Consider the following 90218-nt stretch of genomic DNA (forward strand, 5'->3'; position numbering starts at 1 on the left):
ATTTTCTGTCAGGAACAGGCAAGATGCCTGTTGCACAATCACAATTATTTCATGTGGGGTGGGCGTCTCGCCCGCCCGCAAGATGCCTGTTCCACAATAAAATTATTTTCTGTCAGGAACAGGCAAGATGCCTGTTGCACAATCACAATTATTTCATGTGGGGTGGGCGTCTCGCCCGCCCAAAAATACAATTTAGTTGCGGGACAACTTATTTTTTGCCTGACAATCGCGCAACCACAAACGAATAGCCTCAGCAATTTCGCTTTCACTATCTTGACCTAATAAAGGACGAATCTCCGCCGCAGTACCAAACCGAGAAACAATTTTTGCCAACTCCCACCCGTTCTCCGTTTTAGTGAAAAATAGCCAGTGATACTGCTGAATCTCTACTCGTTTCTCCCCGCGATACTGCCGTTCCAAAGTAGTAATGAAAACTTGACTGGCATTTTCAGGAAGCGCATCTTCAAAATTTAAAGGTAGCGGTTCAAACTCCGGGCGGCCGGCTAAAATTATTTGAGGCAGCGCGTAATCGGACGGTGTTTTTTTGTTAGGAGAAAAGTGCGATCGCACAATTACGCGATTAGCATAACTCGGCAAATCTTGCAACAGGCGATCGACCAAAGTTTCTAAATCAGCCGGACAGAGCGATCGCACTAACAAACCATACCGACTTGCATTGATACTATTAGTATGATTTGTCATAAAATTAACTGCAAAAGTCGGAGTTGCAACCGCAGATATCAGCAGATAAACACAGATGAACGCAGATATAATTTTATTGGCGTTCATCGGCTTTTATCGGCGGTAAAAAACAACATTTCTATTCTTACTCCAACTCTTCACAAATACGGGTAAAAGCCGCCACCGGATCGTCCGCAGCAGTAATCGGCCGCCCAATCACCAGATAATTCGCACCAGCTTTCAAAGCCGCCTTTGGAGTCATCGATCGTTTTTGATCGCCCCCATCGGCCCATTTCGGACGCACACCGGGACAAACTAACAGAAAATCATCCCCGCAACTCATTCTTAACTGTTCCACTTCTTGGGGAGAACAAACAGCACCAGCTAAACCCGTTTCCTTAGCCAACAATGCCATGTGCAAAGCAAATTCCGGCAACTCCAAAGGTATTTTCAACTCAAAAGCCAACTGTCGCGAATTCAAACTCGTTAACAGGGTAATTGCAATCAACTTAGGAGTCGGTCGATCGACAGCCGCCGCCCCTTCCGTCAAAGCCAACTGTGCCGCTTTCAAAGCATCTTTACCACAAGTAGAATGGATAGTCAATAAATCCACATTATACTTAGCAGCAGCCCGACAAGCACCAGCCACAGTATTCGGGATATCGTGAAACTTCAAATCGAGAAAAATCCGCTTTTCCCGCTGTTTTAAAATTTCCAAAATCCCCGGCCCGGAACTCACAAACAGTTCCAAACCAACTTTCCAGAAAGATACTTGCGGCAGTTTGTCCAGAAGTGCGATCGCCTCTTCTTGACTCGAAACATCCAAAGCAACAATAATTCGATTATCAGCGTTCATCTTCAGTATTCATCTGCGGTTAAAAAAGAGATTCAAGACACCAATCGCACAAACTTATTCTTCCCAACCTGCAAAACCTTACCGCATAAATCAGCCGGTGATTCAAAAGTAAGATTAACATCAGAAACCCGATCGCCCTCCAACTTCACCCCACCGCCCTGCATCAACTTCCGCGCATCACCGCTGCTTTTACAAAGCCCGCTAGCACTCAGAATATAAAACAACTTAGCCGGAAACTGCACACTTGCCAAAGAAAACTCGGGCACTGCATCAGCTTGTCCCGCAGCACCTTTAACCAGCGCCATTGCATCTTGTTGTGCGCGTTCCGCCGCTTCCGAACCGCGATACTGGCGCACCACATCCACAGCCAAAAGTTTCTGTTTTTCTCGCGGATTTTCGGGCAATTCATCAAGTGGCCAATCTGTCAATAGTTCAAAATATTGGGCGATCGAACTATCAGCAATTTTCTCCAACTTAGAATACATCGTCAGCGGGTCTTCCGACAAACCGACATAATTATTCAAAGACTTCGACATTTTCTGCACCCCGTCAGTCCCGATTAAAATCGGCATCAGCAAACCAAACTGCGGTTTCATCCCAAAATGTCGCTGCAAATCTCGTCCCACCGCAATATTAAACTTTTGGTCGGTTCCGCCCAACTCCACATCCGCTTCCAAAGCCACCGAATCGTAACCCTGCATTAGCGGATACAGAAACTCATGCAGATAAATCGCATTCTCCTGCTGCATCCGATTATCAAATCCCTCTTTAGCGAGCATCTGCTGCACCGTCATCGTCCCCAGCAGTTCCAAAATCTTCGCCAAGTCCAATTTCGACAACCACTCGGAGTTGTAGCGAATTTCCAAACGTCCGGGTGTGTCAAAATCTAAAATCGGACGCACTTGGTCTAAATAAGTCTTGGCATTTTCCGCCACTTGTTCGGCCGTCAACTGGCTGCGCATCTCGGATTTCCCTGTCGGATCGCCAATTCTTGCGGTAAAATCTCCGATGAGCAATACGGCTGTGTGACCGGCATCTTGAAATGCTCGCAGCTTGCGGACGCAAATGCTGTGTCCCAAGTGAATGTCACTCCCAGTCGGGTCAATTCCCAGTTTGACGCGCAAAGGTCGATCGACTTTTGCCAGGAGTTGGGCTAAATTTTCGTCAGGGTTGCTAGAATCAGGTCGATCCGGAAAAATCTCGCTGACGCCGCGGTAAAGCGCTGAAAGGTTAGGAGTTATCATCGGGGAGCGATCGTCCATCATAATTTTGCCAAAGTGCAGCAGAATTAGTTACACTCACTGGTTGACGCATAAAAACATAACTATAGCGCGAAGCCGTGAGAACCCCGGTCTTTCCAGCCGGGATGAAACGCAGCAGCAGCTTTTAAGCTCCCAGTCACCGCTTTTAAAATAATCCTACAAGATCATGTACAATTTTGTAGAAGGAGGTGATTGAACCCTGTTAACCCTGACTTACGAGTACAAAGCAATGCCCACAAATGAGCAGATTCGGCTAATAGAACACACCCTAGACTTGTGCCGAAAAGTGTGGAATTTTGCTCTGCGTGAGCGCAAAGACTGGATTAATTCTCGCAAGTGTGCGGTGAATGCTTGTTCAATCATCTCTGAGTACATAATTCCAGCTAATGAACTCTACCCAAACTACAATGCTCGAGCCAAGTCTTTAACACTTGCCAAAGAGCAGTATCCAGAACTGAAAACAGTTAACGCCCAAGTGCTGCAACAAGTCCTGAGAAAACTTGAAACAGCATTCATTGATATGAAGCGCCAGGGAATGGGGTTTCCCCGATTCAAAAATCGGTACAAAATTCGGTCATTCGTTTACCCCCAACTGGGTAAAGCTCAATTCCTGAAGAACAATCAAATCAAGTTGCCGCAGTTGGGGTGGTTAGAGTATGTCAAGTCACGCAAGATTCCCGACGGTTTTTTAGTTAAACAAGCTCGGATTGTTCGCAAGGCTTCCGGGTATTTTGTGATATTGATACTAGAATGTGACGTGAATGTGCCCGATGTTTTACCATCGGGTTATCCCGTGGGATTGGATTTAGGTCTAGACAAGTTTGTTGCCACCTCCAATGGCGCGTTGATTGAACGTCCTCGATTCTTAGATTCGCTGCACCGCAAGCTGACATTGCTGCAACGCAGATTGAAGCACAAGCAAAAAGGCTCCAGCAATCGGCACAAATTAAATCGGCAAATTGCACGATTGCATCAACGCATTGCCGATACTCGAAAAGACTGGCATTTCAAACTAGCACACTCGCTTTGTGAAGATGCTGGGATGATGTTTGTCGAAGATATCGACTTTCGAGTCTGGGCGAAAGGAATGCTGGGTAAACATATCTTAGATGCTGGATTCGGGCAATTTGTTTTAATCCTGCAATGGGTGTGTTGGAAGCGTGGCGTTTACTTTGACAGGGTGAACAAAGACTACACCTCGCAAGTTTGTCCTCAATGCGATACGCATAGCGGAAAAAAAGAATTAAAGGACAGAGTTCATTCCTGCCCTGAATGCGGTTACACGACTCATCGAGACGTAGCGGCCGCACAAGTGCTCCGCAATCGCGGAATCTCTGCGCTGGGACGCAGCGTGGCTCAAATTGCCTGTGGAGACGGTCTGGCGGGGACTGGGAACAGTCTAGTTAAGAGTCAACGAAGCAGGAAGAAGGGTGGAGAGGCACGGCTTCAGTTTGCCTTGTAACATCCTTTGAGAATCCATGTGCATTTATGCCGGGGAGTACGTCAACAAGCTACCATAATCCCAAAGCTTGCCTGCCAACATTTCTGGTGGCAGTTATTCCATCCCCTATCTAAAATTAAAAGTCTTAAGCCCCACATCGATTGAGGAAGTGAAATCCACGTGTCAACCAACGCAGTCCGCAAAAACACGGAAAACTCAGCCCCCGTATTCGAGTTTGTTCAGTCAGTCAGTAAAGTGACCGCCGGAACCATACTCAGCATGACAATGCTTGCCAGTTCCGTAGTAGCTGGCGGACTGGTTGGCTTAGCGATCAGCTTCCGCAATTTGCCAGATGTTCGCATCTTGCAAACCTACTCTCCCACAGAAACTACCCACATTTACGACATCAACGGCAAGCCCCTAGCCAGCATTCACGACGAAGCCAACCGGGATGTCGTACCCCTTGACAAAATCTCCCCGAACCTGAAACGGGCGGTTCTGGCGATCGAAGATAGCAACTTCTTCACTCACAAAGGCATCAACCCCGGCGGGATAGCTCGAGCTCTCATAGTCAACCTAGAAAAAGGTAGAACCGTTGAAGGCGGTTCCACTATGACTATGCAGCTAGTCAAAAACTTGTTTCTATCTCCCCAGTCAAAATTTAGTCGCAAGGTAGCTGAAGCGGTAATGTCTATCCGCTTGGAGCAAATTCTCAACAAAGACCAAATTCTGCAACTGTACCTGAATCAAATCTACTTAGGTCACAACTTGTACGGCGTAGAGACAGCTTCTCGAAGCTATTTCAACAAGTCAGCAAATAATTTGACTCTTTCAGAATCAGCGATGCTGGCCGGCTTAATTTCTGCCCCCGAAGAATACAGTCCTTTCGTCAATTACAAGTTGGCAAAAGAGCGGCAGGAAATCGTTTTAAACCGCATGAAGGAACTCAAATGGATTACCCCGGCCCAAGAGACTGCCGCCCGAGGGCAAAAAATTAAGCTAGGCCAAATTACCTCTTTTGGCGGATCTCAGGTTCCTTACGTCACACAAGCCGTAGTCCAAGAGCTGACACGGCGTTTCGGGCGAGATGCCGTGCTCAAGGGAGGAATGCGCGTTCAAACCACGATCGACCTCAAAATGCAGCGCATAGCCGAAGAAACCGTCAAAGCGTGGCACGATCGGCTTTACTACCAAGGGCTGTTTTACAATCGCGACCAAGGTCAAATTGCCCTAGCCGCAGTAGATCCCCGCACCCACTTTGTCAAAGCAATGGTTGGGGGCGTCGATTACAAAAAGAGTCAGTTCAACCGCGCCATTCAAGCACGCCGCCAGCCCGGATCTTCTTTTAAGCCTTTCATCTACTACGCTGCCTTTGCTAGCGGGAAATACAGCCCCGATTCAGTTGTCTACGACTCCCCTGTCGGCTACCGCGACGGCGACGGGTACTACTACCCTCAAAACTACGGCGGCGGCTTCTCCGGTGCCGTCAGCATCCGCAGAGCTTTGGAAGTATCGCTGAACATTCCCGCCGTCAAGCTCGGTCAAGAAGTCGGATTGAATAAAGTAATTGAGATTTGCCGCGTGCTCGGCATCAGAAGTCCGATGGAACCAGTGGTTTCTTTGCCCTTGGGTGCAGTTGACCTGACTCCTTTAGAAATGGCCGGAGCTTTTGCTACCTTCGCCAACAACGGCTGGCATTCTGACACCACGTTTATCGTGCAAGTCACTGACAGCAGCGGCAACGTCTTGCTCGACAATACGCCCAAACCCAAATTAGTTCTCAATTCCTGGGCTGCGGCATCTGTCAACAGCGCCCTCCAAGGGGTAATTTACAACGGAACGGCAAGGGCAGCTCAACTTGGACGACCGGCTGCTGGGAAAACTGGTACAACTTCCTCAGAACGGGATATCTGGTTTGTGGGCTACGTTCCCCAGTTGTCGGTGGCAGTTTGGATGGGCAACGACGATTACACGCCGATGAGCTACGGCGCTACTGGCGGTACTATTGTCGCCCCTGTCTGGCGCGATTTTATGAGCCAAGCTTTGCAGGGAGTTCCTGAAGAAAGTTTCAAACCTGCTTCAGCTTTTGAGCGGCCTTAATTATCAGTCATCAGTCAGTCAACCGTTGACCTTAGGATTGTTTTTCCAGCTCAGTTTTCATCCGCTCCAGCGTTGAGTTCATTTGCTCAAACATCTGCTGGGGCGTGATGCCAAATTGATTGAGCTGTGTTTTTAACTGCTCTACAGTCATCTGAGCCATGAAGTCCTCAGACAGCTCGAAGCGCTTCATAAAAATACGGTAGCGCTCCATCATTGATTCCATCTGAGCAATGAACATTTTCTTGCCTTCGCGATCGAATTTGCCGTAATTGCCACCTAGTTTGATTAGAGATTGATAGTCTTCAAACAACAGCTTGGCTTCTTGCTGAACAATTTCTGAATCAAAAAATCCCATAGCTTTCCTAATTTTTTAATATTGAACAAATTTTGATCTAGGCGAGAAATCTCGCTGCTTTTTGTACTATTTTATCAGTTGCCGGAGTAAGTCCCTACCTCTCAAGGCACAAGAATATGTAGAAATTTCCGTACAGGAGAGGGAGAGTGGGAACTCGGAGACGGAGAGAGTGGGAGAATTGCCCAATTACCAGTTCCCAATTTCCTCAGCCTTTATCCGTTAAATCCCTTACATCCGGTACATTGCTCGTTGCCGAACTTCCCTCTTCCTAATGACTGATGATATCAACTCCGGTAGCCTCGGAATTAATATTACCCAGAGCTTTCGACACGGCGAGCACCTAAGTCCCTACAATTAATCCGGGTAGAAACACCGAGCACGGCGCGGTGTCCTCGGTATCATAAGAAGTGCAACCGCAAACGATATGACTAATGACTCATGACTGATAAACATCTCCAAAAACTTCTGGGGAGTAGGGGTTAGGCATCCTGCCTGCCCACAACCTGCTTTTCTGGAGATGTTTATTAGTCATGACTTCAAACTTCGCCGATGCGTTCTAGAGGCCAAAACCGCAGTACAGCGCGGCCGATGATATTCTGCTTAGGTAAAAATCCCCACCTGCTGGAGTCGTTGCTGTTGTTGCGGTTGTCTCCCATCACGAAGTATTGATTTTCCGGGACGCGATAAGGCCCCCACTGGTATTTAGGAGGTTCGGCAATATATTTTTCGACGATTGGTTTGTCGTTGAGGTAGACTAGACCTTTTTTAACAGCGACGGTTTGACCCGGTAAGCCAATTACCCGCTTGATGAATGCTTGGTCTTGGGTAAAGCCTTGTTCTTGCAACTTTTCGGGCGGGGCAAATACTACGATGTCGCCAGTTTTTGGAGGTTCGAGGTAGTAGGAGATTTTTTCGACTACGACGCGATCGCCCACGTGCAGAGTTGGTACCATAGAATCTGAGGGTATGTAGCGCGGTTCTGCGACCAACGCTCGAATAACTATTGCTAAACCCAAAGCAATAATCACTATCTGAATATTTTCAAAGCTAGACTTCCACGCTTTCTGCCACCAGGTGCTCGTGCTGAGCGAAGTCGAAGAATCACCCTGGATTTCTGCTACTTCTGTACCCAAATTCTTTTTTTCCGATGTCATTTATTTCTCCACTATATAGTTCTTGCTAATTATCTAATTGCCATTGAAGTAGCTCGCTCTAATTAAACGTAAACTTTGTTTGGCTATTCAGAAACCCGGAAGGGCGAACAGGGGTGCGCGACCACTACAGAAACCGAGTCGATCGGTCTGATGTTTTTTGAGACGAAGATACTTAGAAAAGTGTAGTGCATTCTCTTGATTTTAACTCATAAAAAAGGCAGAGAATTAAAATTCTCTACCTTTTTTTATGTGAGGATTTTGAGTTGTTTCCGGCTGCAAGATTGGTTATTTCAAAACTTCACTCGCCTTGACACTTACTCAGCGCCTTGAGGCAGCAATTCCCGCTTTTGACCTTGCAGCACCTTAACAATTCCGTCCTCGCCCACATCCACAACAGCGGTATCGCCGTCTTTGATGCGGCCAGAAAGGATTTCCTCAGCCAAGCTGTCTTCCAACAACCGCATGATGGCGCGGCGCAGGGGTCTGGCTCCGTAACTGGGGTTGTAGCCTTCTTCTATCAGCCGTTCTTTGAACCGTTCAGTGACTTCCATCGTGATTCCTTGTTCTGTCAAGCGGCCGAACACTTCTTTGAGCATAATGACGGCGATTTCCTTGACTTCTTCCCTGTTCAACTGGCGGAAGACAATAATTTCGTCGAGCCGGTTGAGGAATTCGGGGCGGAAGTAGTTTTTGAGTTCTTCGTTAACCAAGGAGCGAATACGGTTGTAATTGGCATCGGTTTGGTTTTCGCTGAACTCGAAGCCGAGACCGCCGCCGCCTGTGGCGATGACCTTAGACCCGATGTTGGATGTCATAATCAGCAGCGTGTTTTTGAAGTCCACGGTGCGACCTTTGGCATCGGTTAAGCGGCCGTCTTCCAATATTTGCAGGAGCATATTGAAGACATCGGGGTGGGCTTTTTCGATTTCGTCGAACAGCACGACGGTGTAAGGACGGCGGCGGACTGCTTCTGTGAGTTGGCCGCCTTCGTTGTAGCCGACGTAGCCCGGAGGGGAACCGATGAGTTTGGAGACGGTGTGACGTTCCATGTACTCCGACATATCCAGCCGAATCATCGCGTCTTCGGAACCGAAGAAGTAGCCGGCTAGGGCTTTGGTGAGTTCGGTTTTGCCGACGCCGGTGGGCCCGGAGAAGATGAAACTGGCGATCGGGCGATTGGGATTTTTCAAGCCGACGCGAGCGCGGCGGATGGCGCGGGAAACGGCTTTCACTGCTTCTTCCTGGCCGATCAAGCGCTGGTGCAAGGTATCTTCCATGTGCAGCAGCTTTTCGGATTCGGATTCGGTCAGTTTGTTGACCGGGACGCCCGTCCAGCTTGCCACGATTTGAGCGATGTCTTCTTCGGTGACTACTGGCGATGGGTCGGTTTCGCCGGTGCGGGCCGAGTCGGTTTTTTTGGCTTGGGAAATAGCGCGAATTTCGGCTTTGATCGTCATTTCTCGATCGCGCAATTCGCCGGCTTTGTCAAAGTCTTGAGAACGCACCGCTTCGTCTTTATCTTTGAGGACTTGGCGCAGTTCTTTGTCAAGTTCTTTGGCTGCGGGGGGCAGTTGGGAGTTGATCAGGCGAACTCTGGAACCAGCTTCGTCTACCAAGTCAATTGCTTTGTCTGGGAGGAAGCGGTCGGAGATGTACCGATGTGAGAGTTTGGCGGCAGCTTCGAGGGCCGTGTCCAAAATTTTCAGCTTGTGGTGCTGTTCGTAGCGTTCCCGCAGACCGAAGAGAATCTCGATCGTCTCGTCAACGGTAGGTTCGCCTACCATGACGGGCTGGAAGCGCCGCTCTAAGGCTGCGTCGCGCTCGATGTGCTTGCGGTACTCGTCAAGGGTGGTAGCGCCGATACACTGGAGTTCGCCTCTTGCCAGAGCCGGCTTGAGGATGTTGGCTGCGTCGATCGCCCCTTCAGCAGCACCTGCACCGATCAAAGTGTGCACTTCGTCAATCACCAAAATCACGTTACCCGCAGTGCGGATTTCGTCCATGATTTTTTTGAGGCGTTCTTCAAATTCGCCCCGGTATTTGGTACCGGCGACGAGCAAGCCGATGTCGAGGGTGACGACGCGCTTGTCTTCCAGGATGTCTGGGATGTCATTGTTAGCGATGCGTTGGGCCAGGCCTTCGGCGATCGCGGTTTTACCAACTCCGGGTTCGCCGATGAGCACCGGGTTATTTTTGGTGCGGCGACCGAGGATTTGAATTACCCGTTCGATTTCTTTTTGGCGTCCGACTACTGGGTCTAGTTTGCCATCGACCGCCATTTGAGTGAGGTTGGCGCCGAACTCATCGAGGGTTGGGGTTTTGGTGCGGGCACCGCCACCAGTGGCTGCGACTTCTGCGGTTTCTCCCAGCATCCGAATCACTTGGGTGCGGACTTTCGACAAGTCTACTCCCAGGTTTTCTAAGACTCTGGCCGCTACTCCTTCACCTTCGCGGATCAGGCCTAGCAGCAGGTGTTCGGTGCCGATATAGTTGTGTCCGAGTTGACGAGCTTCTTCTAGGGATAGTTCTAGAACCCTCTTGGCGCGGGGAGTGAACGGAATTTCGACTGCTACGAAACCAGAGCCGCGGCCGATTATTTTTTCCACTTCAATCCGAGCATCTTTGAGGTTGACCCCCATTGATTTGAGGACTTTAGCTGCAACCCCGGTTCCTTCTCCGATCAGACCCAGGAGGATCTGTTCTGTCCCTACGAAGTTGTGACCCAGGCGGCGAGCTTCTTCCTGGGCCAACATGATTACTTTTATTGCTTTTTCTGTGAAGCGTTCAAACATGATTTATTCCCATCACCTGCTGCTATGTGCCCGTTTCGAGGTCACGCTCGCACAACGAGCGTTTTTGTTCTCGTAGGGACACGGCATTGCCCTGTCCCTACTCGTACTGCTTATTCTAGCGCGACACTCCCAACCGATCTGCCGCACTCGGCTGCGGTTGCAGATTCCAGGCTCATGTTGCAGGGTGGCTTTCAACTGGGAAGACCCAAATGGTGGCTGACCTACAACCTCCCCTAGACTGCAAGAAGATTGCTCTTCTCGGTCTGTGCCCAACCTACGACTACTTATTGATGGATTCTAGCACAATCTTTTTGGCTGTCATGCAGGTGCAAAAGTGATAATTCTCCGAGTACAGGCCGGGTTTTGCACAAAACTTATTAGTTAGATGCACGATCGATCCCCTAAACTCGCTCTTAAGCTGTTGTCCATCTCAAGAATCTTTTGGTTTGCGAGGGAAAGAGCGAGCTGGGCTTTTTTTATCTAAAATTTTGTCTCAGATCCTTTGAAGATTTGGGTGTTCTTCATGTTGTCAGTTGTGCGATCGCTCCGGCATCAATTAGTTAGTATTGCTACACTCCGAGGGTTAAGGTCAGACTATAATCAGCACGGTCAAAGAAAGTGCTTTCGCAGCAGAGTGCTTTTTGTCGTCTACCGATCTGAGTTAAATCTCTCAAACTTTAAAGTCACAATAGAATCTAAATCTTGTTTATGAGTCCTAGGACTTGTCGCGATCGAGTCCGATTTTGCGGTATCAAACCCCAAACAATCTGCCTAATCCTTTGAGTAGAGACACTTTGTTTTGACAAATTTTTACAAGCTTTCTATCAACTTTAAGTTGGGTGAGTACGATAAAATATCTAGTATTCAGTCGCACGCGGGAATGGGCTTTCAGGAAATCGCTAATAACCACAATTCCGACAGTTTTTGATAACTGAGATGTTGCACCATTCTCAATCATCCTTTTATGAACTGGCTTTCCGGCCAGTGAAGCGAGAAAATTCATCGCGAACATCCCGATTTTGTAACTTCTCACCAAAATGGTATAATTAGAGGTTTTGGCAAAACAAACACTAGAAAAAACCAAGTTTTCTGAAGAGTCAATTAGTGATTTTTTAGGGGTTGACAAATTTTAAAAATGGGGAAAAGTGGTAAGATGCAATCCTCAAACAATTGCCACTAAGCGAGGAATAGCTATGACACCAGAAGAGCAGGAGCGTTTAAAAGCCTGTGAGAAAAGAAATCGCAGATATCTTCTACAAAAACACGCCCCTCACTGCACTCGAAAACCTCGAAACCATTGAAAAGCACCTGAGATAACAATGGTTAGATCTAATCGGGCCGCAAATAGGTTTTTTTTTATCAAACAGGCAACCGGAACAGAAATGGGACGGCCCCGAACCGTAAAGAGCTGTCTAGGGGAGTTAACAATTACAGAAAAACAAGCTGAGAAATTGGCGGTCAAAAAATCTACTCGGTTAAGTCCCTGATTTGAAAAATGCTGTCTGCGACTGACGGCTAATTTATCTTTTCAAAAAGCTTCTCAAGAAATTGAAGTACAAACCGGAGTAAAGCTCGGTCATACTTGTTTACACAGATTGGTAGAAAAGCAAGAATGGAGCGAACCCACAGAAGTGTCATACGTCCGGGAAGCTAGCATAGATGGAGGAAAAGTCCGTGTTAGAGGCGCTCGGGGAGAAGGTTGTCACTGGCTTGACTATAAAGCCGTCCGGCTTCACCCGAGTTTTTATGGCGCATATTTTCAAAATAATCAAGCATTAATTGATTATGTTAACCGTCAGCCTTTAGCTCCCCTACTAACCTGTTTAGGAGACGGCCATGAGGGAATTTGGAACATTATAGGTCAGTTAAATCCCTAGCCCACGGCGACGAGAAATATTAGACTGGTATCATTTAATAGAGAATTTGCATAAAGTAGGTGGCTCTTTGAAGCGGCTGGCGGTAGCTCGATAATTTTTGTGGCAGGGACGTGTAGATGAAACCATTAATTTGTTTAAATCTTGCCGCCGTCAACCAGCAAAAAATTTTTGTATCTATCTTCAAAAGCATCGACATCGAATAGTGAACTACCAATGGTTATCAAGAGAAAACGTTTGTTCGATTGGTTCGGGAGCTGTCGAATCAGCCGTTAAACAGATTGGCAGAAGATTGAAAATATCAGGAGCGCAGTGGTTGAGCGAAAACGTTAATCAAATGCTTAAATTGCGATGCGCCTACCTGAATGATCTCCTATCGGTTTGATGCGTGGCAATGCTGGCACTCTCGTTGCTCTCTGCAAAACCGGGATGCTCCCGAAGTTTTGGAGCGAATCTGTACTACTCTTATAGTCAAAGCTGGTGTCTTTTTTGTGCCTGAACCTATTTTAATTATCTGGTCTTTGACATCCTAAGTATTGGTTAATACCCGCTCTATTTGATCGGATGCACCTTTCTTTATTCGAGTGATAAATCCAATTTCTCGATCGATGAGTTTTGACCAAAACGCGAAGTTAGAGAAGCCTAATTCCAATAATAGTAAGGTTTTCGGCTTAACTGTTTTTAGTAAATCTTCCTCCCAATTAGTATCTGCTTGTTTCGGATTTTCCCCAAACCAAATTTCTTCGGGAAGATGAGTTACTAGGTCGATGATTACTCCCATTTTTCCGGCTAATTGACCAATCGGCACATCTGATAAACTTTGTAGCTTCTTAAATAATGCTTCTAATGTTGACCCGTCAGCTATCCAGATATTTTCAAAGTTTTTTAAGGCAAATTGTACGCTATCCGGTAGTGGTCTTGATTTTCTCATCAACCATTCCCGACGAAAATGAGGCAGTAATTCTTTAAATACTTTTTCAAATAAAATTGCGGGAAAAGTTAAAAATCTTTGTGATAATGCTTGTTGACTAATTTCAGACGGCTCACACCATAAAAATCCTTCTCTATTTAATAATCTAGTTAATTCTGTTACTCCTGCTACATTTCGCCATAAAAGACTTAATATTGCTGCCATCATTAATGGTAGTGTCAGAATCCTATCTCTTAAATTTAGTTGGCGATAAAAACTTTTTTGGGCAGCCATTGCTAGAATTAATAAATCTTCCAGGTGATTCGCAATCGCTTCATTTTCTATTTGGGGACTATTTTTTTTCTTTGCATGGTCTCGGTTGATTCTTTTTTTGCGAATCATAACTGGTTCAACTAGGGCTCAACTGCTTGCCCTATAGATGTTTCAGCCTATTTTACCTTGCTTGATTTACCCCCTTGACAATTTGCACTTTTTCTTAACTTGTCACAAATGAGTAGGGACAAAGGCTTTCGCCGTGTCCCTAGGGCGGGGATAGATCGATCGCGCAGTGTCCTTCATAAACCTGGAATCTGCTTGATGATGGGAAAATTGACATCCATGATTTGAGTCACATGAACTTTGTTAACAGTCCATGACTGTCGCCCTAACCTTCCTTTACTCCTGTCCTATGGTACTTTCGCTGCTTAAAAACTCTCCAGACTATTGTTATTATGTGGAATAGCCTTTGAAGAAAGCTGGAGCCCCCTTGTTGTCTGAGGATGAAGAGTTAGCTTCCTCTTCAGAGTACAGAGTCTCTGTTGTTGCCCCGGCTACTCCATCGGTAGCGGCTGCTTCTAAAGCTGCTAAAAAAAGAAAAGATGATGATTTGACTGTTGGAAATTCGCCAACTATATCCGTATCCCGGCAATACCTATATACCCACTGGGAGGTGTGTTAACTCACCTTTATGACGAAATGTTAAAACTCTGTGCATTAATGCAGTAGGTGTGGTACAACTTAAATCGTTCGTTGAAAGTTACTGATTAATCTGCAATTAATATATATTTTGTAGCTATGTATTCATCTTCTATAGACTCTTATTACAATAACCCTTTTCCCTTTCATCTTCGCATGAACGATTTAATATCACAACTCCAATTGCGAGGTGACGAAAGAATTCTAGACGTAGGATGTGGAGACGGGAGAATAACGGCAGAAATTTCCAAATTATTGCCCCAAGGTTATGTTATTGGTAGTGATATTTTTCCGGAAGTTATAGAGTTTGCTAAAAATAAGTTCGATCGCCAAAATCACCCGAATTTAGAATTTCAAGTAGGCGATGTGAGAAGCCTTGAATTTGAAAATTCATTTGACGTGATTGTTTCTTGTGGAGCTCTTCATTATATCCACAATCATATCCCCGTGCTGACAAGGTTTAAAGAAGCGCTCAAGCCTTCAGGGAAAATTTTACTATCGTTTTTAGGTGAAGGCTCTAACAAGTCTTTTCATTTTGTGTTGCAAGAATTACTCCTGGATAGTAAATGGAAAGAATTAAATAATCTTAGTTATCAGTTTTATTCGCCTGCAGAATATAGAGAAATGTTAAAAGCTGTGGGATTTAGTACAAATTGCGTAGAAATTTATTCCTATCCCTTAAAAAATAATAATAGTAAAATAGAAATAAAGCAACAAGTTGAAAAAGTTTGGTTTTCTTTGAGTACTAGAATACCTCCAGACATTTACGATACTTTTCTTGAGGAGTTAGTAAGTATTTATATGGAACGCAATCCTCCCAACCAGAGCGGTTTAATTGAAAGTAAAGCAGAATGGTTAGAAATTCAAGCAACTGCAATACCGTAACAAAAAAATATTTCTGTATTGTAGACTACAATTAACCGCCACCTTAAAAAAGTAGACATATATTAATAAACTAAATGTACGGTGGCTCAGATGCTTGCGGCTTATTGACAATAGATTAGAAGGCCCCCCGATCGCCATTCGCTACAACCCTTACCCTGCCAGTCTTGGTTTGAACCAGTTTTGATAAGCAAACCCGATCGCCCTTCCCAACGCTTCCTTATCGATACGGTCATCCGAAAAGATTTGCTTATCATTCAAATTTAATAATTGTTTTATAATTTCCGGAAGAGTACGGTACAGTTAATTATCAAGTCAAGGAAACGTGCGGCTCGCAAAAAGTGAGTTCACACAACTGGGCCGATCGAAATATCGATATTAATCAAATAAGTCAAATCAGCAGGGTAGTTTAAAGACTTATGCTAGCAATAAATCTTTTGCTCCCTCCTGCCCACCTGCGCTCAAAACAGTTAGCTAAACCCAATTAGCGAACAGCAAAAAAGCGCGTTGATAACCTTCAGTGAATGTTGTTACAGAAGATTATGAATTGCAGCGAGGCTAGACTATGACAAGATTTTCAGATGAATTTTCCGCGCTTTCTCGGCGTAAATTTATCCTCAAAGCAGGTGCATCTGCACTGGGTTCAATACTGCTGAAAGGTTGTTTGGGAAATCCCCCAGAACCCGGTGCAACTGCCGGCGCTGACGGCGCGATACCCGCAGCTACCTCAGTAGTGGCTGTTGCCAACGAGAAAAGAGTCGAAGGAATTGAAAGCACTAAAATCACATTGGGATATATCCCGATCGTCGAAGCAGCACCTTTAATCATTGCCCAAGAAAAAGGCTTTTTTGCCAAATACGGCATGACCGAAGTCACGATTGCCAAGCAAGCAAACTGGGGTTCGGCAAGAGATAACGTAGAAATCGGATCGGCCGGCGGCGGCATTGACGGCGGCCAGTGGCAAATGCCGATGCCTTATCTAATAAGTAAAGGCCTGATTACCAAAAACAGCGTCCAAATCCCCATGTATGTTCTAGCCCAGTTGAACACCCATGGAAATGGAATTGCGATCGCAGCCAAACACCAAGGTAAAGGCATCGGACTTAAACTAGATCAAGCAGCCCAAGACTACATCAAAGGCCTCAAACAAGCAGGTACTCCCTTCAAAGCAGCCTACACCTTCCCCAAAGTCAACCAAGACTTGTGGATTCGGTACTGGCTGGCAGCTAACGGCATCAATCCCGATACAGATGTCGAACTGCTAACAGTACCGGCCGCCCAAACCGTGGCCAACATGAAAACCGGAAGCATGGACGGTTTCAGCACCGGCGACCCCTGGCCGCTGCGGATTGTCAAAGAAAACATCGGCTTCATGTCCGCCCTCACCTCCGAAATCTGGAAAGCACATCCAGAGGAATATCTAGCAATTCGCAGCGACTGGGTAGACAAACACCCGAAAGCCACCGAAGCCTTACTCGCAGGACTAATTGAGGCACAGCAGTGGTGCGACAAGCCCGAACATCGAGCCGAATTAGTCGCCATTGTTTCTGGAAGAAACTTCTTTGACGTATCTCCCACGATTTTGACGCCTCCCTATGAAGGCAAGTATGTCATGGGCGACGGCAAACCAGACATCAACGACTTCAAGAGTAGTCCGCTGTACTGGAAAGACGACATCGGCAACGTTTCCTATCCCTACAAGAGTCACGATTTGTGGTTCTTAACCGAAAGCGTGCGCTGGGGTTTCCTGCCGACAACAACCTTGGCAGATAAAAAGACACTCATCGATAAAGTCAACCGCGAAGATATCTGGAAGAAAGCAGCTAAATTAGCAGGAGTTGCTGATGCTGACATTCCGAAAAGTACGTCTCGCGGCATTGAGAAGTTCTTTGACGGCAAAGAATTTAACCCGGAAAATCCCGAAGCTTACCTTAAGAGTTTGGCAATCAAAAAAGTTTGATGGGGTCTTAGCTTGGCATAATTGAGTCTCGGACAAAACAGCATAAACATAGGAGATTAACAAGATGGCTGTCAGCACAAATCGGAGAGGCGGAGTCGATGCCAAAGGATCATTGGGCGAGTTTTGGAAGAAGAATTCCCCGAATATCTTGCCGCCAATTTTGGGAGTAATTGGATTTCTGCTAGTTTGGCAATTCCTGTCGAGTTTGGGAATTATCAAATTGCCCGGACCGCTCAGCGTTTGGACTGACGAACGGACGCGGATATTGTTGATGTATCCTTTTATGAACTCCAAAACCTACGGAGTCGGCTTATTTTGGCAGACTTTGGCTAGCTTGGAACGGGTGGCAAAAGGCTACACTCTAGCCGCTGCTGTGGGAATTGCTGGGGGTGTTTTGGTAGGTACAAATCCGCTTCTGAACAAGGCTTTAGACCCAATTTTTCAGTTTTTGCGGATGGTAGCGCCTCTGGCTTGGGTGCCCATTGCCCTAGCTGCACTGCAACAAAACGAACCTGCTGCTTTGTTCGTGATTTTTATCACTTCAGTTTGGCCGATTTTAATCAACACGGCTGAAGGTGTTCGCCAAATTCCCGACGATTACAACAACGTGGCGAAAGTGCTGCAACTTTCTCGTCAGGAATATTACATGAATATTTTGTTTCCGTCGGCGCTTCCTTATATCTTCACAGGATTGAGAATTGCGATCGGTTTGGCTTGGCTGGCGATTATTGCTGCGGAAATCGTGATGTCGGGGATTACGGGTATCGGCTTCTTTATTTGGAATGCTTACCAGCAAAACTACATCAGCGAAATTCTGTTAGCGGTGTTCTACATTGGGGCTGTTGGTTTGTTGCTCGATCGCATGATGGCTTGGTTGCAGCAAAAGATTGCTCCCCCTCAAGGAAAGTAGTTTTGATTTGTGAGTTACTCGTTCCCAGGCTGTACCCAAGGCGTGACAACAAGCGCGTAAAACCGACCGTCTCTCTTGTTTGTATCCAAGTCTCGATCCCCCCTAACCCCCCTTAATAAGGGGGGGACAAGAGTGTAGTCAAAGTCCCCCTTATTAAGGGGGATTTAGGGGGATCTAGATTTGAATAAAAGCGACATTATCTATCGAAATAACAAACCTACAAAAAAGGCAAGAAAATCATGTCTGTTTTGATTGCAGTAGAACAAGTCGAAAAAGTTTTTAATTTATCAGACGGTGGCACATACATAGCCCTCAAAGGCATCGATCTGGAAATTAAAAAAGGCGAATTTATCTCATTAATTGGACACTCCGGCTGCGGCAAATCAACGCTGCTCAATATGGTGGCAGGTTTGGATTTGCCGACATCCGGATTGGTGACAATTGACGGGCAAAGAATCACCCAGCCAGGCCCCGATCGCATGGTAGTATTCCAAAACTATTCCCTGCTACCTTGGCGGACGGTTAGAGAAAACATTACTCTAGCCGTAGACTCGGTAATGAGCGGCTTACCCAAAGCGGAACGCCTCGAAATCATTCAAAAACACATCGATATGGTGGGCTTGACGCCCCACGCCGAGAAGCAACCGGCACTGCTGTCGGGCGGACAAAAACAGCGCGTGGCGATCGCCCGTGCTCTGGCCCTGCGCCCCAAACTGTTACTCTTAGACGAACCCTTCGGCGCTTTGGATGCTTTGACTCGCGGCAACTTGCAAGAAAAGTTGATGGAAATTTGCCAAGAGTACGAAATCAGCGCCCTGATGGTGACTCACGATGTGGATGAGGCAGTATTGCTGAGCGATCGCATCGTCATGCTCACCAACGGCCCAGAATCGAAGATTGGCGGCATTCTCGAAGTAGACATCCCCCGCCCCCGCCAGCGCATGGAAGTCGTCTCACACCCCAGCTACTACGCTCTGCGTAGCGAAATGATTTACTTCCTCAACCAGCAGAAGCGCGTCAAAAAACTGCGGGCGCGGAAAGTACCCGCGATCGCCCGCCACGGCCTGGAAAAAGTCAACCTCGAACTCGGCTTTATTCCGCTGGCAGCCTGCGCTCCCCTCGCTGTCGCCAAAGAAAAAGGCTTTTTTGCCAAGCACGGCCTCGATGAAGTCCACCTCGTGCGGGAAACAAGCTGGCGCGGCATCGTAGACGGCATCGCCGCAGGTTACTTAGACGCAGCTCAAATGCCCTCTGGGATGGCGGTGTGGTTGAGCTTGGGGGGCCACCAAGAGAAGCCGATTCCGACGGTTACAGCCCTCACCATGAGCCGCAACGGCAACGGAATTACCCTCGCGAGGCGCTTTTACGACCAAGGGATCTACACTCTGGCAGACTTTAAAAAAATGCTCCAGAGAACGCCCGCGCAAACGCACCGTATGGGCATCGTTCACCCTTCTTCGATGCACAACCTGCTGCTGCGTTACTGGCTGGCTTCCGGCGGCATTGACCCGGATCGCGATGTGGTGCTGAAAAATATCCCACCGGCTCAGATGATCGTTGACTTGCAGGGCGGCACTATTGACGGTTTCTGCGTCGGCGAACCTTGGAACTTGCGGGCATCGATGGAAGGAGTCGGCTTTACGGTGGCGACAGATTTGGAACTGTGGCCCGGACACCCCGCGAAAATTCTCGGAGTTCGGGAAGACTGGGCCAATGCTTATCCCAACACTCACATTGCTCTAGTCAAAGCTTTGCTGGAAGCTTGCAACTATTGCGCCGATCCAAATCACGCCGCGGAGGTTTCGGAAATTGTCGCGGGAAGGGAGTACGTCGCCACCGACAAGAATTACATCCAACTAGGCGACCCGAAATCTGTTGCTTGCAACCTCGATACTCCGATGCGGGAATACGCCCACCACTTGTTTTCTGGAGAGGGGGTGAATCGCCCGAGCCGCACCGAACAACTCTGGCACATGGTGCAGATGGCGCGCTGGGGCGATACTGTGTTCCCGCGCAACTGGGTGGAAATTCTGGAACGGGTGGTGCGAGTCGGTGCGTTCAGCACGGCGGCGCGAGAGCTGGGGATGGCTGATATTAATTACACTCGCGGTTCTCTCAGCTTGTTTGACGGCTCGGTGTTTAATGCTGACGATCCGATCGGCTATCTCAACAATCTGGCGATTAAACGCGATTTCACGATGGCTGAAGTTATACTCGATTCCGGCCGCAGAGCTGCTTAGAGCGGTTTTTAGTTCGATAAAAACAGGGTAATTGCTAATTGTTAGTTGTTAGTTTTTAAGTGCTAATTGCTAGTGAGCAATTCCCTCTTCATGACCTCCGTTATATCCGTTACATCCGTTACATCCCGTACATTGCTCGTTGCCGAACTTCCTTCGCCAATCACCCACTTACAATTTCCCAAACCCATGATTAATACTTCTCTAAACCAGACGAATACCCAAACCAAAATCAAGTCTAAGAATGATCGCCGCCAGCCTTTTTTGGTGATGGACAATGTTTACAAAGAATATCCAAACGGTTACAGGGCTTTAGAAAACGTCAATCTGAATGTAGCTGAGGGAGAGTTTATTACTCTGATCGGACACTCGGGCTGCGGCAAATCAACACTGTTAAATATGGTGTCGGGTTTTAGCCATCCCAGCCAGGGCACCGTGTCGATTAACGGGCAGCGGATTACGAAGCCGGGCCCCGATCGCATGGTGGTGTTTCAGGGTTACGCTTTGCTGCCTTGGCGAACGGTGTTTGAAAATGTTTATTTGGCGGTTAATTCTGTATTTCCGAATAAGTCGAAGGTCGAAAAAAATGCGATCGTCAATGAGCATTTGGCGATGGTGGGATTGACAGAAGCTGCCCAGAAAAGACCGCCGCAAATTTCGGGGGGGATGAAGCAGCGGGTTTCGATCGCCCGCGCTTTGGCAATTCGCCCGAAAGTGCTGATTTTAGACGAACCTTTTGGTGCTCTGGACGCAATTACTAAGGAGGAATTGCAAGAAGAGTTGCTGAAAATCTGGAACGATCACCGCTGTACGGTGTTGATGATTACTCACGATATTGACGAAGCGCTGTTTTTGGCCGATCGACTGGTGATGATGACTAACGGGCCGTCGGCGACAATTGGCGAGGTTCTGGAGATTCCTTTTCCGCGTCCGCGCGATCGGGTTCAAATGATGGAAGATCCGGAATACTACAATTTGCGGAACTACGCCCTAGATTTCCTGTTCCGTCGCTTTGCACACGATCACGATGCCTAATCGGTTGGGAAATCAAAGTTAAACAGGAGAATTATGAGACTTCTCGAACAAGTTTAATTCTTGTGCGGAGTAGGGGTTGAGCATCCTGTCGGCCCAAGACGAGCTTTTTTGCAGAAGTCTCTTGAAAAGTTTAAGCCCCAGTGTTCCCCGATGTCAGGGGAACATCGCAGCAGGCGCAATTTTCCCGATCCGGTTGGGTAGGCTGAGGCTTTATGGTGGGCGAGAAGTTTTTTCGGAGGTTCGGATCTTTTTCCCAGCTTTTACGTCTACCAGCGAAGAGACCCGATTGCCTAGCTGTCGGTAAGCTGGCATGAACTGAGCCCACCTTCAATCGAGGGTGGGCTTCTTCTTCATGTTATTAACAGTTTTTGGGCGATCGGTGGTTGGTGCATTCCACCCTTTTAACTGGCACATAGTGGGACGTTGATTAGTGTTTGATGAATTAATGTTTTTGTCAAAATAGCGGTTTTCAGTTGAGTGAAGTACAGATACTCGGGTAGGGAAACGCCTGATCCTAAGTCCGGCGCGGGGTTCTGTGACTTTTAACAATTGGTATAAGACTGATGATTGTAGCCAGACTTTTTAAAATTAGTATTACTCAGGTTTGCACGGAAAACTCCTCTGAGTCAATGTCCCAATTTACCGAGCGAATTGCTTCTTTAGCCGTTAGCGAAGCCCTCGAAGAGGATCGCACTTTTGGCGGCCATCGCAACGCATGAATGAACCCGGTGCTCGGAGAGGTCATTTTTAACAAAAAAACTGTTACAGGGCGCTCGCCTGCCTCAAAATAGTCCTAAAAATCGATTTTTAACATGGTATATTCCTGTCAAATGTCTAATTCAGTGGCTGCTAGTTGTTGACAAATACGATCGACAAAAATGATTGTCGGTGCTGTTTTGCCGATCGCACAATCAGCCGATTTAATTGTTTCGGCAGCTTGCGAGCAATTTATTGAGCCTGTGGAAAGCGCGATCGCTATCCACTTTTCCCGATACACTATAATCAAAGCTGCTTGTTCTGGCGTCTGTTTTTTAACTTTAGTCTGCGACATACCGCCAGCCTTGCGGCTCGTATTCGCGCTGAATTCGCACCATCCAATTACCTTCGGGAATTGCGATCGCATGGTGTTCTTCGTGACTCAATAAAGCTGTCGGAGAAAGCACCCGCAAGTACAGGGCGCCCTCTTTTTCGTAAAGTTCAGCTTGTCCCTCAATAATCTGGTGAGAATGTCCGGTGACTTCACCTTCGGCAAGAGTTAGGTGAGGTTTTTTTTCTCCTTCGATTTGCTGTACGGGGGTGAGAATTACGTCGCCTTGTCGGATGGGCTGCATAGGTTTTTTCTAAATATTGTTTGCTAGTGTCGGTCGATCGAGCTTTCCTACCGCGACCTCATACTACATTAGTAATACACAACCGTCAAGAGCGATCGACTGCACGATCTTCTCTAACTCTTTGCTGCACTCACAGGCGTTATGTTCGAGCGTGAAAGTGCGATCGTCGTCTGAAAACCGGAATGCTATAATAGACGCGAGTTTCGATAAAGTCGCCTATCAAGGGCGGGTTTATAGATATTTTTGATGTGAATTAAAAGTTGTTGGTGAAACCCGCTCCTTATAGGGGTGGGTTTGCTCGTTACCAGGCTCTGCCCGGTAACGGATATATAGAGGCTCTGCCTCTACAGAAAAAAACATCACAAACCGAAAATCTCTTTTAACAACAACAGCACCCAGCCATATGTACCGAGTGATTTCCTCTTTTTTCAACTTCGATGCGGAGTTGCAATAGATACTTAGATTCACTTGCATTGCTCCCCTCTAATTAGTTGAGGAAGTATCAGCTTTGTTGGTGGGTGCTGTTATTGGTTTTTAATGAGACAGATGGGAGATTAAACAGCGTTTTACTCCTTAGATTTTATTGTGAACTTCGCTGTGGGATTTGGATGTGGTATCTGTCAGAGAAGCTTTTTGTTCGCTTCATATTATTAATTTAGCACCTTCTTTTAGAAGCACAAGTACCTGCAACTAAACTTTACATTTTTAGAAGTAGGGGCGGATAATTATGAAGTTAAATCAAGCATCGAGCTTTCTAGCTGCTCAGCCAAAATAGTAGAGTTCGGCTGTGCTTGCTGTTGCGACAAACAGGCATAATGTGTGTATGAAAACAACCAAACTCATCAAATTGTGCGCCTTATCGATCGGCATCTTCCTGCTGTGCAGCAGTGCAGCGGCTGCTTCAACGACGGCGAACCCTCAACCTGCGCAGACTTACACTAACCAAGAGATTCTGCAACAGTTGGTGAAGGCAAAAGTCGTGTATCTGGGAGAAACCCACGATAGCGCGGAAGACCACCAAGCTCAACTAAAGATTGTCCGAGAAATGCAGCGGCAAAATCGGAAAATTGCGATCGCGATGGAAATGTTTCAGCGTCCCTTTCAAAGCGCGATCGACAACTACTTAGCAGGTAAACTGACTGAACAGCAATTAATAGAGCAAACAGAGTACGATCGCAGATGGCGCTTTCCCTGGGAATCTTACGCCCCCATTTTGCGGTTTGCCAAAGAAAATCAACTACCCGTCCTCGCCTTAAATACACCATCCGAAGTAACGAGAAAAGTTGCGTCTCAAGGTTTAGAAAGCCTCACAGCAGAGGAAAAAAAGCACATTCCCCCAATATCCGAAATTCGCACCGACAACGCCGAATATAGGCAACTGCTGCTAGAAGTTTACCAGCAACACCAAAAGGCAGCACAGGGAAATAGTACGGCTTTTGAAAGATTCTTGCAAGCCCAAGTTTTGTGGGACGAAACTATGGCGGAAAAAATAGCTGAATTTGTCAAAGCAAACCCCGACTATCAAGTTGTGGTGTTGGCGGGGAAAGGACACATTATTTACGGTTACGGCATTCCCAGTCGCGTCGAGAGGCGTTTGGGAGTCGGGAATGTAAAAGTGCGATCGGTTTTACTCAATTCCAGTGACAATCCTGTTTTGTCGGCAGATAGACCCATTGCTGACTTTGTTTGGAATCACTCGGAATAGTACAATTATACGCGGAAGCAATAACCAGGAAAAAATCAATGACAAACAGACCAAAAATACTTGCATTTGCCGGGAGTACCCGCGAAGCATCCTATAACAAACTGCTGGTAAAAGTGGCGGCGGCTGGTGCTACTGCGGCGGGTGCAGAAGTTACTTATGTAGATTTGCGCGATTTGCCGATGCCGCTATTTGACGAAGATTTAGAAGCAAAAGAGGGAATGCCAGAAAATGCCCGCCACTTGAAGGAATTGATGGTAGCGCATGACGGGTTTTTGATAGCTTCCCCTGAGTATAACAGTTCAATTACGCCTGTGTTGAAAAATGCGATCGATTGGGTATCGCGCCCAGCACCCGGTGAACCGGGATTGGTGGCATTTACTGGCAAAGTAGCGGTAATTATGAGTGCTTCCCCAGGGGGAATGGGCGGTTTGCGGGGATTAGTGCATTTGCGATCGATCCTGGGGAATATTAACGTATTGGTACTCCCCGATCAGAAAGCAATTCCCCAAGCTTTTGAAGCATTTAATGCTGACGGTACGATGAAAGATCCCAAACAGCAGGACGCTGTTGAGAATCTCGGTGCTAAGTTGTCTAATGTGCTGTCGAAATTAATCGCCTGAAGCAATAAATTCATTTTGCAGTAGGGACACAGCAATGTTGTGTCCCTAATCCTAGTATCTGTTATTTCGCTGGTTGCATCAAGTGCGATCGCCTCGCAAAAAAATTGCTACGATCGTAGTTGATTGCCTGTTATACTCAACCCCAAATTAACATGACATTCACCGGAGATCCCGACTCAGCACCTGCTTTGCCGACAGCAGCAGAAGCAGCGGTTGCCAAAACCAGTAGCCGCGCTTTAGAATCGCACTTGCAAAATCATCCGTCTGGCGAATCCCTCAAATTGATATTAAACGAAAAAGAGGGAGAAACAATTGACATACCGGCCGCAGCGTTACCCCTGCTGTTAGGAATTTTGCAACAAACAAGCAGCGGCAATACTGTCAAGCTGATTCCAATTACTGAGGAACTCGATATCTGGCAGGTTGAGGCCTTACTCAATGTCTCCCGCGAGTATGTGTGGAAGTTGCTAGATTCTGGCGAAATTCCATACAAAATGGTAAGTACCTGTCGCCGGATACGTTATGAAGATGTAATGAAATATAAAAAGCAGGATTATGAAAAAAGAAGTAAAATACTTGACGAACTTGTCGCCGAATCAGAAGCACTCGGTTTGTACGACTAACTCATGGAAATTGTAAAAGTTGTCTGCGATGCTAATGTTTTGTATTCAGCCGCACTCCGCGATTTTCTGATGGAATTAGCAGTTGGTGATGTGTTTGAGCCGAGGTGGACAGAAGAGATTCACGGCGAGTGGATGAGAAACGTGCTTCAAAACAATCCAAATCTCACATTAGAACAGCTTGCCAGAACCAAAAATCTGATGAATGCAAGCATTAAAAATTGTGTGGTGACTGGCTACGAGCCAATTATACCAGAGTTGGAACTTCCAGATCCGGGCGAGCGGCACGTTCTAGCAGCAGCAATTCATTCTCGCGCGGATTTTATCGTTACTTTCAATCTCAGGGATTTTCCTGCTGAGAATCTTCAACAATATAACATTCAACCGCTGCACCCAGATCGGTTAATCCTGCGCTTTCTCAACTTGAATTTTGAAGGTGTATGCAAAGCAGCCGAGAAACAAAGAATCAGGCTCAAAAATCCGCCAAAAACGCCTGACGAGTATTTACAAACGCTGGTAGAATTGGGACTGCCTCTGTCAGCAAATCGGATGGGAGAATTGTGCTATCGAGATTAGTGCGATCGCCAACCGCATAATTTTCTGACTTTCTTCCCAGGTTTATTCTTGTATTTTCCCACAGGCTAACTCTTCGACATAGCCAATATACCACTCATCTTCTTTTCCAACACCGCAGTAAATCTATTTACCCTTGTGCCTCTACTTGAAAACGGGTATAATTTTATTTCCGAGAGATAATAGGTAGGGAAAACTTACCACAAATTGTAGCAGCACCGCATCACCCGATCGACGTAAAACAAAACCACCCGATCGCAGATTGGCAGAAATAGACAAGAGTAGACATACTTAAACCATCGGTCATCGGTCGGTATATTTCTTCTAAACAGCACGGCAGGCGTGGGAGACTCCTCCGTCACGCCTGCCCTGCAGTTTTATTTGATTGATAATTGCGCGATTTCCTATGGGATAGCTTCGCCCGCGCGTAAATCAGCCCATTTTTTTCTTCTTCCAAGCCTCCACAAACGGCAAAAATACCGACACCAACTCCTGCCGATTCATCACCAAAGTTGGATAAGAAATCCTCCCGTAATTCTTCCCCACTTCCAGCGGAAAAATAGCCTGAGATTCCAGCGGCAGCCAAACCGCACCAGCAGCCTTCACAATTACCCAACTCCCCGCAATATCCCAAATTTTCGGAGTCGCTTCCACCCCTCCCATAGCCGCACCCGAAGCCACAGTCAAAAAATTGTAACTAGCCATACCCAACATCCGAATTTTACTCGGAAGATGAGGCCCGATTCCCACACTCCGGGAACACAAATTAAAAATATGATTTCCGCTCATTTTATCAGCAGTCGGACAAATCGGCCGATTGTTCAAAAACGCACCTTGAGGCATATTTGTCAATACATTGTCCCCCACCAAATCCCCTGCATAAAAACCGTGAAAAAATTGATTCACGGGCGGCAAATGCACGCAGCCAAAAACCGGAGTTCCGCGATACAATAAACCTAAAGAAATCCCCCAAATCGGAATTCCCCGAGCAAAATTAGTCGTAGCATCCAGAGGATCGACAACCCAACACCATTCCGTATCTGGGAAAACGTGTTCTCCTTCCTCGCTCAAAATTCCGTGACTGGGAAAAGTAGATGCGATCGCACTTCTAATCTCCGCATCCGCCCAATTATCAGACTGCGTAACCAAACTCCCATCATCCTTCTCATCTGCTTGTGCAGAACCGAAATCTTTCAAAAACTGCTGGCCGACTGTCTTGACAGTAGTCTGAGAAAAACTTAAAATAGAATCCCAAAAATCTTTCATTTGCAGTTTTTTTGTATTAAGGACAGAAGCCCTTGATTAACCCGAAAATGAGGACTAAAGCTCTCACTACAAACCTTAGTCTAATTCATTTTCAAGAATAGTGGCGATCGCACTTTTAGCATTATCCTGAAACTCCCCAACATCCACCCTACCCAACAGCCAAACAGCCAGAATCATACCCACCGCCGGCACAGCAAAAACCAACCCGTAAGCTAACATCGGCACCCCAAACAAACTTCTGCCCAAATCCAAAATAGCACCGCCACTAATCGTCGCCACACCCCGCGCCATCGCCTGCGACAAACCCCAAGCGCCAATAAAAGTCCCCGCCGTTTCTGCAGCCGTCAAATCCAACATCAAACTCAGCGCACCCGTCGTTGTAATTCCCGAAGCTAAACCAAACAACATTAAAGCCGACTTAAACACAATTGGATTTCCTGTAAATCCAGATAAAATAATTAAACCAAAACAAGCAGCCACCGACAAACAGCCCAACCTAATCGTATTTTGCTTGCCAATTCGCGGCACAATTAAAAAACCAGTTGCGCTCAAACCGATCAGAGTACCAGTACCATAAATAGCATTCAACTGCGTAGTTTGCGAAATCGACATCTTAAAAATTTCCCCGCCGTAAGGTTCCAAAACCGCATCCTGCATAAACAAGCAAATTGTCATAATTAGCAGGAAAGTAAAAAACAAACCGGTTTGGCGACTAGCAGTCAAAATCCGCAGCGCACTTCTCAGAGTAATTTTATCTTCTCGATTCACTGCGGACGATCGCACCCCGTACCGCGAATACTTTTTCTCAACCCCAAAAGTCGCAATACCCACCAACAGCAAAACAAGCGCCGGCACCTTCACAAACAAACCGTTAATCGAAGCCTGCAATACTTCCCGCGACACATCCCCATCAATTTGCTTCAGCAAACCGCTGCTAATAATCGCCCCGATAATAATACCAACCATCAGCATCGACCACACCACACCCACCAACTTCGATCGATCCTCCTCATCCGAAACATCCACCAACAAAGCAGCAAAAGGAGTCGAACTCGAACAAATAGCAATACCGTAAAGTGCAAAAATCAAACCCAACAAACCCACCCAACCGTAAGTAGGAGTAGTCCACCCCACAGCCTCCAAACTGCCGCCCAAGCGCCACATCACCTGCACCGCCAAAAAAGCAGAAATCACAAACAAAACGCTTCCTACCCACACATAACCCGTGCGGTGATGGCCAAACAAAGGCTTAGCATCAGACATTTGCCCGAACCACACCCTAGCCGGGGCGACAAACTGGTGCATAGCCAGCGTACCCGCCACCACAGTAGCCGGAATAGCCAACTCCTTAATCATCACGCGATTGAGCACCCCCAGGGTCAAAATCGACATCATGCCCAATCCCATCTGAAACAAACCCAACCGGAACATAGTCAGCAGGGTAACTCTCTTGATAGCAGGAGTCGCGGAATCTGTTAATCTTGAATCTGGTAAACGGTCGATCGACATAACTATTCACATAAACACAGCATTTGAATTTATAGTAACTGAGATATCGCAACCCGCCGCCTTTCCTCCCCCGGCTAGAAGCTCGATCGCGATTATTCGTATAAATTCATATAAAAATAAAGAGAATCAATAACTGTGGATTTACCAACCGTGACAACCATTACCCTAGGACAAAATGGCCCAGCCGTCCTTCCCCTGTGCGTCGGAACTTGGGCTTGGGGCGACAAACTATTTTGGAACTACGGCAGCAACTACGGCGCCGCCGAAGTCGAAGCAGCATTCAAAACATCCTTAGAAAGCGGAGTCAACTTCTTCGACACAGCCGAAGTCTACGGTAACGGCTTGTCAGAAGAATTGCTGGGGCAGTTTCTCAAAAAAACCACCCAACCCGTGCAAATAGCCACCAAATTCGGCCCCCTACCTTGGCGGATTACAGGAAAATCGGTTTCCGACGCTTTGAGTGCCAGCTTAAAACGCTTGCAAGTAGAACAAATAACTCTCTACCAAGTGCACTGGCCTTTCACTTTTTTACTCAGTCAAGAAACCCTGATGAACGCCTTAGCCGATGAAGTAAAACAAGGCAGAATTCAAGCAGTAGGAGTCAGCAACTATTCAGCAGAACAGATGCGCCAAGCCCACAAAATACTAGCAGCAAGAGGCGTTCCCCTAGCAACAAATCAAGTCCGTTACTCCTTGCTGTCGCGGCAAGTAGAAAAACAAGGAATTGTGAGTGCAGCGCGCGAATTGGGCGTCACAATTTTAGCTTACAGCCCCTTAGCCCAAGGATTGCTCACCGACAAATACACAGCCCAAGAACCACCTACAGGAGCCCGCAAAATGGACTCCCGCTTCAGCAAAAGCGGCCTCGAAAAAATTGAATTAGTCATGTCTACCCTGCGAAAAATGGGCAGAAAGCGCGATCGCACGCCCGCCCAAGTTGCCCTAAACTGGTTGATATGCCAAAACGGAGTCATCCCCATTCCCGGCGCCAAAACCGCCAAACAAGCCCAAGAAAATGCAGGCGCGTTAGGCTGGAATTTGAGCCAAGATGAAGTCAATCAATTAGAATTAATGACACGTCCTTGGCGAGAATAAATTTGTTAATTGTTGACTGTTGACTGTTCGCCGTAGGTTGGGTTTTACTTCACTCTATCCAACCTACAGTTCACTTTCTTCTCCCCTCTTCCCTCTCCCTCATTCCTTCTTCCCTCTCCCCTCTTCCCTCCTTCCTTCTTCCTGACATCCGTTACATCCGTTACATCCGTTACATCCGTTACAGAATCCGTTGCCGAACTTCCTTCTTCCTCTTACTATGAAAATTTTAACATACTGGGGTTTCACGCGCGAAGGCTGGCGCAATAACAGCCGCGGCGAATATTTAGTCCTGCTTCAAGGAGGATTGCTCACAGGATTTGTAATCTTACCAGTTTATCAACTGCCAGGATTAAAAATTCAATCAACTCAATTACTTGCTCTTACCTGGATTGTAGCAAGTATTCTCGCCTTAAGCGCTTTGGTTTTAATCATCAAAGCATTGATAGACTTAGGAAAAAACCTCACACCTTTACCGTATCCCATAGAAAACGGAGAATTAGTCCAAACAGGGATTTACCGAATAGTGCGGCATCCATTATACAGCGGCTTAATTTTAGCCGCTCTCGGCTGGACACTTTTTCAAATGAGCATATCCCACTTAATAGCCAGCGCCATATTAATAATATTTTTCGACATCAAAGCCAGCCGCGAAGAAGCCTGGTTAACCGCCAAATATCCAGACTATTCAGAATACAGCCAGCGAGTCAAAAAACTAATTCCCGGAATCTATTAACAGAGCCCCTCTGCATCTGCGTTAATCTGCTTCAATCTGCGGTTAAAAATGAATTATAACAAAAACCTACAACTTAAACTGCTAGCATTAACACTATTTTTATGCTTGTCACAGCAATTAACAGCGTGCAGCTTTGTCACAAAACCCTTTCAACTTCCCGCCTCAGCCAAACAAGAACCCTGGCCAATTCAAACAGGCCTCCGAGCAGCCATTGTCCGCGACAACATACCAACAGTCAACCGCGTTGTTTTAGTACCCGACGAAGCCACATTCTTAGCAGCAATCCAAAAATGGAATCTCAAAGGAAACTGGCCTATTCTCATCGAAGACAAAAAATATACGCCCGTGTTTGTGCAGCGCTTTCAACCCGAAGAAATAGTCCGTTTGCCAAGCATCAAACAGCAACTGCCAAAAAATCAAAAACTCCAGCAATTAATGCTGAACGCTGCTGCAGGAGCCTGGAATGCCACGGATACTCAAACCTTAAAAGCAAAATGGACGCAACTCGGCTGGGAACCCCCAGGAGTAGTAATCACATCAGAAAATGACCCCGCACGCTCAGCAGCAGTTGCCTTAGCAGCCGCTCACGGCCAACCTTTAGTATTTCTAGAAGGCAACTTTGGAAAACCCAACGACACCCTTAATAACACACAGTGGAAAACTCTGCAAACAGCAGTTACAAAAGCCGTCGAATCAACCGGATATTTTTACTCTCAGCTCGGAGACCCGATCGACACAATAACGATTGTACGCCAACTAGCAGTCAAATATCAATCTCCTGAAAAACCCGACGAACAATTAGCTGTTACCGACGGTTTGGGACGACACCCCAACGGCGAACGCTGGGCGGCTGTCGGCTGGATTTACGGTTCCGAGGTACGATCGATCTATCAAGCCATGTGTGCAATATTTCTAGACAGCCAAACAGCCATGCTTTATGACAGTTACCCCAAGGAAGGAAATTGGGGAAAATATGAAATGGAGGAAGCAGCTAGCGGACTAAAAACCATAGGTTTGAATGTTGAATTAGTGCAGAAACCAGAATCGAGCCTGGAAAAGTGGCGGAGTTTAGCCTCAAAACCGTGGACATTTGACTTAATATTAATGAATTCCAAAGGCTATCCAAAATCATTCCAAGTCGGCAACGGCGACGCTTCAGTTGAAGACCTACCAAAACTTCAATTTCCCGCAGCAATCCACATGATCCACAGTTGGTCAGCAGCAGCGCCAGATGACAAAAACACCGTTGCCGGGAGGTGGCTAGAAAATGGTGCTTACGCATATATTGGCAGCGTCAACGAACCTTTTTTATCGGCATTTATCCCACCTAAATTAATGGTCGATCGCCTGAAGCGAGGAGCACCCTTTTTAATCGCAGCACGCCAGCTAGAATCCCCGCCCTGGAAAGTCGCCACCATCGGCGATCCGCTAATGCCGATCGCCAAACCCAGACCAAGAATCCCGCCCAGTCAACAACCGATGTGATAGTATGCGCGAGTAAGGGATTTAAAATTGGAGATTTGAGATTTGTGGTTTGAGATTTGTGATTGTAAGGTAAAACCTCAAATCGCCAATTCTTTAATTTGAAAGTTGTTTTGCAGTGAGTTATATGATATGACCCGTTCACTGATGCGATCGGCCTAACCACCCCCACGGTAAATATAGTTAGTTAGCATTATCGCCAGAGTATATCTAAGTTTGAATGTAACTGAGCATACAATCACGCCAAATCCGCCGCTCCTCAGAATCAGTCATTCCACCCCAGCAGCCAGCCCCAAAAATTTACCCTAAATTACGCCTTAATTAAGTTGTCAATTCCCCTAAAATCACTCAAAATGAAAATAAGAAATAAATTGTAATATTATATAACTTCTCACCGAAGAATTAACCGCTAAATGAGAGCCATCCCTCCTGTGGATCTGCCGCCACCCGGGCCAACCTCCGCAACTCCCCAAGCCTCCCGACTAAGCCCGCTATTCAACCGCCTGCACCCGAGCCCAGAAACCCTCCTGCTCATCCTCTCCCTAGTCATCGGGGGAGTTACGGGTGCAGGCGTCGTCACCTTTCACTACCTAATCCACTTCATCCACAGCTTGATGCTGGAAGACTTCATGGGGGCGATCGCGTCGAAAGGCTCTTGGACGCTAGCCTGCATTCCCACCCTCGGCGGAGTCATCATCGGGCTGATGCGGTGGCGATTTCGCGACTTTGGCCCGAATATGTCTTCCTTAATTGCAGCCACCCGCGGCCTGCAAGAACTCTCCCCCCTCAAACCCATCACCAAAATGGTGGCAGCCTCAGTTTCCCTCGGCACCGGCGCCTCCCTCGGCCCGGAAGCCCCCAGCGTCGAAATCGGCGCCAACTTCGGAATGCTGCTGGCTCAAGTTTTACAGCTATCCCCAGAACGGCAGCGCTTGCTCCTCGGCGCGGGAGCAGCAGCAGGTTTATCTGCCGGGTTTAACTCTCCCATCGCCGGAGTGTTCTTTGCCTTAGAAGTCGTGCTCGGCAGCACCTTCGCTACTTCGTCAGTCAGCGTAGTCTTGCTCTCCGCCGTAGTTTCCGCGCTGATCGCTCAAATCTGCTTGGGAGCTCAGCCTGCCTTTTCTTTGCCAGTCTACGATGTCCGCAGCCCCCTAGAATTGCCTCTGTACATGGGATTGGGACTTTTAGCGAGCGGAGTGTCTCTAGCCTACACAGAAGCAATTCAATTGGCCGATCGCTGTTTTCAAGGCAAAATCCGAGGATTTGCTTGGCTCGGACGACTGCCCCGGCCGCTTCAGCCCATCATCGGCGGGGCCTGCGTCGGCTTAGTCGCCCTGCAATTTCCTCAAATTTTGGGTGTCGGCTACGAAACAGTCCAAGCAATGCTCCAAGATGTTAAATTTTCCTTGCCTTTGCTGCTGCTGCTACTGTTTGTCAAACTGGCGATGACAGCAATCAGCCTCGGCAGTGGTTTAGTGGGCGGTATATTCGCTCCGGCGATGTTTTTAGGAGCTTCCCTGGGTTCGGCTTACGGCCTGTTTTTGGAAATGCTGCCGGCTATGAGCGATCGAGTCGCCGGCCCTCCCGCCTACGCAATGGTGGGAATGGCGGCCGTGCTCGCCGGCAGCGCCAGAGCACCGCTGACAGCCATCCTATTGATGTTTGAATTGACTAGAGATTACCGGATTGTTTTGCCTTTGATGGCAGCAGTCGGATTGAGCGTTTGGCTGGTGGAGTGTGTCAACCGCCGATCGACAGCCCACAGCCTCAACCTTCAGCAAATGGGCGTAGACGTGGCTCTCAATACACCGATCAAAGCCAGAGAACAGTTGCAGGATTGGGAAGACGCTCTGGGCGATCGCATCGTCACAGAGTTGATTTCTTGCCAACTTCCGAGCGAGGGCGAACACAGTATCGATCGACCAGAATCCACCGACGCCCCAGCGCTAGCCCTAGTTAATTCACATTACTCCGAAAAAGTCAACCCCAATAAAGAATAAAAAACTCGGTGACAGCAGAAACAGGCAAAGAACGGGAGAATTTATAATTCTTCTCTCTTCCCTCTGCGTCAAGAGCGCCCTCTGCGGTTAATTCCTCTTCCTTCAAATTTCAGCTAAAATAACCAAATATTATTAACAATAGGCAGAGAGGGGCTTCGGTGGCAGGAAACGAGGCAACTGCAAAAAACAAAAGTCAAAAAATACCTGGAAAAACCCCCTTGGGTTCCACTCATTACAGCTTGTTAGGGCTGCATCCTTCAGCCTCAGCGCTCGAAATTCGGCGATCGTACCGGGAACTTAGCAAACTCTACCATCCCGATACCACCGAGCTGCCGCCCGCAGTCGCCACCGCCAAATTTCAGCAGCTCAACAACGCCTACGCCACCCTCAGCAACCCAGAACGTCGCCTCGCCTACGACCTCAAAATAGGCTATTCTCGCCTGAACGTGATCGGGCTGCCCCCAGGCTTCGATAGTCCGGTTTCGGGCTCCGGCAAAAAAACTTCCAACTCCGCTTACCTAGATCCCACGGATCGACCTCTTTCTCCAGGAGAAATGTTCGCCCTGTCGCTCATGGGAGCTAGCTTAATCGGATGTTTGGTACTGGCGATCGCGATCGGCTTAATTCGCGGCAATTAACCCCTCAAATCCCCAATCCCCAATCTAAAATCGGAAATCCTCAATCCGAAATCCCCAATCTAAAATCCCCAATCTAAAATCTAAAATCCCATGACTCTTCCTTCCGCTGACACTCCTTTGTACAACCATCCACTCCCCGAAATCGAGCAGTGGCTCAAAAGCCGCGGCTGCCAGCAAGACCGGCGAGAACTCCACTGCTGGCAGATCGAGCAACTTACATGGAAAGCAGAACTCTCCCTCGATATCGACCAACTCACTGTCCGCTACATCGAGGCCGGAGCCGACGGCCAAGACATTCAGCGAGCATTCAAATACTCCCTCTCACGTCAGGACATTGAAGCTGCTGTTTTCTCTGGGCCCTAATTAGATTTTAGATTTTAGATTTTAGATTTTAGATTTGTCCTCCAATCTCAAATCTAAAATTGTTATGTTGAGCGGGAGAATTGAGTGAAATTGGTATTAGATTTTAGATGGAATCCAGGTAAGAAGCATCAACCGTGCAAGCATTTACATGGGATTGCGAGTGGGACGCTTGCTGTATTTTGCTCTGCGGGACGCTCGCAGGTCGTAAAAACGTTTTTTACTTTCATGGAGATGCTCCCTCAGAATCCACACCTACTTGGAAACTAAAAAATCAACCAAAAAATCTAAAATCCAAAATCCAAAATCCAAAATCGTTACACTTTGCCAAATCGGCGGCTGCGCTTCTGATAATCAGACAAAGCGCGGTGAAACTCCGATCGATCAAAATCCGGCCACAGCGTCTCAGTAATGTAAATTTCCGAATAAGCCATTTGCCATAGCAGAAAATTGCTCAACCGCATTTCCCCGCTCGTCCGGATCAGCAAATCCGGGTCACAAATATCAGCAGTATACAAATAGCGTTTAAATAAAACCTCATCAATCTCCTCCGGCTGCAACTTGCCCTCTTGCACCTGAGTGGCGATCGCCCGACAAGCTTGTACAATCTCCTGACGCCCCCCGTAATTCGTCGCCACCGTAAACAGAATCCCCTGATTGTGCTGAGTGGCCGTCACAGAACGCTCGATTTCCGCCTGCAAAGACTTCGGCAAAGCCTGCAAATTCCCCATAAATTGAATTTGCACGTCCTCGTCCACCATCTCCCGCAATTCTTGCCGCAGCTTACCCTCAAACAAACTCATTAAAAAATCCACCTCCCCGGCCGGCCGCCCCCAATTCTCCGTCGAAAAAGCATAGGCCGTTAAAGCTGGAATTCCCCAATCTTTGCAGCAGCGCAGCAGTTCCTTCAGAGTGCTAGCTCCTCGGCGGTGCCCCGCAATCCGCGGCAATCCCTTATTCTTAGCCCAGCGCCCGTTCCCGTCCATAATCACTGCTATGTGCTTAGGCAGTAGTTCTTGTTGCAGATCCTCCGGCAACTTTTCCAAGCAAATTCCTTGACTCATGGTTTCTCCCGATTACCCGATCGGCGCATTATCCGCTTTAACAGTGTCACTCCCTTCAATCCTATCTGGCGTCCGAGATTGCCGATCGGAATTGGAGCCACGGCTCTTTCTCCTTCCGACGGAAACAGCTTTGCTTCCAGCAATTCCTTAAGTTTGCTGCTAGTCAAAGGTCGATTTAAAGTTCCCATCTGCGCCAGAGAAATAGAACCCGTTTCCTCGGACACCACCACGCACACGCAAGCTTGCACCCGTTCCGTAATCCCCATCGCCGCCCGGTGGCGGGTTCCCAACTGCCGCGACGCGCTGCGATCGGACAAAGGCAAAATTACCCCCGCCGACACGATCCGCGAACCTCGAATCAAAACAGCTCCGTCGTGCAGCAAAGTTTGCGGCTGAAAGATAGTCTGCAACAATTCTTTAGAAACTTCAGCATTTAGCTTTAATCCCGGCACAGAAAAATCCCGATCGTCGATCGGAGAATCTGTTTCTACAATTAGTAAAGCGCCGGTGCGGTTTTGCGAAAGTTCTTTTACTGCGTCCACAATTTCATCTATTACGCTGTCGGGTTCGGGATTTGGTCGGCGATCTCGTCCAAATAATTGCCGAATTTCCCCCCGACCCAATTGTTCCAGAAATCGGCGAAACTCCGACTGCAATATTACCGCCATTGCCACAGCCGAACCCGTCACCAAGCTGTTGAGGGCAACGTGCAACAGCCTCAATCCAGCCCAGTTGCTCACCGCCGCCGCCAGCATCAAAATGATAAATCCCCGTACCATCCACAGCGTTCTGCGCTCCCCAACAATGACGAGCACCAAATACGCAAGGGCAAAAACCAGTCCAATATCGATCCCTTGAATCAATAAGGACTGAACGAGGCCAAAGTCATAGCCAGATTGTTGATTGTTCATGGTTCATCGAACGCTAGCGCCTGTGAACCGCGAACCGTGATGCACTCGAACCCGTGAACCATGAACAGTTGTTATAAGGAATATGCTGAAAATCCCCGCGTTTTTAGACCGGGGAGTGTCAATCCAATCGCGTCACTGAACAAGGCAAAAGTTAAAAGTCAAAGAGCAATCACTGAGTAAACATCGATGGTCTTTCTTTTAACTTTTAACTTTTAACTTCTCAGTTTTTACTTTTGAACTCCGAGTCGTTCAGGAAGGCGGTCAAGCCTCAGCAAATCCTGGTAAGTTTCCCGCTGTATAATCGTGTTAACTTCCCCGTCTCTAACTAAAACCGCCGCCGGTCGGGGTACTCGGTTGTAGTTAGAAGCCATGCTGTAATTGTATGCCCCTGTAGCCGTAACCGCGAGGACATCTCCGGCCTGACACTCGGGCAATTTGGCATCTTTAATCAGAACATCGCCTGACTCGCAGTGTTTCCCAGCAATTGTCACTGTTTCCGTTAATGCAGCAGACATTTTACCGGCTGCGAGGACTCGATAAACTGATTGATAGGTAATAGGACGCGGATTGTCGGACATCCCTCCATCTACAGCTAAATACGTCCGCATTCCCGGAATGACTTTTTGAGAGCCAACGGTATAAGCAGTGACGCAGGCTGTACCGACGAGCGATCGACCCGGTTCGCAAAGCAATTTCGGTAATGGCAATTGCTGCCGCTCGCAAGCTGCTACCACTGCGGAGCAAATTGTACGAGCCCAATCTTCAATGCTGGGAGGATCGTCCGCTTCAGTATAGCGAATGCCCAACCCCCCGCCAATATTAATTTCTGTTGCTGGCAAACCATAACTTTGTGCTTTAGTCAAGGCCTGAATTATGACTTCAGCTAAATCGTCATGGGGTTGCAGTTCAAAAATCTGAGATCCGATGTGAGCGTGCACTCCCACGCAAAATAACGACGGCTGTTGGCTGATGAATTTAAATACTCGATCGAGCGAGTTGGGATCGAAGCCAAATTTACTGTCGATTTGACCTGTCTGAATGTACTCGTGGGTGTGACACTCAATTCCAGGAGTAAACCGCACCATAATTCGTGTCGGCCCACCTGTGAGGCTGCTGACACCCAATTCTCCCAATTCTGCTAGAGTCTCTAAATCCCGCCAATTGTCGGCTACGGTAATGCAGCCGTTTTCGACAGCTAGCTGCAGTTCCTCGCGGGACTTGTTGTTACCGTGGAAGTAGATTTTGTCGGGGCTCACGCCGGCTTGCAGTGCAGTGTGGATTTCCCCGGCGGATACGACATCTATGCCTAAACCTTCCGAAGCTGCGATCGCGCAAACTGCCAAACAACTCCAAGCTTTAGAAGCATAGAGCACTTGAGATGTGCCGGGATAGTAACGCTTAAAAGCATCCCGGTACTGCGTGCAAGCCGCCCGCAGCGTTTCTTCGTCTAAAATGTACAGCGGCGAGCCAAATTGCTCCACCAAAGCTGTCACCTCGCAGCCTCCGATTTCCAACCGATCGCTGCTGTTAACACTGGCTGTCAGCGGTAACAGTTCTTGATTTGGCGATCGATTTTGCAGGGCTTTTTGAGACTCAGACAGATACTTAAGTCCCGATTCGACCCCAAAAGATTGAGTTGATACCATCGCGCAATAACTATCCTAGGTTATTAGTCAGCAGTCATTAATCAGCAGTCAGCAGTCGGCAGTCATTAATCAGCAGTCATTGGTCGTTGGCAGTAGACTAATGTCTGGAGACTTGTGAGTCATGACTCAAAACTAGCAACAAACAGCTAATCGCTACTGTGTTTTCCAGTGTACAATTTACAGCCGTGCGTTTTCTACAAATTAAACATCTCACCGCCGAAGACCTCAACAGTGCAGTTGAACTCGATCGGCTCTGTTTTGGCGGACTGTGGACGATCGAAGGTTATGGGCGCGAGTTAGGCAGTCCTAACAGCGATTTACTGGGTTTGTGGGCTTCTGAAACCGGGGTCGGCGAATCAGAAAGATTCGACAGCGAACTCAAGTCGATCGAGCCGAACAGCATTCTCAACTCAAAATCGCTCAGTATTGAGAGATCCTCGCCAGCAACTCCCAACTCAAAACTTACCCCAACCCTGATCGGTTTGGGTTGCCTGTGGGCAATTTTAGAAGAAGCTCACATTACAATTTTGGCAATTCATCCTCGCTTTCAAGGTCAGGGTTTAGGACAAGCCCTGCTTTGGGATTTACTAACAAAGGCTCACTATAGACAATTAGAACGGGCAACTTTAGAAGTGCGGGAATCTAATTTAGCCGCAGTTTCTCTTTACCAAAAATTTGGGTTTAAAGAGGCAGGACGGCGGAAACGGTACTACGAAGACACCGGAGAAGATGCTCTGGTAATGTGGCGCAGCGGCATAGAGAAACCAGAATTTCAGCAATATTTAGCGGTTGAGAAAGTGCAAATTTGCGATCGGCTGCGTCAGAAAAACTGGCATTTGGCGATCGATAGTTTTGAGTTTTGAATGTAATTTATTGCGCGTTTAATTTCTATTAACAAATAATTTTACTCCATATCAATTTAGTTCAAAATCCTCAGAGGGAATCAACCTCAGCATGGGAAGAAACATCTACCTGCCCGGCCATACTTACCGCTTTGCTTCGCGCCTCTATAATTTGACCGATCTCACGCCCCAAGCTTGGTTGACGTTCAATCATCGTATTTACAGCATCTGAGTAGATGACAAGAACCTGCAAATCGTCAACGGCGACGATTGATACTGGACTCGGTTCCCCACTAAACAGTGCCATCTCGCCAAAAAACTCACCGCGCAAAATAGTCATTACCTCCAACTCCATGCCCAACTTGTTCGTGAGTGTGACCTTAGCCTGACCCGCAATGATAATGTACAAAGCATTACCAGGCTCGCCCTGCCGGATGACTTTCTCTCCCGCACCAAATTTCTGCAAAATAGTTCCCTTAGTTAAGTCATCCAAATTTTTGGGTTCTCTAGCTAAAGGCATAAATCCGGGAATTGAGTGCAAGCTTTGGGCTAACTTACTTGAAGCGCTATCTGCCTTGTCTCCAGGTTCTACAGCATATTCATATCGGTAGCGATATAGCGTCAGGTTGTTTCGCTGCGCTGCGTACCAAACTCGCGTCATAAATCGATCGAGTATCTGCTCCATATCCTCAAAGTTTTCGATAAAAAACTCCACCTCATAGATAATTGCAGTCTCATCATAGGATGTGGTTTTGCTCTCTGGTTCGGGTTCGGCTAATATTCCCTGTGTAGCCAAAGCTGTACTTAGTAGTACCTGCTTCACGAGGTTAGGGGGGCTATCGTAGGAAAAGCCAATATTGATACGTTGGTTGTAAATGCGTTCTGGTTGGCTGTAATTATGAATTATTTCTTTTCCAATGAACTGATGAGGAACGACAACCACCTGGCGCTGGAGAGTTAGCAGGCGAACCGAGCGCCAATTGATATCAATTACCTGCCCTTCGATATCTCCAATACGCAACCAATCACCCACACTGAAGGGGCGTTCTAGAAGCAGCGCAATGCCCGACATGATACTGCCTAGTGTGTCCTGAAGCGCCAAACCGATCACGATCGAGCTTACGCCCAATCCGGTAGCAAGACCCGCCAAATCCGCACCCCACACCACTGCTAAAACGATCGCGCTTCCCACAAGCACCAAAAACAACCTAGAAAGGTCGATCAGCAGTTTGGGCATCCGTGCCCGCCATGTATTTGCCTCAGCTTCTTCAAACAAAATCACATTAAACAGCGAGAGAGAAGCGTAGATAACAGATATCCAAAACAGCGTTGCGACGAGCTTTGCAAAATTCCCGTCAACGTCAAGCCTCACGACATTCCGGATTAAAACCATCAGCATTAAGACGGGCAGGACGAGGTTTTTTACAACCCGCAGCGTAGCCGCCAGCGGTCTACCGCGCCTTTGTAGATGATAAATAACCTCTCCTAGTAAAACGACCAGGAGTGGGAACCCTAATCCGACAATTACCGCCCAGGCTTGCCAGTCGTTTGCAATGCTTAAATTACTCATAGACATCTTCCTCTCGAACACTTACGGTCAGCTTAGAACTTTTGACTTGCCAAGCCACTAGCTGTTCTTTTCCTGGTTCTTGAATTTCACCAAAGGGCTCAAAATCGTAGAGATCGTGCAGGCGATCGCAGATGTCTTGAGACACGAAGATTGCTCCTGGCGGACAAGCCGACTTCAACCTATTGGCAATATTTACACTATCGCCCCAAACGTCGTAGAGCAATTTATTTTTGCCAATCACGCCTGCAACCACATCTCCTGAGTTGATGCCGATCCGCAGGTCTAGATGTAAGTCTTTTTCATAACTAAATCGGCGGACAAACGACAGCATTTCCAAAGCAAAATCTAGCGTGCGTTTGTCATGATCCAGACGCGGCATACCAAGCCCGCATACAGCCATGTAACCGTCACCAATAGTTTTAATCTTCTCTAGACCGTATTTATCTGTCATTTCATCAAAGCCTGTTACCAGTTCATTCAGCAAGCGAACAACCTCTTGAGGGGACATTGATTGAGAAAGCTGGGTGAATCGATGGAGGTCGGAAAACAAGACCGAGACATTAGAAATCTGCTCGGCAATTTCTCGCTCGCCCTGTTTGAGGCGTTTGGCAATTGCGGGACTAAATATATTTAAGACTAATGCTTCATTTTCGCGATTTTTCTGTTCGATGAGTTGAGTTTCGGCGCGAAGGCTGCCTATGGTTTGGTTAAATGACTTAGCCAACTCTCCAAATTCATCTTGCGAACCCGATTTCACAACTGCGTCAAAATCCCCAGCCCCCACCTTGCGGGCGCTAGCGATTAACGTCTTGATGGGTTTGACAAAAATTGAGGTCAGCCAGATGGCAACAAGCGTGATTAGCGCGATGATTATAGTAGCTCCAATCACAACTTTTTTTTCAAACGAGTGAATTGAGGCATAGGCTTCAGAAACATCGATCTCCGCCACGATCACCCACCTCAATCCATCAATCTCTAGAGGAGCATAAGAACTCAAAACAGGAATGTTACGATAATCGTCGATCACCTGCGTACCCTGTTTTCCAAACAACGCTTCCTTCACTGCTTTTGTTTGCACTTCTTGTAGGAGGATTGTAGTATTAAATTCTTTGATTTTCTTGATGGTCTTTTCATCAGTACCGATCGAGCGTAGAGTTTTTGCATGACCTTCTGGGTCTTCTATTTGGAAACGAGACGCAGAGCGCATTAGATAATCCGACCCCACCAGATAAGTTTCTCCTGAATCGCCGAGACCACTTTGTTTCCAATTTTTGTTACCAGTCATCACGTTGTTAATTTTGTCAACGGGAAGCTGGAACGCCAAAATACCAATGAATTGGGAGCCGTTAAAGATTGGGGCAGCGATAAAAGCCGCAGGCGCACTCCCAGAAGGGGTGTAGGGCTTAAAATCTACTATTTTTACATAGCCCGTTCCATTTGCTTGTCGTGCCGCGGCGATCGCGGATGCTAGGTTACTCTCGTTGTAGGGGCCGTTGGTGAAGTTTGTGGTAAAGTCAGCTTCTTTAAAAACCGTGTAGACAACTGTTCCTTCGGGATCGATCAAAAACATATCGTAGTAACCGTATTTTTCAACTATATTGCGAAAAATAGGGTGGTAGCGGGCGTGAGCGCGGCTGTAAGCGCTGGCGTCGCCTGGATTGTCAAGGAGAAGTTTTTTGCCAGCGGGGTTGGGGTTAGCAGCGATGTAGTGGTACTGCAAGTAACGGGCAGCGGCGGTTTTTGGCGTGTAGGATGCCAGAACGGGGGAACCCTCGTTAGTTTGCGTTAGTTTGGTTAAAAATTGTGTGCGGTAGTAGGTATCAATTTTTGCGTCAAAATCCGCTGGTATTGTTGATTGTTCAAGTTGGCGGTAGGCACTCTTGAACTCCTGCATGGCACCGACGACTGTCAGGTCTTCGCTTAAGGTTTGGCTATGGTGGTAAAGGCTTTGAAAATAATCCTGGATTTGATAAGTTTTGGCTGCCCGAAGACTGGTTAATTGGTTGAAGACTTTTTCGGTCAGAGTAGCTTTCCCACTGCTAGAGCATATATAGGTGCTGGCGAGCATAGCGCAAAGGCTAACTACCAGCAACATAACTATGAGTTTTGTCTTTATACTTAATTGATTCAATAATTGCATAGGATGTTTTTTGATATTATTTGCCTTCTTTCTGGACTTTAGACTAGACATCTCCATAAATTCCACTTTAACCCCTATGCTACAAATATTTTAGAGAAATTGTTGGAAAAGTCTCTTGTCTAATATAGAGACGCAAAAATTCGCGTCTCTACATTCTTTTTCGGAGATGTCTAATGCTTTTGGTGTATTTGTCTGCTTTGTCAATTCTCGATCGGTTCTAAGTTATTTTGAGCTTTTCCAAGCTTAGTTTGAAGTTGCACCGGATAATAGGTGAATAGATTAATCTGCTCTTTCTCCAGTAGAGTCAGTATCGCTAGGTTGAGTTTTTCTATGGTATCAAAGTATAATTTACTGTTACCATTAGTATTAGCAAAAACCCTAATTTTAATGACACGAGAATTTTGATTTATTTCGCTAAAGTAAATAAAAAACTTTTCTGTCAAAATATCAATTGACTTCGGAATTTCTCGAAGACCGATACAAATTTTTTCGGTTTTTTATGCCGAAATACCATCAATTTTTAGGGTGAAGTTGATACCTATGGAATTATCATTCCCTATCGCTTGGAAGCAATTTTCAACTACTCCATTAATCATTTTAGAATTGGGCACTTTTTGGATAGTGTTTCTGCTCAGTATACGAAGCGTTGTACTTCTGAGTCCCACCTGTTCCACTTTAATTAGACCCTCTATTCCAGGCATCGTCACTTGGTCACCGGGTCGAAACAGATTATCTACGTAGATAATGATGGTACAACACAAGTCATAGATCAGGTCTTTGAGTAACAAACCTATGGCAACACCCGCTCCACCAAGCAGACCGATGAGTGCGCCAGCCGATGCACCCAAAAACACCTCACTTGCTTTGAGCAAGATAATCCCGATCGCCAGCGCCTGAAACAATTTCGGCAGATAGGGCACGAGCAAATCGTCTAACTCGGTTTCACTTTTCAGCGCCCATTGTTTAAGCACCTCTCCCAACACAGGAGCGGCACGGTAAACAATAAAGGCGAAGGTAGCGATCGCACCAAACCTGAGAATCCCTTCTATTTTTTCGTTCAATTGTGGGCTGAAATTTTCAGCCAGAATTAGCTGCACTATCCAGAGTCCACCGATAACAATCAGCCAGTTTAAAGGTTGCTTGATAATCTCGACCAACTCATCGTCAAAGGTAGTCTGCGTTTTGCTAGTCAGACTCTCGATTCTCCGAATGATAATTTCGGAGAAAACTTGTTTTAACGCCAGGGTAAGTGTGAGGACAATGACGATAAGAACGATTTTGAACAGCGGTATAGGTACGTTGACGATAAAAAGTTTTCCACTAAAAATGAGTTTCCAAAAATCCGAACCAGCCAGAGTTTCTGTAAATGATATTGCCAAATTTTTCATGGTTGCCTAATTTGATACTTACACAGGGTTGCAGTTTCTTCTGTTTCAACTACCCCGACTTGCTTATTAAAAATCGGGGATTGTTTCTAGGATATTCAACTCGAACGCAACACAAAGCGATTGTTTAGCGGTTGCACAGGTCTGGCATCAATGGATATTAAGTTGTTGGCAAATCGCTGGATCTGATTTTGTGAGATTTCAATCGGCTGCTGCATCACAATCCAGTTTACTCCTTGGGAGCACGGTGGCGTCGTCAGAGAGCCAAAGTAGCGGTAAACCTTTTGGTTTTTTGGTAAAAATTGCTCTGCATTTACCTTCACTGTCTTCACTACTTGCTCTGGTTCGTTGCGATTTGGGAATGCGTCCCAGATTGGTTCCAGGGCAGCATTGTGTTGTCCCTGCTTCAATAACACTCCAATCACAGCTAACGCACTAGCCTCGCTGCGATGCACTAGGTGCAGTTCCATGTCAAATGGTTTTTTATCAATCATGTGTCCGCTGGGGTCGTGGAAGTGAAATTGCACTAGGTTATAGGTCTGACCGTCCAGCTTAATTGAGGTTCCCGATTCATAGTTCACTTGGATGGTATGACCGTTATTGACGATGCGTAGAGGACTTTCCTTATAATCAATTTCAATTGCTGAGAGTTGGGCTGCGATCACTCCCTGCAAATCAATTGGCCATTGCTGGATTCCCGTTTTGCACAGTTGAAATTCGGGAGACAGGTTCCCCCAATTCTCTACACCGCTTTCTCCTATATAGCCCCAGTGAACTTCGTGTCCAACAGAAGCAGACACCCTTGATGGGAAACTGACACCGAACGAAATTTCCAGCGCCCCAAATCCCAAGAGTTTAAGTAAGGTTCGTCTATCCATTATTGTTAACCTCAAGTTCTAAACAGCATTTTTTGGCTAAGGAGCGTGGAGGAGTGCAACACAACCGTTTTGACTGCCCCGACAGTTCTTCAGAAATCTTGGCATTAGTGTAGCCCTGCCCTTCTGCTTTATTGTAAAACTTTTTTACCTCACTTATCTTTAGTCAGCCTTAAGTTTCACCCCTTGGTAGCTGAATTCAAAGGTTCCATACGGAAGCGGTTGAGTATTTTGATCTAGTGGACTGTTGTTTAAATCATAGAAACTATACTTGTAGGTTCCATTCAGTGTTCGAGTCTTATGAGGTTGCTGTCGCCGGAAAAGCTTGGAAAAACTAATGATTAGCTCGGTGCTAAAACTTTCATATTTAATGACAATCTAGTATTAATGCTGACTATTAAATAATACACCTATATCACAATTAGATTTTATAAATTTTTATGAATAATGGAACATTGAAGCGTTTCTGTTTGCAGTTCGCTAGTGTGATGGGAGAAGAAGTTGGAGGATGAGGGGAGGGCAAACGCCGCAATGTCAATCAGAACCCTTTAGTCTCAATAAACCCCAAAATAATCGCATTAATTTTCATTTCTTGACAAGGTTTTCAGCCTAGACGCTAGAAAGGCTTGCCGTAGTCATCGCTTTGACATGAATGAAAATTAATCAAACGATAAGTTATGATTCTGTGGATACACTAACCAAGGGTTTTGTCAATACTAATTATGTTAAGCTGTAGTAATGGTTTTAAGCTTTTTGGTAGTTGATAATGACAGAGCTTAGAAAGAGAATGAGAACGAGTCAAAAACTTTTTCGGTAATCATCCCTAGTGTAGAGGATATTAAGAGCGAGGTTCCTATCTATTTTCCTTCAAGTCACGAGCAGCGCTTGAATGAAATGATTCCAGGTCAACGGCTTTCCTCCCGTGCGATCGCATTTCAGTAAGCCAAAGCTTTTCTCCTCAAGGAATCGTCACCCTTTTTGTAGAAAAGCAGACCTCAAGCTCATAAAAAAGCTGGCATCAATTTATTTATTTGTGACCCCATCTTCCAGAGATTTATACTTCGAGCCATCAGGCATAATAGCGCCTTCAAGCAAAGCACCACTCAGGTCAGAAATGCTAACTTTAGCACCTTTGAGATTTGCACCACTTAGGTAGGCACTCTTCAGGTTAGCACCACTCAAGCTAGCATCCCTCAAATTGACACCGCTCATATTTGCGTTACTCAAATCCGCACAAATTAAATTAGCGCCACTCAGGTTGGCACTACTGAGGTTAACCTGACTCAAGCGAGCAAAACTCAGGTTGGCATGACTGAGATTAGCACCACTCAATTTAGCCTGACTGAGGTTAGCATTATTGAGGTTAGCATGGCTCAGATTGGCATTACTGAGGTCTGCTTCACTCAATTTGGTTTCACTTAGATTAGCCCGACAGAGATTAATAGCTACTAACTCTGCACCAATAGCATCTACACCTCTAAGAGAAACACCATCCTCATTCAAATCTTGGAGTGCCAGAACTCTTGCATAGCTAACTTTTACGCCGTGCGCTGCATCAACTGTACTCCAAGCTTGGTAATGAAATTGTTTCCGGCGATCGGGCGCTTCTTTAATGAATAAAATTAAAGCAACGACCATACTAAGAGCATCAACACTCTGCAAAATCTCTCCAATCAGAGAATTATCATCTGCCGCCACATAAATTATGATGAACAGAACTGCTGAAACACTAGCCACTAACCACGCCGGTTGTGTCCAAAAATTATCAATTAATTTTTCTAAAATTCCTTTGAGAGTTTCACCCAATTGCTGAACGAATGATTGACCCGGAAATTGCTGATAACTATCAGTTATTTTCGAGAGGGTTTTTTGAATAATTCCACCATCCCCCTGAATTGATACTAAAGGCTTTTTCTGTTCCTCGGTTGGTGGCGCGATCGGCTTAGATTCGTTCAGTAATTGTGTCTGTGATTCTTTTGGCTGATGGTGGGTGACATCTTTTTTATCTGGGACAACATTTGGTGAAGAATCTGCACCTGCGCCTTTTAACATCAAACCTGTAATTGCTCTGTAGGCATCTGTCCACGCCAACTTTACTTCGGGAGTCCAATCTTCTTGGAGATACTGCTCAAAAGCCATCAGCAGTGCCTCTCCAACTGGCCCATAATATTTGGGAATTACCCCATAGCCGATATGTCTGCCTCCCAAGGCGTTGAGAACTGGCCCTAAAGCTTCGGGAGAGCGGAGATTTTCTACTACCAATACCAAAGCATTTATGAGCTTTTTATGTTGTTTTTCTAGCTCTACATTGGCAAACAGTGGTTTAAATTCTGGGTGAGCGATGAAGAGGTTTTCGTAGAAGCTAGCGGCAAATTCATCAGCACGAGGTTTGATTTTCTCAAAACTGCTTTCCAGTAATTCTACAGCTAATTTTGGCTCTGTTTCTGGAACTAATTCTGATTCTAGTTGGTGATTAGCTGCTATACTTACCTGTTTATCGGGAATAATCTCTGTTTCTAATTGAACTTCTTCAGGTATAGTTTCTACACCTGCGCCCTTTAACATCAAAGCAGTAATCGCGCCGTAGGCATCGATCCATGCTTGTTTGACTTCAATAGTCCAATCTTGCTGAAGATACTCCTCAAAGGTCATTAGTAGTGCTTCTCCAACTGCCGGGTAAGAATTGGCGATCGCTCCATAACCCACGTGTCTGCCTCCCAGTGCGTTTAGAACCGGCCCTAAAGCCTCTGGGGAACGAAGATTTTCTACTACCAAAACCAGAGCATTTATCAGCTTTTTCTGTTGCTTTGCCATCTCGGTATTGGCAAACAGTGGTTTCACTTCTGGATAAAGTTTAAACAGGTTCTCGTAGAAAGTAGTGGCAAATTCATCAGCACGAGGTTTGATTTTCTCGAAACTTTGCTCTAAAAGTTCAACATTTAAAGACATATTGTTGTTTCTCTATTGAAAGTTGACTATCCCTTGTCTTTAAACAGGGTTTTTTAACTATCCGGATCTAATGAATGCTTTTGATAGAGTGTGTGGAACCTGAGAGTTTCTTTGCTGACGCTAGGGCTAGATATTACAAACTTAAATTTTCCAATTCTTGCAACATGGTAGCCATAAACTCCTCTGCATCGTTGATGCCCATTGCTCCTAAAGCTTTCCACTCTTCACTGCTGTAATCTAAATCGAGTCCCATCACGTCTTGAGTCCAATAGGGCAAATTAGATGGGTTTTCCATTAGCTCACAGGTTATCTTTAAGATTTCTGTTCCCGTCATCTTGTTTCTAGCCTTTGTCGCCAAGCAAAAGGAGAGCAATTTCGCTAAATTACTTTCTGGGGGAATGGCTATTAGAAATGCCATATTTTGTGCTAGTACAAACTTGTCTAAATTCATTGGATATTTTCCTCTTCCTAGTTTTAAGGTACTCACGCAAGTATTTTTTTTATCTCACAGAAAACCACAGGACTTACATCGTCGAATTTTCTGAGTTTCAAAGTCTTTGTAGTTAATGCAGGTAGCCGAACATTCCGTAAGTATTGCACCATCCGCTGCTGTCGAACAGAGAATTTCTATCGAATCAGGCAGTTGTATCAGCCATGAGAGAGCGCTTCGAGCGATCGCGGACTGATAAGGAATAATAGCGTCATGAATACTGCGGTCAGCCCAGTTGACAAACAGTATAGCTTCTTCGTTGACTTCATCCGAGTGAAACATCGAACTTGATACTCTTGCCTCATATTGAATTGTGGTGTCAATCACGCCTTCATGGCTGTCGGGTGTGACATCATGAGCATGAATGAGTTCCCAAGGAATACCCAAGGCATTGCGATCGGGAGACCGATCGGGCAACAACACGCGATCGCCAACTTCCTTTGATTCATGGGGTGTAACTGCCAAATGCTCATTATTCCAACCAGTAGCGACGAGGCGTCCATCACGCTTATTAATGATTATTTGTCCCGACGTTCTTTGAGTTTCTGTAATTCCTGAATAATAGGTCTGGAGCTTTGTTTTGGTATGTAGCGTTGGGTTTTGTTCTTAGAACCCAACGTACCAGATGTCAATATGTAGGGCTTTCCGAAACCGAGCCTGCTCCCAGATGCACAGAGGTTTGCGAAACGAAATCGGGAATTTTGCCATTACTATTATCTGGTTCTGCTAAATCCATACTTTTGGGGATAGCAGCAAGTTGGATACCATCTTTGTAGAACCGTTCCCGAATCATGCGGATCACGTCTGAGTGGACTGTCCAAAAATCCTCTTTGTTCACCCACCCATCGGCCTTGACACTGATGTAATAATCTTCAATGCTCCACACTTGGGTGCTGGGAGCTGGATCTGCCAAAACTTTGGGATGCGATTTCATAATTTCTACAAGCAATTGCTCCACCTTCGCCAGGTTTTCCTCAAAGTCAATCCGCAACCAGTGTGTAAATTTGCGAGTTTCGCTGTGACTCAGGTTTTCGATAGTGTCGCCCCAAACCGTGTTGTTGGGAACGTTAAACATCTGACCGTCAAGGCCTTTGATTTTCGTGTTAGCTAAGGTGATGGACTCTACCCATCCCCAAAGTGAGCCGAGTTTGATTTCGTCACCGACATCGAAGGGCTTGTAAGCCATAATCATCAAGCCGCTGGCTATGTTACCCAGGTTGCTTTGCAGGGCGAAGGCCAAAATGAAACTCAAACCCCCAACCAGGGCTAAAACTGGACCGAGGCTGACTTCCAGCGCTGTCAGAGCCACTAGAAACCCGATCACAACCCCGCCGCGCTTGACGAGCATCACGATAAATTGGCGCATAATTCTCGATGTGCCCCCGAATAGCTTCATCAGTCGGTTGAGGATCGCGCCGAGGATTTGAGAGACAATGATGGAAACAATCACAATCCCGACGAACTTCCCTGTATTGCTCGCCCAGCGCAGCCCACCTTCTTCAGCTTTGCCCCAAGCCAGAAGCCGCACGCCCAAACCTTGGGTATCTTTGGTATCTAAGTCGATACTCATAACGGCTTGAGTGTACTGGCGGTAGGGCTTGGCATCGCCACCTTTTTTCTCCAGTTCTTCTAAGATGGCGTTAAAGCGATCGTCGATCGCCGTTAGCTGCGACTGGAGTTCGGTAACAGTCACTACGAGTTGGTTCTTTGCAGCAGACTCCGCATCGGTACTCTTTTGCAAATTTTCGGTCGTTTTTTTGAGTTCCTGTTGTTTTTGTTGGAGGTTTTGTTGGTTGTTGACGACTCCCGGCTCCCCAGCAACTTTCTCTTCCCCGTTGTTTTTAATGTCGGTGTTTTCAACGGCGGCTGTGGCATTGTCTCGCTCTTGAGACGATTGTCCTGTTGCAGTACCCCCAATCTCTTTGAGCAGTTGTTTGAGGTCTTCGTCGGCTTTTTCTAGCTGCTGGGTGGCTTCCTGGTATTCCGGTGAATCGGGTTCGGCACCTTTTTGAGCTTCTTGGGCGGACTCGAAAGCTTTGATCGCTGCTTCTAATTTTTCGATCGTTTTGGTCGCCTCGGAATAAGGTAGAGATCCAGCAACGGTCTTATCTCGATCGGCCTTTATTTTATCGAGAGTTTGTTTGGCTGTTTCTAAGTCGCCGGTTTTTTGAGCTTTTTCCAGCGTCTTATTCGATGTCTCGTCTTGTTTTAATTCGGCTTTGGTTGTTTTCGATTTCTCGACTGCTGACTGGGCTTTTTTGAGGCTTTCTTTGGCTTCTTCTACCTTTTTCGTTCCTTCTTGATATTGCGCTGAACCAGGGGCAGCACCTTTTTGAGCTTGCTCGGCTGCTTCGAGGGCTTTTTTGGCTTTTTCTAGGCCGTCAACGCCTTCTTGTTGTTGGTTGATGGCTTGATTCTGGCGCTTGATGGTAACTTCAGCTTCGCTGATTTCGTGGGCTTTTTTTTGGAGTACAAGCATCCACGCTGCTGCCTCGTCTCGGAGTTCTTCGAGAGTGAGCGGCTTCAGGAGGATTTTGAGTTCATCAACGGGAATATTCAGGTCTTTGGTAGTAGTTGCTGCTTTGGGGTCTGCTGGTTTCTCTGGTTCAACTTGTTCCACCTTTGGAGTGTTGGCATCTTTAGCTGGCTCTTGTTCTTGCTCCTGCGATCGCACTGGAGTCGTCCATACCACGGCAACACAAACGACTGCTGTCAGGATAATTGCTCGAATTTTATAACGCGACATTTGCTACACTCTCCCGATTTTGATATCTAACAAGTTCATTAAAAAACTAGGTTTTTAAATATAATAATGGAGGAACAGTGGAGACAAGTAATCTAGAAATTGCTCCTCTCTTGAACTTGGAACTAACATAATTTTTATTAATTATGTTAGTTCCATTAATATCAACTTTGGGCGATCGCCACTTATGCTCCTCCAACAGGGGATGCAGTAGCAGAGACGACGTTCAGGTTAGCAACTAACCCATAGGTTGATACGTACTCTTCTAACTCTGCTAAATCGACAGTGCCATTTTTATCGCTATCAAGAATGTTGAACAGATAATCAGTGACGTAGCTTCTGACTTCTTCTGAGCTGCGTTCGCCTGTCGTCATATCTTCGATTAACCCTAACAACTCCGTAATTTCGGCTCGATCGAGCGACTTACTGCCATCCGTATCCAATTGCAGGAAAAGCTTTTTGATATCTTCTGTTGCCACTCTCGAAGAACGCAGTGTTTCTCTCAGTATGTCATTGCCAAATGAGTTCATAAACAGGATTTGCTCGATGAGTGGGATGCAGAAAAAGCCCAGCGATGCCCAAAAAACTGCATATTTCACATCCGAAGTAGTTGCACTAACTCCGATGAAAAGAGCCGCCCAAAGGAAAAAGTTTGGGTTCACAAGCAGGATATAAGCATCCCGAGCTTCTGCCTTACTTAGCTTGCCCTTTGTCACTATTGAGGTTAATGTAGCTACTGCGCGCATCGAGACAAATACCAAAGTTGCAATTGCCAATTGTTGCAGACAAGCTAGCGATCGCGCTGTATCCGTTGAGGAAAATATATCGCTGAGGAATGTTGCCGGAGTAAACTGAAACCCGGTTGCCAAAGCCATGAATGCGACTGCAAGCACACCGATAAATTTCCAGTTTTTACTGTGGTGGTTTGATTCAACCGGGGATTTGTCCCGCCAAAACTGGGCGATCGCACCCGGTATTGCCAGACCTACAATTAGAATGACGGCGAAAAAGATCAGGCTGTCAACGTTAATGGGTAAATTGGCAACCTTCAATGTAGCCAGAAGCGCCAGTGGAGCAACGATTGATAGGGTTCTTGACAAGAGAGCCGACGGATAAAGATTACCGCCCCAAAGCACTGATAAAACTGGGGAAGTCAGGGCTGGCGGAACCATCCAAAACAGCACCCACAAAACTTTGTACAAATCAGCTTCGCTCTGATACAAAAATCCAGAAAATATTAAGAATAGCCCAACTACCCATCGCACTGCCATCCACCCGTAAACTAGATACTTCACAGTTGAAGTTACTTTGCGTTTACTCGCGGCAAAGTCGATGTCCAGGTAGGTATAAAACGTTGAAGCGGCAAGACACACAACGATTATTGCTCGAAATAGGGCTGACGGAATCCCTCCTGCTGCGCCGCTGATTGCCCCTACCAAGCTTCCCAGCAAAAAGGCAGCGGCATAGATCAAAATCGCCCACATAATTGAAAGATCGTTGATCTCTTTACGCACCGAAGCGGCACCGCCCGATTCCTTGTCGCGAAACTTGACGAGATCCACACCGCTGAGAGCTTTACCGTTGGGAAGTTTCAGGTGTTTATAAGCTGTCGGCGGCAGACCGCTTAAATAAAGTGCTAGAGGCTCCAATACATATTGGTGGCACACTACTAGAACTGTTTCTCCGCGTTCCAAGTGCGGTACTATTTTGTCTTCGTAGAAACGGGCAGCGCGAGAGTAAACTTGGGCAATCTTTTCGCCAGCCGGAGGTGCTTCGTTATGTGAATGCAACATTTCCTCGAAGCCTTCGTAGCCCAGTGCTAGACGCAGCAGATTTAGGTTGCGACCCGCAAAAATGCCAAAGGATTTTTCACTAATTCGATGGTCGATTTGAACGGGAGTATCGGGCGACTTTAGTGCCTGACTTTCAGCAAGAGCGATTTCACAGGTTTGCCGTGCGCGTCTCATGTGGGAGACATATACTGCGTCAAACTTTGTACCTTTTTTCTTCAGGTCAACACCTGCACGGCGCGCCTGCAACCGGCCAAATGATGTGAGGTCAACATCCAGAACTCCTGCAAAAATGTTGCGTTCGTTACTGGTACTTTCACCGTGCCGAATAAAGTAGACACGTCCTAGGTCTTCTGCATTGAATTCTTTTGGTGAAGCTGCAGAAGTTGTTGTGGCTGCATCCTGGAATTTATTTGTAACTTCGATCGATCCATTTTCTGTACTTTCTACCTGGTCATCTAAGTTTCTAGTGTTCATTATTTACTTTCACTACGCCTTAAACAGGATTTAGATTCTTTTCCACAATTGAAGTTTCAGACTTTTAAGCCAGACGAGTATACGACCAAAAGCACTCTACCACGAAACCGCGATCGTAGACCGTTCTGATCGTATACTTTGCACGGTCATAAACTGTGCTTTTTGTCCAGCCAATCTTCTGGGAAAATCACTCGAAGAAAAAAAATAAATTAGTCTAGCTTCTCGCCGCTAAACCCTCCGCCAAATACCAAACAGTAGGTAGAGAACAATAACGACAACACCAAGCATCCCGAAGTTAAGCAAAAAAGCACCCCATCCTGGAGCCGAAAAAATGGCTAACAGAAACGTAGAACTGCCGATCGTCGTCATTTGGAAACCGACTCCATAGATCCGTAAACTATGTAAAAAATGGTGCTTGACATATTTTTAGATAGGTGTTAATTAATGAAAGGAACAATATTTCAAAAATAAAAATATAAAAAAACTAAAACAAGCATTTAGATCCGGGATTTACTATAGAAGACTTCTCGATCGCCACGAAGCACAGTTGCTTCACAGCCAATCATAGATTTTTCTGTTTTATACTTGTTTCACCCCTGATGAATGAATCCAATAAAACGACGATGGCGATCGCCTCATTATTTGTCGGTGTAGTCGCCCTATCTTTTGGCTCTATCTTCATTAGATGGAGTGAATCTGAACTCAGTCCCAATGCTACAATATTTAATCGCTTTTGGCTAGGTAGTATCGTCTTTGGGCTGTGGCAAGGATACAAGGCGATACGTCAGAGACTTTCTGGTGACAAACCCGTTCAACAGCATTCATACACCAGTCAGGAGCTTTTGCTATTGCTAGGTGCTGGGACTCTTTTTGCTGCCACCTTAGCCTTTGTAGCTTGGTCGCTGACTCAAACCAGCGTCGCTATCTCGACAATCCTACATAATCTCACCCCGATATTTACCAGCTTAGGAGCTTGGTTGTTATTCGGTCAAGGCTTTAACCGCCAATTTCTCATTGGGATGGTCGTCGCCATTGGGGGAGCGATCGCCATTGAAATCGAGCAAATACAAATGGCTGCTGGTGAGGTAACAGGAGGCATCGCTGCGATCCTCTCTGCGGTTTTCATGGGTGCATATCTGCTGGTGGTAGAACAACTGAGAACCAAATTTGACCCCATCACAATTCAGTTGTGGGTTTGTGCGATCGCTACCCTATCCATCTTGCCCATGCTTGTGTTCGCTCAAGAGCGGGTTTTGCCTTCTTCACTGAATGGATGGCTGTTCGTCATTTTTTTCGCCCTCGTCTGCCAAGTTTTAGGTCAAGGACTTTTAACCTATAGCGTTGGTGGCTTGTCCTCAGTGGTTGTCTCCTTAGTACATTTGTTAGAGCCAGTATTTAGCAGCATTTTGGCTTGGGCAATATTTTGGGAAAAGTTAAGTTTCTCGAATTGGGTAGGTTTTGCCCTAGTTCTCATCGGTCTATACCTAGCCGTATCTAGCCAAGCTGTTGTTCATCTCCCACAAAATCGGCTAGAGAGCGGTTAGCCACCTTTACTGTTTGTTTCAACGGTAAGCTGTTACGCATTTAAATTGATCGACTATTCCAGGTACAGCAAGGGGTCTGGCGCTCAAAAATCCCAGTTTAAATGCAAAACAGCTTAAGCAAGTGAAAAAGACTTGGCTCAAAAAATCAGCACAACTCGATGTCAACACATTTGCTAAAAAGTATGACAGCCAAACTGGAATTAGCACAGCAACAGTCGTCCAGAACACCTGCTTGGATAGCAACTGCTTCATTATTTGCCAGCCTGATCCCCCTATCTTTAGCACCAATCCTCGTCAAACTGTGCGAACGAGAAATAGGTTCAAATGCCGTAGCATTCCATCGCGGCTGGATCGCTGCCATCGTCTTTGGCTTGTTGAGCACAGTTGAGGCTTTTGACCGCCAAAAATCCGATCGCCAACCTGTAGAACAGAAGCCTTTTACGAGACGAGAATTCGGGCTATTGGTAGCATTGGGAACTTTCGGAGCAACCTATTTCCTGCTGTGGTCTTTGTCGCTGACTCAAACCAACGTTGCCAACGTTACGTTATTTTGTGGTTTGAACCCACTGTTTGTCGGTTTGGGGGGGTGGTTGTTGTTAGGTAGGCGCTACAATAGCAGATTCATCATTGGCATGATCGTGGCAGTGGCCGGAGCGATCGCTATTGGATGGGATGACGTGCAGTTCGCCACTAACCAAGTACAAGGTAATGCCGTCGCCTTGCTGTCGGGGATTTGTTTTGCTGCGTATCTGATACTGCTAGAACTGCTGCGAGAACGATTTACCACGGCAACCTTATTGCTGTGGCGCTGCGCCTTCACGACTATATTTGCGTTTCCCGTCCTCGCACTCGCCGAAGAAAGATTGTTTCCCCATTCCTGGATGGGGTGGTTTTTCGTAATTTTGCAAGCTCTCTTGTGCCAAGTGTTGGGTCAAGGACTTTTGGCTTACAGCCTCAGCAGGCTGTCGTCAGGGTTCGTCGCCGTCACGCTGCTTTTCGAGCCAGTCCTTGCCTCAATCTTGGCTTGGGTAATTTTCTCTGAACGCTTGGGTTTCTTTGACTTGATAGCGTTTGTCGTGATTTTATGCGGTATCTATGTAGCTCAATCGAGTCAATCTGCCGTTAAAGAAACCCGCGAATTAGCGTAATTGATGGGTGAGAGCAGGTGGGCGCGATCGCCCGAGGAAATGCCCTTGCCATCATCTCTCTCAACTTTTGCGGCAGACCTCACCAAAGCATCACTGAGGCTTCACCACCAGAAAAGTTAGAGTACAAGCGGATTCTCAGCACATACCGCCGACCTTGATAAAGCCGAACATTGATTTGTGCATTCAAGTCTGTGCCACTGTCGTCGTCACCCGCAACATATTTGAGATCACCACTCTGATCCTCGAAAAGAACCATAACTGTATCTACTTTTCCGAAGGTTCCAATTGTATAGGTTCGGGTCGCAGAGGGTTTTATCGCAAAGTTTTTCTGTTCAGCAGGTGCGAGGGATAGAATCTCCGAACGGAAGGGTTTAAGTTCTGTATAACTCGAGTCATCAAGCGGGGGATAGAATAATCGTACCTGCAAAACATCCTGCTCGGAAAGTCCGCCAGCAGGGTTTAATCCGTTCTGGTACTCCACAGGTTTCTCAATGAGTCCCGCTGCAAAAGCGTAATGCATGATTGAGTTGGGGTCCCACTTTGACCCCTCCACTTCTCCTACTGCAAGCTTTTGGAGCACATTATAAAAAGTTGTATTTCGGTCCCACTCGTTAGGAGGAGCACCGAAATATTTATAAACGGCTTCTTCGTCCCATACGATACCTGCAAATGGGTTTTGGTGCTCGTGAGGGAAACCTAAGGCGTGACCTATCTCGTGAACGGGGACATCTACCCCACGGGAATCAGCCCGAAGATCCCAGCCGAAGTTCATGGTTCGTTCGCCTTGTTTAGGAATATCGATCGCATCGCGGCCAAGATACGACCAGGCTCCATCTCCTTGCACAAAGCCGATTCGTATCTCTGCCTCGCTGATGTTCCGAACCTCCTCAAACTTGATACCAATCCCTACCTTCTTCCACACCTCAAACCCCTGTCGCACGATCTCCTTCTGTTCGTTCCCGCCTGAATTGGGACCACTCTCAAAAAAGTAATAACGTAATTTTGTACCGTTAACCCACTTCTTCCCGAGTAACCGTATTAGACGAGCACGCTCCGGCGACACGCTCGGATCGAAAGTGCGTGGAGGAACCTTTGGCAAAGCACAAAATTTTTGTGCTTCTTTACCTGATGCTTCGCCACCTGAGGGAACTTTGATTCCCAGCTTAGCTTCAATTTGTTCGAGGCGTTTTAGTAATTGCTCAAGTTGATAAGAGTCGATTTGTGAAACTTTAGTCATGACAAATTCCTCCAAAGTTAATACCTAGGGACTTTAAGTCCAAAGAACCAGCTATTTTGAGAATGTTTGTGTTCATCTACCTGAATCAAGTGAGAGCACAGTAGATTCAGGAAAGAGAAACTGCAACCCTGTCACCAATGACCTAGATAAATGCGAGCTGTCGAGCTTGTGTAAACTGAATTAAATCCTTGTGAAACCCAGATTTTTTGTTATAATGATGAGTCTGGACGGAGAGATTTCCTACCCTCAATATCCCATGAGGAGATGGCGATCGCACTTTACAGAGAACTCGTGTTCCCCATTCTAGTTTCAAGCTTTACACTGTCAACGATCGATAGTCAGGACAGTTTTTAGCTATTAGTCTGAAACCTTTGATTTTCCGTTGGGATATCGATCGTGCAATCGCCGTGAAACCCTTATTCTACAGTTGCCAATCACACACTATCCGAATTATTGATAGGAAGAATTGACAACAGCCTGCTAGAGCTTGCTGCATAGCCTTTATAGGCTAGCAAATAAATGCTAGAGCTTGCTGCATAGCCTTTATAGGCTAGCAAATAAAACTGTGTTAGTGGGGGTCGTCGGTTCAAATCCCGCCGCTTCGATCGACAAAACCCGCCTAACGAAGCGGGTTTTGTAGTTTTGGTAAATATTTTCACTCTTTGGCAACGATCAAACAATCACTCTCAACTTTAGACAGCATATCTGGAAACGCTGAGGTGTAGTTGCCATCTTTGTCTACAATCCTGCGGAGTATATATCCGCTCTCAGCAGGCCGGCCGAAAAATGAGTTTCTGCGATACCAGATATCTCCATTCGGAGTGTTCGGATCTCGATCGATCAAAAAATCTACCAGCCACTCCGGCACAGACAATCCAAACACTATCGGCGTAATGTGCCCGTGCTGCAAAGTTGCATCGGAGAATCGGAACAAGTAGCTGAAGCGAGAAAATTTAACTAAATAAATTAACATCCGTCCCGCCATTGATGAATAAAATGTCCAGATAACAGGGTCAAAAACGCGCAGCAATAACGTCCGTTTGTCAGCATTCCAGTCTGAACTGTACATCGTCAGACAATCATCTGGTAAAACATTACCGTCCATAAAAAAGATACCTTGCAGGACTTCTGGTAACTCCGCTGGATTATCTACTTTCATCCAATTCGCGATGTCTTTTAGTTGCTTTTGTTCGATTAACATGGTATTATCTATCCTCAAAATAGTTGTGTTTTGGTTTCCTATTAGATACCCCCTTGATTTCTGAGTCGATCGATCGCTCAATAGTTTGTGTGGCGTGCGGTTTCAACTCACATCTTGCACCATTCTCAATAAGGCTTTTATGTGCGGGCAGGATGCCCACCCCACAAGCAATTGATTCTTTGTGGAACAGGCATCTTGCCTGTTCTTGAGAATGGTGTAATATCTCAGTTTCAACCGCTGTCCGATCGAGCTTTTGGATTAATTACCCGTGTAAATTAGGCTCAGAGCTTCGCCGCACTTTGCCTACCGTACTCACGACATCCACCAGCATCTTGAGTGCGACATCTTTACCGGGGCAAATCCGTCCCGCGCTGCGATCGCCCACCGAATGAAATCCCATATGAAAAGGGCACAGATTCTCCCGCTTAGGGTTGAATTCGTATACCGTAGAGCCCCAGAAACTCCCGTCTAGCAGCCCCAGACTGAGCGGTATCAGTACCTTGGTTCCTGCGGGGAAGGTGCGCTCTTTGCCCGCTACCGTTGCGGTGAAGGGCTCTGTCGCGACTCGGTGGGTGGCGCTGACGGGGGCCCAGAGGCGGGCGCATTCCAGGAGGAAGAGCTCGATCGACTGGCGATCGTCCAAATCGAGCCGATCCCAAAAATCAGTCGGGTTAATTTCGGCCGTCTGCTGTCCTTTATAGGCGGGGAGAGGGCGGTATCCCATTGCCGTATAGCCTAGGTGCAGGGGGCCTTGCAGTCCCGCTATCCCCATAATCGATGTCATCAGCTTCGCCAATTCCCGCTTAGTCATGCCGTTGTTTTCCGAGCTCTCCTCGAAGTCGGCTAAAGCTGGGGAATTCTCATAGATAGTCGCTGCACGCTCGATTAGAGCGGACAAATCCCCGTGTCCAAAGAGGTTCAGGCTTTGCAGGAGGTTGCCGATGACGGCGAAGTAGTGCAGCGGGCTTTGGCGAGTGTAATGCAATTCGGTGAGAAGTTCGATCGACTCTGAATCGTCTGGATTAATCCCAAAGATGACGTAGTGCAGGTATCGGACTAAAAATCCCATCCAACCCCGCTTGACATCGGTAAAAAATGCTCCCCCCGCACCGTGCGACATCTCGGCATAATCTGCGGCTAGCCGATCGAGCAACTGTCGGGCGATTTCGTCTCCCTGGCGATCGGTTGTGGCACTGTTGAAGAGATACTTCTGCATACAGCTTCGGAATGCTGCGTGGTTGCTGCTACCGTCAGTGGCGCGATCGGACAAAGACAGTAGAAAAAGGTTTCTGCCGCCGACATCTTGGTTGGGCGCGCGATCGGGATCGAGTACAGAAGTACCAAGCCGCCATCCGCGCGCCTGGGGCGATGTGAGTGCTTTTTCCAGCGTGTCAAACTCTCCCATCACGACTTGCCCCGCGCAGCAAAAATTGGCTCCGAAAGCCAGCCGTTTTATTTGCAAATAGGTGGGTTCGTTGGCAATCAAACCCTCAATCAGGGCGATCGGCGGTAACATCGTTTTGCTGAGACTTTCTTCCGGGTTTTGCAAAGCCCAAACCTGAAACTCGTTCAGGGCCGGGTTCATCAGCGATGAGAAAATAGTATCTAAATTTAGGTTCATCATAATTCCTCCGAGATCGACTCGCCATAACCCGCTTTGCATTTAGCAGCAAGAGGGTATTGAGCAGTAATATAGCGGGATTGAATACCCGCTTCATTGCCAAAATCAGTAAGTATAACTATAGCCATTTTTCTTTGTGCACGCAGTGGCAATATAGAGATAGTTTTACTGAATATGTCTGCGTCTAAGTCTAGCCTTTTTCCGGAGATTGAGTGGAATTTATAACGATTCCTGGTAAGTATATCTACTTTCTACATCTAAAGTATTAGCCCCTATCTCTGAGAGTCGCACATAAACCGTAGTTATGTACGACTACTTGCTATTAAATTTAGCCAAAATCGGCGACATTAATTAGACTGGACGACACCCCATTGAGAGATGCTAAAATTTCTCCGGTTGTTGACAAACGGATGAAAGTTGCACTGTTTTCTTGAGTAATTGACAGTTGGGAGAAAGTAAGATTGTTGCCTAGAGAAAGCAAATCTTTTCCATCTTCAAAATCCAAGATAATATCGATATCCGAATTGGGAGATAGCAAGAAGCGATCGCTCCCATTCCCTCCTATCAAAGTGTCATCTCCCTCTTCACCGAATAGGAAGTCGTCGCCATCACCCCCAATAATAGTATCATTTCCCTTGCCTCCGCGCAAAGTATCATTGCCAGTGCTACCCTCTAGCACGTCGTCGCCTCGGTTGCCAAAGATAATATCGCCACCATCGCTACCTGTAATGGTATCAATTCCCTTGCCGCCGTAAAGGGTATCGTCGTCAAAACCGCCATTGATTAAGTCATTGCCTTGATTGGCATTAATCCAGTCATTGCCGTTAAAACCAAATATCAAATCATTTCCCTTTTTGCCACTTAAAACGTCATCGCTGCTGTCGCCACCTAGAGTATCGTCGCCATCAGTACCGATTTTTTGATTGGGGGAATTGTTGACTAATTCTATGCCGCTGTCTGGGAAAGGTTCAGCAGCAGTGAAGTCACTGTTTATACTCTTGCGAATTGTGGGGTTATTGACGCTTGCAGATTGAATTTGTGCCTCTAAGGATGTGCCTGTATTTTCTGCGATCGCCTCCTGAATTGTCTTATTTCCGGCTGCGACTTGCTGCAAGTCTTTAGCGACTTCACCTTGTTCTACCTGTTGAACTTCGGCTATTTTAGTAGCTGCTTCTGAAAGCGGGAGGTTGCTAGATGCGATCGCCCGTACCCGCTGATTCCCTTCAGCAATAATTTTAGCAACTTCCGGTGCAATATCGGATGCTTTTTGTGCTTGCAGTTGAGTTGCAGCAGACTGAACGATGGTTTGTAACTGTGCGGGATTGGTTAAATCGACAGCCCCGGATTGAATTTGATTGGCAATAGTGGAAATAATGCGATCGGCAATATCGGTTTTAGAGTTAGCCGAAATCCCGCCGATTAAAATTGTCGTCTGAACAACAAGGTTTTGTACCTGAATGTGTGCTGCATAAACCGCCAAACCGTTCGGATCGTTTTGAGTAATTGCTTGTAGCGGATCGTAGCCAGTCAAATCAATTGTTGACGGCAATCCCAATGCTGCCTTAACTTTAGTCTCTGCTTCATTAGGATTGATACCTTGTGCAACCATCTTCTGCATCAGAGTAGTTAAAGGCGTCACAACAGTAGCATCGGGTGTCGCTGTTAGTGCTGTTTGCTGCGGCAAATAAGTAGCGGTACTAATACCGTCTGCAACGACAAGTCTACCTTCATCTTGTTCGAGTTCGCCGCTATTATTTTTGTCAAAATCGGGGAGAGAGACATCTAAATTAAAGCTGCCATCCACGTTAGTAATAGTGAACGGTTCTTTTTCATCTTGGATGCCATTAAAGTTAGCATCAAAGAAGACTTTAGCTCCCGTGAGGTAACTGTTAACACCGCTACCGCTGTTTCTTGAACTTTCTCCAGTGCCAAATTTGGCTATCTCAAATGTGGCAAAGTTTTTCTCATATACAGTTTTTTCTAAATCGATATCTCCTAAGAATGTTTCTATTTTAAAACCGACTTTGACTATAGCACCCAGGTAAGCATTAACTTGACCAGATACGTCAAATAATTTCCAAGGTTCACTGAGGCGTGGAACAATTTCAGAACCTCGAAGTTTACCATCACTTGTCCCATTACTTTCTCCACCATCTACCAAATCAATTCCTATTTGTCCCTGAATTCCACCTTTGACAAAACCAGAAGCAAGGATGACATCGATACCCAGACCGGCTGCGATATTCGCGTTGATTTTGAGTTCCTCAACATCTGCGCCAGTACCGTCTGGATTTGCGCGATCGCTCACGTAAAAACCATCTAAAACTTTGTAAGCTGATGACGGAGAAAATTCATCGTCTTTCCATTCTTTTAATCCATAAGTATCGTAGCCAAAGGCGAGGTGTGCTGAGGCATTAAAGTTGCCTTCAATTAACCCTGCGATTGGCCCAAATATAAAAAATTGTTCCCGAAAATTGAAATCTACTCCCAGGGGAGGCATATCGTAGGTAAAAAGGACAACATCTGGTTTTCCTAAAAGGAGTTGAATCGCTGTTTCTGGCTTGGTTAAAATTGGCAAGTCAATGCCAGGAACACTCTTGAATTTATTGACAAAATCTTTTTTGTTTCCGCCTGTTTTAGAATTAATTTGTTGAGAAATATCGGAAACGGAGTTTGTCAGTATCGGTGTTGTGTTTCTGAGGCTAGAGTTGGGCTGGGCAACATCAATATTCCCTAAACTATAGGAACCTAAATCGATCGCAATATTTCCTGAAGAGTTTGACAGGCTATTTGCCAATTGCGATATCTCGTCGATTTTGATAACTGCATTTAAAAAGTCAGTAGCAACATTCCCCCCGGATAATTTAGTTGCCAGTTCCAAGAGCGAAACTTTGCCATCTCTATTGTTATCGAAGGGATCGCCAACGCCAATTTCTGACAGTAACTTAGTGTCTGTATTTAGGAAATCTAGAACAGGTCTAAATGGGTCGAGAATATCAGAAACAGTGTTAAGTATTGGTTTAGCCAAGTTACTGATAAAGGTTCCTAAGTCGAGTTTGAGGTTGTTAAATGCAACTGTCGGGTTAGGCAATCCGGTAAAAAAATTGTCGGTAGTATTTGATGGTGAGGAACCTAGCAATTGATTTGAGGATGACGACGAATTATTTAATTGACCATTTTTATAATTAATCAGCGGCCAATTGACTGCCAAATCAAAGTCAAAAGATGGAAAAGCAGCATCGCCGTCGATGCTAGTTTTGCCGTGCAAACCGAGATTGGCATTACTGGTTAAGCTAGAGTGAAATAAGTCTTCTAACTGATAGCTGCCGTCTAACTCAGACAAAGTTAAACGATTGCCATCATCAGTACCGCCTAGATTATCCAAATCATTTAACTTGACTTCAAAGTTGGCCTCAAGTTGAGTTGGGTTTTCAGGATCGTCGGTAAATTCAGCTTGTAAAAAAGCGAGGTTAGCTTGAACCTTGAAATTCTCAGGAAGTGCTAACTTAAAGTTAGCGTTTAATTTGGTATTGTCCGTATCGATGTAGCAGCCAAAATCTTTGTTGTAACCGACGCCAATAGATAATTCATAGTCAAATCCCGATTTTTGAGGTGTCTTGAAAAGACTAGCAACTGGCGAAATCACACTCTGAGAAGGAACGATCGCACTTAACTGAACTCCATTACTACTATCTATAACAGGTGCTAATTCGGCTGAATTACTGATATTGGAATTGAGGCTTGATGCTTCTAGATTATTGGATAAATTGGCAAAACGAGAGAGATTGGTAGTCGGTGAGAAGGCGACAACTTGATTCGATAGCTTCGGAGGCTTTTTGACTTTCAATCCGAGTGCTGGCAACCCTAAATCTTCAGCAAACTTAATATCATCTAGTTGATATTTTTTGCCAATTTTAATGACTAAGTTACTGTCATTTGGATTTAAACTACTTTCGACTTTAACATCGAATGCCGAACCAACAGCCTCCCGAATGCTATTTTCTAGCTGACTAGGCGTGAAATCGGTTGCATTTTTAACGGTATTGACTAGACTATTTTTGAAATTGCTAATAAAATTCGGATAAATGTCGCTTAGTCCTCCTAAAATTGGCAGTTTGAACGCATTCAGTTGGTCGTTAACAATGTTTTCCAGTTTGTCTAATCCTTTTTCTAAACCGCACCAAAGGGTTTCGTTATCGGTATTAGTAACGGCGACATCTGCTGCATTTAAGCCGGAGTATTTACTGTCATTGCTGACAGCAGGGCTGGTAACAATGGTGTAAGCTTTATTCCCGTCAGCAACACTGTCATTAACACCAGTTACCGTCACCCTCTGCGCTTGATTCCAATTAACAGAATTGAAGGTAATCGATTGTGGGGAAACTATTCCCTCTGCTGTATTGGAACTTCCTAAATCTATTTTGACATCCGCAGTAGGTTGGCTGTTGAGTTTGACATTAAATGTGGCTGTTTGCCCTGCTTCTGTCGTGGTTAATCCACTTGCAGGATTAACACTAATTCCAGCAGGTGTCGGTGTTGGAGTTATCGGTGTTGGGGTAGGAGTTGGAGGTGTTGGAGGTGTCGGTGTTGGAGTTGGAGGTGTTGGAGGTGTTGGAGGTGTTGGAGGTGTTGGAGGTGTTGGAGGTATTGGAGGTGTCGGTGTTGGAGTTGGAGGTGTTGGAGGTGTTGGAGGTGTTGGAGGTGTTGGAGGTGTTGGAGTTGGAGGTGTTGGAGTTGGAGGTGTTGGGGTTGGGGCAGTGTCGTTATCAGTAATGGCGACATTAACAGGAGAAATTGTGATGCTGTTATATTTAACATCGGTACTGGTAGAAGTATGCCCGATCGCCTCGCTGTGATTCCCTTCAACAACGGCATCGTCTGTAGCGATAACTGTGACTGTTTTGGCAATATTCCAGTTAGTGCTGTCGAAAGTAACCGAGGCGATCGCATTTATTTGATTCCCTCCGTCAAAACTGACAGTGACAGGTGCAGTTGGCTGCGAATTTAGCTTAAGTGTATAACTCCCAGTTGCACCGTCTTCTGTAGCATTAGTGCTGGCAGGATTGATAGAAACGCCTGCTGTATCCTTGTCGCTGTTAGTGACGCTAACATCAGCCAGAGTGAGGTTGTTGTAATTGCTGTCAGTGCTCGCTGCAGCGGTGACAATCTTGTAAGCTGTATCTCCGTCAGCTACACTGTCGTCAACACCTGTCACCGTGACTGTTTGTGATTGATTCCAGTTATTGGGAGTGAAATTCAGGCTTGGTTGAGAAACTTTTCCTTCTGCGGGATTGGAACTGGTAAGTGCGATCGCGACTGGTGAAGTTGGTTGTGTGTTCAGGAGAATGCTGAAATTAGCAGTGTCGCCTGTTTCTGTTGTCGTTAATCCTGCTATCGGATTAACTGTGATGCCAGGAGTTTCGTTATCAGTATTTGTGACGCTGACATCGGCGGGATTGAGATTATTGTAATTGCTGTCTGTACTGACAGCCGGATCGGTAACGATATTGTAAGTTTTATTGCCATCAGCAATGCTGTCGTCAACACCAGTCAACTTTACTGTTTGCAGTTCATTCCAGTTCGCAGGCGTGAAAGTTAAACTATTGCTAGAAACTGTTCCTTCTGCGGAATTGGAACTACTGAAACCAAGAGTAATGTTAGCAGTAGGTTGGCTTTTAAGTTTAACTGTAAATGTAGCAGTGCCTCCTGTTTCTGTTGTGGACAGTCCGTTTACAGGATTGATAGTAAAGCCTGGACTGTCATCGTTAGTAATAGTAGTGCTAGCAGTAGCAGTAGTAATTGTAGGTGCAGGGTCTGGTGCAACAGGATTTGATAAAGTAACGGTAATGGTTTCATTAGGTTCGATCGCGCTATCCCCTAAAACATCAAGAGTGATAGTTCTGGATGTCTGGCCAGCAGTAAAATTAATCGTACCAGTCGTGCCAGTTGCGCCAGAAGTGCCGCCGATATTGTTGTAATCGCTGCTGTTTGTAGCAGTACCCGCGAGTGCATAATTTACACTGCTGGCAGCATTGATTCCACCGCTGCGAGTCACAGTGAAAGTAACAGGAGTTTTGCCACCGGAGTTGCCTTCGGCGATACTGGCATTACCAGCAGCAACAGTGTAAGCTACAGCATCGTTAGCCGGAATAGTCAGTGTTGATTGATTTGTTGTACCTGCAATCCCATCAGTAATCGTACCAAAGCTGAACACCGCTGTTTCGGAGTTCTCTGGGATATTGTCAGCTTTGACAGTGACAGCAACATTCTGAGTCAGGGTGTTGGTACCTGCACTGAATGTGAGAGTGGCAGGTGAAAAAGTGTAGTCTGAATTTTGGGTAGCTGTACTGCTGGGGTTAAGTGCGATCGGTACAACTACATCGCTGAAGGGAGTGCCGCCACTGATCTTGACGGGGACATTAACGATGGTGTCTGTTGTTCCTTCAGTACCGCTGTAAGTGGCTGCACCGAAATTCACCTCAACGGTGGTATTCAGCAGGATCGAGACATTGTTAGAACCGCTATTGGCGGTGGCGAGATCGGGTTTGTTGTCGGCGTTAAAATCTTTGATGGCGATCGCTTTTGGATTTGTCCCGACTGCGTAGTTAATGGGGTTGCCAAAGGTGCCTTGACCGGTTCCAGTTAGAATAGAAACGTTGTTTGATTGATTGTTAGCCACGGCGATATCGAGTTTGCTGTCGGCGTTTAAGTCGGCAACTGCGATCGATGTCGGACTATTGCCTCCTGCTGTGTAGTTAGTGGCACTGCCAAAGACACCTTGACCAGTTCCAAGTAAAATGGAAATGTTGTTAGAAACGCTGTTGGTGATGGCGAGATCGAGGATGTTGTCACCGTTAAAGTCTCCTGCGGCAATGGATGTGGGATTAGTCCCAACTGCATAATTTACCGGGATTGAAAATCTGTCTGCACCAGCGCCTCCCGTGTTCAGTAGGATGGAAACGTTGTTAGAAGCGCTGCTGGTGATAGCAAGATCGAGGCTGCCATCGCCGTTAAAGTCTCTCGCTGCGATCGCGGTTGGAGTTGTCCCTACCTGAGATATATTTTCTTCAATAGCAAAACCGTTGCCTTGAGCGTTTTGTAATCCGATGGAAACGCCGCCATTAATGTCTGCTACAACTATGTCTGATAAGTTGTCTGCGTTAAAATTTCCTACGCCGATCGCACTCGGCAGCTTTGTCCCGGCGCTAAAGCTAGTGGAGTTGCCAAAAGTACCTTGACCAGTACCCGGTAAGATGTAAACGGAACCACTAGGAAATTCTCCACCAGACCAGTTAGTTACGGCTAGGTCTAGGAAATTATCGGTGTTAAAATTACCTGATACGATGGGAGTACGACTGGATTGATTCACGTTGGTGGGAGTGCCAAATCCTCCTTGGCTGTTCCCTATTAATAGGGAAACAGCGGTTCCGCTGCTGATGGCTAAGTCTGGGATATTGTCGTTATTAAAGTTTTCGGCAGTCAGGGATTGGGGATTTGTGCCTGCAGGAAAGTTGGCAGCGTTCTTGAAGGTAGACATGATTAATTTCCCTATTAGTTAACAACAGTAATTTTTGATGTTTGGAATTGTGAAACTGATGCAAATTGCACCTAAGTTTCTGGCATCAGTATCCCGACGATCGCAAGTACAGTCAGGCTGCCTCCCACAGCGATAGTTGCTATATTCCATACCGAAAATCGACTGTTAGGATTGTGGTTTGGGGCTACTAAACTGTTCAGTTCATTCACAATCTCTTGAACTGGAAGCAAAACTATTACAGAGAAAAAACTCACTAGCAAGTATGGTTTTGGCAGTCGGGCACACAGCGCAAGCCCAAACCAAGCAACAGTCAGCAAGAATGGACTAAAGTTGGCGTCAATACCGCGCAATTTAGCCCTATTTCTAATTTTAGTAATTAAGGAATAACAAAAAAGACCGTTGAAAACAGCTCTCCAAAATGGGCTAATGTTGCTTCCAGTTGCGGCTTTGAATAGCTGCCAGTTTTTGTAAAACCAAAAAATTTGATAGAGTCCGAAGGTTACTAGGGACATCACGAGCAACTTAAACCGAGAAACAGGAAAAAAGATTGGTTTTGAGTTTTCGTTCATATCAAAAACCTCATGGGTGGATACACTACTACTCGATCGGGACTTACGCACGGGTGGTAAGAAACCGGGTTTTTTACGAAAAAACTTCGTTACAGCCCTTGAACCGGGCAAAAAACCCGGTTTCTTTGGTATTTATGCGTAAGCCCTAGTGCTATTAGATTGAGCCAAAATTTGCGGCACCGATCGCACTTGCCGTCACCCCATTCAGAGATGCTAAAATTTCTCCAGTTGCCGCCAAGCGAATTAATGTTGCACCGCTGTTTTGAGCGATCGCCAATTGCGAGAAAGTCAGCCCGTTGCCCAAGACTAACAAGTCTTTACCGACTTCAAAGTCAGTAATAGTATCAGTACCAGAATTAGTAGAGAGCAAGAATTTATCTACTCCCATACCTCCCGTCAAACTATCATTTCCCAAACCGCCATCCAACAAATCATCACCGTTACCTCCCAGCAGAATATCGCTGCCATCGCCGCCGTTCAAAATGTCAATACCGCGATTGCCAAACAAGACATCATCACCGTTACCGCCAAGCATTGTATCGTTAGCCTTGCCCCCGAAAAGAGTGTCATTCCCCACCCCACCGTCGAGGGAATCATTGCCCCTCATGCCCATCAAAACATTATTGCTGCTGTCGCCCGTCAGGATATCGTCGCCATTTGTACCGAGAATCCGATCGGGGGAATTGCTGCCCAAATCCGCATCGCCGGTGACTACAGGAGTTGCAATCCCAGCAGGTAATATTACAGCTTGAATTCTGCTATCTAAAGCAGCACCAGTATTCTCAGTAACTACCTGGGAAATTGTCTTAGTTCCCGCACCAACTTCTTTGAAGTCTTGAGTGGTTGGGCCCAAAGCTACTTGTTGGACGCGGGCTACTGATTCAGGAATTGATGTTCCTGTTGGGTTGGAGACAGCGGTATCAATGCGCTGATTTGCTGTTGCCATTACTGTCGCAACTTGCGAGGTAATTGAGGTAACTTTTTGACTGTTGAAACTGGGGTCAATCTGCTGGATTTTCGCCGCTGATTGCTGAATTATTGGTTCTAAAGCGGCTGCGTTGCTGAGATTTAAAACAGTGCCGGATTGAATTTGACTCGTAATTGAACTGACAACAGCTTTGACAAGATCCTTACTAGCTGCACTGGAAGCACCGTCGATCAAAGCGCTAGTTTGAGTGATGAAGTTTTGGACTTTCACCATTGCTGCCAAAGTTGCGATGCCCCCGGGTTGGTTCTTGTTGGTAGCGTCTATGGGGTCTAAGTTAATCAGGTCAACATCAGCAGGGAGGGAAAGAGAAGATTTGACGAGAGATTGCGCTGCTTCGGGTGCAACTCCTTTGTCGATTAAGTCGGCGACTAAGCTGGTTAAGAGGGTGACAACAGTAGAATCTGGTGGTGCGGTGACTGGCGTTTCTAGGGGCAAACCAGTAGCAGTGTCAGTGCCTCCAGTAGCAACTAAATTACCTTCTGATGGGTCTATTTCTCCGTTTTTGTTGGTGTCGAAAGTCTCGAAGGAAATATCGAGATTATATTTACCGCTGGCATCGGTAATGGTGGATGGTTCGTTGCTATCTTTGATGCCGTTTTTGTTGGCATCTAAGAAGACAGTCGCCGCAGAAATATAACCGTCGATGACCCTGCCATCTCCACTTTTTACTACGTGGATGATCTGGCTGGCACTCGCACCATAAGGGTCTGTTGCTGTTAAATTTGCGTAGAAGTCTTGCCAGTTGCTTGGGGGAGTGCCGGTGAACTTGATGCTGTTTGTGGCAGAGTTAAACGACAATCCAAGCCAACTGCTGTTCGGATTGCTCTGTAATGAGCTGCCGTCAGACCGGGTTAGCGTGTAGGTGAGTAGGTCGCCATCCGGGTCTGTGTAGACGTTAAGAAGGTCTTCATTGAGAGCAGTGTACCGACTTCCCAGGCGAATCTTCTCTTGTGGCGGGCGATTGCCAATAATACCTCCACCCAAAGCCAGCATATCGACGCGCTTGAAGTTTAACCCCGTTTTGGTAACGTTATCGTTTTCGTCGTCCCCGTCATTAATAGTGACGCCAGTTGATTTCAAAAGATTGGCAAATTCGCTTGGCGTTAGTCGGCGGCCTAAGTCTCGTTGCGCTAGCTGCTGTGCTAGAACGGCAATTCCAGCGATATGGGGTGCAGCTTGGCTGGTACCGTGCTGGGTGATTAAACCGCCTGTTGGGCCGGCACCTTTAATGGGCGCTCCAGGCGCAAAAACTGTTGTCAGAGTGCTGTGGCGCTGAGAGAACGGTGTGATGCGATCGCTAGCCGTGGTATTGGCGCGAGCGCCACTTCCATAGCTATAACCACCGGAGTTCGAGTCATACACAGCCCCGATCGAAAGGGAGTTCGGATCGGCCGATGGGTAACTCACGCCCTGAGCGCTGCCTTCGTTGAAGAAACTGTTGCCTGATGCCGAGACGACGATCACATTTCTCGCTGCCAACGCTGCTAGCTCATCGTTAAGGCCGTAGAGCGTTTGGGGAGTGTTGTAATTTCTGGTGTCTCCCAGCGACATATTGACACTGGCAATGTTGTATGTAGTGGCGTTGGCCACCACCCATTGTAAGGCTTGTTCTACATACGAGAAGTCACCGCCGCCACTATTTTTAAAGACTTTGAGATGGATAATATTGGCACCAGGTGCCATCCCCCTATAGATACTGTCTTGAGAGGTGGCAATACTAGAAACGTTCGATCCATGTCCGTCCACGTCACTAGCATTTGCGTCACCGTCAGCAAAATCGTAGTTATAGACGATGCGATCGGCAATGCCGTTAGAGTTACTATCCGGGCCAAAGAAAGGGTGGTTTAAATCAATGCCCGTATCTATGATTACTGTTGCCAAACCCCGACCATCAATTCCGGCAAAACCCGGTGCGGCGCGGAACTTATCCATGTTGATCAGCGGGCCGGATATATCCGTGGCAGGAGAGATACTTAAATTGTCTGTAGTGAGTATTTCTTCACTAGCTTTGTACGCTGGGAAATCAGAGCTAGTAGTGGTGATACCGTTCAGGCGAGGTGCGACAGACAGGTTTAAATTATAGGGCGTGCTAGCACCGCCAACTGATGAGACTAGGACGTAGTAGGTGCCGTGTTCTAAGGTGCGGTTAATTGACTCGGATGCAGTGCCAAAATTATTGGAACTGGCGATCGCATTTCCGCTAATGTCGAACAACTCAACTTTAGCATCTGCATTCAGTCCGCCCAGCGACAAGTTGAAGTCATTGCTAGCACCTAAGCTAAATTTGTAGTAATCATCGGTGTCGCTGCTGCTCACCGCGTCGCTGTAGCTTTTGAGACTAGAGGCTACACTGATTGCGCTTGCTGCACTTGCAGTGTTGCCAGCAGAGTCTAGTGCTGGGGGATTATTGCTGTCATTATCAACATTGGTAACGGCGACATCTGCTGCATTTAACCCGGAGTAATTGCTATCAGTGCTAACAGCAGGGGTGGTAAGAATGCTGTAATTCTTATCGCCGTCAGCAACACTGTCATTAACACCAGTTACCGTCACCCTCTGCGCTTGATTCCAATTAACAGAATTGAAGGTAATCGATTGTGGGGAAACTATTCCCTCTGCTGTATTGGAACTTCCTAAATCTATTTTGACATCCGCAGTAGGTTGGCTGTTGAGTTTGACATTAAATGTGGCTGTTTGCCCTGCTTCTGTCGTGGTTAATCCACTTGCAGGATTAACACTAATTCCAGCAGGTGTCGGTGTTGGGGTAGGAGTTGGAGGTGTTGGGGTTGGAGGTGTTGGGGTTGGAGGTGTTGGAGTTGGAGGTGTTGGAGGTGTTGGAGTTGGAGGTGTTGGAGTTGGAGGTGTTGGAGTTGGAGTTGGAGGTGTTGGAGTTGGAGGTGTTGGAGGTGTTGGAGTTGGAGTTGGAGTTGGAGGTGTTGGAGGTGTTGGAGGTGTTGGAGTTGGAGGTGTTGGAGGTGTTGGAGTTGGAGTTGGAGGTGTTGGAGTTGGAGGTGTTGGAGGTGTTGGAGTTGGAGGTGTTGGAGGTGTTGGAGTTGGGGCAGTGTCGTTATCAGTAATGGCGACATTAACAGGGGAAATGGTAATGCTGTTATATTTAACATCGGTACTGGTAGCAGTATGCCCGATCGCCCCCGCATGATTTCCTTCCACAGCCGCATCGTCTGTAGCCGTTACTGTCACGGGTTTCGCAACATTCCAGTCAGTAGCGTCGAAGGTAATTGCAGCGATCTCACTTATTTGATTTCCCGCATCAAAACTGATAGTAACTGGTGCAGTTGGCTGCGAATTTAACTTGAGTGTATAACTGCCTGTTGCACCGCCTTCTGTAGCAGTTGTGCTCTCCGGTGAAATACTCGCGCCTGCGGTATCGTTATCAGCAATTGTGGCAGTCACGGGAGAAATCGTCAGGTTGTTATACTGAGTGTCGGTACTGACAGACGTGTGAGCGATCGTGCCGCTGTAGGTGCCTTGCGCTATGCTGTCATCGATCGCCGTAACACTGACATTTTGCGCCACATTCCAATTATTCGGCGTGAAAGTAACAGGTGCGATCGCATTAATTTGACTCCCCGTGTCAAAATTAATCGTGACGTTTGCACTAGGTGCGGTAGTCAGAATTACGCCGTAGCTATCCGTTACACCGCCTTCAGCAATAGCTGTCCCGCCTCCTGATTGGACAAGAGAAACACCGGGACTATCGTTATCAGTAATCGATGCTGTCACATTGGGAATGGCTTTGCCGTTATAATTTGCATCGGTACTCGTAACTGTGTGAGCGATCGTGCCGCTGTGGGTTCCTTGTGCTAAATTGTCGTCGATCGCAGTGACAGTGACTGTTTTCGCAACATTCCAGTTAGTGCTGTCAAAAGTAATAGGTGTGGCGATCTGATTAAGTTGATTGCCTGTATTGAAACTGATAGTAACCGGTGCCGTCGGTTGCGAAGTTAGCAGGATTTTGTAACTGCCATTTGCACCGCCTTCTGTAGCAGTTATGTTCGTAGGTGCAATGCTGAAACCTGCCGTGTCGTTATCGGTAATGGCGACACTAACAGCCGGAATTATGATGCTGTTATAGTTAGTATCGGTACTGGTAGCAGTATGGGCGATCGCACCTGCATGATTTCCTTCAACTGCATTGTCGTTAACCGCTTTCACCGTCACAGTTTGAGCGACATTCCAATTAGTAGCGGTAAAAGTAAGTGCGGTAATTGGTTGAATTTGACTGCCTGTAGCCAAATTAATCGTAACAGGTGCAGTCGGTTGAGTATTTAATTTAACGCTATAACTTCCAGTTGCACCACCTTCCTTCGCAGTCGTGTTAGTAGGAGTAATGGTAACGCCTGCGGTGTCGTTATCGGTAATATTAGCATTGACGGTATTGCCAGCAGTGCCATTGACGGTAAAACTTGCAGTAGTCCCGTTATAATTAGTATCGGTACTGATAGCAGTGTGAGAGATCGGGCCGCTGTGCGGCGAAGTTTCTGCTAGGCTATCATTAACTGCACTGACTGTCACCGTTTGCGGTACAAACCAGTTAGTTGGAGTAAAACTAATACCGGCAATAGGTTGAATTTGAGTGCCGGTATTGAGTGCGATCGCAACATTTGCAGTAGGCTGATTAGTCAACACCACTGTATAAGTATCCGTCGTCCCGCTTTCTGCTACATTAGTGCTGCCGCCCGACTCAACAATCTTCACCTGCGGCCCGCCAGCAATTATCTTAGTAATAAAAGCATCAGAGTCACCTCCCCCATTCGCCGCTTGCAAAGGAGTCGCTGTAGGCAAATTAGTAGAAGCAGTACCTCCCGCCACATAAACTGCACCAGAAGTATCCACCGCAATACCACCACCGTAGTCGTTACCGCTGCCACCAAGATAAGTAGAATCAACTAAGGCAGAACCAGATGAATTGATACTTGTGACAAAAGCATCTTTGCCGCCGCCGCTAATACTTTGAATAGCATTCTTAGTCGGGAAATTAGTCGAAGTCGTTTCCCCCGTCACATAAACATTATTCGTACTGTCTATAGCAATACTATAGCCTTTGTCCTCTCCGCTGCCACCCAAATAAGTTGAATAAATCAAAGAGTTACCGACAGGATTCAGCTTGCTGACAAAAGCATCATTAGCACCACCTGCATTCGTGGCTTGAATCGGACTAGCTGTAGGAAAATTAGTTGAAGAGGTATTTCCCACAATATAGGCATTTCCAGCACTATCTATAGCGATACCCCCACCTTTCTCATTGCCGTTGCCACCTAAATAAGTGGAATAACTACGTGCACCATTCGCATCAAATTTACTAATAAAAGCATCTTCTCCACCTCCCATGGTACTTTGAACGGCATTAGTCAAGGGTAAATTAGTCGAAGTAGTAAAGCCAGTAACGTAGGCATTACCATTATTGTCTACTGCCATGCCTCCAACGTCATCACGATTGTTACCGCCGAAATAAGTAGAGTAAACTAAATCACTGCCAGTTGGATTAACTTTAGTAAGAAACCCATCAATGTCGCCTCCTATTGTAGGCTGGGAGGCATTCTTAATGGGGAAACCATTGCCTGTCGGCCCGGCAACATAAGCATTGCCGTTACTGTCTACAGCAATGCGAGTACCTATGGCACTCCCCCCACCGCCTAAGAAAGTAGAATAAACTAACGCATTCCCGGCAGCATTAAGTTTAGTTGCCGCAGCACTGTAAACAGTTGCTGTTGGTTGAAAAGAACCCGGTGTAGTGGGATAACCCGGATCGACTTGTCCGGTTACATAAGCATTGCCTTGACTGTCTACTGCAATGTCAAAACCGTATTCATTGCCAGCACCGCCGATATAAGTAGAGTAAACTAACGCAGTTCCTTGAGGATTAATCTTAGTAACTAAGAAATCAGCTTGACCTGCAGGCGTAGTTTGGAATGCACCAGGAGTAGTAGTAAAATTGTTAACAGTAGTGCCAATAATGTAAGCCGCACCGGTGCTATCTACAGTCATGCGGTTGGCGGTGTCAGAGCCGCTGCCTCCTAGGTAAGTGGAGTAAGCTAAAACCGGGTCAATAACTAGGGGTTGAGTGCGGTCAAAATCTCCCAAGCTAAAATTAACTTGACCGTTTCCTAATAAATTGTAAGCTGCGGGAACATTCACCCGCTGTCCGTTGATGTCCTGATAAACTATGGGTGCGTTATCAATTAATTCCCCTAGCGGTGTCTCTAATATCAGTGCACCGTCGTCGCGCAACCGGATGTCGTTAACACCAGTATAGTTCATCTTAATTTGACTCGGATCTGCAAAAGGTGCAACTAGAAACTCGCTCTTAAGTTGTCCTTCTGTGCCTTTGAAAACGCGGTCAATTCCTTGATAGACGTTTTGATAAACAACGCCGTTAAAAGTAGGCACATTAGTCTGCCATTGACTAGAATCTTCGCCTAATAGAAAGTTAGCAACTCCCGGCAATTGTTCCAGCCCGGAAATTGTGGGATTCGAGTTGCTGTTGGCTAAGCTGCTGCGGACAATTGAAGAATTTGTTGGTTGGCTTCCCGGTTCATTAGGTGGCTGGAAAGCGACGAAAGCAATTTCGTTTGGACTAAAAAAGATGCTGTGACCGGCACCTTTCACCTGAAATTTCACATTCGGGTCTGTTTGTCCAGCATTTGCAATAAAACTTAAGGGAATTTGACCGTAAGATGCCTGTTGATTTTGAGAGCTCATAGCTGGTACCCCTGGTTTATGTTATGCGACTAAGTATATAGAAGTACGAGCTCTGCTTTATTGTAAATTCTTGCGGAAAACTTGTTAAACATACAATTTTCTTGCGAAATTTTACCTAATTTTATGAATAATTGTAACAACGCTGACGAATTCGATCAGTAAGTGTGACATTCTACGGGTTTGATGAGTAAGTGCGACAGTCCGCCAGGGGTTAAAAACCCCTGTCTCATAGCGAAAGTCCTCTCAAAGAGGACTGGTATTGATGATAATTTAATTGCATTTGCCAGTCGGTTTCAACCGACTTTCGCTATGAGACGGGGAATTAATTCCCCGGCGGACTTGTGGGTGAATGCAAAAACTCAAGAATGCCAAAAACTTTGGGTAAGTCCGAGAGTCCGACAGTCCGCCTGGGGTTTTTAACCCCTGCCAGACTGCGGGTGTTACCTTTATTAAAGTTGATCGCGATATTTCTTAGGAGTCAAACCGACAAGTTTGCAGAAAGTTTTACTAAAGTGACTTTGGTCGTGAAACCCGACTTGCTGCGAGATATAGATTATTGATAAATCTTGCCTTTTTAACAACTGTTTGGCTTTCTCAATCCGGCACTGGGTGACGTATTGATGGGGCGTGACTCCAATTGATTTTTTGAACAAACGACTGAAATAATAAGGACTAATCTGCACTAACTTAGCCAATTCAGCTATGTGCAAATCTCGGTTTAGGTAGTCATTTATGTAGTTAATAACAATCTGCAATTTGACAGGATCGAGACCGCATTCAAAATCTCGCAGATGCGGTTTTTGTGTAAAATAGTGGTGCAGTATGTGCATTGAAAGCGCGTTTTTGAGTGCATCGACATAAAGAGTACCGTTTAATCCTCCTGATTCGAGTTCGGTTTTGAGTGCCCAGGCTATTCCGAAAATTAACGGATCGGTGATTGGCCAGTGCGGTATAATTTCTATGAGGTTTGAATTTGTCGATTCGCCAACTGTATTGTCGAATTCGGTAGGGTCAAGGGCGATCGCCATAAATTCATGTTCTTCGACTGCATGTGACTGAAAATCAGTACCAGCAGCAGCGATGAACATCTCTCCACTTTGGCACGGTTGGCTACCGTAGCGTTTCCCGTTCAGTGCTACTCCCCCGATAGCTGAAGAGAATATTATGCCAATGCTGTGCTGTTGCAGATAGTGTTCGGGAGATTCGTTTGGCGGCTGACGATGATATTCGACATGAATTCCCTCCCAATTTGCGCCGTGACTCGAAAGGATTGAGGTATTCGGCAGAATCGATTTCATCGCGTCTGTCTCGGCAAAATCAAGAATTATTGCTTTCTCTGGGGACATAGCTTGCACCTAGGACAGTTGCTATTATTCTATAGGTCTGAAGTTCTTCTAGTTATACAAAAGATACCACGCGCTTACCCTACATATTCTAGGTCGGTTTGTCCAGCCTTCGCAATAAAAATTAATGGAATTTGATCCTAGGGCGGTGTAGGGTCGATCGATAATCGGCACTTTCATACCAGCCGTTGTGCCTACAATTAATTACCGATAATTATTAAATTATAGAGCGATAAATATAAAATCTAAAATCTAAAATCCCAAATCTAAAATCCCAAATCTAAAATCTAAAATCTAAAATCTAAAATCAATTGACGCCCGCTAAAGTTTCCCACCAGTACCAAAGCACTTTACAGGAAACCCGCAGGCGTCAAAATCAAGCAAACTTAAATCTTAGAAAAGACCCAGTGTGAAAGATTTGTCGATCGGGAAAATAGCACCAATACCCAACCACAGAGTTACCGCAGTTCCCAACAGGAAAACAGTAGTAGCAACAGGGCGGCGGAACGGATTTTGGAACTTGTTAACATTCTCGATGAACGGAATCAAAATCAAGCCAAGGGGAACACCGGCCATGCAAGCAATACCCAACAATTTGTTAGGCAAAACGCGCAGGATTTGGAACACAGGCCACAAATACCATTCCGGCAGAATTTCCAGCGGAGTAGCAAAAGGATTAGCAGGTTCGCCAACCAAAGCCGGGTCTAGTACCGCCAAGCCCACGCACAGAGAAATCGTTCCCATGATTACTATAGGGAAAACGTAGAGCAAGTCATTAGGCCAAGCTGGTTCGCCGTAATAGTTGTGACCCATGCCCTTAGCGAGCTTAGCGCGGAGGTCGGGATCGCTCAAATCTGGTTTTTTGAGAATAGACATAGTGAGAGTGTTCTCCTTTTAGTTTTACCCGGGCCTGGGATTCCGCTGTATTCGTTAGTTTGAATCAGCGGTGCGATCGCAGGAAGTATTAGCCGTAAATAAATATCATGAGTGATGAATTCTGAATTTTCAACTCACAATTCAGCGGGGGGGCAAAAAAATACCGCCCCCACAACTCAAAACTTACAACGGGCCAGAGATACCTTGCTTGCGAATCATCAAGAAGTGAGCCAGCATGAAGACTGCAATCAGCCAAGGCAACACAAAAGTGTGCAAGCTGTAGTAGCGAGTCAAAGTGCCTTGACCGACGCTGACACCGCCGCGCAGCAGTTCAACCATTAAAGAACCGACAAACGGGATAGCTTCGGGGACGCCGGAAACGATTTTAACCGCCCAGTAACCGATTTGATCCCAAGGCAGCGAATAGCCGGTCACGCCGAAAGAAACAGTGATGACTGCCAAGATTACTCCTGTCACCCAGGTTAACTCGCGGGGCTTTTTGAAGCCACCGGTCAGATAAACCCGGAAGATGTGCAAAATCATCATCAGCACCATCATGCTGGCAGACCAGCGGTGGATGGAGCGGATCAGCCAGCCGAAGTTGACTTCAGTCATCAGGTATTGCACAGAAGAAAACGCTTCTGCTACCGTCGGACGGTAATAGAAAGTCATCGCGAAGCCGGTGGCAAACTGGATCAGAAAGCAAACTAAAGTAATTCCGCCCAAGCAGTAGAAAATATTGACGTGCGGGGGTACGTACTTCGTAGTGATGTCGTCGGCGAGCGCCTGAATTTCCAGGCGTTCCTCAAACCACTGGTAGGTTTTTGAGTCGGTGATTTGTTTAGAAAACATGGAGCCAGAATTCCTAAAAGAATATTGCTGTGGTTGAGGTTCAGGGCAGCAGCCACAAGGTTTTTTGTCGCCCCGCGCCGAGCAGCTTGCTTTTACTAGCAAATGCCTGAGGCTATTTTTTAAATTTGGAGCTGACGAAAGGAACTCTATTGTGCGATCGCCTGCAAGCCCTGGGAAACTAAGCGGTGGCTTGTCCCTACTCGCTGGCGTTGCCCGATCGAATTCCAGACTGTGATAAAAAATGTAACATAATTGCCGTGCAATTTTCACGCGGGCGATGCTTTTGCCGAGTCTCAAATACCATTTTCTGCAAGCTCAACATCCGCCCCAAGCTGGCATACAGCCAAGAGCCGAGCGGAGGACTAAAGTCCGACCCTGCCCGCGGGTCGCTGGGGCCTAAATTTTAATATTAATGATAAAACTTCACTCATTTTGCGATTAAATGTTACATTTAACTAATTTTTTGTTGGCGGCGGACGTTTGACTAATGCCGAATGCCTTGGGGAGAGTTAAATGCCCAAAAGCTTAAAAGCCTACAAACTTAAAATACACGAGATGCCATACTTGCCTATCTTTTACAGAAAAATCATGCACAGACGAGTTTTCCAGATTGCTATTGTACTTTTCCTCCAAGTCGCCCTGCTTCTAGGCGGGTGGGCCGGGCCTGCTGCAGCCCTAACTCCTGAACAGCAGCTTTTGAGCGAAGCTTGGCGAATTGTCAACCGCTCTTACGTGGACGACAAATTCAACTCTAAAAACTGGTGGTCGATTCGCGAAAAAGCCGTCAAGCAACCGCTCAACGACAGACAGCAGACTTACACGGCTATTCAGGGGATGCTGGCGAATCTGGACGACCCCTTCACTCGACTGCTGAAACCCGAACAGTACCGAAGTTTGCAGGTCAACACTTCCGGGGAATTGACGGGAGTTGGGCTGCAAATTGCGCTCGACCCCCAAACAAATACCCTGACAGTGGTGGCTCCTTTGGCCGGCTCACCGGCGGATAAAGCCGGCATCCAACCCCTCGATCGCATTCTGAAAATTGACGGCACTCCCACCTCAGAATTGAGCCTAGACGAAGCCGCAACTAGAATGCGCGGCCGCATCGGCACTCCTGTTACCTTGACCTTGGGGCGCGAGGGAAGGGACGCTCCTGAGGAAATTAAGCTAGTGCGCGATCGCATTGCTCTGAATCCGGTTTACGCCGAATTGCAGTCGGGGTCGGAGAATTTACCGGTGGGCTACATTCGCCTGAGTCAATTCAGCGCTAACGCCACTGAGGAAGTCGCCCGCGCGATCGACCGCTTGGAAAAACAAGGAGCCGCCGCCTACATTCTCGACCTGCGGAACAACCCGGGCGGACTGTTGCAAGCAGGGATTGAAATTGCCCGCTTGTGGCTCGATTCCGGGACGATCGTCTACACGGTGAACCGACAAGGCATTCTCGGCAGTTTTGAAGCCTCTGGAGAAGCCCTAACTGACGATCCGCTGATTGTTTTGGTGAACAAGGGAAGTGCCAGTGCTAGCGAAATTTTGGCTGGTGCGCTGCAAGATAACGGCAGAGCTCAACTGGTAGGCGAAAAGACTTTTGGCAAAGGGCTGATTCAGTCGCTGTTTGATTTGTCTGACGGTTCCGGGTTAGCCGTGACAGTTGCCAAGTACGAGACGCCGAACCACACAGATATTAACAAACTGGGGATTTCGCCCGATCGCGTAGTGCCTTTGGAAGCTATCGCGCGCGATCGAATTGGCACCGAAGCCGACTTGCAATATCAAGCTGCACTGCAACTGCTGAAAGAAAAAACCGTGATGGCAAAGTCAGTAGTCAGCAGTCAGCAGTCAGCAGTCATTAGTCATTAGTCAGCAGTCAGCAGTCATTAGTCAGCAGTCAGCAGTCAGCAGTCATTAGTCAACAGTCAACAGTCAACAGCATTGCCCGCTCAGCTTCGCGCCGGCGGCTCGCGCAGCCGAAGGGTCAACAGTCAACCGTCAACCGTCAACCGTCAACCGTCAACCGTCAACAGCCAACAGTCAACTCCCCTACTTTAAGGTTGCGCCGTTGATTCCTCGGCATCGGGTGCTTGGGGTTCCTGCAAAATTACCGGACGCTGCTGGGGGTCAGCTTGATTGCTTTGCTCTTGCATTACAGTTTTGGCAAGACTGGGGTCAAAGTAGCGGTTAAAGTCCGATCGCGACTGATTTACTCGCCCTTGGGTAAGATTGACTTCAGCTTGGATTTCGTGCAATTTTTCTTGCACGGCCCGGTAGTGAGGCCAAAGCTGAATCAAAGCAGAAGTCGCACAAACTGAAAGTACAATGTTGACTGCCAACTTGACTCCTGTTTCGGCCGCCAGCGTTTGGTGAGGGTAGGAACGCTGGCTGCTGCTGCTGCGACGAGGAGTAACCCGAGGGGAGTTTTTTACAGGACGCAGTGGGGTAACGGTCGGTTGAATCGCTTGCATAATTTTTTTTCAAATACTTGAGACTGACGTTTTAGAGCTCAAAAGAGCAAATTCTGAGCTTAACGCACACTCGCCCCCGATCGTCAGGGTGCTGACAGCCAAAATTGTTGAGACCAAGGTGACGCCTGAAGACGGAATTTCCCAACAAAAAGGCCTGCCCTTGCAGTATCGTCTTGCTGACCACAAACAATCTACTCCCGTGCGGCAGCAATTGTCTGTAATGCGAGAGATTTAACTGCTCAGGCAGGCGTTTGGCGTTTCGCAACTGGTGTCTGGAAACTACTTGTACAGTTCAGTAGACAGCCGGAAAGCCAAGATTCCGGGAATCAAAGCAATTACGAGCGCTACGTAGACTTGGGTATCTGTTAAAGACATATTGGGAAAACTCCTTTTCGCGGGCACGAGCTTTCACCAATTTGAGACAAATTGGCGCTTTTGGGAATCATTTGTTACAACTTGCAACACTTCGGGGCGCGGGAGTGGGAGAGAGGAAGAGAGAGGGAGATGGGAAGAATCTTCCTTCTGACTCCTGACTAACTGCTGACTCCTGACTAACTGCTGACTAAATGCTGACTCGTGACTAAATGCTGACTCCTTCCCTATTCCTTAGGACAGAATGACCAGGTTAGGTTAAGATAAGTGAAGGTGACACTAATGTTCGACAGAGCCAGCGATTTGCGCTGCGTTCTTCATTTATAAATCTTAGGTGCACAAAATAGTTAATGCTAGATCAATTTCTCGATGCTTCGCCCAGTTTTGGAGTAGACGCCTTTTTCTTATTGTTGGTTTTGGTGGCTTTGGAGGCTGTACTTTCGGCTGACAACGCGATCGCCCTAGCGTCTATTTCTAAAGGTTTGGAAGATTCCAAGCTACAGCGACAGGCTCTCAACTTCGGTTTGATAATTGCTTTTGTACTGCGAATTTCACTAATTTTAACGGCTACTTGGGTGATCCAATACTGGCAGTTTGAACTGCTAGGTGCTCTCTACCTGCTGTGGCTAGTTTTCCAGCACTTTTCCTCCGATGCTGACGAGGAAGGAGAACATCACGGGCCCAGATTTTCGTCTCTGTGGCAAGCAATTCCAGTCATTGCTCTGACGGATTTAGCGTTTTCTTTGGATAGCGTCACTACGGCGATCGCGATTTCTGATGAAACTTGGCTGGTGCTGACAGGCGCGACAATAGGAATTATCACCCTGCGGTTTATGGCGGGATTGTTCATCCGCTGGCTCGATGAATTCGTACACCTTGAAGATGCTGGCTATGTCACAGTTGGCTTGGTGGGCTTGCGACTGCTGGTGAAAGTAATTAATGACAGTTTGGTTCCGCCGCAATGGTTGGTGGTTGCGAGTATCGCCGTGATATTTGTCTGGGGATTTTCTCAACGCAATCCTGAATTGCCCGACGATCCAAAATCTTCGGAAGTTGCTCTCAAGCAGTCAGATTCAGAACCTGTAACGCAGGAGTCGGAAGGACAGAAGTCCGAAATTTAACATACTTTCATCTAGATGTTGCTAGGAGATATTTTTGTCTTTTGTGGGTGTGAAAAATCGATCTTTTAGTATCGATCGATTATGAACATTGCCGTATTAATGTGAGTTAAACAGCCACAGACAACAGAATATTACCTCAAGAATCAGTTTGTTGTTCTGAATCAATGGAGTTATTAATTTACCAGAAATCCATCTAAAGCTTTAAAACTGTAAAGCCAAACTCGCTCAATTCGCTTGCCCCGGCTCTCGGGGTCATGCCCATAAGCTGCCAAAACAGTTAGCTCAAATGACTCCTTATGAGCTATCTATTTACTTGTGTGGGTTGTGGTTGTTTGTTTACGGTAAGAAATCGCACGATCGCTACTCGGATGGTGGAGGTACGATCTCGATACCGTACTTGGGAGCAGTAGTAAGAATTTTCTCCAAATCTTCAGGACTCAAGGATGCTCCAAGGGTAATCTCATTATTCACGGCCTTTCCAACTTCGGCAATAAATTTCTCAAAGCCAGCAGGAGTGACCCAAAGCAGCAGTTTAGCGGGTGTAGCCGTGGTATTCGTAAATCGGTGAAGCTGGCCTTTCGGTGAATGAAGGAATGTTCCAGCCGTCGCAACGAAAGTACGATCGTCAAGCTGGAATTCAATCTCTCCGTCTTGAACATAAAATGATTCATTTTCTCGGTTGTGCCGATGGGTCGGCGTACCGCCACCAGGTGCAACAATTACCTCACAAAGCGCATAGGCTTCACCTGTTTCTTCACCAACTGCCTTGAATGTATAGAGGTCTTGACCAAAGTAGTAAGAACGACCTTGACCGGGTTCAACAAAAAATCCGTCTAGATGAATTGTCATTTGTTAATTGCTAAAGCCAAGTGTTAGCCCTGGCGATGGCTTTTCCTGGAATATTCTTCACGAAGTCAGACTTCTCTCAATACGCCGATCGGGGATAAGCCACACGATCGCAACTAAAACATACAGCATGAAAGCAAACCACGAGTTCACAAAGGAAAGCAGGATTGCTACGGCATAAATCACCACTGATACCTTCCCCTTAAAGTCTCGCCCAAGTGCAATTGCCAGAGTGGAATCTTTACCGTGGTGAGAAATAAGGACACGAGTAAGAATGAAGTAAGCGATCGCAGCCAACAACAGCACAGTGCCATAAAGCGCAACTGGCCAGGCGGCGAAGTGGTTCTCGCCTGTCCAGGCAGTGACAAAGGGAATGAGTGACAACCAGAACAGCAGATGCAAATTAGCCCACAACACATTACCATTGACGTGCCGAGTCGCCTGTAACAAGTGATGGTGGTTGTTCCAGTAGATACCCAGATAAATAAAACTGAGTACATAGCTCAGAAATACTGGAAGTAGCGGACGCAGCGCAGCTAAATCAGGTTCATGGGGCACTTTCAATTCCAGCACCATAATGGTGATGAGAATGGCGATTACACCATCGCTGAACGCTTCTAACCTGCCTTTACCCATTTTTGTACATCCTCCTTTTTTGCTGGCGCGGGCGATCGCTGGTAATTCCAACAATAACTTAGCATAAGGTCGGTTGCAGTGATGTGTTATACCCCGATCGGCGATCGCTTGCACTTAGCCACAAAGCCAACGATTTTGCTTGCCTAATCTCGGCTGAAAACAGATAACCTTAACGGACTTTTCGCCGATATGTTTAAGCAGTCGATCGGCACGACTTGTTATCAATACCCGATCGCGCAACGGGTAAAACGGGAGAAGCAGTTGTTGCAATAAAAAGAGCGATCGATTAAGGAAGCGCGTAAGATTGTATAATAGCAGGTAACAATGAGACTTCTATTTTGCATTTTTCCATAAATTTCTCATTAATAACTCCATTGATTCAGCACCACAAACTGATTATTTAGTTCATATTCTGCTGTTTCTAAATTATCAATTGCCTTCACTATCGCCAGATAACTCATATTCTTAGAAGCTTCAGAATCTTGATAAACTGCCAAAATTCCTGAATGTTCTGGGTTCGCTTGATGCAATTGCTGAAAGTCATCACAATTGCGTGTAAGCAGCACTCTCTCATTTTCTCTGGCAGCGTCTAGCACGACTGAATCTGGATGATTCATTAAATCCAATGTATTGACTGTGGCTACATCGTGACCGGCTGCCTGAAGAAGATTGACTAAATACTTTGCTTGAAAATCTTCGTCAAGCAGCATTCGCAGGCTCAACTTGGACTCCTTTTACTTCCAATCGATAGCGTTCCTCGTCTGCTTCTAATTTTAAAATTTCTTGATGATTCTGACAGTAATGAATCGCCTCATAGATAGCAGACAGGGGTAAATCCCAATTTTCGGCAGCTTGTTCGGGTGACATCTGATTGGCAGTCATGTCTCGCCAAATAGTCGATGCCAGTAATTTACGTCCCTTAATGTAGAGTTGTTTGCGCCAAGCATGAGGACGTGCAATTAAATATTGCCAATTCTCGATTTCTGGTGTACTTTGCAGGGATTGAACGATCGCACCTAGCAGGGCAAGGCGATCGCTGACTGATAGTTGGCTGGCTTTTTCTTTAAGCTCTTGCAAGGACATACAAAAATGCTCCAACAAAGGTTGGTATTTGAATTATAGTACATTGGAATGCGATCGAGATTGACATAAACCTTTTGAGCATCAGGATGGAGAAGAACTTTATACAGCAGAGATCGTATGCTCTTCTACTTGTTCTGTGACATTCGTTGTCTTCAAATTCTGCCAAAGCCTTTAGAAAACAAATCTTTAGCTCATCATCGGGCAAAATCTCCATAGCTTCGTAAATAATGCCATATTCATCGCAGAGCGTAATATTTTGTGCCATAAATAAGCTTACGATATTTAGGCAGTTTCTAGATTTTGGTGAAGCCGATCTTGATATAAAGACTCTGCAACACTCTGATATGCTTTATCGAGGTAATCGTGTTTGACTGCTCGAAAAAGAGTAAAAATAACTTGCCCAAAAATTGGATCTTCGTCAACTGCCCAAATTACCCTTAGTGTTCGAGAAATCCGTAGTGTGTAGAGTGAAGATTCGTAACCATTAAGATTTGTCGGTAAGCGCAGGCGACGCAGCTTACGATAGACATCAGCTTTTTGAGTGGGGAAGAGGCTGGCGCAATCGTTGATTTTTTTAATCACTGCTGCTTTTTCATCTTCACTCAACTTAGCAATATCTTTCTCAAAGCCCTTTGTTGACTCAATAGACATCTCCAATAATTCCAATCCCTTCCCCCGCTTGGTTTCGGGAGTTGAGCCCCTTTAAGGGCTCAACTCCCGAAACCAACGCTTCAATAAGGGTTTCAACGGTTTGTCAACAAGAACTACCCAATTATATGACCTAATTTTTACTATTTCTTTTCGGCTTTTATGGACTTTTACTGATACATGACGAGTGCACCGATCCGCCATCGTATTAATCCACATACTACCAAAATTACTGGCTCGTAATTTTTCCGTTTTAACCGAAATCTTTCTGATGCTACTCGAAATATCTTTAGCAATCTAATTAAGTGCTCGACAAAAATTATTTTTTGAGCCTTTGATTTATTCTCTCTCTTTTGAGCCGGAGTCAGGGGTCGCTCGCGAGGTTTTTTATGAGGAGTGTTAATCAATGGTCGAGTGCATAAGCTTTATCCCCTTGAAATCTTTGTGACGATTTTAATGACAATCTTTGGTCTCTCCAAATTTTTATGTCTGCCGTTGCTCCGGTTTCTCCAACTACTACATCAACGATTTCTTTGCCAGATGGCATGACTATTACTTGGTTCTTTTTAGTATGCCTTTTCTGCTTACCTGAGTAATTATTTTTCTGCTCCCGATCATCTGTAGGTCTTTCTATCGGTTGCTCATAGCTATCTACTATCAACTCAAATTCGGTCAAAATTTCCAAGACCCATTCCAAATCCGAATTATTTTTTTTTACTTGTTCTAACAATGAAGCAGGCAATAACTCTCTCAATATTTTCAACCAGCGGTGAAAAATATAATTAGCGGTTGATTCGCCAATTCCAAATTGTACTCCCAGAATTTGAAAGGTAGGCAGGTGATGCAGGTATACTAATGTCAAAAGAATTTGGTCTGCGATCGTTAGTTTAGGGGGGCGACCGCTGCCTGGTTTAATGATACGGATTTTCTGACTTTCTTGATGTTGTTTCTGACGGTCATACAGATTTTCTGCATTAATAATTAGTTCCATTAGTTGGTCATAGTCTATACCCAACACTCTTTGAGTCTCGGATGGATGTTTTTCAATATATTCTCGGAGCTGACTCATATTTTTTAGGTAAACTTCCATTATAATGTAAGAGCGATCGACCAACTATTTCTTTTTGGGAGATGTCTTATGAGTCTTTAGAGTTCCACTCTCCACCGGGTTTATTTAGAGATGCTGTTGGTCAGTCAAAAATCTGCCAACCTCTATCCTTGCCTTTTTAGGTCTCCCAGCTAATCAGTCCTTTTTGCTGGTTCCACGTGACGATGGTTTAAACGTAGATTCAAGCTGTTGCTTTACTCGGATGTGGGGTATTTCTACACCCATCTAGGCTCTTTGCTTGCCCCACACTACCCTGGACTAGGAGTGCTTAAGGCGTTTATCCCCGCTTTACGGATTGATGGCTAGTCGCTACCGTAGGGGATATGCTTTCACCTGGCATCTACAGGGGAGGGATTTACACCCTCATGGTCACTCAGTTGTCAAGGTTCTATTTTGGGGTTGCTCCCTAGTTTTACCTTGCGACTAATCCCCCAAACCTTTAGCAGGCTTGGTTTCTAGCCAACGAGTCGCACTTTTGAGTCGTGGCGATTCCCCATCCCGACTTTCTCTATCATTCTAGAAGCATTTCGATCTCTGTCTTGCTCAGTACCGCAACTGGGACAAAGCACTGAACGAACAGACAAATCGATTTTACCCCATTTGAAACCACAATCCGCACAAACTTGGCTAGTAGGTTCCCACCTACTAATTACTTGAAACTCTCTGCCAAAATTCTCAGATTTAGCTTCACAGAGAGTTCTAAATTCTCTCCACCCTTGCTGACTAATTGCTCTCGATAGTTTCCGGTTTTTCATCATGCCCGACACGTTTAAATCTTCCAAAATAATCACTTGGTTTTCGTTGACTACTTTGGTTGATAACTTGTGCAGGAAATCTTTACGGGTGTCGGCCATGCGGTTGTGTAACTTGGCAATCTTGATTCGTGTTATATTTCTCCTTTTAGAGTCTTTCGGCTGGCGGGCTAATTTACGTTGAAGTTTCCGAATTTTCCGGTCTAACTTTTTGTAATTAGGACTTTCAGCTTTTTCGCCATTACTCATTACTGCCAAAGTATTAAACTCAGCGAGACTGTCACCAGTCGCGCTGGTCTTCAAAATCGTGCATGAGACTTTCACCTCACACGGCTCCTCAATGCTTTGGTGCTTGTTACGCATACCTCATTGTCCATTTATCATTGACTTTTTCAAGTCTTCTGGTGGACTTAGGCTTGGCACTATTGCAGCCAGATTGGTTGCCGAGACTGTCATCGATAGCAGTCTTTGTGTCGTGGCAATGTCTGTGAAGGAGTTGCCAATTATCGTAAGAATCTTTTCCACCTTGCGATTTAGGGATTCTGTGGTCAACTTCTATCACATCGTCTTCACGGAAAAACAAACCACAGTGGGTACACTTCCCTTTTTGCTTTTTCAGGAGTTTTGATACCCTACTTGGCATTTCTGGGTTGTTACCCATTCTTGTACTCCAGTAAACCAGGTTTCCGTTGTATGGTGACGCTTCGCCTTTAACTTTGACATGACGCACTATAGGAGTGTCAGCATGATTAAGTAACCGAAGTGGTTTTAAACCTTCCTTCTTGGTTGCGAATACCCAGTTATCCCCGCCTATAGGTTGCCAATATTTCTTTGACACCCATTCCCCATTCTTTTTGGGGTGGCGGCGTTTTGCCCAAGCTCTTAGCTTTTGGTACGTGAGGTCATCGATATCTGAGTAAGCTACCTTACTTACTACAGTCGCATAGTAGTTAGCCCATCCCCGGATAATTGGGTTTAAATGGCTGATTAGCGACGCTTGCGGTGCTGCCTTGTGGGCTTCAATAACTCTAGCGATTTGGTCGTAGTGTACCTTTTGCTTCTGCTTACTTGGGGTGATGATTGTCTTAAAACCTTGTTTTGAGTGATACTTTCCTACTGGAAATTGTTGTATCTTGAATCCCAGGAAGTCGAATCCTGGTTTTTCTTGCTCATACTGGTTGAGGGTGTGAGCAAGTCTCGTTTTACTTGGCTTTAGTTCCAAACCCATGCCTTTTAACTGGAGTTTAGACTAAGAAAAGCTGGCTCAGCTAGAAACTGAGGCAGAAAAAATCTATTGTGCAGCAAAATATATG

At 46.3% G+C, this 90218-nt stretch carries 66 protein-coding genes and 2 pseudogenes; 24 read left to right on the plus strand and 44 right to left on the minus strand.

Going from position 1 to position 90218, the window contains the following annotated elements; all coding sequences use genetic code 11:
- Window positions 1–192: 192 nt before the first annotated feature.
- From QUB30_RS13105 to tyrS, 3 genes are all read right to left on the minus strand, one after another.
- Window positions 193–702, minus strand: a complete 510-nt coding sequence (locus QUB30_RS13105; protein WP_333333827.1) for a hypothetical protein — start codon at window positions 700–702, stop codon at window positions 193–195.
- Window positions 703–826: 124 nt separating this feature from the next.
- Window positions 827–1537: an orotidine-5'-phosphate decarboxylase gene (gene pyrF, locus QUB30_RS13110; RefSeq protein ID WP_333333830.1), complete on the minus strand. Its 711-nt coding sequence runs from the start codon at window positions 1535–1537 to the stop codon at window positions 827–829.
- Between the two features lie 32 nt (window positions 1538–1569).
- Window positions 1570–2802, minus strand: a complete 1233-nt coding sequence (tyrS, locus tag QUB30_RS13115) for a tyrosine--tRNA ligase (protein ID WP_333333832.1) — start codon at window positions 2800–2802, stop codon at window positions 1570–1572.
- Window positions 2803–3007: 205 nt separating this feature from the next.
- Here tyrS and QUB30_RS13120 point away from each other — a divergent pair, with 205 nt between their 5' ends.
- Both QUB30_RS13120 and QUB30_RS13125 read left to right on the plus strand, forming a co-directional pair.
- Window positions 3008–4261, plus strand: a complete 1254-nt coding sequence (locus QUB30_RS13120; RefSeq protein WP_445300498.1) for an RNA-guided endonuclease InsQ/TnpB family protein — start codon at window positions 3008–3010, stop codon at window positions 4259–4261.
- A gap of 159 nt (window positions 4262–4420) precedes the next feature.
- The gene (locus tag QUB30_RS13125) at window positions 4421–6340 is read left to right on the plus strand and encodes a transglycosylase domain-containing protein (protein WP_333333834.1); all 1920 of its coding nucleotides are present in this window, start codon (window positions 4421–4423) and stop codon (window positions 6338–6340) included.
- 31 nt (window positions 6341–6371) lie between these two features.
- Here QUB30_RS13125 and QUB30_RS13130 read toward each other — a convergent pair whose 3' ends face one another.
- The 3 genes from QUB30_RS13130 to QUB30_RS13140 all read right to left on the minus strand — a co-directional run bounded on the left by QUB30_RS13130 (window position 6372) and on the right by QUB30_RS13140 (window position 10641).
- Entirely contained in the window at window positions 6372–6695 is a 324-nt protein-coding gene (locus QUB30_RS13130; RefSeq protein ID WP_333239302.1) for a DUF1825 family protein, read from the minus strand.
- Between the two features lie 536 nt (window positions 6696–7231).
- Window positions 7232–7849: a signal peptidase I gene (lepB, locus tag QUB30_RS13135; protein ID WP_333333837.1), complete on the minus strand. Its 618-nt coding sequence runs from the start codon at window positions 7847–7849 to the stop codon at window positions 7232–7234.
- 314 nt (window positions 7850–8163) lie between these two features.
- Entirely contained in the window at window positions 8164–10641 is a 2478-nt protein-coding gene (locus tag QUB30_RS13140; protein ID WP_332978051.1) for an ATP-dependent Clp protease ATP-binding subunit, read from the minus strand.
- Window positions 10642–11834: 1193 nt separating this feature from the next.
- On the opposite strand from QUB30_RS13140, the pseudogene QUB30_RS13145 reads away from it, so the two are divergent.
- A pseudogene (locus QUB30_RS13145) lies at window positions 11835–12900 on the plus strand (ISKra4 family transposase).
- Between the two features lie 60 nt (window positions 12901–12960).
- Here the strand turns inward: QUB30_RS13145 and QUB30_RS13150 are convergent.
- Window positions 12961–13827: pseudogene (locus QUB30_RS13150) on the minus strand (IS4 family transposase); the annotation flags it as partial.
- A gap of 672 nt (window positions 13828–14499) precedes the next feature.
- On the opposite strand from QUB30_RS13150, the gene QUB30_RS13155 reads away from it, so the two are divergent.
- The 5 genes from QUB30_RS13155 to QUB30_RS13175 all read left to right on the plus strand — a co-directional run bounded on the left by QUB30_RS13155 (window position 14500) and on the right by QUB30_RS13175 (window position 21424).
- Window positions 14500–15285, plus strand: a complete 786-nt coding sequence (locus QUB30_RS13155) for a class I SAM-dependent methyltransferase (protein ID WP_333333838.1) — start codon at window positions 14500–14502, stop codon at window positions 15283–15285.
- Window positions 15286–15847: 562 nt separating this feature from the next.
- A complete protein-coding gene (locus QUB30_RS13160; protein ID WP_333333841.1) occupies window positions 15848–17242 on the plus strand; it encodes a CmpA/NrtA family ABC transporter substrate-binding protein in 1395 nt (464 codons plus the stop codon).
- A 64-nt stretch (window positions 17243–17306) separates the two neighbouring features.
- On the plus strand, window positions 17307–18152 hold the full coding sequence (gene ntrB, locus QUB30_RS13165; RefSeq protein ID WP_333333843.1) for a nitrate ABC transporter permease: 846 nt from the start codon (window positions 17307–17309) through the stop codon (window positions 18150–18152).
- Between the two features lie 239 nt (window positions 18153–18391).
- On the plus strand, window positions 18392–20392 hold the full coding sequence (locus QUB30_RS13170) for a nitrate ABC transporter ATP-binding protein (RefSeq protein ID WP_333333845.1): 2001 nt from the start codon (window positions 18392–18394) through the stop codon (window positions 20390–20392).
- Between the two features lie 186 nt (window positions 20393–20578).
- The gene (locus QUB30_RS13175; protein ID WP_333333945.1) at window positions 20579–21424 is read left to right on the plus strand and encodes a nitrate ABC transporter ATP-binding protein; all 846 of its coding nucleotides are present in this window, start codon (window positions 20579–20581) and stop codon (window positions 21422–21424) included.
- 826 nt (window positions 21425–22250) lie between these two features.
- Here QUB30_RS13175 and QUB30_RS33850 read toward each other — a convergent pair.
- Together QUB30_RS33850 and QUB30_RS13185 are read right to left on the minus strand one after the other, a co-directional pair.
- Entirely contained in the window at window positions 22251–22475 is a 225-nt protein-coding gene (locus tag QUB30_RS33850; RefSeq protein ID WP_445300494.1) for a hypothetical protein, read from the minus strand.
- Complete coding sequence (locus QUB30_RS13185; protein WP_333333847.1) at window positions 22462–22755, minus strand: hypothetical protein; 294 nt, start codon at window positions 22753–22755, stop codon at window positions 22462–22464. The genes QUB30_RS33850 and QUB30_RS13185 overlap by 14 nt, the downstream gene beginning before the upstream one ends.
- Window positions 22756–23578: 823 nt before the next feature.
- On the opposite strand from QUB30_RS13185, the gene QUB30_RS13190 reads away from it, so the two are divergent.
- The 4 genes from QUB30_RS13190 (at window position 23579) to QUB30_RS13205 (ending at window position 26276) form a co-directional block, all read left to right on the plus strand.
- Entirely contained in the window at window positions 23579–24460 is an 882-nt protein-coding gene (locus tag QUB30_RS13190) for a ChaN family lipoprotein (RefSeq protein ID WP_333333849.1), read from the plus strand.
- 38 nt (window positions 24461–24498) lie between these two features.
- Window positions 24499–25080, plus strand: coding sequence for an NAD(P)H-dependent oxidoreductase (locus QUB30_RS13195; protein ID WP_333333851.1), 582 nt, complete (start codon window positions 24499–24501; stop codon window positions 25078–25080).
- Window positions 25081–25232: 152 nt separating this feature from the next.
- The gene (locus tag QUB30_RS13200; RefSeq protein WP_333333853.1) at window positions 25233–25703 is read left to right on the plus strand and encodes an excisionase family DNA-binding protein; all 471 of its coding nucleotides are present in this window, start codon (window positions 25233–25235) and stop codon (window positions 25701–25703) included.
- Between the two features lie 3 nt (window positions 25704–25706).
- On the plus strand, window positions 25707–26276 hold the full coding sequence (locus tag QUB30_RS13205) for a PIN domain-containing protein (protein ID WP_333333855.1): 570 nt from the start codon (window positions 25707–25709) through the stop codon (window positions 26274–26276).
- A gap of 429 nt (window positions 26277–26705) precedes the next feature.
- Here QUB30_RS13205 and QUB30_RS13210 read toward each other — a convergent pair whose 3' ends face one another.
- Both QUB30_RS13210 and QUB30_RS13215 read right to left on the minus strand, forming a co-directional pair.
- Window positions 26706–27539 (minus strand): inositol monophosphatase family protein, encoded by an 834-nt coding sequence (locus QUB30_RS13210; RefSeq protein ID WP_333333857.1) that lies wholly within the window; start codon window positions 27537–27539, stop codon window positions 26706–26708.
- A 75-nt stretch (window positions 27540–27614) separates the two neighbouring features.
- Window positions 27615–29048: a BCD family MFS transporter gene (locus QUB30_RS13215; protein ID WP_333333859.1), complete on the minus strand. Its 1434-nt coding sequence runs from the start codon at window positions 29046–29048 to the stop codon at window positions 27615–27617.
- A gap of 150 nt (window positions 29049–29198) precedes the next feature.
- Between QUB30_RS13215 and QUB30_RS13220 the strand changes: the two genes are divergently transcribed.
- The 6 genes from QUB30_RS13220 (at window position 29199) to QUB30_RS13245 (ending at window position 35359) form a co-directional block, all read left to right on the plus strand.
- The gene (locus QUB30_RS13220; RefSeq protein WP_333333946.1) at window positions 29199–30143 is read left to right on the plus strand and encodes an aldo/keto reductase; all 945 of its coding nucleotides are present in this window, start codon (window positions 29199–29201) and stop codon (window positions 30141–30143) included.
- A 217-nt stretch (window positions 30144–30360) separates the two neighbouring features.
- Window positions 30361–30876 carry an isoprenylcysteine carboxylmethyltransferase family protein gene (locus QUB30_RS13225; protein ID WP_333333861.1) on the plus strand — a complete coding sequence of 172 codons (516 nt, stop codon included), beginning with the start codon at window positions 30361–30363 and terminating at the stop codon, window positions 30874–30876.
- 48 nt (window positions 30877–30924) lie between these two features.
- Window positions 30925–32361, plus strand: a complete 1437-nt coding sequence (locus QUB30_RS13230) for a hypothetical protein (RefSeq protein WP_333333863.1) — start codon at window positions 30925–30927, stop codon at window positions 32359–32361.
- A 410-nt stretch (window positions 32362–32771) separates the two neighbouring features.
- Window positions 32772–34358, plus strand: coding sequence for a chloride channel protein (locus QUB30_RS13235; protein ID WP_333333865.1), 1587 nt, complete (start codon window positions 32772–32774; stop codon window positions 34356–34358).
- A gap of 158 nt (window positions 34359–34516) precedes the next feature.
- The gene (locus tag QUB30_RS13240; protein WP_333333867.1) at window positions 34517–34996 is read left to right on the plus strand and encodes a J domain-containing protein; all 480 of its coding nucleotides are present in this window, start codon (window positions 34517–34519) and stop codon (window positions 34994–34996) included.
- A 90-nt stretch (window positions 34997–35086) separates the two neighbouring features.
- Entirely contained in the window at window positions 35087–35359 is a 273-nt protein-coding gene (locus QUB30_RS13245) for a DUF3143 domain-containing protein (RefSeq protein ID WP_333333869.1), read from the plus strand.
- Window positions 35360–35673: 314 nt separating this feature from the next.
- Here the strand turns inward: QUB30_RS13245 and QUB30_RS13250 are convergent, their stop codons facing one another.
- From QUB30_RS13250 to lysA, 3 genes are all read right to left on the minus strand, one after another.
- A complete protein-coding gene (locus QUB30_RS13250; protein WP_333333871.1) occupies window positions 35674–36420 on the minus strand; it encodes an isoprenyl transferase in 747 nt (248 codons plus the stop codon).
- A complete protein-coding gene (gene cdaA / locus QUB30_RS13255) occupies window positions 36417–37331 on the minus strand; it encodes a diadenylate cyclase CdaA (RefSeq protein WP_333333873.1) in 915 nt (304 codons plus the stop codon). Before cdaA ends, QUB30_RS13250 begins: the two co-directional genes overlap by 4 nt.
- A gap of 227 nt (window positions 37332–37558) precedes the next feature.
- Window positions 37559–38977, minus strand: a complete 1419-nt coding sequence (gene lysA, locus QUB30_RS13260; RefSeq protein ID WP_333333875.1) for a diaminopimelate decarboxylase — start codon at window positions 38975–38977, stop codon at window positions 37559–37561.
- A 158-nt stretch (window positions 38978–39135) separates the two neighbouring features.
- Here lysA and rimI point away from each other — a divergent pair, with 158 nt between their 5' ends.
- On the plus strand, window positions 39136–39840 hold the full coding sequence (gene rimI, locus QUB30_RS13265) for a ribosomal protein S18-alanine N-acetyltransferase (RefSeq protein ID WP_333333877.1): 705 nt from the start codon (window positions 39136–39138) through the stop codon (window positions 39838–39840).
- A 70-nt stretch (window positions 39841–39910) separates the two neighbouring features.
- On the opposite strand, the gene QUB30_RS13270 is transcribed toward rimI, so the two are convergent.
- The 9 genes from QUB30_RS13270 to QUB30_RS13310 all read right to left on the minus strand — a co-directional run bounded on the left by QUB30_RS13270 (window position 39911) and on the right by QUB30_RS13310 (window position 54238).
- On the minus strand, window positions 39911–41389 hold the full coding sequence (locus tag QUB30_RS13270; RefSeq protein WP_333333879.1) for a mechanosensitive ion channel family protein: 1479 nt from the start codon (window positions 41387–41389) through the stop codon (window positions 39911–39913).
- The gene (locus tag QUB30_RS13275; RefSeq protein ID WP_333333881.1) at window positions 41382–43529 is read right to left on the minus strand and encodes an adenylate/guanylate cyclase domain-containing protein; all 2148 of its coding nucleotides are present in this window, start codon (window positions 43527–43529) and stop codon (window positions 41382–41384) included. Before QUB30_RS13275 ends, QUB30_RS13270 begins: the two co-directional genes overlap by 8 nt.
- 497 nt (window positions 43530–44026) lie before the next feature.
- Window positions 44027–44917: a mechanosensitive ion channel domain-containing protein gene (locus QUB30_RS13280; RefSeq protein WP_333333883.1), complete on the minus strand. Its 891-nt coding sequence runs from the start codon at window positions 44915–44917 to the stop codon at window positions 44027–44029.
- A gap of 95 nt (window positions 44918–45012) precedes the next feature.
- Complete coding sequence (locus tag QUB30_RS13285; RefSeq protein WP_333333886.1) at window positions 45013–45792, minus strand: carbonic anhydrase family protein; 780 nt, start codon at window positions 45790–45792, stop codon at window positions 45013–45015.
- A 1020-nt stretch (window positions 45793–46812) separates the two neighbouring features.
- Window positions 46813–48738: a pentapeptide repeat-containing protein gene (locus tag QUB30_RS13290; RefSeq protein WP_333333888.1), complete on the minus strand. Its 1926-nt coding sequence runs from the start codon at window positions 48736–48738 to the stop codon at window positions 46813–46815.
- A 133-nt stretch (window positions 48739–48871) separates the two neighbouring features.
- Window positions 48872–49189 (minus strand): hypothetical protein, encoded by a 318-nt coding sequence (locus QUB30_RS13295; protein ID WP_333333890.1) that lies wholly within the window; start codon window positions 49187–49189, stop codon window positions 48872–48874.
- A 54-nt stretch (window positions 49190–49243) separates the two neighbouring features.
- Window positions 49244–49693: a hypothetical protein gene (locus QUB30_RS13300; protein ID WP_333333891.1), complete on the minus strand. Its 450-nt coding sequence runs from the start codon at window positions 49691–49693 to the stop codon at window positions 49244–49246.
- 163 nt (window positions 49694–49856) lie between these two features.
- On the minus strand, window positions 49857–51974 hold the full coding sequence (locus QUB30_RS13305; protein WP_333333893.1) for a mechanosensitive ion channel domain-containing protein: 2118 nt from the start codon (window positions 51972–51974) through the stop codon (window positions 49857–49859).
- A 182-nt stretch (window positions 51975–52156) separates the two neighbouring features.
- Window positions 52157–54238: a histidine phosphatase family protein gene (locus tag QUB30_RS13310; RefSeq protein WP_333333895.1), complete on the minus strand. Its 2082-nt coding sequence runs from the start codon at window positions 54236–54238 to the stop codon at window positions 52157–52159.
- A gap of 599 nt (window positions 54239–54837) precedes the next feature.
- On the opposite strand from QUB30_RS13310, the gene QUB30_RS13315 reads away from it, so the two are divergent.
- Together QUB30_RS13315 and QUB30_RS13320 are read left to right on the plus strand one after the other, a co-directional pair.
- Window positions 54838–55782 (plus strand): DMT family transporter, encoded by a 945-nt coding sequence (locus QUB30_RS13315; RefSeq protein WP_333333897.1) that lies wholly within the window; start codon window positions 54838–54840, stop codon window positions 55780–55782.
- Window positions 55783–55964: 182 nt separating this feature from the next.
- Window positions 55965–56930: a DMT family transporter gene (locus tag QUB30_RS13320; protein ID WP_333333899.1), complete on the plus strand. Its 966-nt coding sequence runs from the start codon at window positions 55965–55967 to the stop codon at window positions 56928–56930.
- 79 nt (window positions 56931–57009) lie between these two features.
- Here the strand turns inward: QUB30_RS13320 and QUB30_RS13325 are convergent, their stop codons facing one another.
- From QUB30_RS13325 to petB, 9 genes are all read right to left on the minus strand, one after another.
- Entirely contained in the window at window positions 57010–58167 is a 1158-nt protein-coding gene (locus QUB30_RS13325; protein WP_333333901.1) for a matrixin family metalloprotease, read from the minus strand.
- A gap of 655 nt (window positions 58168–58822) precedes the next feature.
- Window positions 58823–59368, minus strand: a complete 546-nt coding sequence (locus tag QUB30_RS13330; protein ID WP_333333903.1) for a hypothetical protein — start codon at window positions 59366–59368, stop codon at window positions 58823–58825.
- A 262-nt stretch (window positions 59369–59630) separates the two neighbouring features.
- Window positions 59631–60992 (minus strand): cytochrome 450, encoded by a 1362-nt coding sequence (locus tag QUB30_RS13335; RefSeq protein ID WP_333333905.1) that lies wholly within the window; start codon window positions 60990–60992, stop codon window positions 59631–59633.
- 325 nt (window positions 60993–61317) lie between these two features.
- Window positions 61318–68526 carry an FG-GAP-like repeat-containing protein gene (locus QUB30_RS13340; protein ID WP_333333907.1) on the minus strand — a complete coding sequence of 2403 codons (7209 nt, stop codon included), beginning with the start codon at window positions 68524–68526 and terminating at the stop codon, window positions 61318–61320.
- A 71-nt stretch (window positions 68527–68597) separates the two neighbouring features.
- Window positions 68598–69095 (minus strand): hypothetical protein, encoded by a 498-nt coding sequence (locus tag QUB30_RS13345; protein ID WP_333333909.1) that lies wholly within the window; start codon window positions 69093–69095, stop codon window positions 68598–68600.
- Between the two features lie 154 nt (window positions 69096–69249).
- Window positions 69250–76806 carry a DUF7948 domain-containing protein gene (locus QUB30_RS13350; RefSeq protein WP_333333911.1) on the minus strand — a complete coding sequence of 2519 codons (7557 nt, stop codon included), beginning with the start codon at window positions 76804–76806 and terminating at the stop codon, window positions 69250–69252.
- 449 nt (window positions 76807–77255) lie between these two features.
- Window positions 77256–78152, minus strand: coding sequence for a helix-turn-helix transcriptional regulator (locus QUB30_RS13355; protein WP_333333913.1), 897 nt, complete (start codon window positions 78150–78152; stop codon window positions 77256–77258).
- A 390-nt stretch (window positions 78153–78542) separates the two neighbouring features.
- Window positions 78543–79025 (minus strand): cytochrome b6-f complex subunit IV, encoded by a 483-nt coding sequence (gene petD / locus QUB30_RS13360; protein ID WP_333333915.1) that lies wholly within the window; start codon window positions 79023–79025, stop codon window positions 78543–78545.
- A gap of 183 nt (window positions 79026–79208) precedes the next feature.
- The gene (petB, locus tag QUB30_RS13365) at window positions 79209–79877 is read right to left on the minus strand and encodes a cytochrome b6 (RefSeq protein ID WP_333243414.1); all 669 of its coding nucleotides are present in this window, start codon (window positions 79875–79877) and stop codon (window positions 79209–79211) included.
- Window positions 79878–80465: 588 nt separating this feature from the next.
- On the opposite strand from petB, the gene ctpA reads away from it, so the two are divergent.
- The gene (ctpA, locus tag QUB30_RS13370; protein WP_333333948.1) at window positions 80466–81737 is read left to right on the plus strand and encodes a carboxyl-terminal processing protease CtpA; all 1272 of its coding nucleotides are present in this window, start codon (window positions 80466–80468) and stop codon (window positions 81735–81737) included.
- 185 nt (window positions 81738–81922) lie between these two features.
- On the opposite strand, the gene QUB30_RS13375 is transcribed toward ctpA, so the two are convergent.
- Window positions 81923–82339 carry a slr1601 family putative cell division protein gene (locus tag QUB30_RS13375; protein ID WP_333333917.1) on the minus strand — a complete coding sequence of 139 codons (417 nt, stop codon included), beginning with the start codon at window positions 82337–82339 and terminating at the stop codon, window positions 81923–81925.
- An 88-nt stretch (window positions 82340–82427) separates the two neighbouring features.
- Here QUB30_RS13375 and QUB30_RS13380 point away from each other — a divergent pair, with 88 nt between their 5' ends.
- Window positions 82428–82574, plus strand: a complete 147-nt coding sequence (locus QUB30_RS13380) for a hypothetical protein (RefSeq protein WP_333333919.1) — start codon at window positions 82428–82430, stop codon at window positions 82572–82574.
- A gap of 44 nt (window positions 82575–82618) precedes the next feature.
- Here the strand turns inward: QUB30_RS13380 and psaM are convergent, their stop codons facing one another.
- Window positions 82619–82714 carry a photosystem I reaction center subunit XII gene (gene psaM, locus QUB30_RS13385; protein WP_015174804.1) on the minus strand — a complete coding sequence of 32 codons (96 nt, stop codon included), beginning with the start codon at window positions 82712–82714 and terminating at the stop codon, window positions 82619–82621.
- Between the two features lie 347 nt (window positions 82715–83061).
- Here psaM and QUB30_RS13390 point away from each other — a divergent pair, with 347 nt between their 5' ends.
- Entirely contained in the window at window positions 83062–83832 is a 771-nt protein-coding gene (locus tag QUB30_RS13390) for a TerC family protein (protein ID WP_333333921.1), read from the plus strand.
- Between the two features lie 360 nt (window positions 83833–84192).
- Here the strand turns inward: QUB30_RS13390 and QUB30_RS13395 are convergent, their stop codons facing one another.
- The 10 genes from QUB30_RS13395 to QUB30_RS13440 all read right to left on the minus strand — a co-directional run bounded on the left by QUB30_RS13395 (window position 84193) and on the right by QUB30_RS13440 (window position 90133).
- Window positions 84193–84681, minus strand: a complete 489-nt coding sequence (locus QUB30_RS13395; RefSeq protein ID WP_333333922.1) for a cupin domain-containing protein — start codon at window positions 84679–84681, stop codon at window positions 84193–84195.
- Between the two features lie 57 nt (window positions 84682–84738).
- A complete protein-coding gene (locus tag QUB30_RS13400) occupies window positions 84739–85428 on the minus strand; it encodes a TMEM175 family protein (RefSeq protein WP_333333924.1) in 690 nt (229 codons plus the stop codon).
- A 248-nt stretch (window positions 85429–85676) separates the two neighbouring features.
- Window positions 85677–86024 carry a DUF5615 family PIN-like protein gene (locus tag QUB30_RS13405; protein WP_333333926.1) on the minus strand — a complete coding sequence of 116 codons (348 nt, stop codon included), beginning with the start codon at window positions 86022–86024 and terminating at the stop codon, window positions 85677–85679.
- Window positions 86014–86397, minus strand: coding sequence for a hypothetical protein (locus QUB30_RS13410; protein WP_333333928.1), 384 nt, complete (start codon window positions 86395–86397; stop codon window positions 86014–86016). The genes QUB30_RS13405 and QUB30_RS13410 overlap by 11 nt, the downstream gene beginning before the upstream one ends.
- Window positions 86378–86662, minus strand: coding sequence for a hypothetical protein (locus QUB30_RS13415; protein WP_333333930.1), 285 nt, complete (start codon window positions 86660–86662; stop codon window positions 86378–86380). Before QUB30_RS13415 ends, QUB30_RS13410 begins: the two co-directional genes overlap by 20 nt.
- 17 nt (window positions 86663–86679) lie before the next feature.
- A complete protein-coding gene (locus QUB30_RS13420) occupies window positions 86680–87063 on the minus strand; it encodes a hypothetical protein (protein WP_333333932.1) in 384 nt (127 codons plus the stop codon).
- A 152-nt stretch (window positions 87064–87215) separates the two neighbouring features.
- Window positions 87216–87452 carry a transposase family protein gene (locus QUB30_RS13425; RefSeq protein WP_333333934.1) on the minus strand — a complete coding sequence of 79 codons (237 nt, stop codon included), beginning with the start codon at window positions 87450–87452 and terminating at the stop codon, window positions 87216–87218.
- Complete coding sequence (locus tag QUB30_RS13430) at window positions 87449–88135, minus strand: transposase family protein (protein WP_333333936.1); 687 nt, start codon at window positions 88133–88135, stop codon at window positions 87449–87451. The genes QUB30_RS13425 and QUB30_RS13430 overlap by 4 nt, the downstream gene beginning before the upstream one ends.
- Before the next feature lie 473 nt (window positions 88136–88608).
- A complete protein-coding gene (locus QUB30_RS13435) occupies window positions 88609–89268 on the minus strand; it encodes an RNA-guided endonuclease InsQ/TnpB family protein (protein WP_445300495.1) in 660 nt (219 codons plus the stop codon).
- Entirely contained in the window at window positions 89261–90133 is an 873-nt protein-coding gene (locus QUB30_RS13440; protein WP_445300496.1) for a group II intron reverse transcriptase, read from the minus strand. The genes QUB30_RS13435 and QUB30_RS13440 overlap by 8 nt, the downstream gene beginning before the upstream one ends.
- Between the last annotated feature and the right edge of the window lie 85 nt (window positions 90134–90218).

This window comes from Microcoleus sp. BROC3, from assembly GCF_036702515.1.
Classification (GTDB): domain Bacteria; phylum Cyanobacteriota; class Cyanobacteriia; order Cyanobacteriales; family Microcoleaceae; genus Microcoleus.

Excerpts from the sequence above, each read along its gene's own strand:
- QUB30_RS13105 (WP_333333827.1), bottom strand. The coding sequence starts at position 702 with ATGACAAATCATACTAATAGTATCAATGCAAGTCGGTATGGTTTGTTA.
- pyrF (WP_333333830.1), bottom strand. The coding sequence starts at position 1,537 with ATGAACGCTGATAATCGAATTATTGTTGCTTTGGATGTTTCGAGTCAA.
- tyrS (WP_333333832.1), bottom strand. The coding sequence starts at position 2,802 with ATGATGGACGATCGCTCCCCGATGATAACTCCTAACCTTTCAGCGCTT.
- QUB30_RS13130 (WP_333239302.1), bottom strand. The coding sequence starts at position 6,695 with ATGGGATTTTTTGATTCAGAAATTGTTCAGCAAGAAGCCAAGCTGTTG.
- lepB (WP_333333837.1), bottom strand. The coding sequence starts at position 7,849 with ATGACATCGGAAAAAAAGAATTTGGGTACAGAAGTAGCAGAAATCCAG.
- QUB30_RS13140 (WP_332978051.1), bottom strand. The coding sequence starts at position 10,641 with ATGTTTGAACGCTTCACAGAAAAAGCAATAAAAGTAATCATGTTGGCC.
- QUB30_RS13155 (WP_333333838.1), top strand. The coding sequence starts at position 14,500 with ATGTATTCATCTTCTATAGACTCTTATTACAATAACCCTTTTCCCTTT.
- QUB30_RS13160 (WP_333333841.1), top strand. The coding sequence starts at position 15,848 with ATGACAAGATTTTCAGATGAATTTTCCGCGCTTTCTCGGCGTAAATTT.
- ntrB (WP_333333843.1), top strand. The coding sequence starts at position 17,307 with ATGGCTGTCAGCACAAATCGGAGAGGCGGAGTCGATGCCAAAGGATCA.
- QUB30_RS13170 (WP_333333845.1), top strand. The coding sequence starts at position 18,392 with ATGTCTGTTTTGATTGCAGTAGAACAAGTCGAAAAAGTTTTTAATTTA.
- QUB30_RS13175 (WP_333333945.1), top strand. The coding sequence starts at position 20,579 with ATGATTAATACTTCTCTAAACCAGACGAATACCCAAACCAAAATCAAG.
- QUB30_RS33850 (WP_445300494.1), bottom strand. The coding sequence starts at position 22,475 with ATGTCGCAGACTAAAGTTAAAAAACAGACGCCAGAACAAGCAGCTTTG.
- QUB30_RS13185 (WP_333333847.1), bottom strand. The coding sequence starts at position 22,755 with ATGCAGCCCATCCGACAAGGCGACGTAATTCTCACCCCCGTACAGCAA.
- QUB30_RS13190 (WP_333333849.1), top strand. The coding sequence starts at position 23,579 with ATGAAAACAACCAAACTCATCAAATTGTGCGCCTTATCGATCGGCATC.
- QUB30_RS13195 (WP_333333851.1), top strand. The coding sequence starts at position 24,499 with ATGACAAACAGACCAAAAATACTTGCATTTGCCGGGAGTACCCGCGAA.
- QUB30_RS13200 (WP_333333853.1), top strand. The coding sequence starts at position 25,233 with ATGACATTCACCGGAGATCCCGACTCAGCACCTGCTTTGCCGACAGCA.
- QUB30_RS13205 (WP_333333855.1), top strand. The coding sequence starts at position 25,707 with ATGGAAATTGTAAAAGTTGTCTGCGATGCTAATGTTTTGTATTCAGCC.
- QUB30_RS13210 (WP_333333857.1), bottom strand. The coding sequence starts at position 27,539 with ATGAAAGATTTTTGGGATTCTATTTTAAGTTTTTCTCAGACTACTGTC.
- QUB30_RS13215 (WP_333333859.1), bottom strand. The coding sequence starts at position 29,048 with ATGTCGATCGACCGTTTACCAGATTCAAGATTAACAGATTCCGCGACT.
- QUB30_RS13225 (WP_333333861.1), top strand. The coding sequence starts at position 30,361 with ATGAAAATTTTAACATACTGGGGTTTCACGCGCGAAGGCTGGCGCAAT.
- QUB30_RS13230 (WP_333333863.1), top strand. The coding sequence starts at position 30,925 with ATGAATTATAACAAAAACCTACAACTTAAACTGCTAGCATTAACACTA.
- QUB30_RS13235 (WP_333333865.1), top strand. The coding sequence starts at position 32,772 with ATGAGAGCCATCCCTCCTGTGGATCTGCCGCCACCCGGGCCAACCTCC.
- QUB30_RS13245 (WP_333333869.1), top strand. The coding sequence starts at position 35,087 with ATGACTCTTCCTTCCGCTGACACTCCTTTGTACAACCATCCACTCCCC.
- QUB30_RS13250 (WP_333333871.1), bottom strand. The coding sequence starts at position 36,420 with ATGAGTCAAGGAATTTGCTTGGAAAAGTTGCCGGAGGATCTGCAACAA.
- cdaA (WP_333333873.1), bottom strand. The coding sequence starts at position 37,331 with ATGAACAATCAACAATCTGGCTATGACTTTGGCCTCGTTCAGTCCTTA.
- lysA (WP_333333875.1), bottom strand. The coding sequence starts at position 38,977 with ATGGTATCAACTCAATCTTTTGGGGTCGAATCGGGACTTAAGTATCTG.
- QUB30_RS13270 (WP_333333879.1), bottom strand. The coding sequence starts at position 41,389 with ATGAGTAATTTAAGCATTGCAAACGACTGGCAAGCCTGGGCGGTAATT.
- QUB30_RS13275 (WP_333333881.1), bottom strand. The coding sequence starts at position 43,529 with ATGCAATTATTGAATCAATTAAGTATAAAGACAAAACTCATAGTTATG.
- QUB30_RS13280 (WP_333333883.1), bottom strand. The coding sequence starts at position 44,917 with ATGAAAAATTTGGCAATATCATTTACAGAAACTCTGGCTGGTTCGGAT.
- QUB30_RS13285 (WP_333333886.1), bottom strand. The coding sequence starts at position 45,792 with ATGGATAGACGAACCTTACTTAAACTCTTGGGATTTGGGGCGCTGGAA.
- QUB30_RS13290 (WP_333333888.1), bottom strand. The coding sequence starts at position 48,738 with ATGTCTTTAAATGTTGAACTTTTAGAGCAAAGTTTCGAGAAAATCAAA.
- QUB30_RS13295 (WP_333333890.1), bottom strand. The coding sequence starts at position 49,189 with ATGAATTTAGACAAGTTTGTACTAGCACAAAATATGGCATTTCTAATA.
- QUB30_RS13305 (WP_333333893.1), bottom strand. The coding sequence starts at position 51,974 with ATGTCGCGTTATAAAATTCGAGCAATTATCCTGACAGCAGTCGTTTGT.
- QUB30_RS13310 (WP_333333895.1), bottom strand. The coding sequence starts at position 54,238 with ATGAACACTAGAAACTTAGATGACCAGGTAGAAAGTACAGAAAATGGA.
- QUB30_RS13315 (WP_333333897.1), top strand. The coding sequence starts at position 54,838 with ATGAATGAATCCAATAAAACGACGATGGCGATCGCCTCATTATTTGTC.
- QUB30_RS13320 (WP_333333899.1), top strand. The coding sequence starts at position 55,965 with ATGACAGCCAAACTGGAATTAGCACAGCAACAGTCGTCCAGAACACCT.
- QUB30_RS13325 (WP_333333901.1), bottom strand. The coding sequence starts at position 58,167 with ATGACTAAAGTTTCACAAATCGACTCTTATCAACTTGAGCAATTACTA.
- QUB30_RS13330 (WP_333333903.1), bottom strand. The coding sequence starts at position 59,368 with ATGTTAATCGAACAAAAGCAACTAAAAGACATCGCGAATTGGATGAAA.
- QUB30_RS13335 (WP_333333905.1), bottom strand. The coding sequence starts at position 60,992 with ATGATGAACCTAAATTTAGATACTATTTTCTCATCGCTGATGAACCCG.
- QUB30_RS13340 (WP_333333907.1), bottom strand. The coding sequence starts at position 68,526 with ATGTCTACCTTCAAGAACGCTGCCAACTTTCCTGCAGGCACAAATCCC.
- QUB30_RS13345 (WP_333333909.1), bottom strand. The coding sequence starts at position 69,095 with ATGAACGAAAACTCAAAACCAATCTTTTTTCCTGTTTCTCGGTTTAAG.
- QUB30_RS13350 (WP_333333911.1), bottom strand. The coding sequence starts at position 76,806 with ATGAGCTCTCAAAATCAACAGGCATCTTACGGTCAAATTCCCTTAAGT.
- QUB30_RS13355 (WP_333333913.1), bottom strand. The coding sequence starts at position 78,152 with ATGTCCCCAGAGAAAGCAATAATTCTTGATTTTGCCGAGACAGACGCG.
- petD (WP_333333915.1), bottom strand. The coding sequence starts at position 79,025 with ATGTCTATTCTCAAAAAACCAGATTTGAGCGATCCCGACCTCCGCGCT.
- petB (WP_333243414.1), bottom strand. The coding sequence starts at position 79,877 with ATGTTTTCTAAACAAATCACCGACTCAAAAACCTACCAGTGGTTTGAG.
- ctpA (WP_333333948.1), top strand. The coding sequence starts at position 80,466 with ATGCACAGACGAGTTTTCCAGATTGCTATTGTACTTTTCCTCCAAGTC.
- QUB30_RS13375 (WP_333333917.1), bottom strand. The coding sequence starts at position 82,339 with ATGCAAGCGATTCAACCGACCGTTACCCCACTGCGTCCTGTAAAAAAC.
- psaM (WP_015174804.1), bottom strand. The coding sequence starts at position 82,714 with ATGTCTTTAACAGATACCCAAGTCTACGTAGCGCTCGTAATTGCTTTG.
- QUB30_RS13390 (WP_333333921.1), top strand. The coding sequence starts at position 83,062 with ATGCTAGATCAATTTCTCGATGCTTCGCCCAGTTTTGGAGTAGACGCC.
- QUB30_RS13395 (WP_333333922.1), bottom strand. The coding sequence starts at position 84,681 with ATGACAATTCATCTAGACGGATTTTTTGTTGAACCCGGTCAAGGTCGT.
- QUB30_RS13405 (WP_333333926.1), bottom strand. The coding sequence starts at position 86,024 with ATGCTGCTTGACGAAGATTTTCAAGCAAAGTATTTAGTCAATCTTCTT.
- QUB30_RS13410 (WP_333333928.1), bottom strand. The coding sequence starts at position 86,397 with ATGTCCTTGCAAGAGCTTAAAGAAAAAGCCAGCCAACTATCAGTCAGC.
- QUB30_RS13415 (WP_333333930.1), bottom strand. The coding sequence starts at position 86,662 with ATGGCACAAAATATTACGCTCTGCGATGAATATGGCATTATTTACGAA.
- QUB30_RS13430 (WP_333333936.1), bottom strand. The coding sequence starts at position 88,135 with ATGGAAGTTTACCTAAAAAATATGAGTCAGCTCCGAGAATATATTGAA.
- QUB30_RS13435 (WP_445300495.1), bottom strand. The coding sequence starts at position 89,268 with ATGCGTAACAAGCACCAAAGCATTGAGGAGCCGTGTGAGGTGAAAGTC.
- QUB30_RS13440 (WP_445300496.1), bottom strand. The coding sequence starts at position 90,133 with ATGGGTTTGGAACTAAAGCCAAGTAAAACGAGACTTGCTCACACCCTC.